General features: G+C 67.8%; 103 protein-coding genes and 1 pseudogene (1 of these 104 running past the window's edge). 46 read left to right on the top strand and 58 right to left on the bottom strand.

All coding sequences use genetic code 11. From position 1 onward, the window contains the following. Window positions 1-13,891 carry the 5' portion of a non-ribosomal peptide synthase/polyketide synthase gene (locus IU452_RS21415; protein ID WP_195110905.1) on the bottom strand. 3,449 nt of this gene lie to the left of the window's left edge, so 13,891 of the gene's 17,340 nt are visible here — the first part of the coding sequence; the start codon lies at window positions 13,889-13,891; its stop codon lies beyond the left edge, outside the window. 436 nt (window positions 13,892-14,327) lie between these two features. On the opposite strand from IU452_RS21415, the gene IU452_RS21410 reads away from it, so the two are divergent. Further along, window positions 14,328-14,561 (top strand): MbtH family protein, encoded by a 234-nt coding sequence (locus IU452_RS21410; RefSeq protein ID WP_195110904.1) that lies wholly within the window; start codon window positions 14,328-14,330, stop codon window positions 14,559-14,561. 67 nt (window positions 14,562-14,628) lie between these two features. Here the strand turns inward: IU452_RS21410 and IU452_RS38280 are convergent, their stop codons facing one another. Further along, the gene (locus tag IU452_RS38280) at window positions 14,629-15,009 is read right to left on the bottom strand and encodes a hypothetical protein (protein WP_228818500.1); all 381 of its coding nucleotides are present in this window, start codon (window positions 15,007-15,009) and stop codon (window positions 14,629-14,631) included. Between IU452_RS38280 and IU452_RS39565 the strand changes: the two genes are divergently transcribed. Continuing rightward, the gene (locus IU452_RS39565) at window positions 14,902-15,192 is read left to right on the top strand and encodes a transposase (protein ID WP_416382354.1); all 291 of its coding nucleotides are present in this window, start codon (window positions 14,902-14,904) and stop codon (window positions 15,190-15,192) included. The two genes, IU452_RS38280 and IU452_RS39565, sit on opposite strands and share 108 nt — an antisense overlap. Window positions 15,193-16,497: 1,305 nt before the next feature. Here IU452_RS39565 and IU452_RS21400 read toward each other — a convergent pair. Next, window positions 16,498-16,998: a hypothetical protein gene (locus IU452_RS21400; protein ID WP_195110902.1), complete on the bottom strand. Its 501-nt coding sequence runs from the start codon at window positions 16,996-16,998 to the stop codon at window positions 16,498-16,500. 1,133 nt (window positions 16,999-18,131) lie between these two features. On the opposite strand from IU452_RS21400, the gene IU452_RS21395 reads away from it, so the two are divergent. Continuing rightward, window positions 18,132-18,500, top strand: a complete 369-nt coding sequence (locus IU452_RS21395) for a hypothetical protein (protein WP_195110901.1) — start codon at window positions 18,132-18,134, stop codon at window positions 18,498-18,500. A 1,198-nt stretch (window positions 18,501-19,698) separates the two neighbouring features. Beyond that, entirely contained in the window at window positions 19,699-20,298 is a 600-nt protein-coding gene (locus IU452_RS21390) for a PepSY domain-containing protein (protein ID WP_195110900.1), read from the top strand. Here the strand turns inward: IU452_RS21390 and IU452_RS21385 are convergent. Both IU452_RS21385 and IU452_RS21380 read right to left on the bottom strand, forming a co-directional pair. Beyond that, on the bottom strand, window positions 20,295-20,519 hold the full coding sequence (locus tag IU452_RS21385; protein ID WP_195110899.1) for a hypothetical protein: 225 nt from the start codon (window positions 20,517-20,519) through the stop codon (window positions 20,295-20,297). The genes IU452_RS21390 and IU452_RS21385 overlap by 4 nt on opposite strands. A gap of 306 nt (window positions 20,520-20,825) precedes the next feature. Beyond that, window positions 20,826-21,506: a TetR/AcrR family transcriptional regulator gene (locus tag IU452_RS21380; RefSeq protein ID WP_195110898.1), complete on the bottom strand. Its 681-nt coding sequence runs from the start codon at window positions 21,504-21,506 to the stop codon at window positions 20,826-20,828. A 66-nt stretch (window positions 21,507-21,572) separates the two neighbouring features. On the opposite strand from IU452_RS21380, the gene IU452_RS21375 reads away from it, so the two are divergent. Next, window positions 21,573-22,682: an FAD-dependent oxidoreductase gene (locus tag IU452_RS21375; RefSeq protein ID WP_195110897.1), complete on the top strand. Its 1,110-nt coding sequence runs from the start codon at window positions 21,573-21,575 to the stop codon at window positions 22,680-22,682. An 865-nt stretch (window positions 22,683-23,547) separates the two neighbouring features. Here the strand turns inward: IU452_RS21375 and IU452_RS21370 are convergent. Beyond that, a complete protein-coding gene (locus IU452_RS21370; protein ID WP_195110896.1) occupies window positions 23,548-24,312 on the bottom strand; it encodes a TetR/AcrR family transcriptional regulator in 765 nt (254 codons plus the stop codon). 332 nt (window positions 24,313-24,644) lie between these two features. Here IU452_RS21370 and IU452_RS21365 point away from each other — a divergent pair, with 332 nt between their 5' ends. Continuing rightward, window positions 24,645-25,709, top strand: a complete 1,065-nt coding sequence (locus tag IU452_RS21365; RefSeq protein ID WP_195110895.1) for an aldo/keto reductase — start codon at window positions 24,645-24,647, stop codon at window positions 25,707-25,709. Window positions 25,710-26,036: 327 nt separating this feature from the next. Here the strand turns inward: IU452_RS21365 and IU452_RS21360 are convergent, their stop codons facing one another. From IU452_RS21360 to IU452_RS21345, 4 genes are all read right to left on the bottom strand, one after another. Beyond that, window positions 26,037-26,468 (bottom strand): hypothetical protein, encoded by a 432-nt coding sequence (locus tag IU452_RS21360; RefSeq protein WP_195110894.1) that lies wholly within the window; start codon window positions 26,466-26,468, stop codon window positions 26,037-26,039. A gap of 370 nt (window positions 26,469-26,838) precedes the next feature. After that, window positions 26,839-27,018, bottom strand: coding sequence for a hypothetical protein (locus IU452_RS21355; RefSeq protein ID WP_195110893.1), 180 nt, complete (start codon window positions 27,016-27,018; stop codon window positions 26,839-26,841). A gap of 105 nt (window positions 27,019-27,123) precedes the next feature. Continuing rightward, entirely contained in the window at window positions 27,124-27,411 is a 288-nt protein-coding gene (locus IU452_RS21350; RefSeq protein ID WP_195111274.1) for a hypothetical protein, read from the bottom strand. 580 nt (window positions 27,412-27,991) lie between these two features. Further along, window positions 27,992-28,162 (bottom strand): hypothetical protein, encoded by a 171-nt coding sequence (locus tag IU452_RS21345; RefSeq protein ID WP_195110892.1) that lies wholly within the window; start codon window positions 28,160-28,162, stop codon window positions 27,992-27,994. A gap of 79 nt (window positions 28,163-28,241) precedes the next feature. On the opposite strand from IU452_RS21345, the gene IU452_RS38950 reads away from it, so the two are divergent. The 4 genes from IU452_RS38950 to IU452_RS21330 all read left to right on the top strand — a co-directional run bounded on the left by IU452_RS38950 (window position 28,242) and on the right by IU452_RS21330 (window position 31,471). Then, window positions 28,242-28,376, top strand: a complete 135-nt coding sequence (locus IU452_RS38950) for a hypothetical protein (RefSeq protein WP_267467610.1) — start codon at window positions 28,242-28,244, stop codon at window positions 28,374-28,376. A gap of 647 nt (window positions 28,377-29,023) precedes the next feature. Then, entirely contained in the window at window positions 29,024-29,941 is a 918-nt protein-coding gene (locus IU452_RS21340; RefSeq protein ID WP_195110891.1) for a Ku protein, read from the top strand. A gap of 45 nt (window positions 29,942-29,986) precedes the next feature. Beyond that, window positions 29,987-30,523 carry a GNAT family N-acetyltransferase gene (locus IU452_RS21335; protein WP_195110890.1) on the top strand — a complete coding sequence of 179 codons (537 nt, stop codon included), beginning with the start codon at window positions 29,987-29,989 and terminating at the stop codon, window positions 30,521-30,523. Window positions 30,524-30,658: 135 nt separating this feature from the next. After that, entirely contained in the window at window positions 30,659-31,471 is an 813-nt protein-coding gene (locus tag IU452_RS21330) for an RDD family protein (RefSeq protein ID WP_195110889.1), read from the top strand. Between the two features lie 6 nt (window positions 31,472-31,477). On the opposite strand, the gene IU452_RS21325 is transcribed toward IU452_RS21330, so the two are convergent. Beyond that, window positions 31,478-32,344 carry a MetQ/NlpA family ABC transporter substrate-binding protein gene (locus IU452_RS21325; protein ID WP_195110888.1) on the bottom strand — a complete coding sequence of 289 codons (867 nt, stop codon included), beginning with the start codon at window positions 32,342-32,344 and terminating at the stop codon, window positions 31,478-31,480. Between the two features lie 130 nt (window positions 32,345-32,474). Here IU452_RS21325 and IU452_RS21320 point away from each other — a divergent pair, with 130 nt between their 5' ends. The 3 genes from IU452_RS21320 to IU452_RS21310 are packed head-to-tail and all read left to right on the top strand — an operon-like array spanning window position 32,475 to window position 35,030. Beyond that, window positions 32,475-33,344 (top strand): MetQ/NlpA family ABC transporter substrate-binding protein, encoded by an 870-nt coding sequence (locus tag IU452_RS21320; protein ID WP_416382346.1) that lies wholly within the window; start codon window positions 32,475-32,477, stop codon window positions 33,342-33,344. Further along, window positions 33,341-34,357, top strand: coding sequence for a methionine ABC transporter ATP-binding protein (locus tag IU452_RS21315; protein WP_195110886.1), 1,017 nt, complete (start codon window positions 33,341-33,343; stop codon window positions 34,355-34,357). The genes IU452_RS21320 and IU452_RS21315 overlap by 4 nt, the downstream gene beginning before the upstream one ends. Window positions 34,358-34,367: 10 nt before the next feature. Then, the gene (locus IU452_RS21310; protein ID WP_195110885.1) at window positions 34,368-35,030 is read left to right on the top strand and encodes a methionine ABC transporter permease; all 663 of its coding nucleotides are present in this window, start codon (window positions 34,368-34,370) and stop codon (window positions 35,028-35,030) included. Between the two features lie 18 nt (window positions 35,031-35,048). On the opposite strand, the gene IU452_RS21305 is transcribed toward IU452_RS21310, so the two are convergent. The 12 genes from IU452_RS21305 to IU452_RS21250 all read right to left on the bottom strand — a co-directional run bounded on the left by IU452_RS21305 (window position 35,049) and on the right by IU452_RS21250 (window position 45,262). Continuing rightward, complete coding sequence (locus tag IU452_RS21305) at window positions 35,049-36,311, bottom strand: acyl-CoA dehydrogenase family protein (protein ID WP_195110884.1); 1,263 nt, start codon at window positions 36,309-36,311, stop codon at window positions 35,049-35,051. 8 nt (window positions 36,312-36,319) lie between these two features. Then, window positions 36,320-37,318, bottom strand: coding sequence for a phosphotransferase family protein (locus tag IU452_RS21300; RefSeq protein ID WP_195110883.1), 999 nt, complete (start codon window positions 37,316-37,318; stop codon window positions 36,320-36,322). Beyond that, window positions 37,315-37,611, bottom strand: coding sequence for a DUF6285 domain-containing protein (locus tag IU452_RS21295; RefSeq protein ID WP_195110882.1), 297 nt, complete (start codon window positions 37,609-37,611; stop codon window positions 37,315-37,317). The genes IU452_RS21300 and IU452_RS21295 overlap by 4 nt, the downstream gene beginning before the upstream one ends. Before the next feature lie 75 nt (window positions 37,612-37,686). Next, the gene (locus IU452_RS21290) at window positions 37,687-38,259 is read right to left on the bottom strand and encodes a class I SAM-dependent methyltransferase (protein WP_195110881.1); all 573 of its coding nucleotides are present in this window, start codon (window positions 38,257-38,259) and stop codon (window positions 37,687-37,689) included. 133 nt (window positions 38,260-38,392) lie between these two features. Continuing rightward, on the bottom strand, window positions 38,393-38,818 hold the full coding sequence (locus tag IU452_RS21285; protein ID WP_195110880.1) for a DUF4189 domain-containing protein: 426 nt from the start codon (window positions 38,816-38,818) through the stop codon (window positions 38,393-38,395). Window positions 38,819-38,912: 94 nt separating this feature from the next. Then, window positions 38,913-39,269, bottom strand: coding sequence for a metal-sulfur cluster assembly factor (locus IU452_RS21280; RefSeq protein ID WP_195110879.1), 357 nt, complete (start codon window positions 39,267-39,269; stop codon window positions 38,913-38,915). Further along, window positions 39,262-39,765 (bottom strand): Fe-S cluster assembly sulfur transfer protein SufU, encoded by a 504-nt coding sequence (gene sufU / locus IU452_RS21275; protein ID WP_195110878.1) that lies wholly within the window; start codon window positions 39,763-39,765, stop codon window positions 39,262-39,264. Before sufU ends, IU452_RS21280 begins: the two co-directional genes overlap by 8 nt. 3 nt (window positions 39,766-39,768) lie before the next feature. Beyond that, entirely contained in the window at window positions 39,769-41,022 is a 1,254-nt protein-coding gene (locus tag IU452_RS21270; RefSeq protein ID WP_195110877.1) for a cysteine desulfurase, read from the bottom strand. Window position 41,023: 1 nt separating this feature from the next. Beyond that, the gene (sufC, locus tag IU452_RS21265) at window positions 41,024-41,797 is read right to left on the bottom strand and encodes a Fe-S cluster assembly ATPase SufC (RefSeq protein ID WP_195110876.1); all 774 of its coding nucleotides are present in this window, start codon (window positions 41,795-41,797) and stop codon (window positions 41,024-41,026) included. A 38-nt stretch (window positions 41,798-41,835) separates the two neighbouring features. After that, entirely contained in the window at window positions 41,836-43,014 is a 1,179-nt protein-coding gene (gene sufD / locus IU452_RS21260; RefSeq protein ID WP_195110875.1) for a Fe-S cluster assembly protein SufD, read from the bottom strand. Next, entirely contained in the window at window positions 43,014-44,450 is a 1,437-nt protein-coding gene (sufB, locus tag IU452_RS21255; protein WP_195110874.1) for a Fe-S cluster assembly protein SufB, read from the bottom strand. The genes sufD and sufB overlap by 1 nt, the downstream gene beginning before the upstream one ends. Then, the gene (locus tag IU452_RS21250; protein WP_324192738.1) at window positions 44,447-45,262 is read right to left on the bottom strand and encodes a metalloregulator ArsR/SmtB family transcription factor; all 816 of its coding nucleotides are present in this window, start codon (window positions 45,260-45,262) and stop codon (window positions 44,447-44,449) included. Before IU452_RS21250 ends, sufB begins: the two co-directional genes overlap by 4 nt. Before the next feature lie 416 nt (window positions 45,263-45,678). On the opposite strand from IU452_RS21250, the gene mptB reads away from it, so the two are divergent. From mptB to IU452_RS21235, 3 genes are read left to right on the top strand one after another with little or no spacing between them, the layout of a single operon-like run. Beyond that, window positions 45,679-47,328 carry a polyprenol phosphomannose-dependent alpha 1,6 mannosyltransferase MptB gene (mptB, locus tag IU452_RS21245; protein WP_228818557.1) on the top strand — a complete coding sequence of 550 codons (1,650 nt, stop codon included), beginning with the start codon at window positions 45,679-45,681 and terminating at the stop codon, window positions 47,326-47,328. Beyond that, window positions 47,325-48,260, top strand: a complete 936-nt coding sequence (locus IU452_RS21240; protein WP_324192737.1) for an ABC transporter ATP-binding protein — start codon at window positions 47,325-47,327, stop codon at window positions 48,258-48,260. The genes mptB and IU452_RS21240 overlap by 4 nt, the downstream gene beginning before the upstream one ends. Further along, window positions 48,257-49,039, top strand: coding sequence for an ABC transporter permease (locus IU452_RS21235; protein WP_195110872.1), 783 nt, complete (start codon window positions 48,257-48,259; stop codon window positions 49,037-49,039). Before IU452_RS21240 ends, IU452_RS21235 begins: the two co-directional genes overlap by 4 nt. Window positions 49,040-49,044: 5 nt before the next feature. Here IU452_RS21235 and IU452_RS21230 read toward each other — a convergent pair whose 3' ends face one another. Together IU452_RS21230 and mug are read right to left on the bottom strand one after the other, a co-directional pair. Further along, window positions 49,045-50,307 (bottom strand): MFS transporter, encoded by a 1,263-nt coding sequence (locus tag IU452_RS21230; protein ID WP_195110871.1) that lies wholly within the window; start codon window positions 50,305-50,307, stop codon window positions 49,045-49,047. 25 nt (window positions 50,308-50,332) lie between these two features. Next, window positions 50,333-50,917 (bottom strand): G/U mismatch-specific DNA glycosylase, encoded by a 585-nt coding sequence (gene mug, locus IU452_RS21225; protein WP_195110870.1) that lies wholly within the window; start codon window positions 50,915-50,917, stop codon window positions 50,333-50,335. An 85-nt stretch (window positions 50,918-51,002) separates the two neighbouring features. Between mug and IU452_RS21220 the strand changes: the two genes are divergently transcribed. Together IU452_RS21220 and IU452_RS21215 are read left to right on the top strand one after the other, a co-directional pair. Next, window positions 51,003-51,977: a COX15/CtaA family protein gene (locus IU452_RS21220; RefSeq protein WP_416382345.1), complete on the top strand. Its 975-nt coding sequence runs from the start codon at window positions 51,003-51,005 to the stop codon at window positions 51,975-51,977. 63 nt (window positions 51,978-52,040) lie between these two features. Further along, on the top strand, window positions 52,041-52,247 hold the full coding sequence (locus IU452_RS21215; RefSeq protein WP_195110869.1) for an FmdB family zinc ribbon protein: 207 nt from the start codon (window positions 52,041-52,043) through the stop codon (window positions 52,245-52,247). Here the strand turns inward: IU452_RS21215 and IU452_RS21210 are convergent. Further along, window positions 52,244-52,681, bottom strand: a complete 438-nt coding sequence (locus tag IU452_RS21210) for an SgcJ/EcaC family oxidoreductase (protein WP_195110868.1) — start codon at window positions 52,679-52,681, stop codon at window positions 52,244-52,246. The two genes, IU452_RS21215 and IU452_RS21210, sit on opposite strands and share 4 nt — an antisense overlap. 67 nt (window positions 52,682-52,748) lie before the next feature. Here IU452_RS21210 and IU452_RS21205 point away from each other — a divergent pair, with 67 nt between their 5' ends. Beyond that, a complete protein-coding gene (locus IU452_RS21205) occupies window positions 52,749-53,360 on the top strand; it encodes a TetR/AcrR family transcriptional regulator (protein WP_195110867.1) in 612 nt (203 codons plus the stop codon). Window positions 53,361-53,365: 5 nt separating this feature from the next. Here the strand turns inward: IU452_RS21205 and IU452_RS21200 are convergent, their stop codons facing one another. Both IU452_RS21200 and IU452_RS21195 read right to left on the bottom strand, forming a co-directional pair. Then, complete coding sequence (locus IU452_RS21200) at window positions 53,366-54,142, bottom strand: transporter substrate-binding domain-containing protein (protein ID WP_195110866.1); 777 nt, start codon at window positions 54,140-54,142, stop codon at window positions 53,366-53,368. A 13-nt stretch (window positions 54,143-54,155) separates the two neighbouring features. Further along, window positions 54,156-54,506, bottom strand: a complete 351-nt coding sequence (locus tag IU452_RS21195; protein ID WP_195110865.1) for a hypothetical protein — start codon at window positions 54,504-54,506, stop codon at window positions 54,156-54,158. Window positions 54,507-54,539: 33 nt separating this feature from the next. On the opposite strand from IU452_RS21195, the gene IU452_RS21190 reads away from it, so the two are divergent. Continuing rightward, window positions 54,540-55,505, top strand: coding sequence for a quinone oxidoreductase family protein (locus tag IU452_RS21190; RefSeq protein ID WP_195110864.1), 966 nt, complete (start codon window positions 54,540-54,542; stop codon window positions 55,503-55,505). Between the two features lie 16 nt (window positions 55,506-55,521). Here the strand turns inward: IU452_RS21190 and IU452_RS21185 are convergent, their stop codons facing one another. Beyond that, the gene (locus IU452_RS21185; protein ID WP_195110863.1) at window positions 55,522-56,121 is read right to left on the bottom strand and encodes a TetR/AcrR family transcriptional regulator; all 600 of its coding nucleotides are present in this window, start codon (window positions 56,119-56,121) and stop codon (window positions 55,522-55,524) included. 83 nt (window positions 56,122-56,204) lie between these two features. On the opposite strand from IU452_RS21185, the gene IU452_RS21180 reads away from it, so the two are divergent. Together IU452_RS21180 and IU452_RS21175 are read left to right on the top strand one after the other, a co-directional pair. Then, a complete protein-coding gene (locus tag IU452_RS21180) occupies window positions 56,205-57,632 on the top strand; it encodes an FAD-dependent monooxygenase (RefSeq protein WP_195110862.1) in 1,428 nt (475 codons plus the stop codon). Between the two features lie 146 nt (window positions 57,633-57,778). After that, complete coding sequence (locus IU452_RS21175) at window positions 57,779-58,963, top strand: hypothetical protein (RefSeq protein WP_195110861.1); 1,185 nt, start codon at window positions 57,779-57,781, stop codon at window positions 58,961-58,963. 101 nt (window positions 58,964-59,064) lie between these two features. Here the strand turns inward: IU452_RS21175 and IU452_RS21170 are convergent, their stop codons facing one another. Continuing rightward, on the bottom strand, window positions 59,065-60,051 hold the full coding sequence (locus IU452_RS21170) for a heme o synthase (protein WP_195110860.1): 987 nt from the start codon (window positions 60,049-60,051) through the stop codon (window positions 59,065-59,067). Window positions 60,052-60,325: 274 nt separating this feature from the next. Here IU452_RS21170 and tkt point away from each other — a divergent pair, with 274 nt between their 5' ends. The 7 genes from tkt to IU452_RS21135 all read left to right on the top strand — a co-directional run bounded on the left by tkt (window position 60,326) and on the right by IU452_RS21135 (window position 67,852). Beyond that, window positions 60,326-62,470: a transketolase gene (gene tkt, locus IU452_RS21165; RefSeq protein ID WP_195110859.1), complete on the top strand. Its 2,145-nt coding sequence runs from the start codon at window positions 60,326-60,328 to the stop codon at window positions 62,468-62,470. Window positions 62,471-62,478: 8 nt separating this feature from the next. Further along, window positions 62,479-63,609 (top strand): transaldolase, encoded by a 1,131-nt coding sequence (gene tal / locus IU452_RS21160; protein ID WP_195110858.1) that lies wholly within the window; start codon window positions 62,479-62,481, stop codon window positions 63,607-63,609. A 5-nt stretch (window positions 63,610-63,614) separates the two neighbouring features. Next, window positions 63,615-65,177, top strand: a complete 1,563-nt coding sequence (gene zwf / locus IU452_RS21155) for a glucose-6-phosphate dehydrogenase (RefSeq protein ID WP_195110857.1) — start codon at window positions 63,615-63,617, stop codon at window positions 65,175-65,177. Further along, entirely contained in the window at window positions 65,174-66,082 is a 909-nt protein-coding gene (gene opcA / locus IU452_RS21150) for a glucose-6-phosphate dehydrogenase assembly protein OpcA (RefSeq protein WP_195110856.1), read from the top strand. Before zwf ends, opcA begins: the two co-directional genes overlap by 4 nt. Then, window positions 66,075-66,809, top strand: a complete 735-nt coding sequence (gene pgl / locus IU452_RS21145) for a 6-phosphogluconolactonase (protein WP_195110855.1) — start codon at window positions 66,075-66,077, stop codon at window positions 66,807-66,809. Before opcA ends, pgl begins: the two co-directional genes overlap by 8 nt. Before the next feature lie 93 nt (window positions 66,810-66,902). Then, window positions 66,903-67,253 carry a hypothetical protein gene (locus IU452_RS21140; RefSeq protein ID WP_195110854.1) on the top strand — a complete coding sequence of 117 codons (351 nt, stop codon included), beginning with the start codon at window positions 66,903-66,905 and terminating at the stop codon, window positions 67,251-67,253. Between the two features lie 89 nt (window positions 67,254-67,342). Then, the gene (locus IU452_RS21135) at window positions 67,343-67,852 is read left to right on the top strand and encodes a nitroreductase family protein (protein ID WP_324192735.1); all 510 of its coding nucleotides are present in this window, start codon (window positions 67,343-67,345) and stop codon (window positions 67,850-67,852) included. On the opposite strand, the gene IU452_RS21130 is transcribed toward IU452_RS21135, so the two are convergent. After that, complete coding sequence (locus IU452_RS21130; RefSeq protein WP_195111270.1) at window positions 67,836-68,777, bottom strand: alpha/beta fold hydrolase; 942 nt, start codon at window positions 68,775-68,777, stop codon at window positions 67,836-67,838. The genes IU452_RS21135 and IU452_RS21130 overlap by 17 nt on opposite strands. 96 nt (window positions 68,778-68,873) lie before the next feature. Between IU452_RS21130 and IU452_RS21125 the strand changes: the two genes are divergently transcribed. Both IU452_RS21125 and IU452_RS21120 read left to right on the top strand, forming a co-directional pair. Continuing rightward, on the top strand, window positions 68,874-69,725 hold the full coding sequence (locus IU452_RS21125; RefSeq protein WP_195110852.1) for an SDR family NAD(P)-dependent oxidoreductase: 852 nt from the start codon (window positions 68,874-68,876) through the stop codon (window positions 69,723-69,725). A gap of 167 nt (window positions 69,726-69,892) precedes the next feature. Continuing rightward, the gene (locus IU452_RS21120) at window positions 69,893-70,141 is read left to right on the top strand and encodes a S1 RNA-binding domain-containing protein (RefSeq protein ID WP_195110851.1); all 249 of its coding nucleotides are present in this window, start codon (window positions 69,893-69,895) and stop codon (window positions 70,139-70,141) included. Window positions 70,142-70,197: 56 nt separating this feature from the next. Here IU452_RS21120 and IU452_RS21115 read toward each other — a convergent pair whose 3' ends face one another. Then, the gene (locus IU452_RS21115; RefSeq protein ID WP_195110850.1) at window positions 70,198-70,575 is read right to left on the bottom strand and encodes a hypothetical protein; all 378 of its coding nucleotides are present in this window, start codon (window positions 70,573-70,575) and stop codon (window positions 70,198-70,200) included. 75 nt (window positions 70,576-70,650) lie between these two features. Here IU452_RS21115 and IU452_RS21110 point away from each other — a divergent pair, with 75 nt between their 5' ends. Further along, window positions 70,651-71,217 carry an ArsR/SmtB family transcription factor gene (locus IU452_RS21110; protein WP_195110849.1) on the top strand — a complete coding sequence of 189 codons (567 nt, stop codon included), beginning with the start codon at window positions 70,651-70,653 and terminating at the stop codon, window positions 71,215-71,217. 49 nt (window positions 71,218-71,266) lie between these two features. On the opposite strand, the gene IU452_RS21105 is transcribed toward IU452_RS21110, so the two are convergent. Beyond that, window positions 71,267-72,100, bottom strand: a complete 834-nt coding sequence (locus tag IU452_RS21105; RefSeq protein ID WP_195110848.1) for a LysR family transcriptional regulator — start codon at window positions 72,098-72,100, stop codon at window positions 71,267-71,269. A gap of 69 nt (window positions 72,101-72,169) precedes the next feature. Here IU452_RS21105 and IU452_RS21100 point away from each other — a divergent pair, with 69 nt between their 5' ends. Beyond that, window positions 72,170-73,285, top strand: a complete 1,116-nt coding sequence (locus tag IU452_RS21100; RefSeq protein ID WP_324192734.1) for a YbfB/YjiJ family MFS transporter — start codon at window positions 72,170-72,172, stop codon at window positions 73,283-73,285. Here IU452_RS21100 and secG read toward each other — a convergent pair. After that, window positions 73,272-73,505, bottom strand: coding sequence for a preprotein translocase subunit SecG (gene secG / locus IU452_RS21095; RefSeq protein WP_195111269.1), 234 nt, complete (start codon window positions 73,503-73,505; stop codon window positions 73,272-73,274). The two genes, IU452_RS21100 and secG, sit on opposite strands and share 14 nt — an antisense overlap. A gap of 31 nt (window positions 73,506-73,536) precedes the next feature. On the opposite strand from secG, the gene IU452_RS21090 reads away from it, so the two are divergent. From IU452_RS21090 to IU452_RS21080, 3 genes are all read left to right on the top strand, one after another. Then, a complete protein-coding gene (locus IU452_RS21090) occupies window positions 73,537-74,022 on the top strand; it encodes a cupin domain-containing protein (protein WP_195110846.1) in 486 nt (161 codons plus the stop codon). 9 nt (window positions 74,023-74,031) lie between these two features. Then, window positions 74,032-74,814 carry an META domain-containing protein gene (locus IU452_RS21085; protein ID WP_195110845.1) on the top strand — a complete coding sequence of 261 codons (783 nt, stop codon included), beginning with the start codon at window positions 74,032-74,034 and terminating at the stop codon, window positions 74,812-74,814. 108 nt (window positions 74,815-74,922) lie between these two features. Continuing rightward, on the top strand, window positions 74,923-77,334 hold the full coding sequence (locus IU452_RS21080; RefSeq protein WP_416382344.1) for a thiamine pyrophosphate-dependent enzyme: 2,412 nt from the start codon (window positions 74,923-74,925) through the stop codon (window positions 77,332-77,334). Here the strand turns inward: IU452_RS21080 and IU452_RS21075 are convergent. Then, the gene (locus IU452_RS21075; RefSeq protein ID WP_195110844.1) at window positions 77,321-78,499 is read right to left on the bottom strand and encodes a cytochrome P450; all 1,179 of its coding nucleotides are present in this window, start codon (window positions 78,497-78,499) and stop codon (window positions 77,321-77,323) included. The two genes, IU452_RS21080 and IU452_RS21075, sit on opposite strands and share 14 nt — an antisense overlap. Window positions 78,500-78,592: 93 nt before the next feature. Between IU452_RS21075 and IU452_RS21070 the strand changes: the two genes are divergently transcribed. Continuing rightward, entirely contained in the window at window positions 78,593-79,405 is an 813-nt protein-coding gene (locus tag IU452_RS21070; RefSeq protein WP_195110843.1) for an SAM-dependent methyltransferase, read from the top strand. Between the two features lie 119 nt (window positions 79,406-79,524). On the opposite strand, the gene IU452_RS21065 is transcribed toward IU452_RS21070, so the two are convergent. Next, window positions 79,525-80,682 carry a helix-turn-helix domain-containing protein gene (locus IU452_RS21065; protein WP_228818496.1) on the bottom strand — a complete coding sequence of 386 codons (1,158 nt, stop codon included), beginning with the start codon at window positions 80,680-80,682 and terminating at the stop codon, window positions 79,525-79,527. Between the two features lie 168 nt (window positions 80,683-80,850). Here IU452_RS21065 and IU452_RS21060 point away from each other — a divergent pair, with 168 nt between their 5' ends. Together IU452_RS21060 and IU452_RS21055 are read left to right on the top strand one after the other, a co-directional pair. Beyond that, window positions 80,851-81,078, top strand: a complete 228-nt coding sequence (locus IU452_RS21060) for a hypothetical protein (RefSeq protein ID WP_195110842.1) — start codon at window positions 80,851-80,853, stop codon at window positions 81,076-81,078. Further along, window positions 81,075-81,233 carry a hypothetical protein gene (locus IU452_RS21055; RefSeq protein ID WP_195110841.1) on the top strand — a complete coding sequence of 53 codons (159 nt, stop codon included), beginning with the start codon at window positions 81,075-81,077 and terminating at the stop codon, window positions 81,231-81,233. Before IU452_RS21060 ends, IU452_RS21055 begins: the two co-directional genes overlap by 4 nt. 130 nt (window positions 81,234-81,363) lie before the next feature. On the opposite strand, the gene tpiA is transcribed toward IU452_RS21055, so the two are convergent. The 9 genes from tpiA to IU452_RS21010 form a co-directional block, all read right to left on the bottom strand. After that, complete coding sequence (gene tpiA, locus IU452_RS21050; protein ID WP_195110840.1) at window positions 81,364-82,149, bottom strand: triose-phosphate isomerase; 786 nt, start codon at window positions 82,147-82,149, stop codon at window positions 81,364-81,366. Between the two features lie 3 nt (window positions 82,150-82,152). Beyond that, the gene (locus tag IU452_RS21045) at window positions 82,153-83,364 is read right to left on the bottom strand and encodes a phosphoglycerate kinase (RefSeq protein ID WP_195110839.1); all 1,212 of its coding nucleotides are present in this window, start codon (window positions 83,362-83,364) and stop codon (window positions 82,153-82,155) included. 5 nt (window positions 83,365-83,369) lie between these two features. Continuing rightward, window positions 83,370-84,389 carry a type I glyceraldehyde-3-phosphate dehydrogenase gene (gene gap / locus IU452_RS21040; RefSeq protein WP_195110838.1) on the bottom strand — a complete coding sequence of 340 codons (1,020 nt, stop codon included), beginning with the start codon at window positions 84,387-84,389 and terminating at the stop codon, window positions 83,370-83,372. Window positions 84,390-84,589: 200 nt separating this feature from the next. Next, window positions 84,590-85,078: a hypothetical protein gene (locus IU452_RS39560; protein ID WP_195110837.1), complete on the bottom strand. Its 489-nt coding sequence runs from the start codon at window positions 85,076-85,078 to the stop codon at window positions 84,590-84,592. A gap of 189 nt (window positions 85,079-85,267) precedes the next feature. Further along, window positions 85,268-86,245 (bottom strand): DNA-binding protein WhiA, encoded by a 978-nt coding sequence (gene whiA / locus IU452_RS21030; protein WP_195111266.1) that lies wholly within the window; start codon window positions 86,243-86,245, stop codon window positions 85,268-85,270. Continuing rightward, window positions 86,242-87,288, bottom strand: coding sequence for a gluconeogenesis factor YvcK family protein (locus IU452_RS21025; RefSeq protein WP_195110836.1), 1,047 nt, complete (start codon window positions 87,286-87,288; stop codon window positions 86,242-86,244). The genes whiA and IU452_RS21025 overlap by 4 nt, the downstream gene beginning before the upstream one ends. Next, the gene (rapZ, locus tag IU452_RS21020; protein ID WP_195110835.1) at window positions 87,285-88,259 is read right to left on the bottom strand and encodes an RNase adapter RapZ; all 975 of its coding nucleotides are present in this window, start codon (window positions 88,257-88,259) and stop codon (window positions 87,285-87,287) included. The genes IU452_RS21025 and rapZ overlap by 4 nt, the downstream gene beginning before the upstream one ends. Window positions 88,260-88,365: 106 nt before the next feature. Then, window positions 88,366-90,342, bottom strand: a complete 1,977-nt coding sequence (uvrC, locus tag IU452_RS21015) for an excinuclease ABC subunit UvrC (protein WP_195110834.1) — start codon at window positions 90,340-90,342, stop codon at window positions 88,366-88,368. A 10-nt stretch (window positions 90,343-90,352) separates the two neighbouring features. Continuing rightward, the gene (locus IU452_RS21010) at window positions 90,353-91,252 is read right to left on the bottom strand and encodes a LysR substrate-binding domain-containing protein (protein ID WP_195111265.1); all 900 of its coding nucleotides are present in this window, start codon (window positions 91,250-91,252) and stop codon (window positions 90,353-90,355) included. A gap of 71 nt (window positions 91,253-91,323) precedes the next feature. On the opposite strand from IU452_RS21010, the gene IU452_RS21005 reads away from it, so the two are divergent. Next, window positions 91,324-92,331, top strand: coding sequence for a bile acid:sodium symporter family protein (locus IU452_RS21005; RefSeq protein ID WP_195110833.1), 1,008 nt, complete (start codon window positions 91,324-91,326; stop codon window positions 92,329-92,331). A gap of 435 nt (window positions 92,332-92,766) precedes the next feature. Further along, on the top strand, window positions 92,767-94,317 hold the full coding sequence (locus IU452_RS21000; protein WP_324192733.1) for an APC family permease: 1,551 nt from the start codon (window positions 92,767-92,769) through the stop codon (window positions 94,315-94,317). 5 nt (window positions 94,318-94,322) lie between these two features. On the opposite strand, the gene IU452_RS20995 is transcribed toward IU452_RS21000, so the two are convergent. The 6 genes from IU452_RS20995 to IU452_RS20970 form a co-directional block, all read right to left on the bottom strand. Then, a complete protein-coding gene (locus tag IU452_RS20995) occupies window positions 94,323-96,245 on the bottom strand; it encodes a CocE/NonD family hydrolase (protein ID WP_195111264.1) in 1,923 nt (640 codons plus the stop codon). Between the two features lie 354 nt (window positions 96,246-96,599). Further along, complete coding sequence (locus tag IU452_RS39210; RefSeq protein WP_195110831.1) at window positions 96,600-98,171, bottom strand: helix-turn-helix domain-containing protein; 1,572 nt, start codon at window positions 98,169-98,171, stop codon at window positions 96,600-96,602. After that, window positions 98,168-99,256 (bottom strand): DUF917 domain-containing protein, encoded by a 1,089-nt coding sequence (locus IU452_RS20985; protein ID WP_195110830.1) that lies wholly within the window; start codon window positions 99,254-99,256, stop codon window positions 98,168-98,170. The genes IU452_RS39210 and IU452_RS20985 overlap by 4 nt, the downstream gene beginning before the upstream one ends. Further along, window positions 99,253-100,335, bottom strand: a complete 1,083-nt coding sequence (locus IU452_RS20980; RefSeq protein WP_228818494.1) for a DUF917 domain-containing protein — start codon at window positions 100,333-100,335, stop codon at window positions 99,253-99,255. Before IU452_RS20980 ends, IU452_RS20985 begins: the two co-directional genes overlap by 4 nt. 1 nt (window position 100,336) lies before the next feature. Beyond that, complete coding sequence (locus IU452_RS20975; RefSeq protein ID WP_195110829.1) at window positions 100,337-101,902, bottom strand: hydantoinase/oxoprolinase N-terminal domain-containing protein; 1,566 nt, start codon at window positions 101,900-101,902, stop codon at window positions 100,337-100,339. 50 nt (window positions 101,903-101,952) lie between these two features. Beyond that, the gene (locus IU452_RS20970; protein WP_195110828.1) at window positions 101,953-103,281 is read right to left on the bottom strand and encodes a purine-cytosine permease family protein; all 1,329 of its coding nucleotides are present in this window, start codon (window positions 103,279-103,281) and stop codon (window positions 101,953-101,955) included. A 297-nt stretch (window positions 103,282-103,578) separates the two neighbouring features. Between IU452_RS20970 and IU452_RS20965 the strand changes: the two genes are divergently transcribed. Then, entirely contained in the window at window positions 103,579-104,259 is a 681-nt protein-coding gene (locus IU452_RS20965; protein ID WP_195110827.1) for a GGDEF domain-containing protein, read from the top strand. A gap of 44 nt (window positions 104,260-104,303) precedes the next feature. On the opposite strand, the gene IU452_RS20960 is transcribed toward IU452_RS20965, so the two are convergent. Next, window positions 104,304-105,581 (bottom strand): winged helix-turn-helix domain-containing protein, encoded by a 1,278-nt coding sequence (locus IU452_RS20960; protein WP_195110826.1) that lies wholly within the window; start codon window positions 105,579-105,581, stop codon window positions 104,304-104,306. Between the two features lie 114 nt (window positions 105,582-105,695). Here IU452_RS20960 and IU452_RS20955 point away from each other — a divergent pair, with 114 nt between their 5' ends. Further along, the gene (locus IU452_RS20955; protein ID WP_324192732.1) at window positions 105,696-107,366 is read left to right on the top strand and encodes an FAD-binding dehydrogenase; all 1,671 of its coding nucleotides are present in this window, start codon (window positions 105,696-105,698) and stop codon (window positions 107,364-107,366) included. Window positions 107,367-107,420: 54 nt separating this feature from the next. Further along, window positions 107,421-108,119 (top strand): haloacid dehalogenase type II, encoded by a 699-nt coding sequence (locus IU452_RS20950; protein ID WP_195110824.1) that lies wholly within the window; start codon window positions 107,421-107,423, stop codon window positions 108,117-108,119. On the opposite strand, the gene IU452_RS20945 is transcribed toward IU452_RS20950, so the two are convergent. After that, entirely contained in the window at window positions 108,116-108,820 is a 705-nt protein-coding gene (locus IU452_RS20945) for an HAD family hydrolase (protein ID WP_416382343.1), read from the bottom strand. The genes IU452_RS20950 and IU452_RS20945 overlap by 4 nt on opposite strands. Before the next feature lie 50 nt (window positions 108,821-108,870). Here IU452_RS20945 and IU452_RS20940 point away from each other — a divergent pair, with 50 nt between their 5' ends. Further along, entirely contained in the window at window positions 108,871-109,698 is an 828-nt protein-coding gene (locus IU452_RS20940; protein WP_195110822.1) for an ABC transporter ATP-binding protein, read from the top strand. Window positions 109,699-109,700: 2 nt separating this feature from the next. On the opposite strand, the gene IU452_RS20935 is transcribed toward IU452_RS20940, so the two are convergent. Next, window positions 109,701-111,167, bottom strand: a complete 1,467-nt coding sequence (locus IU452_RS20935; RefSeq protein ID WP_195110821.1) for an amino acid permease — start codon at window positions 111,165-111,167, stop codon at window positions 109,701-109,703. 225 nt (window positions 111,168-111,392) lie between these two features. Between IU452_RS20935 and ggt the strand changes: the two genes are divergently transcribed. Further along, complete coding sequence (gene ggt, locus IU452_RS20930; protein ID WP_195110820.1) at window positions 111,393-113,333, top strand: gamma-glutamyltransferase; 1,941 nt, start codon at window positions 111,393-111,395, stop codon at window positions 113,331-113,333. 42 nt (window positions 113,334-113,375) lie between these two features. Here the strand turns inward: ggt and IU452_RS20925 are convergent, their stop codons facing one another. The 4 genes and pseudogenes from IU452_RS20925 to IU452_RS20910 form a co-directional block, all read right to left on the bottom strand. Then, window positions 113,376-113,897, bottom strand: a complete 522-nt coding sequence (locus IU452_RS20925) for a DUF4333 domain-containing protein (protein WP_195110819.1) — start codon at window positions 113,895-113,897, stop codon at window positions 113,376-113,378. A 138-nt stretch (window positions 113,898-114,035) separates the two neighbouring features. Then, window positions 114,036-114,533 carry a PH domain-containing protein gene (locus IU452_RS20920; RefSeq protein WP_195110818.1) on the bottom strand — a complete coding sequence of 166 codons (498 nt, stop codon included), beginning with the start codon at window positions 114,531-114,533 and terminating at the stop codon, window positions 114,036-114,038. Window positions 114,534-114,537: 4 nt separating this feature from the next. Then, the gene (gene ribH / locus IU452_RS20915; protein ID WP_195110817.1) at window positions 114,538-115,017 is read right to left on the bottom strand and encodes a 6,7-dimethyl-8-ribityllumazine synthase; all 480 of its coding nucleotides are present in this window, start codon (window positions 115,015-115,017) and stop codon (window positions 114,538-114,540) included. Window positions 115,018-115,053: 36 nt separating this feature from the next. Further along, window positions 115,054-115,343 (bottom strand): annotated as a pseudogene (locus IU452_RS20910) (bifunctional 3,4-dihydroxy-2-butanone-4-phosphate synthase/GTP cyclohydrolase II); the annotation flags it as partial.

Here is a 115,343-nt window from a genome sequence, read left to right as displayed (position 1 = left end):
ACGACAGGTCGAACCGGGACGCGGGCACGGCCACGTCGTATCGCGTGGCCGACAGGCCCGGCAGCCGTAGCGCACGCTCCCGCGAGTTCTGGAACACCACGGCGACCTGGAACAATGGGTGGCGCGACCGCGACCGGGGCGGGTCCAGCACCTCCACCAGCCGCTCGAACGGCAGCTCCTGATGCGCGAATGCCGTCAGGTCGGTGTGGCGGATCCGTTGCAGCGCTTCGGCTATGGTCGGATTGCCGGACAGGTCGGTGCGCAGCACCAGGGTGTTGACGAAGAAGCCGATCAGTTGCTCCAGCTCCGGCTCGGCACGGCCCGCCACGACCGATCCGATCGGGATGTCGGTGCCGGCGCCGGACCGATGCAGCAGGATCGCCACGGCGGCATGCACGACCATGAAGACGCTGACGTCGTAGGTTCGGGCGAATTCCGCGAGACGCCGGTGCAGCACGGGGTCGAGATCGAGCGAGACCGCCGCCCCGTGGTAGGAGGTCCGCGCCGGACGCGGCCGGTCGGTCGGCAGCGGCAGTTCGACGGGCAGATCGGTCAGTGTGGTGCGCCAGTATTCGAGCTGGGCCGCGGCCAGGCTCTGCTCGTCGGCCTCGTCGCCCAGCAGCCGCTGCTGCCACAAGCTGTAGTCGGCGTACTGCACGGGCAGCGGCTCCCAGTCGGGTGCGCGACCCCGCGATCGGGCCTCGTAGGCGGTCGCGAGGTCGGCGGCCAGCGGCAGCTCCGATTCGCCGTCGACCGCCGCGTGGTGGAGGGTGAGCACAAGGGCGTGGTCGTCGGGACCGATCCGGAAGATCTTGGCGCGCAGGGGGATCTCAGTGCGCAGGTCGAACCCCCGGGCGGCTTCGGACGCGGCGAGCACCGCCAGGTCGGCGGGGTCGATCGCCATGGTATCGACATCCAGCCGGGCCTGGTCGAGCACGAGTTGGTAAGGGCGGCCGTCGAATTCAGGCAGGACGGTGCGCAGCACCTCGTGCCGTCGGACGAGGTCGTCGAGGGCCTGCACGAGCGCGTCGACGTCGAGCCGCCCACGAAGCCGCACCGCCAGCGGGATGTTGTAAGTGGGCAATTCGGGATCGATCCGATTGAGCATCCACAACCGCCGCTGAGCCGGCGAGGCGGGTATCCGCTCCGGTCGAGTCCCAGCCACCAAGCGCGCCACACCATCGCCATCCCGGCGTGCCACACCACCGCCATCCCGGCGTGCCACACCACCGTCATCCCGGCGCGCTCTTGGCCGGGCCCCTCCGTCGATCACCGCGGCAAGGTCGGCCACTGTGGGATGGTCGAAGATGTCCCGGACCGCGGACCTGCCGCCGAGCCGGGCCCGTATCCTGGACACCAGCCGGGACGCGGTCAGTGAGTGACCGCCCAGTTCGAAGAAGTCGTCGTGGATTCCGACCCCGTCGACTTCCAGCACCTCCGAGAACAGGTCCCGCAACGTACGTTCGGTGGGTGTGCGTGGCTGCTCGCCGCCGGTTCGCGCGACCGGTTGCGGAAGGGCCGACCGATCGAGCTTGCCGTTGGCAGTGGTCGGAACCCCGTCGATCTCGACAATGGCGGCGGGAATCATGTAGTCCGGCAGCCGGTTTCGCAGCCATTCGCGCAATTCACCGGCGTCGACCGAGGCGGTGGCGACCACATAGGCGACCAGTTGCTCCCCACCGGAGACCACGACGACCGCATCGGAGATCGCCTGGTGCTCGGCCAGCACCGCCGCGATCTCCCCCGGCTCGATCCGCAGACCCCGCAACTTCACCTGATCGTCGCCGCGACCGACATATTCCAACTCGCCGTCACGGGTCCACCGCACCAGATCGCCGGTGCGGTAGAGCCGATCACCGGGTGCGCCGAAGGGATCGGCCACGAATCGCGCCGCGGTCAGACCCGGCCGCCCATGATAGCCACGGGCCACGCCGTCACCGCCGACGTACAGTTCACCCGCGACCCCGCGCGGGACCGGATGCAGCCGGTCGTCGAGCACGTGGATCCGCGCCGCCGACACCGGCGAGCCGATCGGGATCTTCCCCGAAGAGTCCAGCGCGTCGCTCATGGTGGCGCACACCGTCGTCTCGGTCGGACCGTAAGCATTGATCATGCGCCGACCGCCGGACCACCGTCGCACCAACGCCGGGCCTACCGCCTCACCGGCGACCACGAGCAGATCGAGCGACGGCATCGTGCCTTCGGGAACCGAGGCCAACACGCTCGGCGACACGGTGGCCGCGGTACAACCGGTGGCGGCGACGAATTCGGCCAATTCCGGCCCGGTCAACGGCTCTTCGGGAGCCACCACCAAGGTGGCGCCGGTCAGTAGGCTCATCGACAATTCCCAGTAGGAGGCGTCGAAACTCGGCGAGGCCAGCGCCAGCACTCGATCGCCCGGACCGATGTCGCATCGCCGGGCATGGGTGTGCGCCAAACCCGCCACACCGGAATGCGACACCAGAACGCCCTTGGGCCACCCGGTGGATCCGGAGGTGTAGATCAGATAGGCGGCGGAGTCGGCCGGAATGGACGGCAGCCGTCGATCGTCATCGGGAACCGGATCGTCGACGAGCGTTCCCACGGCGGCACCGGAGCTACGCACCGCCGCCCGGCGGGATTCGGAAATACGTTGTGGCAGGCTTTGATTCGCTCCCTCGGCCACCAGGATCAGTGCGGGATCGCAGTCGCCGAGCACGAATTCGATGCGCTCGGCCGGATACCCCGGATCCACCGGCACATACACCGCCCCCGCCTTCAGAACACCCAGCACCGCAACCACATTCGCCACCGACCGCGGCAGCACCAGCGCTACCCGATCCTCGGTGCCCACCCCACGCGCCATCAGCTGCCGGGCCATAGCATCCGAGGCGACATCCAGCTCCCGATACGACATCTCCCGCACACCATCGGTCACCGCCGGTGCCGCCTCCCGCTCCAGCACCCGCGCCACGAAGAGCTCCGGCATCGAACGGCGCGGCCCGGTGAAACCGCCGACCGCGCCCCGGCCGACGATCCCGTCCCGTTCACCGGCATTGAGCACACTCACGTCGCTTACGCGTCGGTTCGGATCGTCCAGCACCGCGTCGAGGAACGATCCGAACCGCTCGACCAGGTCTCGCGCGGTGTCCCGGTCGAACAGCTCGGTGGAATACTCCAGCACCCCGTCGATCCCGGCGTCCACGCGCTCGGTGAAATGCCAGGACAGGTCGAATTTGGCGGTGGCGACCTCGGGTTCGCCGACCTCGACCGCGAGTCCCGGCAGCGCCAATCTCGGCTCGGGAGTGTTGTTGAGCGACATGGCGACCTGGAACAGCGGGTGGCGCGACCGCGACCGCGGCGGGTCCAGCACCTCCACCAGCCGATCGAACGGCAACTCGCGGTGCGCGAACGCCGCCAGGACCGTCTCCCGCGTGCGCGCCAAATGGTCGGCGAAGCTCGGCTCGGCCGACAGGTCCGCGCGGAGCACGAGAGTGTTGGTGAACAGCCCGATGAGCTCGTCCAGCTGCGGTTCCTCACGCCCGGCGACCACCGTGCCCACCGGGACGTCGGTGCCCGCGCCGATCCGGTGCAGCAGCCCCGTCAGCGCGGCGCACAGCACCATGAACACACTCGCCCCGTGCCGTTCGGCACAGCGCATCACCCGCTGCTGCGTGCGCGCACCGAGACGGAACCGCTCACGCCCGCCCGCGCCCGACAGCGTCGCGGGGCGCGGCCGATCGACCGGCAGAGCCAGTTCCGCGGGAAGTCCGCTCAGGGCCGTGCGCCAGTAGCGAATCTGTTCGCCCGCAACGCTGTCCGGATCGTCCTCCGCACCGAGCAGGGCGCGCTGCCAGGCGGCATAGTCGGAATACTGAACGCTCGGCGGCGTCCGGTCCGGTGCCTGCCCAGCGAGCCGGGCCCGGTAGGCCGCCGACAGATCCGCGGCCAGCGGCGCCAGCGAAGCGCCGTCGGCCGCGCTGTGATGCACCACGATCAGCAGCGTGTGCTCGGTCGCACCGGTGGTGAAAAGTGTTGCCCTGATGGGTAATTCGCAATCCATCCCGAACGGCCGGGCCGATTCCTCGGCCAGGCGTCCGGCCAGTTCCCGCGGCGATGTCGCACACCGAATCATTCGCAGGCCGGTGTCGGGTGCGGCGATCACGGCCACCGGCTCGCCGTCGTCCTCCACCATGTAGGTGCGCAACGCTTCATGCCGAGCGACCACGTCCGCCAGAGCCTCCTGCAGCAGATCCGGGCGAACGTCTCCCCGTAACCGGATCTCCAGCGGAATGTTGTAGCCTGCCCGATCCGGTTCGATACGGTCCAGCAACCACATCCGCCGCTGGGCGTACGACAGCACGGGCTCGGTCCCGGCACGTGCCGTCAGCGCGGGACGGCGCGGGCGGCTCTCGGCTGGGCCGTCCAGATGGTCGGCGAGCTCGGCGACCGTCGGGTGATCGAACAGCGCACGGACCGGGATGTCGACCCCGAGGGCCGCGCGCAGCCGCGCGATCAGTTTGGTCGCCAGCAGCGAATGCCCGCCCAGGGCGAAGAAACTGTCGTCCAGGCCGACCCGTTCGGCACCGAGCACCTCGGCGTACAGCTCGGCCAGCCGACGCTGCCGGTCGTTCTGCGGCGCACGATAATTCGTGGTGTCGAAGGCCGGTGCGGGCAGCGCTCGGCGGTCCAGTTTGCCGTTCTCGGTGATCGGCAGCGTATCCAGGTGGACAAACGCGGCGGGCACCAAGGGCGTCGGCAATCGCTTCGCCAGCTCCGCGCGCAACCGCCGGGTGTCGAGCCGCTCGGCACGCGACGTGACGTAGGCGACCAGGGCGGCGCCGATGGGCAGATCGGTGCGCAACACCACCGCCACCGCGTCGATAGCCGGATCGGCCCGCAGCATCGAGGCGATCTCGGTGGGATCGACTCGATGGCCGCGGATCTTCACCTGATCGTCGGCGCGCGACAGGTAATCCAGCACCATGCCGTCGCCGACCGGTCGCCACCGGACGATATCGCCGGTGCGGTACATCCGCTCGCCCCCGGGTTCGATCGTGTTCGCCACGAAGCGAGAGGCGGTCAGCCCGGGACGATTCCGATAACCACGGCTGACACCCGCTCCGGCGAGATACAACTCGCCCGCGACACCCGGCGCACAGGGCCGTAGACAGGAATCGAGCACGTAGCAGCGCATGGCATCCAGCGGCCCGCCCAGGGGCATCGCCGCGGACCTCGTCACCGCCTGCCGCACCGGATACCTGGTCGCGAAGGTGGTGGTTTCGGTCGGTCCGTAGACGCACACCACGTGCACCCTCGGGCACGCGGTGAGGACCCGGTCGACCGCATCGGGGGCGATGGCCTCGCCGCCGACATTGATCTCGCGCAAACCGTCGAAACAACCCGGATCCACCTCGGCGAGTAGGGCGAACAGCGCCGTCGTCAGGAACATGGCGGTCACCGCGTGGCGGGCGATCAGCTCGCGCACCACCCGGCCGTCGACAGGGCCCTCCGGCGCGATCACGACAGTGTGTCCGGTCAGCAGCGGCACCCAGATCTCGTAGGTCGAGGCGTCGAAGGCCAGCGGCGAGTGCAGCAGCACCCGTTGGTGGGCGCCGCCGGTGAATCCGGAATCCAACGCCAGAGCGGCGATATCGGCATGGGTGACGACCACGCCGTTAGGCCGGCCCGTCGAACCAGAGGTGTACATGACATAGGCCGCCTGCCGCGGGTGCACCGCGACATTCGATGCTGTGGGCAGCCGGTCGATGTCCCGCACGATCGGCGGGTCGTCGAGCAGTACGAGTTCGGCCGTGGCGGGCAGCGACCGCGACCGCTCGGTGTCGGTCAGGACCAGCCGCGGCGCGGCGTCCTCGAGCAGGAAGACCTTGCGCTCCAACGGATATCCCGGATCGATCGGCAGGTACACCGCGCCGATCTGCACGCAGGCCAGGACCGCGATCACATAGTCGACCGATCGGGGCAGGGCGATGCCGATCGTCGACTCGGGTTCGACACCGCGAGTCAGCAGGAAGTTCGCCAGCCGCCCGGCCCGCGCCGCCAGCTCGGTGTAGCCGATCGACTCGTGATCGGTCACCAGCGCCGTGGCGTTCGGATGGGCCTGGACCCGAGCCGCGAAGATTGCGCCGATCGGCGCCCAGGGTGTCGTCTCGAGTGTCGGAGACGGAATCGACAGTCGGCGTTCGGTTTCCGATAGCAGATCGATGTCGTGCAGGCGCAGATCGGTATCGGTGGCCATGGCATCGATCAGCATCAGCAGTCGATCGACGAGTGCCTGCGCGGTGGCCGCGTCGAACAGGTCGATGGCATAGTCCAACTGCCCGGTGAGCGAGCTCTGCTCGGGACGGTCGGTCAGGTCGAAGGACAGGTCGAATTTCCCGGCGTCGAGTTCCCCGGGGGCCGCCGTGATCTCGAGGCCCGGCAGGGTGAGGGTGGCCTCGGCATTGTTCTGGAAGGCGAGCGCGACCTGGAACAGTGGATGCCTGCCGAAGGACCGTTGCGGATTCAGCGCCTCCACCAGTCGTTCGAAGGGCACATCCCGGTGTGCGAATGCGGCTAGATCGGTGGTCTTGGCCCGTGAAATCAGTTCGGACAGCGTCGGATTGCCGGAGGTGTCGGTGCGCAGCACGAGGGTGTTGACGAAGAAGCCGACCAGATCGTCCACCGCGGTCTCGGACCGGCCAGCGACCGGCGCGCCGATCACGATGTCGGTCCCCGCGCCGAGGCGAGTCAGCAGGCCGGCCAGCGCCGCGTGCACGAGCATGAACACCGTGGCGTGGTGTTCGGCGGCGGTCGTGACCAGCCGCGCGTACCGGTCGGACTCGATGCGCACGGGTACCGATCCGGTACGGCCGCTGGCTCGAACCGGTCGCGGCCGATCGAACGGCAGCTCCAATTCCTCCGGCGCACCGGCCAATACCGTCCGCCAGTGCGCGGTCTGCGTCGACAGCAGCGATGCCGGATCGTCCTCGTTGCCGAGGACACGCCGTTGCCACAGCGCGTAGTCGGTGTAAGCGACCGGAAGCTCCGTCCACCGCGGCGCGGCCCCAGCTGTGCGCGCTCGATACGCCTCGGACAGATCGCGGGCCAGCGGCGCCAGCGACCAGCCGTCCGCGGCGATGTGGTGCACCGTGAGCACCAGGACATGCGATTCCTGTGCCAGCCGGAAGAGCCTGCACCGCACGGGGATATCGGTCTCGAGGGCGAACCGTCGCGTGCCCTCCGCGCGGATCGCGGCGTCGAGGACCGCCTCCTTGATCTGGTCGATGTCCAACGGCAGCTCCACCGATTCCGCCGGAAGCACTCGCTGGTACGGCTCACCGTCGTGCTCGGGAAATACGGTGCGTAGGGTTTCGTGCCGCTCGACGACATCGTTTATCGCATCCCGCAGTGCCCCTGTATCCAGCGCGCCGGTCAGGCGCACGACCATCGGCATGTTGTAGGCGGCCCCGGTGTCGGCCAGCCGTTCGAGGAACCACAGGCGTTGCTGCGCGAACGACAGCGGGATACGCGCCGGGCGCGGCTGCGGAGTGAGCGGCGCCCGCGTGCTCGCCTGCGTGCCCGCGAGCTTCTCGGCGAGCTCTGCGGGTGTGGGATATGCGAAGACGTCCTGAATTCCGAGCTCGACCGTTGTCGCGGCGTGCAGGCGTGAGATCAACCGGGTTGCCAGCAGCGAATGCCCGCCGCGGTGGAAGAAGTTGTCGTCCGCCCCGATCGCCGCAGCACCCAGCACCTCGGCGAAGACGGCACAGACCAGTTCCTCCATAGGTGTGCGTGGCGCGCGGCCCACCGGGTCACTCTCGGGTGATGGCGCGGGCAGCGCCCGCTTGTCGAGTTTTCCGTTGGGTGTCAACGGAATTCGGTCCAGACTCACCAGCGCCGACGGAACCATGTAGTCGGGCAGCTCCCGCGACAGCAGGCGTCGCACCTCACCCGAGTCGAGGCGCGCGCCCTCGCGCGGCACCGCATAGGCGACGAGCCGCCGATCGCCGGGGTTGTCCTCGCGCACCACCACCGCGGCGCGGGCGATGTCCGGATACGCGGTCAGCGCGGATTCGATCTCGCCGGGCTCGACCCGCACGCCCCGCACTTTCACCTGCTCGTCGGCGCGGCCGTGATACTCGATCGTCCCGTCGGTGCGCCATCGCACCAGATCACCGGTGCGGTACATGCGGCGACCCGCCCCGGCGATCGGATCGGCCACGAACCGGCTCGCGGTCCGCCCGGGTTGCCCCGCGTAGCCGCGGCCCACACCCGCGCCCGAGACGTACAGCTCCCCGATCGCGCCGCGCGGAAGCAGCGTCAGGTCAGCGCCGAGCACGTACAGGTCGATGCCGGGAATGGCCGTGCCGATCGGAATCGGTTGGCGGCGATAGTGTTCCAGGTTGGCATCCAGGCGATGGCAGGCCACGACATCGGCCGCCTCGGTCGGGCCGTAGCTGTTGACGAACACCGGTGCAGGCGCACCGACACGGGCCAGATCGTCGGTGGCTATCGGTTCGCCGCCGAGGAACACGATGCCCAGGCCACCGAGGCAGCCCTCGGTATCCGCCTCGACGAGCGCCGTGAAGGCGCTGGGCGCCATATTCGCCGCCGCGACGTCCACCTCGCCGAGCATCCGGATGATGTCGGCGGGATCGAATCGGCTGCCCGCCAGGCAGAGCGGGCGTCCGGTGCGCAACGCGGTCCAGACATTCTTCTGGGTCAGATCGAAACTGGGCGAGGACGCGATTAGCATCGCGCCGTCACCGATGTCGGCCAGCTCGCGTTCGTACCAGTCGAGGGTGTTCTCGAAACCCTCCACGTGCACCGCGGTGGGCTTGGGCCGACCGGTGGAGCCGGAGGTGAAGATCAGGTAGGCCAGCCGCTGCTTCGGCAGCGCGACCGGATCCGGCAGCATGACCGATGCGCGCACCGTGCCGGTCTCGCCCGGCACGACCAGCGGAATGCCGACGTCGTGCTGGTCGGCCCACTCGCGGGTTGTCACCGCGCAGACGGCCGCGCTGTCGTCCAGCATGGCCTGAATCCGATTGTCCGGGTAGGTCGGATCGATCGGGGCATAGGCGGCCCCCGTGCGCCGGATCGCCAACAGAGACACGATCCAGTCCACCGATCGAGGGAGGATGACCGCGACGACGTCGTCGGGGCCCACACCAGCAGCGACCAAGGCGCGGGCCAGGGCCTCGGATCGCCGATCCAGCTGTTGCCGGGTGAGTCGGCCGTCCGGTGCGGTGACGGCGACGGCGTCCGGTGCCATCGCGGTCTGGCGTGCGATCCGGTCGATGGTTTCGGTGTCCGAACGTGCCGGTATCGGGCCGCGGCCCAAGGCCAGCAGGTCCTCGCGCTCGGCGCCGACCAGCACCGACGCCGTACTGATCGGGGCGTCCGGCAGTATCAGCACATCGCTCAGGAACCGGGTGAACCGCGCCGTGAGCGCCTGCGCGGTCGCGGAATCGAACAGATCCGCCGCGTATTTCAGCGAGCAGTGCAGTCCGGCCGGTGCGCCGGTGTTCGAATGGCCTTCGCGGACGACGAGTTCCAGATCGAAGCGAGCATCCCCGATATCGATCGGGGCGAGCCGGGCTCGAGCACCGGGGAGATCGAACCGGGCCTGCTCGGTGTTCTGCACGGCCAGCATCACCTGGAACAGTGGGTGCCGCGCCGCGGACCGATCCGGATTCAGCGATTCGACGAGCAGTTCGAACGGAATGTCCTGGTGGTCGAAGGCTTCCAGCACCTTGGGCCGGTTGCGGTGGACCAGTTCGCGGAAGGTTGGGTTGCCCGAGGTGTCGATCCGGAAGACGAGGGTGTTGACGAAGAAGCCCACCAGCGACTCCAGCGCCGTATCGGGTCGTCCGGCGATCGGGGATCCGAGAGGGATGTCGGTGCCCGCGCCCAGCCGGGTGAGTAGCCCCGCCAGCGCCGCCTGCAGCACCATGAACGGGCTGGTGCCGGTCTCGACGGCGAATGCGCCCACCCTGCGGTGGGTTTCGACAGGCAGATCGAATGTGATGCGGCCGCCGGTATGCGAAGGGCGCTGCGGCCGCGGACGATCGGTGGGCAGGGCCAGCTCGGCCGGTGCGTCGCGCAGCTGGTCGCGCCAGAACGCCAGCTGAGTAGACATCCTGCTGTGCGGATCGTCGGCGGAGCCCAGCAGCCGCTGCTGCCAGAGGGTGTAGTCGATGTACTGAACCGGCAGCGGCACCCAATCAGGTTGTGCGGCGGCCACTCTGGCTCGGTAGGCCACGGAGATGTCGTGTGCCAACGGTTTAGCCGACCAGCCGTCGGCGGCGATGTGATGAACCACGACCGCGAGCACATGCTCGTCGGCGTCGAGGGTGAAAAGCCGTGCCCGGATCGGAATCTCGGTAGCGAGATCGAATCCGGTGCGGGCGAAGTCCCGCAGTTGCTCGTCGAGCAGCTCCTTCGACACCGTGGCCGCGTCCATGACCGGCGGCAACTCTCGTGGGGCCAGCACCTGCTGCCGCGGACGGCCGTCGTGCTCGGGGAACACCGTGCGCAGCGATTCGTGCCGAGCGATCACATCGGCCAGTGCGGCGGCGAGGGCGGCGGCGTCGATCTTCCCGTGCAGACGCAGGGCATACGGCTCGTTGTAGGCGGTGTGGTTGCCCTCCAGCCGCTGCAGGAACCACAGCCGCCGTTGCGCGTACGACAGCGGCGCCGGCCCGGTGCGTGGTTGCGGCGTCAGCGCGGGCCGGGTCGCCAGGGCGCTGTCGGCCAGTCGTTCGGCGATCGTCGCCACCGTGCGAGCGTCGAACAGATCGCGAATGCTCAGCTGCACGCTGAAGGCGGCCTTGATCTTGGCGATGAGTTTGATGGCCGACAGCGAATGCCCGCCGAGATCGAAGAAGTCGTCGTCCGGACCGATCTCGGCCACCCCGAGCACTCCGGCGTAGAGCTCGCACAGGGTCTGCTCCACCGGAGTATGCGGCGCCCGGCCTTGGCGGGGCGCCGAAACCTCCGGTTCGGGCAGCGCTCGGCGGTCCAGCTTCCCGTTGTTGGTCAACGGCAGTGCGGGCAGGAAACCGAAGGCCGAGGGAACCATATAGTCCGGCAACAGTTCTCGCAGGAACTCCCGCAGTTCGGTGGGCGTCGGCGGCGCGTCGGCATGCGCGGGCACGACATAGGCGATCAACCGCTGATCCTCCCCCTGTGCGCCGCGGACCACCGCGGCCGCATCGCGCACCTGTGAATGCCGCAGCAGCCCGGCGGCGATCTCGCCGAGCTCCACGCGGAACCCGCGGATCTGCACCTGGTCGTCGCCGCGGCCCAGGTACTCGAGCTCACCGTCGAAGGTCCAACGCGCGATATCACCGGTGCGGTACATGATTTCGCCCGCCCCGGCGAACGGGTTGGCGACGAACTTCGACGCGGTCAGCGCGGCCCGCCGGTGATAGCCGCGGGCCTGGCCGCTACCCCCCAGATACAGATCACCCGCGACTCCCGGTGGCACCGGGCGTAATCGGGAGTCGAGCACGTAGGTGCGCTGGTCCGGAATCGCCCGCCCGACGAGGTTGGCGGTGACGTCGCGTTCGTTCGGACCCAGCGGGCGATAGGTGGCGTGCACCGTGGTCTCGGTGGTGCCGTACATATTGATCATCCGAGGCCACTCGCCGCGCTGTTCGAACCAGCCCCGCAGCTGTGCGGGATTCAGCGCCTCACCACCGAAGGTCACCACCCGCAGGGCCAGCCGGTCGGCCAGCTCGGGTGCGCTGCGGGCGGCGTCGGCGAGCGGCAGGAATGCCGAGGGCGTCTGGTTGAGCGCGGTGACCTGCTGCGCGACAAGCAGTTCCAGGAATTCGTGCGGCGACCGCGACAGTTCGTAGCTCACCACGATCAACCGCCCGCCGTTGAGCAACGCATTCCACATCTCCCACACCGACATGTCGAAGGCGTAGGAGTGGAACAGCGGCCACACGTCGCGGTCGCCGAAATCGAACCACGCGGCGGTCCGATCGAGCATGCGGATCACGTTGTGATGGGCAATCACAACACCTTTCGGCCGACCGGTGGATCCGGAGGTGTAGATCACGTAGGCCGCGTTCGCCGGACGCAGCACCGCGCTGCGCTCGCCGTCCTCGATCGGGTGGGCCGGGTGGTGCGCGATGCTCGCGACGACCTCCGGATCGTCCAAGAACACGGTGGTCGCTCCGTCCGGGACTGCGGCGGCGAACTCGGCGGTGGTCACCACCACCGCAGGCGCGGAGTCGGCGAGGATGTAGCTCGTCCGCTGCGGCGGCGCGGCGGGATCGACCGGGACGTAGGCCGCACCCGCCTTCAGCACCGCCAGGACCGTCACCACCAGCTCCAGCGAGCGCGGCAGCAGCAGGCCGACCCGATCGTCCACGCGCACACCACGTTCCAGCAGTGCGCGGGCCAGCCTGTTGGCTCGTTCGTCGAGTTCGCGATACGTCAGGGCGTGATCGGCGAATCGAACGGCCTCGGCGTCGGGGCTGCGCCGCACATGCCGGTCGAACCGGCGGCAGATGTGGTCGCCCGGCCGCGCGGACTGCGACGGATTCCACCGCCGCACGACATTGTCGCGCTCGCCCTCGGTCAGCACCTCAATCGATCCGATCGGCGCCAGCGGATCACGGGTGATCGCGCGGCAGTACGCCGTGAAGCGATCGCGATGCGCGGCCACCGCGTCCGCGTCGTATGCCTGCGGATTGCCGTCGACATCGACCTGCAGTCCGGCGCCGTCGGACCGGTCGTAGATGGTGAAGGCGAGATCGTCGACCGGGCCGTTGCTCAGGTTGTGCACCGTCGTAGGGATGCCCGCGAAGTCGACCGGCAGATAGAACGACAGGATGTTCACGAACGCGACCGGCAGGACCGCGTGGCCGCGCAGCGATTCGAGTTCGTGGCGCAGGTCCTCGAGGCGGTACTTCCGGTGCGACAGCGCCGCTTTCAGCTCCGCGCTGGCCTGCGTCACCACCTCGGCGAATTCGGTCTCCGGGCGAATCCGGAACCGGACGAGGACCATGTTCGCCGCCATGCCGGGGGTCATATTGGCCTCCGGCGTGGACCGACCGGTCACCGGCATCACCAGGACGACGTCCTCCCGGTCGGTGATCCTATGGACGTAGCAGGCCACTGCCGCCAGGATCACGCGAGTCCACTTCGCCCCCAGCCGCTCCCCCAGCGCCGCCAGCCGATCGGCGAACTCCTGAGGCAGATAGGCGGTCTCTCGATAGAACGTGGGTGAGACGCCGGTCGCCTTGCGACCCATCCCCACCAGTTCGACCTCGTCGGCGAACTTCTCCAGCCAGTACCGGCGGTCCACGGCGAACTGGTCCGAATCTCGGTACCGCTGCTCGTCGTCGATGAACAGGCTGCTGTGGCCGAAGGGATTCGGGCCGGGGTCGTGCCCGCGTACCAGCGCCGCATAGTGCTGGGTGATCCGCTGGATGAACAGCGAACCCGAGTACGCGTCCAGGATCGCGTGGTGCGCACTCTCGAAGAACAGGCACAGCTCGGGTGACAGTTTGAACGCGGCGGCGGTGAATAAGCCGCCGCGTTCCAGGTCGGGTGCGCTCGACAGGTGCGACTGCATCCACGCCATCGCGAACTGCCTGCCCTCGGGGTCACCGGTCAGATCGAAAGTCTCGACGACGCATCGGCATTCGTCGCGGTGTTCCTGAAAGATCTCGCCGTCCATCTCCACGAAGCGGATCCGGCAGGGATCGACCTCCCGGGTGGTCGCGCGCACCGCCTCGCCAATCGCGGCCAGGTCGACGTCACCGTGGATCTCCACGTACTCCGCGATCCAGAACGCCGAGCTCGACGGGTCGAGCGCCTGCCCCATCACCACACCCAGCTGCGCACGCGACAACGGCAGCAGACTGGACGATTTCGTCGATCCCACCACGGTAACTCCTTACCTGCACACCGCATTGCCACGGCGCATGCATTGCTGGATCCCGCGCGAAACGACAGACGGCCTTGTGCCGTACGTTCTTTCGCCGGACGAACCCGAGAGCGTCACTGTCGATGCCCCCGGCCACGGGCTTCGGGTCTCCGTTCCGGACCCCCGTCGGACGGAACCTGGGAGAGCGACCCGCTGGTTTCAAACGAAAGTAATAGCATTAGAGCTATCTGTCAGCAACTACTTCGGTGAACAGCTTGTCACGGAACCGTAAAGACGCACTGGTAGCGGACTGTTCGTCAGCATCCGGCTCCCGGGGCCTAGCCAGAGCCAGGTCCTCGTGTTAGCCTCAGCATCCGGAGAGCAACCTGATACACCGCGTATCACTAAACTTGAATCAACCAACTATTTGAAGGCACGCATTAGTTCTGGAGACGACATGACAACGAGTACCAATCCGTTCGACGACGAAGACGGCACTTTCTTCGTTCTGATCAATGACGAAGAGCAGTTTTCGCTCTGGCCCGCCTTCGCCGAGATACCCAGCGGCTGGCGCGCTGTCCTGGGCCCGGATACCCGGTCCACCTGCCTCGAGTACATCGAACAGAACTGGACCGATATGCGGCCGAAAAGCCTGCGCGAGGCGATGGCGGCCGACGCGGCCGCACGCTGACGCGTCCGTCCCGAAACAGCCTGCGCCAGCGAAGAATCGACCGGATGGGACATCGGCACCGGATGCATCAACGGGTCGTCCAAGCCGTGGTCGTCACCGTCGGCGGATTCTTCGCGTAGGATTCCACCAGCGACACCCAGCCTTGTACCACTTTGTCGCATTCATCGCCACACCGCTGTGCTCGCGACTCTGCCAAATACCCGTAGGTGCCCAGGGCGGCGAACTCGCTGCGCTGGACAAGAAGATCAAAGCTGCCGATTGGGAACTGACCGCGTTGCTCGCCGCGACCGACACAACTCTGACCAGCCTGCACGGCATCGGCCCGTCCGGTACGGCGCGGCTGCTCGGCGATATCGGAGATATCCTCCGATTTCCCAGCGCCGCTCGATTCGCCTCCTGCAACGGCACCGCACCCATCGGCGCCTCCAGCGGCGACTACCAGCGACATCGCCTGTCCCGCAAGGAAATCGGCGCATCAACCGGGCACTGCACTTCATGGCCATCGTACAGTTGCGCCATGACACCGCCGGCCACGCCTACTACCGACGCAAACTCGCCGAGGGAAAAACCCCGATGGAAGCGCTGCGCAGGCAGAAACGACGCCTGTCCGGCGTGGTCTACAAACACCTGATCCGTGATACCCAACGAGATTCGGAGGCGAGCCCGAAAGGGCACTCGGGGGCGACTCCGACATTCAGCGCGGCCGACCCAACCCCGATGGTCGACACTTCGGACAAGCCACTTCCCGGCCCCCCACCAGCGACAATACGCCGCCCACCGCCGCTCTCTTGACATAGAGGGGGAGTCATTTCAGTGCGTTGGACGCCTTGCCAACCAACCAATCTGGACGACTAACCAACGCGCGGCCAGCGGCATTTGCGCTGATCGCATGAGCGTACGTTGGAAGCCGTGTCAGCCAATGATCTCGTACTCGGCTAAGGGCCTGCGGTTGCCGAGTTCGAGCAGGGCAAGAGTGCGGGATCCGGTACCGCGAGAGAGCAGGAAAACCTCGCAGTACCGGATCTTCGAGTACTCCTCCCGTCGGATGGAGGAGTCGTGTTAGCGGACTGCGCGGGTCCGCGCTCGGTGTATCGACACGCCTCGACACACCGGCAATTAGAGATTCGTAGTCCAAATGCGCCCAGATGGAGCCGATTTGGGCCAATTTCCTCGAAGTTCGGCTACCTCGACCGGGATGCGGGACTCCCCAGCAAGCGGGCCCAGGATCGTCGCCGATGTCGTTCGAGCACACCCAAGCTCGTCTCCAGATAACGGGTCGGTGCCGCCACAGCGGCGATACTGGGCCAGCGCTGGCCCTCGTGCGGCCAGTCGTCCACGTGCTGGACCAGGTCGTACCACAGCTTGCCCGGCCCGGAAGGGCATCCCTCGCCACCGCATCCTCCCCGACGTTGTGCCACTGCGATGTCTCAGCAACGCCGCGTGACTCGGTGCGTCGGCCGGATAGTGCGCAGCGGCGCATGCTCGCTCGGCACTCCACCCCACCGCTTTCCGTTCTCGGGCGACGGCCAGGCCCGGAGGTTTCCCTCCTGGGGCCTGGGCCCAAGATGACATAGGAATGAGGGTGACCGGTCCATGACTTGGGTCCCCGGCACCGATGGGCAGGTGCGGCTCGTTGCATCCGCCTGCCGGTGCCGGTCGTACCCGAGACAGTGTGCCCGGCGAGCCATTCGGCGACCGTGCACCGTCTGGTATTCGGAGCGGTCGTCGAGCTGGCTGGGTATCCGTCAACGGTCGCAGTGGGATCGGGATGGTCAGGCTGGAGGGTTTGAGGCTATCCGCCGCTGGCCTGGTTGTGTGCATCGCTGTAAGTCCGTATAGGACCTTCCTAATCTGATTGTCAGGTTCGATGTCGCCGGGTCTCGAGCGCTGAGATCAGCAGGAGTCCCACGAGCAAGAACAGCTAAACACCGGTCATTCATTTCTCGGTAATCTTCCGAGTCTCAGTATCGACCTCGCTGAAGAAGCGACTAACCGCCTCTCGATTGGCTGATTGTTCCTTCTTCAGTTTACCGATGCGATTGACTATGTTCTTTAACGCAAACCTCTTCAGGTTGACCTGAGCCTCATCGGTACACAAATTGTCATGCTTCAGCATCTCGGGTTCGAGCTTGGCAAGAGCGCTCAGAAATGTCGGCATCCTGTCGGTTGGCAATTTCTCGGACGCTGGGCGAATGGCCTCATCTATTATTTCCTTGACCAATCCCTTGTCGAGCTCATGCATTGTGCAGAACTCGGCCAAATAGATGCCGAGAGCTTGAGTTTTCCGCTTCGTTTCAGCGGTCGCCGCCAGATACTCGATGCCCAGATTGATAGACGAGGGCTGCACAGCGTGTGCCGATCCTCCAGCGACAACGGTGCCCGACAAGATCAGCACGGCCGCTGCTGTTGCAGTCGAGTACCTCGAGTTCAATGCCACTCCTTGCCTCCCTGGACGATGACAACCAGCTGAAAAATGTTCGTTGCCACCAGCGCTGCGGATGGGCGTGCCTGCGGTGAGACAGTCATGCCGACCCGCCAGTCGACGCAGGATGCCACTTACATCCGGCGGGACCGTCTGACATCCAGCGTATTGAACGCGAGTTCGATTACATCGATAACACTCCGGTCAGTTCACGAACTGCGCCGCGACTTCACCGATTCGTTGTTCAGTAGGGGAAGTGTGATACCAGGACCGGTGCCGCGGGTGGGCCCGTTACCCCTCACCGCTCCTGTGCGGCCCATCCATAGGCATACGGGCTGATTCTTCACGAGACACGAGGCAGGGGGCCGAGGAGTTCGGTGAACGGGTTTGGGGGGTGGCTTTGCGCAGAAACCGCTTCCTGCTGGGTCCGTCCTGCAAGCAAGGTGGGGATGGCATGAGCTATCACCGTGCTGGATTCGAATGGAGGAGTTGGAAGCTTCCACGCCTCTCCACCGTGATTCGACCAACCCATCCCAACCGCCGCCAGTAGCGATCACCGACCTAGTCGAACAGCGACAACCACATTCGGCGGGCCCGCCTCTTGTGCGGGGCCCCCACCGAGGGGTTCATGAAGTATCCCCTTGCTACTAAAGAGTGCGCGCTGCGGGGCGCGCGGACCATCTACAACCTCACCAGCGGATCAGGGCGCGTCGGTAGGGATGTAGAGCACTCGGCGATCGTTACAGTCGTCGGACCTACCCGGCCAGAAAGGCCAGCGTGCCCAGTTTCCGAAACCGTCAACGAAGTCGGCGAAGCCGCGATTAATGCCGCACTGCGATGTTTGACCCGGTCGATTCCTGGGTCTAGAGCATACTACGCATCAACGACGGCAGGCTGCTCGTCACTCCAGAAGGGTGCAACCGGCTTCATCGCAATGGTAGAGCCGGATTGTGGGACTTGATCGGATGGGTGAAGTATTACCTCACCCATACGATCCGGATGTGGCGCCGAATGTCTGATCGACGTGCAAGGCGTGGTGCGACCTCGGCGGAGTGTCGGTTACGACTCCGATCTCGATCAACTTATCGTCGAGCCGTACCGCTGTGGACCGAATGGGAGGATTGTCGATGTTCCGTACGATCTGTGCTGTGCCAGTGGCTGCCCTGCTGGTATCGGCGGGCGCTGTCGCTGCGTCAGTGCTTACGGCCGCCCCAGCCGCCGCGACAGCCGCCGATTGCAAGGCAGCCCAGCGTACTCCGGTGACTGCCAAGGAGAAAGAGCTGTTCCTGCACAAGGGCAAGAAGAACAAGGACGGCAAGCTGAATCAGCGCGCCAAGAACATGATCAAAGATTTCGAAGACAACTGCGCCGACGTATACCAGAAGAAGATCAGTGACGACGACCGCAGGAACAGGCTGAGGAAGGCATTCAACGAGTACTTCCACGAGAAGTTCCCCAGCGACTATGCAACTCGGGTGTGCGACGCCGCCGTCAAGCCTGCGGATTCGAACTCCTAGCGCGGCTTCCACTAAATAGATGGCCGGAGCCGGGAGTCCGGGCCGCCGGGGCTAGGGCACGGTTTACCGTCCCGTCGAAGCCTGGCTCGCAGCCGCCGGACCGACACCGGTGCAGTAGCCCTCGATCGCGCCAGGGGAGTGTTACCTACCAGCACTTCGGCGGTGTCGGTGATGGTCTGGAAGGTGCGACACATCCGCGCGGGCCGTAGACGAACGCAGCCGGATCGGCCTGCTGCCCGGTCATCGTGGTGGCTTTCACGCGCGTATGGGACGGTCCGGTATGCCGCCTCCGGCGGGACAGCGATGGTGACAAGGAGCCTGCAAACCCAGTGACAGATGGCCTGCTTCGTTCGACAAAAACATCAGCCCAGATGCGCAGCCGACGACAGGCGTGATGCTTCGTCACAATTGCAACGACAGGTTGTAGTTGTTCTCCAGAATCCCCATGTCTCACAAGACAAGCGTGGGGCAGGGTCGAACCAGCCCTCCTCCACGAACCCCATTGGATGACAGGCGTACACGAGACGTCAGGGCGACACACACGCAGACGTTCGCCCGGTGGTTTCGTCCGCTGTCTGTGACGGCATGTCCGCACACAATTGATACGTAGATTGGGATCGTGGCGACTTACCCGGAGTTCCCAGCGAGTCTTTCCACCGAGTGACTCCGGCTGCGGCGCTGGCTTCCATCGGAGGCGGAGGGCCATCGCGCGCTGTGGGCTGAGCGAGATGCGCGCGCCGTCCGCCGGATCGACGCGACCGGCGCCCGACGATCGAGGAGATGCGCGGCTGGTTGGTGGACAATCCAAGTAGCCGAATCCCGTGCGTGCAGGATCCACCGCCTCGAGTGGTTATCGGTGCCAGACTCAGGCCGAACTACGGCCTGTCCCACCGCTCGTGTAGCCGCCTACCGGGCGGCGACCCGGCGAGACGCGCTGAGGCTCGAGGCGTACCGCCGAACACTCCAGGCAATCCCAGACACTTTAAGGGCCAACACCACTGAACTCTCATCGCCGCTCCCCCTCGAGCGTCTGCTGCTCGCCACGTACAACCCTGACCTGTCATAGGCGGCAACACGGCTTGCCCCGCTGTGGCCGGGCCGACGCACGCGCACCGTCACGTCCCATTCCGGCGGGCTACCCGCCGGTATGCTGCTGGCTGATTCGGCGCTGCTTTGTTTCGACTGAAAGGAAGAAGCGATGAGAATAGGACTGCTGGCGTCCTGTGTGATCGTGGCCGCGGTTACCGCGTGCGGAAGCGATTCGGAGCAGGAATCCGGCCACACGACAAGCATGAGCGCGCCCGGTCCCACGACCCCGGGCACCGCCGCGCCGATCGATCTGGCGCACAACACCTTCCCGGTGAGTTCCGCCGACGCACTGGGTACCGCGCGGCAGAAATTCGATGGCACAGTGACGAAGATCGAGCTCGAGCAAGAGGGCGTGAATGGCCGGAATGTGTACGTGTACAAGGTCGAACTGATGTCGGATACGCAGAAGTATGCCGCACAGTTATCGGCCGACGACGGCGCGATCGTCACGGAAAAGACCGACGATCTGGAGCCCGACAAGGTCGGTCGCGCACGGACCGAGGAAGCAGTCGACCTGGACACCGCGGTGCCCCTGACCGCGGCGATGGACACTGCCACGAAGGCCCGTCCCGGCACCGTCGAGAAATGGAAGATCGAGGGCAAGAACGGCTCGGCGCAATACGAGTTCGATATCCGCACCCCGGGCGACACAGACGAAGACTACGAGGTGCAGGTGGACGCGTACTCCGGTCAGCTGAAGACGGGCTAGGGAAGGGAAATGGTGCCGCTGTCGCGCCGCCGATTGCTGACCGGAATGGCGATGCCGAGCGCGCTGCGGAGGTAGACCATGGCTCCGGCTTCGGCCATCACCCACAAGTCCCGGGGTTGTCGGGTGCTCAGATCGGTGAGCTTCAGCTCGTCGAGGACGGTGATCAGGCGGGCTTCGGTGTCGGTCAGGCGCCGCTTGCCCTCAGCCCAGTCCTCGAACAACAGGTGCACCCGTTCCAGGGCCCGCGCCGATGCGCGAGCACCCCAACCGAATCATCAAGCGCAGCAAGCAGTTTCCGATGATCCGCAATGACGATTTCTGCCCGCCACCACGAGATACTTCCCGACGCACCATCTGTTCGAACCAAACCGAGCCCAGGCGGCGGGTTCGCGCCAAGTCCCGCCGGCACGGCCGCAGATCACCCGCAACGCCGCCACCCACGTCCGAGACTTGAACGGCTGCTGAGCAGCCTCCAGCGCGGCCGGCATCGGGTGCCTGGCTCGGAAGTCGACGAACTTCCGCGCGCGTCAGCCTGAGATGTGGGCTTGGATGCCGTCGAGGAGGAAGTCGAGGCCGGTGCGGAAGGTTTGGTCGGCGTCCAGGTGGGCGCCGACGCGTATGACCGTGGCCAGCGCGGGGAATCGGCCGGTTGCGAAGGTCCGTTCCAGATAGGGCCCGAAGGCGACCTGCCACTGCTGCTTGTCCATCCCGGTGACCCGCTCGGCGCGCCGCTCGGCGATCTCCCGGCGCACCGCGCCGATCACGTACGCATTGACCGCGTCTACCACGGGCATGACGGCGTCTACGTCGACGCCGCCCATCGCGGCCACCACAGCCTCCCCCCTGGCCAGCGCGTGCGGCCCGAGCTGGGGCCGCCCACCGATCAGGTCGGCGAGCCATTCGTGCCGGTGAGCGGCTTGCCGGGTGGTTTCGGCAAGGGAGCGCAGCACTTCTCGCCAACCGTCTCCGGCCGGTCGGATCTCGGCATAGACCGCATCGACCATCAGGTCGAGCAACTCGTCCTTGGTGGCGATGTAGCCGTACAGCCGCATCGGCCCGACATCCAGCGCGGCGGCGACCTTGCGCAGCGACACCGCCGCCAGCCCGTCCGCGTCGGCCAGCCGGATCGCCGCTCGCACGATCGCCTCCCGGCTCAACGGGGCAGGCACCGGTCGATCCGGCGGCTCCGGCCTCTCCCACACCAACATGCCGCCGACGATACAACGCGTCATCCGATACAGTGCATTGGTAAATACAGCGTATCGGAGGGGATTATGGGCATCGCGATCGTCGGAGCCGGACTGGCCGGCCTGGCCCTCGCCAGGGTGTTGCACGTGCAAGGCATCGACGCCGTCGTGTACGAACGGGAACTCTCGCGCGATGCGCGTGGTCAAGGCGGCATGCTCGACATACATTCTGGGCAGCGGGCGCTGCGCGAGGCCGGTCTGATCGACCGGTTCTCCGCGATTGCCCGTGGTGAAGGCCAGGACATGCGTCTTCTCGAGCCGGACGGCACCCTGCTGCTCCAGGAGGACACGCCCGACGACGCCCCGCTCGAGCGACCCGAGGTCGACCGTGCCGATCTGCGCAACCTGCTGCTGGATTCCCTCCCCGAAGACGTGGTGCGCTGGGGGCACGCGTTCGAATCCGCCGACAACGGCGTGCTGCACTTCGCCGACGGCAGCAGTGCGCCGTATGACCTGCTGGTCGGTGCCGACGGCGCGAACTCCCGAGTCCGCGCACTGCTTACCGGCGCTCGACCAGCGCATATCGGCCAGAACGTCGTCGAACTCGGCATTCCCGACATCGACCGCACGCGCCCCGACCTCGCGGCGATGGTCGGGCGCGGCAACTACTGGGTGCTCGGCAACGGACTATCCCTGGCGGCGCAGCGCAACGGCGACGGCCGCGTTCGCATCGGCCTCAGCTTCTACAACACCGCGGAGGACTGGTTCGCGACCAGCGGGATCCCGTTCGACGACCCGGCCGCCGCCCGGGCGCGGCTGATCGACCTGCTCCCCGGCTGGGACTCACGGTTCACCGCGCTGATCGCGGCCTGCGACGACACGGTCGTGCCGCGGTCGATCACCGCTCTCCCGGTCGGCCTGACCTGGCCGTCGAAGCCGGACGTCACGCTGCTCGGCGATGCCGCGCACCTGATGCCGCCGGTGGGAGAGGGCGCCAACATGGCGCTGCTCGACGGCGCCCTGCTCGGTCTCGCACTGGCCGCGCACCCGGACGACGTCCCCGCCGCCGTCGAAGAATACGAACGCGAGATGTTCGAACGCACCAGCGCTGCCGCCCGGATGTCCGCACGCATACAGGAAATCCTGACATCGCCCGACGCCGGCCGGAGAATGCTCGAGTTCTTCCAGCCGAGCTGAACGGCGCCGATCGCGGTCCACAAACGGCCGTCCAGCCAGCGCGATCAGCCGCGGTTCACACGATGCCTACCATTCCAGGGTGATGAAGCGTAGAAGGGCACCGCCCGGCTACGCACATAGCGGAACGCGACTGAGTCTTTCCGGACATCGGAGATCCCCGGCGGTGCCAGCGCAACGCTCGCAAAATGCCGCATATCGAGCGGCCTATGACCGCGACGTGCTGCAGAAGATGCTGTCGACCCCCCTCCCGCGAGAACCGATGCGGAACTAGCCCGCAGGTCAGCACATACAACAGCCCGACACAGGTCCGAGACCACCAGAGAACGCAGGTGCGTCCGGCCGGGGTGACCGCACTCGGGCTGGCTGGGCAGCGACGACACACCGTGCCGGTTCCCCGCCCGGCAGCGCAGACTGCCACCACCGCCTACGGCTCTGCACCTCGAGTTTGTCGCGGGGGTGTCGGGGTATTCCTGCGGCGGGTTTCGCTCCCCACCTGGCAGGGGCCGAACCTTCTGTGGCCGGTGCCGCCGGTTTTGTTCGGCACGTGCTCCCCGACGGCATCGGATCAGCCCGAGAACGGTGTGTTCGCCCATGCATCCGTGTCTTCGCTCGGCCAGAAGGCACTCGGCGACGATGGGCTGGTTTGAGGTCGACTCCTGTCCGACAGGGTATCCGGTGCCCTCCAGATACACATCGGCGCCGTAGCCGTCCTCAGGCAAGGACATCCATACGCCGACTAGCTCGACTCATGAAGCGGGACTTGCGGTTCGACGCCGCACGCCACCGCTCCCCGATAATTGATTACGCATTCGAATGTGCACGGCTACTGTTCATCTCGACGACCAAACGAAATTCGTGAACGACACTACGGCGTTGTCTCGCACGCGCGGTTGTTCCCCAACGATTGTGACCGAGCCGCGATGCCGGGCGTTGCCTGCTGGGTAAACGGCCGGTTCGCGGTGGCCGAACGTGCCAGCGTGCCCGTGATCAGCGTGGCGAGGGTGGTTTCGAGGATGGCAGGCGTGTCGAATCGCAATGCATTGAGGGTGGGGGCGACGCGGTAGGCGTCGAGGACCCTCGCAGACGGCCGGGAGTACGGGTAAAACGCCGCAGCGATCGTCGGGGCCACCATGCACAACGTGCGGGCACCGTCGTTGCCGAGTTCGGGCAGCACGCCGCGGACAAGGTCGACCAGGGTCGCGTGAAGATCGGCCCCGGATCGCTTGTAGCGCACCACGACGTCGGTGGACACGTTGTGCTCCAAGACGCCTGGCTGCGCGTTGAGCAGATCACACAGCACCGGGTGGTCGCGCAGGGAGCGACTGAGGACAGCGGCGAGCTGGTCGCCCCGCTCGGTCGCCGACACGTGCGGGTCGATCGCGGCAGTCAGTTCGTCGGCCACCTCGGCCACCCATCGACGCAGTTCCCTGCTCATCAGCTCGAGCAGTATCTCCTCACGAGACTCGAAGTAGCGCAACACATTCGACTTGGCCAGTCCGACCCGGCGACTGAGTTCGTTGAGACTCAGCTCGGCCACCGGCATCTCGTCGAGCATCGCCGCCGCGGTATCCAAGATCACGCGACGCCGAACCTGCCGCTGCTCTTCGCTACGCGCCCGCTGGAATGTCATGTGGGCCATATTACAGACCCCCGGTCTCTTGACAATAGACCACTGGTCCCTTACGGTCGCATACGCAAGAGACCGGTGGTCTGAAATGCTGATCCACAAGGAGGAGCCGTGCAGGGGAATGGTCCCGACGGCCACGGTGAGGACAAGCGGTATCCGCGCCCGGACGCTTCACAGTGACCTAGGACTGACCGTCCAGTAGCGCCGTAGGGCCGTCGAGGGGCTAATCGAAGTGATCACGGGACAAGGCCGCGTCATAAGCAACGAAAACGATGTAATTTCCGGTGATCCTTTACCGCGTCATCCGCTGATCGAACTGCTCGGAGGAGGGCATGATGGCTTCGACTCTGGACACCTATCGTTTGCTGGGCCGTTCGGGATTGCGAGTTTCTCCATTGGCATTGGGGACGATGACCTTCGGTGCCGACTGGGGGTGGGGAGCGCACGAGAGTGAGGCCCGGAAGCTGTTCGATACCTACGTCGAACGAGGCGGTAACTTCATCGATACGGCCAGCAATTACACCGGTGGCACCTCGGAGAAGCTGATGGGCGAGTTCACCCGCGACAACCGCGATAGCCTGGTGCTGGCGACCAAGTACTCGCTGCTGCGGCACCCGACCGATCCGAATTCCGGTGGCAACCACCGCAAGAACATGGTCGCGTCGGTGGAAGCGAGCCTGCGGCGCCTGAATACCGATTACATCGACCTGCTGTATCTGCACGTGTGGGACTTCCGGACTCCGGTAGAGGAGATCCTGCGTGCCATGGACGATATGGTGCGACAGGGCAAGGTCCTGTATGTCGGCATCTCCGACACCCCGGCATGGCAGGTCTCGCGCATGCAAGCCATCGCCGACCTGCGGGGCTGGTCTCCGTTGGTGGCGCTGCAAATCCAGTACAACCTTGTCGAGCGCACCCCGGAGCGTGATCTGCTCCCGATGGCTCGCGAGCTCGGGCTGGGCGTGCAGCTGTGGTCACCGCTGGCCTACGGCGTGCTGTCGGGCAAATACAGCCGCGCGGATCTGGATCGACAGGCCGCCGACGGGGCGGACGGCACCCGCAAAGCGAGCGTGGTCGCAGGTGGGCTTTTGACCGAACGGAGCATCGCGATCGCGGATGTTGTCAAACAGGTTGCGGCAGAAATGAATCGCAGTCCGGCCCAAGTAGCACTGGCGTGGACATTGCAGAACCCCGCGGTCACCGCGCCGGTCGTGGGCGCGCGCACATCGGATCAGTTGGAGGACAATCTGGGTGCGTTGGAGGTCGAGTTCGATGCCGATCAGCTGGATCGGCTGAACAAGGTCAGTGCGATCGACGTGGGCTTCCCACACGACTTCCTGGCCAGCCCGGACACACGCCGAATCCTCGACGGCGACCTCACAATCGAACCTCGCCGCTGACCCGGCCTCGACGGCGAATCGAGGCCGCACACCCAACTCTTGACGCACTGGAAAGCTGCCTTCCGCCATGCAGCCGCCAGCAAGGGCGAGTTCTTCCTAGTAAACGCCGGTACCACCCCGCCGTATGATCACATGATGACGAGCGTACGACGGCCGCGCGACACTCGGAAACGATCGTCGATCGGATGAGTAAGCCATGCAGGCCATGATCGACGGTCTCCCCGAACTCGATGTGGATGTTCTGTTGATGTTCGGGCACACCATCGCCCCGGACACGATCGGTCCGATCCGCCGCGTATGAGCGTCGAACGTTTGTGCTCCAGGACCTCATGAGGTGCTGTTCCATACCGTCGCTGTCGCGGCATAGGCACCGGCGGTCTCGTCGAGTGAAAGGTCGCTGAGGAACGCTATCCTGCCGGCCGCGGTCCTGACACAGTACTTGCTGTCTTTGGTCAGACGCAGGCTCTCGGTCCCGCGGGCGGTGACGAGATCCGTACACTGCTGTCGGGTGGGCCGGTTCACCTCCGTCCACACCGCAACGCTCGGCGACGTGGTGAAGAACCCAGCGTCAAGCCCGTACAACGTCGCCTTGGAGATGTCGTCGGACGGGTCTTCGTAGTTGACCCAGAAACTGGTCCCCTCCCTGGACGGAAGCACTCGAGGCGGCACCGAGTCCAGGTCCACACGAGTGAGGGTTATCGCGCCCATCCAGCGCATCTCGTCTGACACCGACACAGCAGGAGGACTGGTCGCGGTCACGCTGTCGCTCGTAGTTCCCGGGCCAGCGCTGGAGGCGGGTGGCCCGGTCCGCGTCGCCGGTGGCGAAGCCCCGTTCCCCTGCAGCACGTCGAATATCTTGTCCGGTACCAGCACGACCAAGCCGGCGATCAACGCCGGAAGCGTCGCGGCAAGAACAGGATGCCGCCGGACCCAAGTACGGCGACCCGCCCCCTTTTGTGGCGATTGCCCCACGGGCCCTCCCCATCGCCGTGTCCGTCATTGTCGATGATGAAGCGATTCTTCGCTCGTGGTCTCACCGAATCCTAGCCCAGCCCAACCCCCTTACAGGAACTGGCCTGCGGCGACGGCGCCGACCGCTAGCGCGCGATCCGTGTGCGGCCGCGCTACCTCACAGCCGTCCGCGCCTGTCGGCTTCGGCTCGCCAGGCAACGGCCATCGTGCGGGATTGCGCGGCCCGATGACGATCATCGGCGAATTCGAACTGGAGGGTCATGGCTTCCCAGAACTGGGTGAGTTCAACGATCCAGTCGTCGGAGTGATGGGGCTGTGGATAATCCGTCGCCATCATGGCGGTCAGGCGTGTCCGGCGGAGGGCCCGCCGCCGGACACGCGGGCAGGCGGGAGCGGCTGCCTCCGATCAGCGGAGGGAGGGGGCGCGACCCGCGTCACCGGTTCAGCCCCCGATCACTGCGTTCATGATGGTGCCGGCACTGGTGGCGGTGGCGCCGCCGATCAAGGCTCCGGCCACCATCTTCGGTGAATCCACTCTGCCGCCGCTCCACTTCTCCCAGCCGAGCTTGGCGCCGCCGTAGGTGATGGCGGTGACGCCGGACAACAGGACGAACCAGGTGAAGTACCGGAAGATCTTGAGGATCTTGTCGGCAGCCGGCGGCGTCTCCGGAGTCGGGTTGCCGACCTGGGCCAGCACCGCGGTGCACATCTCGCAAGCGGCCAGAGCCATGCTCACAGTCGTTGTCCTCCCGGGCGTTGAAGGAATACCTCCATGACCACTCCGCGGCGGAACACCTCAACTGTTCCAGCCCCGGATGCTCGCCGCCTAGGGCGGGTCTGGAGATCCTGGGCGGCGGTCCGAACAACGCGTGTCCTGTCCTCCGTGCTGTCGGCGACCGATCCCTGGGAGAAGGGGGGCGAGACGACCCCTCAATTATATGCCAACCAGTCCGTTTTGTTTCTACTCGCGCATGTGCTGCAGCCGAATTGTGATGACTTGTGTGATGGCACGCGGTGCTGCGACCAGCCGCTCCCGATGGGCCTGCCTTGGCGGTTCCTGCAAACACACCATCCGGCCAACCGACGGTGCTGACCGATCCGATCCGGTGCGGGCGCCGAACTAGCTACGGCACATGTGCCCAACACATGCACCAGTTCGGATACGCGGATCAGCGACCGGTGGCAGTGCCACAGTCCTCCGGGTATGGGGCACCGCCACCGGTCACCCGTACATATCCGCGCGTCGATGATCAACAGCGCAGCGCCGAATGCATTCATCCCAATCAGGCGCAGGCGACGGCGGCCCGAGATCAACAACCGTCCGGACGTGCCAGCTCGCACCGTTCGGCATCGGTGTCCTGCGACCGCCACCACCCCGTCAATGGCTGATGGCCACCGAGCCGGTACCTGCACATCAGCACACCGGCGGTCTGCTCGATCACCGTCCGCGCCTGCACCATCGCCGCCGTCTCGGTCGTCACCGTCCGGCTGCACCGTGGCAGCCGGCTGCTCGACTCACACACCATCCGGAACGAACCCGACCAGTTCGTTACTGCGCGGATGAGCGATATAAATATCGCCGCGGCATCGTCGCCTGCGGCATCGACCATCTCGTCGAAGGGACCGCACACCCTCACCCTCTACCCGGATCTGGCCACCGCCACCACTGCCGCGCCGACAGAACCGGCGTCGTGACCCGTACGCCCCAGTAGCGGAACGGCCCGTCGCCGCGGCGCCGCCGTCACCGCAGCCGCGGATCCTGATCCGCTGCGGCGCGAGCTTCCCGTTCGAGATCTTCGTCGTCGGCGCGAAATTCGTTTGCCGTTGAACCCCGAGGACCCGGCACTCCATGAATAACCAATCGACGTACTGGTGCACTTGGTTTTGCGACGGGTGTCAGAGCTGGAACCCGGCTTCAATTATCAGTTGACCATACGATAACCGCAGTTCATCGCCGTTCCCATGTTCGATGTGCCCCGCCCAGGAATCGAACCTGCGACCGATTCGGCCGCATGCTGCCCGCCACGACCGGAGGGTCACAGATGCGATCGGAACCCCGTATTGGTTGGGGCAGGGGCAAGCCCGACACCATGTGCCGAGCGACGGCGCAGGGGCCAGATGTCCGGCGATCCGATGGCCAGAGCCGCTCTGCAGGCGTAGCCACCACCACCCATCGAGTGCCTCGGAGCGACACCGACGTGTGCAAACGGGATCGGTATCAGGCCGTCACAGGTCCACGAACAACAACGAACAACAACTGACGACACGCTCCAACAACAACGAATCCGCAGGTCGTAGCGGTTCGCCGGACAAATCGTGCACGTCGAAAGTACGATCGAGCCATGCGATCGATCTGGAAAGGTTCCATCGCGTTCGGGCTTGTCAATGTGCCGGTCAAGGTCTATACCGCCACAGAGGACCATGACATACGGTTTCACCAGGTCCACGCCAAGGATGGTGGGCGGATCAAGTACGACCGGGTGTGCACCGTGTGCGGGCAGTCGGTGCAGTACGCCGATATCGATAAGGCCTACGAGTCGCCGGAGGGCGATCGGGTCATTCTCACCGACGAGGATTTCGCGAAGCTGCCGGTGGCGGAGAAGCACGAGATTCCGGTGCTGCAGTTCGTTCCGTCGGAGCAGATCGATCCGATCCTGTTCGACAAGAGCTACTACCTCGAGCCCGACTCGAATACGCCGAAAGCCTATGTGCTGCTGGCCAAGACGCTCGATCAGACCGATCGCGTCGCGCTGGTGAACTTCACCCTGCGGCAGAAGACGCGGCTGGGGGCGCTGCGGGTGCGCGACGGCGTGCTGGTGCTGCAGACTCTGCTGTGGCCCGACGAGGTGCGGGCGGTGGACTTCGAATCGCTCGACGGCGTCGCCGAACCCCGCAAACAGGAGCTGTCGATGGCCGAGACGCTGGTCGACAGCATGTCCGACGAGTTCGATCCCGGCCTGTTCACCGACGATTACCAGATCGAACTGAAGAAGATGATCGACGAGGCCATCGAGTCCGGATCCAGTAAGGTCACCCGGCCCGCCGAACCGGCGCCCGCGGAGATGGATGCCGAGGTCGTGGACCTGGTGGCCGCCCTGCAGCGCAGCCTGGAGGCGACCGGCCGCCGCGGCTCCGGCAAGGCCGAGCCCAAGGCCAAGACCACGTCCAAGACCACCGCCAAGAAGCAACCGGCCAAGAAGACAGCGAAGAAAGCCACCAAGAAGGCCGCCGGCAAGCAGTCGGCCCGCAAAGGCGCCTGACCCCGTTTTCCGAGGCCGGGCCGGGTGGCTGGCAAACTGTCGGCCATGGAATCCGACATAGCCATCGTTCCCATGGGCCTCGGACACCTGCGCGAGGTGCTCGACCTCGGCGACGAGGTGTTCGACACCGACGCCAAACCCTATACCTCCTGGTCACTGACCTCGATCGTCGAACATCTGGACAATCCCGATGGGTCGTGCTGGGTCGCGCTGGATTCGGACCGTGTGGTCGGTTTTGTGCTCGGCTCGATGGAGTTCGAGTTGCGCGAGGACTGGGCCTACCTGGAGTGGATCGCGGTGGCCCCGTACATGCAGGGCCGCGGTATCGCGGGCAGGCTGGTCGATATCTGCTGCTCGACCCTGTTCTCCCGCGGCGCCCGCCGCATTGTCACCGACGTCGAAGCCGGTAACACGGCATCGGCGACGCTGATGACGCGGCACGGGTTCACCGACGGCACCACGGTCACGCTGTTCGTCCGCCCCAACCCGGATCAGCCCGACCTCACCGCCGCCGAGGCCACCCCCGGCCTGTCCCCCGCCACCAAGCGCACCTTCGCCCGCACGGGCCGGTTGCGGCGCTGACAGATTCGCGCAGGCGAGGGCGAAACGAGCCCCCGTGCAGGCGATGTCGTCCCGAGCGTAGGTATAGGCAGCGGGGTCGGCGGGGTTCGGCGATACTGCTCACGCGTTACATCTCGTCGAAACCGAAGGAACCGCATGACCGACCCGCACGCCCAGCAACCGTTCCCGCAGCAGCCGGGCCAGCCCGGCCACGGGTATCCCCCGCCCGGGCACGGCATGCCAGGCGATGCCGCGGGCCCACCCGGATACGGCACACCGCCGGGATACGGTGCAGGCCAACCCGTTTACGGCACCGCGCCCAATTACGGTGCGGGCCAACCCGGATACGGCACTCCGCCGGGATATGGGCCGGGCCAACCCGGTTTCGGTGCCCCGCCGCCGGGATACGGTGCGCCGCAGCCCGGTTACGGCGCTCCGCCGCCCGGTGCGGGGTACGGCTATCCGGCCGGGCCCGGTTATCAGCCGTACGGATACGGCCCGCCGTATGCGAGCTGGCCCGCCCGGGTCGGTGGCGCGGTGGTGGACGCCTTGATCGTGGGCGTTCCCGCGGCCATCTTCTACTCCATCGGGATCGCGGTCGGCTCCACCTCGGTGACCTGCACCGCGGACGAGGGCCCCTACAGCTACAGCCAGACCTGTTCCGGTGGCCTGTCGGGAGTGGGTGTCGCCCTGATCGCCGTCGGCGGACTGATCGCCCTCGTGGGCGGGCTGTATCTGCTGTTCCTGGAGGGTCGCACCGGCCAGACCCCGGGCAAGAAGGTGGTGGGCATCCGCCTGGTCCGCGAGGCGGACGGTCAGCCCCTCGGCTTCGGCATGGCCCTGGTGCGGCGGATCTGCCACATCCTCGACACCGTCCCGTGCTACCTCGGCTGGCTGTGGCCGCTGTGGGACGACAAGCGCCAGACCTTCGCCGACAAGATCCTCAACACGATCGTCGTCAAGGTCTGACACCCGCTACTCGCGGAATTTCGCCTCGAGTTCGGCCAGGGTGGCCTGCAGGTCGGCGGCATCGTTGTGTTCGAAGATGCCGTCGAACCCGGCCTCGGCCCGAATGGCCGCCTCGACCTCCGGGTCGTGATAGATCGTCACCAGCCGCCGCAGCGTCGGATCGTCCTTGTCGGCGGCACGGGCGGCGAAAATATTGATGTACTGCTTCAGTTCCGGGCGCTGCGGGTCGTCGGTGAAGATCACCTGCTCCCGCGTGAGCCCGGCCTGGCGGGCGAAGGTGTCGTCGACGAAGGCGGCATCGACGCTGTCCAGCGACTGCGCGGTCAGCGTGGGATCGATGGTCGTCAACTTCACCTTCGAGGCCGCGGTGTCGACATCCTCGAGCTCGGAATCCCAGCCCGGACCGCCCTTCAGGCTGATCAGCCCGGCCGCCGCCAGCCCCAGCAGCGGCCGCACCTGATTCGCGGGATTGTTGCTCAGGGTGATCCGGCCGCCCGCCGGGATGTCGGCCACCGACCTGTGCTTCTTCGAATACAGCGTCAGCGGGTAGATCTCGGTCGCACCGATCGGCACCAGCGTGTCGTTGTTGCGAACGTTGTAGTTGGCCAGGTACCGGATGTGCTGGAACTTGTTCAGATCGATACGCCGTTGCGCCAGTGCGGGATTGGGCTGATTGTAGTCGGTGAAGTTGACGAACTCCACCGAGATGCCCTGCGCGGCGGCCTTGTCCTCGAATACCTGCCAGTGCGGTTGGGCGAGATCGTTCACACCGATGCGCACCACGTCGCCATGGTGGCGTCCACCACAGGCGCCGACGGCCGCGACCAGAGCGAACAGGACGGGGACCACCGCAAACCGGCGCAGCCTTCGCATTTCGTGCAAAGTAGACGCCGGAACCACTGGTTGCCAGGGTTTCGCTCAGGGCAATCCGAACCCTTGTCCGCGGCCCGGTGCGCCCGCTTGGATAGCCGGGTTCTGTTCACACGAAGTATTTGGAGCACGAGTGAAATTCCATCGGGCACTGGCGATCCCGGTCCTGGTAGCAACCGCGGTCATCACCCTCACGGCCTGCGGCAATGACGGCTCCGCATCGGGTCGGGTGGTGCGGATCGGCACCACGGACCGGGATCCGGTGTGGGACGTGTTCGAGCAGAAGGCCAAGGAGCAGGGCATCACGCTGAAGGTCACCAACTTCTCCGATTACAAGGCACCCAACCTCGCGCTGGCACAGAAGCAGATCGATGTGAATCTGTTCCAGCATCTGCAGTTTCTCGGTCAGTACAACGTCGGCAACAACGACACGCTCACCCCGATCGGGGCGACCTACATCGTCCCGCTGGGCCTGTACTCGAAGAAGCACAAGTCGGTCGCCGACATCCCGCAGGGCGGCAAGATCGCGATCCCGAACGATCCCACCAATCAGGCGCGTGCGCTGAATGTCCTGCAGGGCGCGGGGCTGGTGAAGCTGGTCGGCACGCCGCGTCAGCCCTCCCCCGCCGATGTCGACAAGGCCGCCTCCAAGGTCGAGGTGACCACGGTCGACGCGGCGCAGACGCCGCTGTCGCTGAACTCGGTCGACGGTGCGGTCATCAACAACACCTTCCTGGAGCGTTCCGGTATCGATCCGAAATCCGCTCTGTACAAGGATGATCCGAACGATCCGGCCGCCGAGCCGTACATCAACGCGCTGGTGACGCGGGCCGAGGACAAGAACAATCCGCTGTATCTGCAAGTGGTCGACATCTGGCACGATCCGGCGGTGCAGGCCAAGGAAACCGAGGTGTACAAGGGCACCGCGGTCGAGGTGAAGCGCAGCGGACCCGAGCTGGAGCAGATTCTGCAGCGGGTGCAGCAGAACCTGCGCGGCCAGTGAGCGAGGCGGCCGCCGCGGTGCCCGCGGTCGAATTCCGTTCCGTCACCAAAACCTTCGCGTCGGGTAAGTCCTCGACCGTCGCGCTGGACGCCATCGATCTGCGCATCGAGCGCGGTGAGATCTTCGGCATCATCGGCTATTCCGGCGCGGGGAAGAGCACGCTGGTGCGGTTGATCAACGGTCTGGAGAAGCCCAGCTCGGGCAGCGTCCTGATCGGCGGTGAACCCATCACGGGCGTGCCCGAGACGCGAGTGCGCCGGTTGCGCCGCGATATCGGCATGGTGTTCCAGCAGTTCAATCTGTTCCGTTCGCGCACCGTGGCCGGGAACGTCGAGTACCCGCTGAAGGTGGCGCGCTGGCCGCGCCCGAAACGCAAGGCCAGGGTTGCCGAATTGCTGGAATTCGTGGGCCTGTCGGATAAGGCGCGCCGGTATCCGGATCAGCTGTCGGGCGGGCAGAAGCAGCGGGTGGGCATCGCCCGGGCACTGGCGACCTCGCCGTCGCTGCTGCTGGCCGACGAGGCGACCTCGGCGCTGGACCCGGAGACCACGCAGGAGGTGCTGCGGCTGCTGAAGAAGGTCAATGCCGAACTCGGGGTGACGATCGTGGTGATCACGCACGAGATGGATGTCATTCGCGCGGTCGCCGATCGGGTCGCGGTGCTCGCCCAGGGGCGGATCGTCGAATTGGCCAGTACCTTCGAGGTTTTCGCGACGCCGCAGGCCACGCCGACCCGATCCTTCGTCGATACCGTGCTGCACAACCGGCCCAGCGACGAGGAGCGGGACCGCCTCGCGCGGCTGCACGCGGGCCGGCTGGTCACCGTCGACGTCGGCGAGGGCCGCGGGATCGGTGCGGCGCTGACCACCGCCGCCCATGCCGGGGTGCGGTTCGAGGTCGTCTACGGCGGAGTGAGTGCCTTGCAGGACAAGACGTTCGGCAGCCTCACCCTCGCCCTGGACGGACCCGAGGACGCGGTGGACAAGGTGATCGACGAACTGACGCACGGGTGAAGGGGCCGGGATGCATACGAATTGGGACCAACTGCGGCCGATCCTGAGCGAATCGATCGGCACGACTTTGTATCTCGTGCTCATCACCTTCGCGGTGGGCGGGCTGTTCGGACTGATCCTGGGCACCGCGCTCTACACCACCCGCAAGGGCGGGCTGCTGGCGAACGCGCCGGTGCACCTGCTGCTCAATGTGCTGGTCAATGTGGTGCGGCCGATTCCGTTCATCATCCTGCTGGCGGCGCTGGGCCCGGTGACGCTACAGGTGGTTGGCACCACGATCGGCACCGACGCGGCGGCGTTCGTCATGATCGTGGCGGCCTCGTTCGGCATCGCGCGCATCGTGGAGCAGAATCTCGTCACCGTCGACCCGGGCGTCATCGAGGCGGCCCGGTCGATGGGCGCGGGGCCGCTGCGGATCATCCTCACCCTGCTCATCCCGGAGGCGCTGGGCCCGCTGATCCTGGGCTACACGTTCGTGGTGATCGCCATCGTGGACATGTCCGCCATGGCGGGCACGGTCGGTGGCGGCGGCCTGGGCGATTTCGCCCTGGTCTACGGCTATCAGCGCTTCGACTGGCAGGTCACGCTGGTGGCTACGTTGATCATCATCGCGGGCGTGCAGGGCGTGCAGTTCGCGGGCAACTGGCTGGCCCGCAGAGTATTGCGCCGCTGAGTTCGTTCGGACGCCGAGTCACACGCCCTTCGGGGTGCGAGATTTCATGAAGCCGAACAGGTATCCGGCGACGCGGCGCATCTGGATCTCCTCCGAGCCCTCGGTGATGCGGTAGCGGCGGTGGTGGCGGTAGATGTGCTCGAAGGGTTTGTGGCGGGAGTAGCCGAGGCCGCCGTGGACCTGCATGGCGCGGTCGGCGGCCTCGCAGCACAACCGGTTGGCCCAGTAGTTGCACATCGACACCTGTTCGGAGGCGGTGAAGGTGCCGTAGCGGTCCATGGTCCAGGCGGTCTTGTAGATCAGGGCACGCAGCATCTCGCACTGGGTGTGCAGTTCCACCAGCGGGAACTGGATGGCCTGATTCTCGGCCAAGGGTGTGCCGAACGGCTTGCGCTGCTTGGCATATGCCACCGACTGATCGATACAGTATTGCGCCGCACCGAGGCTGGAGGAGGCCTGGCGGATACGGTTCTCGTTGAAGAAATGCTGGACCACCGCCAGGCCGCGTCCCTCCGGCCCGAACATCGCCTCGCCGGGCACGCGCACCTCGCGCAGCGCGACGCGGCCGTGGTCGGTGGGCATGTTGAACGTCCACAGGTATTCCTCGACGGTGAAACCCGGTGTGCCGGTGGGCACCAGGAAGGCCGTGATGCCGGTGGCGTCGCCGGGTTCACCGGAGGTGCGTGCGAAGATCAGGTCCGCGTCGGCGATGTTGATGCCGCTGTTCCAGGTCTTCTCGCCGGTGATCACCCAGTCCTCGCCGTCGCGGACGGCGGTGGTCTGCATATGGGTGGCATCCGAGCCGTGCTCGGGTTCGGTGATGCCGAAGGCGAAAAACCGGGTGCCCGAGGCCAGCCCCTCGACCCACTCGGATTTCTGCCACTCCGAACCGTATTCGAGCATCAGCAGCAGGCCGACGTTGTTGGCGACGACCGCGTGCTCGGTCTGCAGATCGCAGTGCAGGCCCAGGCCACGCCGGGCGAGATGTTCGCGGATGACGGCCATACCGAGGTTGGTGCCGTCGCGGCCCCCGTAGGCGGCCGGAAAGGCGTAGCGGTAGTGGCCGGCGGCGTCGGCGCGGCGGCGGGCCTCGGCCAGCAGTGCCTCCCACTCCTTGGTCGGCAGGCCGCCGCGTTCCCAGTCGGTGCGGGCGTCCTCGCGGCGATGGTCGAAGAAGCGGATGTTGTCGTCGGCCCGTTCCAGCGGGACGATCTCGCGTTCGATGAAGTCGTCGAGTTCGGCGAGATAGGCCATAAGCTCGGCGGGAAGCTCGAAATCCACTGCTGCTCCTAGCGTCCGGTCCGGGTCTGCATGAGCAGGTCCCATTCGATCTCCGAGACCCGGCGGCCGCTGGCGGCCATGACGATATCGCGTACGCTGCCGTCCAGATGTGCCGCGGCCTGACCGGCCAGCCCGACACCCCAGCCGAGCGTGCACAACACCTTCCACCAGCGGAACCGGTCCGGGTCGAAGCTGCCGCCGACCTGCTCGTAGCCGTGCACGAACGGATCCCGGCCGCCGAAACCACCGAACTCCGCGGCATCGGAGCGGAAGCGCCACATCCGCAGCGCCGCCCAGGCGGCGTCGCGCATCGGGTCGCCGAAGCGCCGCGCCCCTTCCCAGTCCAGGACCGCCCGCAGGCCGTCGCCGTCGACGATGAGGTTGCCGTTGCGCATATCCGTGTGCAGCACCGCTTTTCGCGGCGGCGGGTCCGGGATGTGGCGCTGCAGCCAGCGCAGTGCCAGCGCGAAAACGGGCCGGTCGCCGAGGAGTTCCCGCACGCCCGCTTCGGCCTCGGCCAATTCGGTTCGGGCTGGGTCGTCCTCGCGCGAGCCGGGCAGCCGCGGCGGTGCGGCGGCGGGGTCGATGCCGTGCAGCCGGCCCATCGCCTCACCCAGCTGGACGGCCAGGCGATCACCGATGCCTGCGGCGTTGACCAGACGTAATACCTTGCGCGGCACGGTTTCTCCGTCGACGCGTTCGGAGACGAGGAACGGCGCGCCGACATGGCCCGAATCGGTGCACGTGGCCACCACCGCGGGCACCGGAACACCGGATTTGCGGGCCATTTCGCGCACTTCGGCCTCGGTGTCGACCGGGAGCCGCTGAATCGCGGGAGGCACGATGGTCGCGACCAGCCGACGGGTGTGACCGTCGCGCTGTGCGTCGAAGGCGACGCTGCGCCGCCGCGCACCTGCCGAGAGCTGCCGCACATTCGACACCGATACGTCGCCGCCGAGTTCGGACTGCAGGAAGCGGGCCAGTCCGGTGGCCAGATTGGCGGTCACTCCCCCTCCCACGCGTCGTATCCGGGCTTGGCGATCGCCAGATCGGCCCGCACCACCACGACCAGCGCCTGCCACAGGGCCTCGTCCGAGCCGGCCGGGACCGCGGCCAGCAGCTCGCGTTCGCGCTGGGCCGCGGCCGGGCCGAGTTCCAGTTCGCGCCGGACGATGCGGGCGAGGTTGGCGCCCACCCGAGCCCGATGTTGCAGTTCGTCGGGTAGGGCGGGCAGCAGCACGTGGTCCAGCAATTCCGCGAGCGAGTCGAGTACCTCGGTCGCCGTCGGTCGATACTGCATATCCGGTCCTCCCTCGCTCCCGGATTCAGCATCGCACGAATGCCGCTCCCACCCAGGGGGTTTCGGGAGGTGCGATCATCCGGCCCGGGCCTGCCCCGCGGCCGCGCGCCGCGCAGCGATCAGCCAGGCCGGACGACGCGTACCCGCGCCCAGACGCTTACCCCAGCTCGAGCCCGCCGCGGCGACATCCGCCGCGGCCAGCGGCCGGATCTCGGTAATGGCCAGCCCCTGCGCGGCATAGGGGCCGACGAGGGCCGACAGCGCCGCGCCGTCCTCGATGGCCGCCACTCCGGCGCCGCGATCCTGATCGGTCACCGACAGCAGTATCGACAGTGCCGCACCGGGTTTCATGATTCTCGCGAGGCCGCCCAGCACCGCGTCGTCGGCGCCGAGCAGTCCGCGCAGCAGTGAACCCCAGGGGAAATTGACCGTGACCTCGTCGGCGAGCCCGTTCAGTTCGGGCGGCAGGCGTTCGGCGGCCGCGACGACGAACAGGGCATTCGAGCCGTCGCGCGATCGCATCGCCCGCCGGGAGGCATCCACCATTCCGGCGGCGCTCGCATCCACACCGATGACCAGCAGCCGCGAATTCGCGGCCGCGGCGGCCAGCACCGCACGCCCGTCACCGGTTCCCAGGTCGACGCGCACCGCCGAGTGGCGGGCGATCAGCTCCCGGGCTTAACCGATATCCACATCCCGGATCTTCTTACCGCACACGATTCGCATACCGGGGACGTTATCCACTCCCCGATGGCGGCGCACGCGAATTTCTCTGCGGCCCTTACTGGGCGTTGTCGGTGCAGGCCGACAGGACCACCTGGGCCGCACGGGGTGAGGCGCTGCCGAGGTCCGGGAACGGCGGGGCGCTCAGGCCCAGGGACTCGACAGCGGCTCTTTCTGCCTCGACCTTGGTCGGGGCCCAGGCGCCGCCGAAGCGGCGATCCGCGCCCTGGGCCACGGCACCGCAGGCGTTGGCAAAGTGCACGACCACCTCGCAGTCGTACACACCGCATTTGACGTTGGCGCCCGCGTCGGCGGTCGCCCAGCTGTTGTGGTTGACGGCGTAGGCGACCGTCCCGGTGCTCGGCGAGACCGACAGGGCACCGTAGAGGTCGTCGGCAGCGCTCGCCGGACCTGCGGATACGACGGTCAGCCCTGCCGCCGCCGGTACCGATAGACACCAGGCGGCCTTGCGCAGCAATGACATTGGTGATTCCTCCCCGTAAGAGAAACGAACGGGGTGAATCTTCGCCTACCGGACGCCGGTCTGTCCAAGGAATGGGCGACCGAGTCGCTGTGGCCTAGACGGTGAAGCCCAGGGCGCGCAGCTGCTCGCGGCCGTCCTCGGTGATCTTGTCCGGCCCCCACGGCGGCATCCAGACCCAGTTGATCTTGAGGTCCTCGACGAGGCCGCTGCGCACCAGGGCGTTGCGGGACTGGTCCTCGATGACGTCGGTCAGTGGGCAGGCCGCGGACGTCAGGGTCATGTCGATGACCGCGATGTCCTCCTCGACGCGCAGACCGTAGACCAGGCCGAGGTCGACGACGTTGATGCCCAGTTCCGGGTCGACGACATCGCGCATCGCCTCTTCGATGTCCTCGAGCAGGCGCATCTCCTCGTCGGACAGCTGTTGCTCGGTGGCGGGTGTCTCACTCATGACGCTCCCCATTACCCATCGCGGACTTGGTCTCCTGTGCAGTGTCTCCCACTGCTCGTTCGTGGGTTATCCGGACCACCGCGTCCTTGAACGCCATCCAGCCCAGCAACGCGCATTTCACCCGCGCCGGATACTTCGAGACACCGGCCAGCGCGATGCCGTCGCCGAGCACGTCCTCATCGCCCTCGAGCGTGCCGCGGCTGGAGATCATCTCGTTGTAGGAGTCCACGACCTTCAGCGCCTGCTGCACCGGCAGGCCGATCACCTGGTCGGTGAGGATCGAGGTGGCGGCCTGGCTGATCGAACAGCCCTGGCCGTCGTAGGAGACGTCGGCGACGTCGCCCTTGTCGTCGATCGCGACGCGCAGGGTCACCTCGTCACCGCAGGTGGGGTTGACGTGGTGCACCTCGGCACCGTACGGCTCCCGCAGTCCGCGGTGATGCGGATGCTTGTAGTGGTCCAGGATGACTTCCTGGTACATCTGCTCCATGCGCATGTTCTATGCAACTCCGAAGAAGGTCTGCGCCTTCCGCACCGCGGCGACCAGCGCGTCGACCTCGTCGAGGGTGTTGTAGACGGCGAAGGAGGCGCGGGCGGTGGCCGGGATGCCCAGGCGGCGCATGAGCGGCCACGCGCAGTGGTGGCCGACGCGGATCGCGACGCCCTCGTCGTCGAGGATCTGGCCCACGTCGTGGGCGTGGATGCCGTCGACCACGAACGACACCGCGCCACCGCGGTCCACGTTCTCGGTCGGGCCGACGATCCGCACCCCGTCGATCGCGCCCAGGCCCTCGAGCGCCGCGCCGGTCAGCGCGTGCTCATGTGCCTCGACGGCGTCCATGCCGAGTTCGTCCAGATACCGCACGGCCGCGCCCAACCCGATGACCTGCGAGGACATCGGCACCCCGGCCTCGAATCGCTGCGGCGGCGCGGCGAAGGTGGTGCGCTGCATGGTGACGGTCTCGATCATCGAGCCGCCCGTGATGAACGGCGGGGTCTCCTCCAGCAGCGCGTAGCGGCCGTAGAGCACGCCCACACCCGACGGGCCGAGCATCTTGTGCCCGGAGAACGCCGCGAAATCGACGCCCAGCTCGCGGAAGTTCACCGGCATATGCGGCACCGACTGGCAGGCGTCGAGCACCGTCAGCGCGCCGACCTCCTTGGCGCGGCGCACCATGTCGGGCACATCGGTGATGGCCCCGGTGACGTTGGAGACGTGCGTGAAGGCGACCACCTTGGTGGCCGGGGACAGCTCCAGCGAATCGAGATCGATGCGCCCGTCGTCGGTGATGCCGTACCACTTCAGCGTCGCCCCGGTGCGCTGGGCGAGCTCCTGCCAGGGCACCAGGTTCGCGTGATGCTCCAGCTCGGTGATCACGATCTCGTCGCCCGGGCCCACGTGGTACGGGAACCGCTTGTCGGCGAACGAGTAGGTCACCAGATTCAGCGATTCGGTCGCGTTCTTGGTGAACACGATCTCGTTCGCGTCCACGCCCACGAACCGTGCGACCTCGGCGCGCGCGTCCTCGTAGGCGTCGGTCGCCTCCTCCGACAGCTGGTGCGCGCCACGGTGTACCGCCGCGTTGTGGGTGGTCAGGAAGTCCCGCTCGGCGTCGAGCACCGCGAGCGGGCGCTGCGACGTGGCCCCGGAGTCCAGGTACACCAGGGGTTTTCCGTCGCGCACGGTGCGGCTCAGAATCGGGAAGTCGGCCCGAATCCTCGCGACATCGAGTGTGCGCACGGTTGCGGTCATATCAGGCTCCTACAGCAGCGGAGGTGAATCGCACGTAGCCGTTGGCGTCCAGTTCCTCGGCGAGCTCCGGCCCGCCCTCGGCGACGATGCGCCCGCCCACGAACACGTGCACGAACTGCGGCTGGATGTAGCGCAGGATGCGGGTGTAGTGGGTGATGAGCAGGATGCCGCCGTTCTCGCGCTCGGAGTAGCGGTTGACGCCCTCGGAGACGATGCGCAGCGCGTCCACGTCCAGGCCCGAGTCGGTCTCGTCGAGGATGGCGATCTTCGGCTTGAGCAGGCCCAGCTGCAGGATCTCGTGGCGCTTCTTCTCGCCGCCGGAGAAGCCCTCGTTGACGCTGCGCTCGGCGAAGGCCGGGTCGATGTCCAGCTCCGACATCGACTCCTTGACCTCCTTGACCCAGTGCCGCAGCTTCGGGGCCTCGCCGCGCACGGCGGTGGCGGCGGTGCGCAGGAAGTTCGACGTGGAGACGCCGGGCACCTCGACCGGGTACTGCATGGCCAGGAACAGGCCCGCGCGGGCGCGCTCGTCCACGGACATGGCCAGCACGTCCTCGCCGTCCAGGGTGATCGAGCCCTGGGTCACGGTGTACTTCGGGTGACCGGCGATGGCGTAGGACAGGGTCGACTTGCCCGAGCCGTTGGGGCCCATGATGGCATGCGTCTCACCGGATTTCACGGTGAGGTTCACGCCCTTGAGGATCTTGATGGGCTCACCGGACTCGTCGGGGTTGGCAACCTCGACGTGCAGGTCCTTGATTTCCAGGGTGGTCATCGAATTCGAGTTCCTTTGCGGGGTAATAGGTTCGTGGGTCAGACACCGATCGCGGCGAGTTCGGCCTCGATGGCCGTCTCGAGCCGCTCCCGGATCTCGGGGACCGCGATCTTCTGGATGATCTCGTGGAAGAAACCGCGCACCACCAAGCGGCGGGCGACGTCCTCCGGGATACCGCGAGCGCGCAGGTAGAACAGCTGCTCGTCGTCGAAACGACCGGTCGCCGAGGCGTGTCCGGCACCGACGATCTCGCCCGTCTCGATTTCGAGGTTCGGCACCGAGTCGGCGCGCGCGCCATCGGTGAGCACCAGGTTGCGGTTCGCCTCGTAGGTGTCGGTGCCCTCGGCCTCCGCGCGGATCAGCACGTCGCCCACCCACACGGTGTGCGCGTCGGGCTTGTGTGAGTGCGGATCGCCCTGCAGCGCACCCTTGTACAGCACGTTCGACTTGCAGTTCGGCACCGCGTGATCCACCAGCAAGCGCTGCTCGAAGTGCTGTCCGTCGTCGGCGAAGTACAGGCCCAGCAGCTCGGCGTCGCCGCCGGGGCCGTCGTAGCGGACGGTCGCGGTCAGGCGCACCAGATCGCCACCGAGGGTGACGTTGGTGTGTCGCAACGTGGCGTCGCGGCCGAGCTCGGCGTGATGCGCGGTGGCGTGCACGGCGTCGTCGGCCCAGTCCTGCACCGCGACGACGGTCAGCTTGGCGCTGTCGCCGAGTACGAATTCCACGTTCTCGGCGTAGGTTCCGCTGCCGCGCTGGTCGAGAACCACGGTGGCCTTGGCGAAGTTGGCGAGCCGGATCTGCAGGTGACCATAGGCCGTTTTGCCCTCGCCGGGGCCGGTGATGGTGACCGTGACCGACTCGGCCACTTCGGTTTCCGCACCGACGGTGACGATCGTCGCCTGCTCGAAGCCCGAGTACGCCTGCGCGGCAACCCGATCCGCCGGTACGCCGGCCTCGCCGAGGCGCGCGTCGTCACGGCCCACCGTCTCCACGGTCACACCATCGGCGGCCGCCACCTCCACGACCGCCTTGCCGTCGCGCACCGCGGTGCCGTCGTGCAATCCGCGCAGGCGGCGCAACGGGGTGAACCGCCATGCCTCGTCCTTACCCGAGGGCACCTCGAAGGCATCCACGTCGAACGAGGTGAACAGCTCACCCTTGTTGGCGGCAGGGACCTTGGCCTCACCGGCAACGGCAACGTTCTCGACCGGCATCAGCCGACGGCTCCTTCCATCTGCAGCTCGATCAGGCGGTTCAGCTCGAGCGCGTACTCCATGGGCAGTTCCTTGGCGATCGGCTCGACGAAGCCGCGCACCACCATCGCCATCGCCTCGTCCTCGGTGAGGCCGCGGCTCATCAGGTAGAACAGCTGATCCTCGGACACCTTGGAGACGGTGGCCTCGTGGCCCATCGTCACGTCGTCCTCGCGGATGTCGACGTAGGGGTAGGTGTCGGAGCGGCTGATCGTATCCACCAGCAGCGCATCGCATTTCACTGTCGAGCGCGAACCGTACGCGCCCTTGTTGACCTGGACCAGGCCGCGGTAGGAGGCCCGCCCGCCGCCGCGCGCCACCGACTTCGACACGATGGTCGAGGAGGTGTGCGGCGCCAGGTGCAGCATCTTCGCGCCGGTGTCCTGGTGCTGGCCCTCGCCGGCGAACGCCACCGACAGCACCTCGCCCTTGGCGTGCTCGCCGGTCATCCAGACCGCCGGGTACTTCATGGTGACCTTGGAGCCGATATTGCCGTCGATCCACTCCATGGTCGCGCCCGCGCCCGCCTTGGCCCGCTTGGTGACCAGGTTGTAGACGTTGTTGGACCAGTTCTGGATGGTCGTGTAGCGGCAGCGGCCGCCGTCCTTGACGATGATCTCCACCACCGCCGAGTGCAGCGAGTCCGACTTGTAGATCGGCGCGGTGCAGCCCTCGACGTAGTGCACGTAGGCACCCTCGTCGACGATGATCAGCGTCCGCTCGAACTGGCCCATGTTCTCGGTGTTGATCCGGAAGTAGGCCTGCAGCGGGATATCGACGTGCACCCCCGGCGGCACGTAGATGAACGAGCCACCCGACCACACGGCGGTGTTCAGCGCGGAGAACTTGTTGTCACCGGCCGGGATGACCGAGCCGAAGTACTGCTGGAAGATCTCCGGATGCTCGCGCAGGCCGGTGTCGGTGTCGAGGAAGATGACACCCTGCTTCTCCAGGTCCTCGCGGATCTGGTGGTAGACCACCTCGGACTCGTACTGGGCGGCCACACCGGCGATCAGGCGCTGCTTCTCCGCCTCCGGGATGCCCAGCTTGTCGTAGGTGTTCTTGATGTCCTCGGGCAGCTCGTCCCAGGTGGTGGCCTGCTTCTCCGTCGAGCGCACGAAGTACTTGATGTTGTCGAAGTCGATGCCCTCGAGGTTGGAACCCCAGGTCGGCATCGGCTTGCGGTCGAAGATGCGCAGCGCCTTCAGCCGGATGTCGAGCATCCACTCGGGCTCGTTCTTCTTCGCCGAGATGTCGCGCACGACCTCCTCGGACAAGCCGCGCTTGGCACTGGCACCGGCGACATCCTTGTCTGCCCAGCCGTAGCCGTACTTACCCAGCGAGGCAATGGTCTCCTCCTGGGTCAGCGGCTGCACCTGGTCGGTGGTCGTCGTCATTCGGCACTCCTTCCGGAGTCGTTCGGGGTCACCGTTGCGGGCTGGGCAACGGCCTCATCTGAGTTCGGGTTGGTATTCGTACTGTTCGGGAGGACGAACAGCGGGACGTGCGTGGTGCAGGCGCAGTCGCCGTTGGCGATGGTCGCCAGCCGCTGCACGTGGGTGCCCAGCAGTTCGCGGAAGGCCTCCAGTTCGGCGGCGCACAGTTCCGGGAATTCCTCGGCCACATGCGACACCGGGCAGTGATGTTGGCAGATCTGCACTCCGGCACCCACCTTGCGGGTCGAGGCCGCGAATCCGGCGTCGGTGAACGCCTCCGCGATCTCGGTGGCCTTGGTGGCCGTGGCCTCGGGGGTGTGCCGGGCGAGCTTATCGATACCGGCGACGATCGTGGCCACACGCTGGCGAGCGAAGTCGACGATCGCCTTCTCGCCACCGAGCTCACGCAGCTGGCGCATGGCCGCGCCCGCCAGATCGTCATAGGCGTGACCCAGGCGGCCCCGGCCCGCGGCAGTGAGCTGATACTGCTTGGCGGGACGGCCGCGCCCCTTCTGCTGCCACGGCGCCGACCTGGTCGCGCGCGCCTCACCGGATTCGATCAGCGCATCCAGGTGCCGACGCACACCGGCCGGGCTCAGGCCCAGACGCTGGCCGATGGCGGTCGCGGTGATCGGGCCCTCTTCCAGCAGAAGCCGGACGACCGCCTCCCGGGTGTGCCCCTCACCCGCCGGTGTCGCGGCCACGACAGCGGCCCGGGCGCCGCCTCGACGCCCGGTTTCCGTCTTCGCGTTCCGCAAACCCACGGTTTTCACAACATCAGTGTGACGGAATTCCTTCCCGCATTCTAGTAAGGGTGACCTGAGTACGGCCGGTCCGGACGCGGCCACCCACCCGTTGCCGATTTGCGACACGGTGGCCCGCATCACCGCACCGACGGTGCCGTGCGCTCGAATCGCGCTCGAGCACAGGGCAATTCGGACATGATCCGCCCGGACCCGCGGTGGCCGGGATTTCGCCGGAACGCACGCCCCCGGATCGGCTGCGCACTCGGTGTGACCTATTCCCCAGTTCGCCTCGAATAACGAAATGGTCGCGATTGCCGGATTACGCCATGAGGGCCCCGGCCCGCCCCTGTCCCCGGAATGCTTTCGGCCGGGGTCCCTGGCCGGGAGGACGGCGAACTAGGCTCTGCAGCGTGGTGGCACTGGAGGGCGCGCGGCGCAGACTCATGGAACTCGGGCGCCGGGCATTGGGCCTGGATGTCCCGCCCGCCGATCACACCATCGCCGTCCTGCACAGCGTCGAGGCCGATGCCCCGGGCCTCGACGCGCGCGAAACCGCGCAGCTGGGCCGGATCAGGCTGCTGGGGGCGACCGGCACGGTCCTGATCGGCATCAGCGCGCTCGGGGTCGCGGCACAGCCGGTCCTGCAGAATCCGGTGTCCGGGGTGCGGGTGATCGGTGTTTTCGCGCGGTGGCAGACCTCGTCGCTGGCGCTGTCCATGATCGGCACGGTGCTGGTCGTCATGGCGTGGCTGCTGCTGGGGCGCTTCGCGGTCGGCGGCCTGGGCGGCGCACCGGTGCACCGGCTGACCCGCTCCCAGCTCGATCGCACGCTGCTGCTGTGGATCCTGCCGCTGTCGGTGGCGCCGCCGCTGTACTCCACCGATGTGTATTCGTATCTGGCGCAGAGCGAGATCGCCAAGCGGGGCATGGATCCCTATGTGGTCGGCCCGCAGCAGGGGCTCGGGGTGGGCGATGTGCTCACCATGAACGTGCCGAACATCTGGCGTGACACTCCCGCACCCTATGGACCACTGATCCTGTGGATCGGCCGTGGCATCTCGCATCTGACCAACGACAACATCATCATCGGCGTGTGGGCGCATCGGCTGATCGCGCTCGGCGGCGTGGCGTTGATCGTGTGGGCGCTGCCGCGGCTGTCGCGCCGCTGCGGGGTGGCGCCGGTCAGCGCGCTGTGGCTGGGGGCGGCCAACCCGCTGGTGCTGTTCCACCTGGTCGCCGGCGTGCACAACGATGCGCTGATGCTCGGCCTGATGCTGGCCGGAATCGAATTCTGCCTGCGCGCGATCGAGGACGCCCCGGTCTTCGACCGCCGGGCCTGGTCGCTGCTGATACTCGGGGCGGTGGTGATCTCGCTGTCGTCGACGGTCAAGATCACCTCGCTCATCGCGCTCGGCTTCGTCGGCATGGCCCTGGCCCGGCGCTGGGGGCCCACGCTCAAACAGGTGGTGGCGTCGGCCGCGTTGCTGACTGCGATCGCCCTCGCCACAACGCTTTTCGTGAGTGTGACCAGCGGGCTGGGCTTCGGCTGGCTGTTCACCCTCAACACGGCGAACGTGGTGCGCAGCTGGATGTCGCTGCCGACGGCGATCGGCATCATCACCGGCTTCGGCGGCGTCCTGCTCGGCCTGGGCGATCACACCACGGCGCTGCTGAGTATCACCCGCCCGATCGCCCTCACCATCGCGGCGTTCCTCACGCTGCGCATGCTGATCGCCACCTGGACCGGCCGCCTGCCCGCGGTCGGTGCGCTCGGCGTGTCACTCGGCGCGATCGTGCTGCTGTATCCGGTGGTGCAGCCGTGGTATCTGCTGTGGGCGATCGTGCCGCTGGCCGCGTGGGCGACCACGAAGGCGTTCCGCGTTCCCGCGGTGGTGCTTTCGGCCGTAGTGAGCGTGATGCTGATGCCGCGCGGCGCGGACTACGGGGTCTTCCAGATCATCGAGGCCGCCATCGCCGTGGTCGTGGTGTCGGTGACCTTCGTCGTGGTGACGCGGAATCTGTTGCCGTGGCGCAAACGTGCGGGGGTGTCTGCTCCGTCACAGCAGCCCGCCGCATACGGTGTCTCATCGTGAGCGCAGCCTCCTCGCAACCCGCCGTCCGCATCGACGGCGTCGTGAAACGGTACGGCGAGACCACCGCGGTCGACGGCATCGGTTTCGAGGTGGGGCACGCCGAGGTGCTGGCGCTGCTGGGGCCCAACGGAGCCGGGAAGACGACGACCGTCGAGATGTGCGAGGGCTTCCTCGCGCCCGATGCCGGAGCGGTGCGGGTGCTGGGGTTGGATCCGATCGCCGATTCCGATGCGCTGCGGCCGCGCATCGGGGTGATGCTGCAGGGCGGCGGCGCCTATCCGGGCTCGCGGGCCGGTGAGATGCTCGATCTGGTGGCCTCCTACGCGGCGAATCCGCTCGACCCGGACTGGCTGCTGGCCACTCTCGGGCTGAGCGAAGCGCGCCGCACCCCCTACCGCCGGCTGTCGGGCGGCCAGCAGCAGCGGCTCGCGCTGGCCTGCGCCCTGGTCGGCCGCCCGGAGCTGGTGTTCCTCGACGAGCCGACGGCGGGAATGGACGCCCAGGCGCGACATCTGGTGTGGGATCTCATCGATGCGCTGCGCCGCGACGGTGTCGCCGTGCTGCTCACCACCCACATGATGGACGAGGCCGAACAACTGGCCGACCGGCTGATCATCATCGATCACGGGCAGGTCGTGGCCGCCGGAACCCCCGCCGAGGTCACCTCCGTCGGCGCCGAGGGCCAGCTGCGTTTCACCGCCCCACCGAAATTGAATCTTGAACTGCTGAAAAGCGCCCTGCCCGAAGGTTTCGCACCGACCGAGACCTCCCCCGGCTCCTATCTGCTGCGCGGTGACATCACGCCGCAGGTGCTGGCCACCGTGACCGCCTGGTGTGCGCGGATCGACGTGCTGCCCACCGATATTCGCATCGACCAGCGCCGGCTCGAGGACGTCTTCCTCGAGCTGACCGGAAGGGAGCTGCGCGGATGACCGAGACCGCCGAGCGTTTCGCCCCGGGCACCTTCAGCCCCGACCCGCGACCGGCGCCGCGTGCAGGCATGCTGGCGGCGCAGACGCGGATGGAGCTGATCCTGTTGCTGCGCAACGGCGAACAGCTGCTGCTGACCATGTTCATCCCGATCGCGCTGCTGGTGGGTCTGACCCTGCTGCCGATCAGCGACCTGGGCGAGCATCGGGTGGATCGGACCGTGCCCGCGGTAATGATGGTGGCCATCATGTCCACCGCCTTCACCGGTCAGGCCATCGCGGTCGGCTTCGACCGGCGCTACGGGGCCCTGAAACGCCTGGGCGCCACCGCCTTACCGCGCTGGGGCATCGTCGGCGGCAAATGCGCGGCGGTGCTGATCGTGGTGGTGCTGCAGTCGGTGCTGCTGGGGCTGATCGGATTCGCGCTGGGGTGGCGGCCCTCGATCGGCGGGCTGGTCGGGGGTGCGGGCGTGATCGCGCTGGGCACGGCGACCTTCGCCGCCCTGGGCCTGCTGCTGGGCGGCACCCTGAAGGCCGAAATCGTGCTGGCGCTGGCCAATATCCTGTGGTTCGTCATGCTCGGCACGTCGAGCCTGGTGTTCGCCGCCGACAAGGTGCCGCACTGGCTGAGCCTGCTCGCTCGACTGATTCCCTCCGGCGCGCTGGCCGAGGCGCTGGAGCAGGCTCAGCGGCTCACCGTCGACTGGTACGGCCTCGCGGTGCTGATCGCCTGGGGCGCGATCGGAGGCGTTCTCGCGGTGCGCTGGTTCCGCTTCGAGTAGGCGGCCTACGCCGTCGGGTCCAGGGTGCGGCCGAGTGGTCGCGCGAGCAGCGCGGTCAGGGCCGTAACCAGAAGCAGCGCAACGATATAGCACGCGAACAGCGTCGGATGCGCCGCGAACTGCTGTTTGAGAGCGGGCGTGGTGCCGCCGAATACGGCGGTGGTGATGCTGTACGGCAGCGCCATGATGGTGACCCGATGCCGGGCAGGGGCGATCATCGCCGTGGCGCCCGGCAGGATGGCGGCGAGAGTGACCACGCAAACCGCCGACGCCACCATGAGCACCCAGTATGTCGACACCGTCGCCGAGTTCAGCAATTGCTGCATGGGCACGGTCGCGACGGCCAGAGCCACGGCGGCCCCGGCCATCCAGCGCAGCGCGCCGACCCGCTCGGCGAGCAGGCCGAACAGCGGGGCGGCCAGCATATAGGCCAGCTGCGCGACCACTCCGGCCCAGAGCACCTGGCGGTCGGGCATTTTCAGCACGCTGATCGCATAGCTCGTCGGCGCGGTGATCCAGAGATAGTAGGACGACAGCGTGCCCGCGGTCAGGCCCGCGACGACCAGACCCGGCACGAGCAGGGCCCGCCACTCGTGCCGCCACCGCACCGGTTCGGTGGCCAGCGAGGTGTCGAGGCTCTCCGGAATTCGGCGCCGGGCCAGCACGAACACCAATGACAGCAACGCCGCCACCAGGAACGGCACCCGCCAGTAGCCGTCCCGGAGCGCGTCGGGACCGAGCCCTGCCGCCAGTCCTGCCACGACCAGGTTCGCCGCGATCGCGCCGAATCCGTAGAAGATCGAATACACGCTGGTGCCGAGGATGCGCCGGCGCGGCGGGGCCGACTCGTACAGATAGGCCTGGGCGATGGCCTGCTCGCCGCCGAAGGAGAAGCCCAGCAGCAGCCGCCAGCCGAGCAGCAGGATCGGTGCCGCCGCACCGATGGTCTCGTGCCCCGGCATGAGCGCCATCCCGAGGGTCGCGAGCCCGGCCAGCGCCAGGGACAGCACGAGCGCGGGCCGCCTCCCCCGTCGATCGGCGAACCGGCCCAATGCCAGCGCCCCGATCGGCCGGATCAGGAAGCCGACGGCGAACACCCCGAGCCCGTACAGCACCGACCGCTGTAGATCACCACCGAAGAATTGGGGCGAAAAGTAGGCCACCAGCAACGCATACAGCGACCATTCATAGGCTTCGAGCGCCGCACCGGCGGCGGTCGCGGTGACGCGGCGAATCGAGCGCGCCCGCGGGACGATCAGGGTATTCATAGGCGCGCTCACCCTACACAGCCGGTCACCGGGGGTCGTCGGCCTCCAGAGCTTCGACGGCCTCGCGCAGGATGCGGAATTCGGCGGCCAGGGCATCGAGGGTGTAGTGGGCATTGAGGCCGCTGGGGTTCGGAAGGACCCAGACCTCGGTGTCGCCCAACGATTCCGGTTGGCGGCCGACCACGGTGCGGGGGCGGTCGAAGGCGGTGCGGTAGGCGCCCAGACCGAGGACGGCCAGCACCCGCGGGCGGTATCGGAGCACGCGCTCGGCCAGCGCCCGGCCTCCGTCGCGCAGTTCCTCGGCGGTCAGCTCGTCCGCCTTGGCGGTCGTGCGCACCGCGACATTGGTGATGCCCAGGCCCAGCGCCAGCATCTCCTGCTGCTCGTCCGGGCGGAGCACGCGCGGGGTGAAGCCGGAGCGGTACAGCGCGGGCCAGAAGCGGTTGCCGGGCCGGGCGAAGTGGTAGCCGGTCGCACCGGACCAGAGTCCCGGGTTGATGCCGCAGAACAGCACCCGCAGCCCGGGTGCCACCAGATCCGGGATACTCACCCCGTGCGCGGCGGCGAGGTCGGCGGGGCTGGGTCGGTGGGCGGCGGTGGAGCGTGGCATTCGACCAGTGTGCCGAATGCCGTGCCACGACACGCTGTAGTAGCCCGGCTACGGGCCGTGGACGGCGGCCGACTACCATCACATCGTGCTGTCTCGCGCATTTCTGCGACTCGTCGATCTGCTTCCGCTGCCCTCGCTTCGGGTGCAGCGGATCATCGCGCTCGCGGTGATCCTCTCCCAGGCAGGCATTTCGGTGACCGGCGCGATCGTGCGGGTCACCTCGTCCGGGCTGGGGTGCCCGACCTGGCCGGAGTGCTTCCCCGGCAGTTTCACCCCGGTCGCGCACGCCGAGGTGCCGGTGCTGCATCAGGTCGTCGAATTCTCCAACCGCCTGCTGACCTTCGCGGTCACGCTGTGTGCGGCACTGGTGGTGCTGGCCGTGGTCCGGGCCCGGCGGCGGCGCGAGGTGCTGGTGTACGCGTGGCTGATGCCCGGCGGCACCGTGCTGCAGGCGGTGATCGGCGGCATCACAGTGCGCACCGGGCTGCTGTGGTGGACCGTGGCGGTGCACCTGCTCGCCTCGATGCTGATGGTGTGGCTGGCGGTGCTGTTGTTCGCCAAGATCGGTGAGCCCGACGACGGTGTGCAGGTGCCGCAGGTGCCCGCCCCGCTGCGGTGGCTGACCGTGCTGAGCGCACTCGCCTTGGGCGCCACGCTGATTGCCGGAACCCTGGTCACCGGCGCCGGGCCGCACGCGGGCGACAAGAGCGTCGACAAGCCGGTCGCGCGCCTGCAGGTGGAGATCGTGACGCTGGTGCACGCCCACGCCGAACTGCTGGTCGCCTACCTGTCGCTGTTGATCGGGCTGGGCTTCGGCCTCGCCGCGGTCGGCATGACCCGCGCCCTCAAGCTCCGCTTCGCCGTCCTGCTGGCGCTGGTGTGCGCCCAGGGCCTGGTCGGTGTCGTGCAGTACCTCACGCATGTGCCCGCCGCACTGGTCGCCGTCCACGTCGGTGGCGCCGCCGCGTGCACCGCCGCGACCGCCGCGCTCTGGGCATCGATGCGCACCCGCGAGCAGGTCACCGCATCGGCCGCGTCCTCCGTTACCCAGGCCGCATAACGACATCGGCTGCGCTACAGGGACGTATTTCTCCCTCGACGGCGCGGCGGCGATAATGCACCCATGCCGACCTACGCCTACCGATGCCGGGAGTGCAGCGCGACATTCGAACTCGTGCGGCCCATGAGCGAATCCGGGGCGGCCGCGGCGTGCCCGGACGGGCACGCCGACACCGTCAAACTACTCACCACGATCGCACTGACCGGGGCGGCCACCGGCGCCCCCGCGCCCGCGGCCGGGGGCTGCTGCGGTGGGGGCTGCTGCGGCTAATCCGCGGGGCGGTCCCAGTTCAACGGGGCCTTACTCGCCAGCTCCGGGTCGCCGTTCGAGTACTCGGACATGCTTTTCACGATGGTGTTCTGAAAGGCCAGAATCTGGTCTCCGCGAACCACTTTCGTTTGAATCGACGCCAACTTCCCCGCGAGCGGGCCCTGTGGAACCTGCAGCGTCGTCGCCGTATGCACCAGGCGCAGGTCTTCGCCGAGCGGGCGGCTGGCCACTTCGCGCATCTCGAGAACGCTCCCCCGGTAGATGGTGTCGAGGATGTTCTGGCATTCCCTGGCGATCTCCGCCCGGCCCCGCTGCAACCGCCCCAGCACATCCACGAAGTCGGCGTCCTCGGCGAAATGGGCCGCCCACGCCGCGCCGTCGCCGGTGTTCCACGCGCGCACCAGGCCCTCGATCATCGTCTGCTCGTCACTCATCGGATCCTCCTTGCTAGTCTTAGAACATCGATCCAAAAATTGGAACGTTGTTCTAGTAGGAAGATACATGGCCGACGACCTGCCCGGAATAGTTCGTTTGCGGGACCGCCGCGAGGCGCTGACCCTGCGCACCATCCTCACCACGGCGCGGCAGCTGTTCGGCGAACGCGGCTACGCGCGCACGCCGATCCGGTTGATCGCCCAGGAGGCGGGGGTGGCGCCGCAGACGATCTACGCACACTTCGGTTCGAAGGCGGGTGTGCTCACCGGCCTGGTCGACCTGCTCGACGACGAGGCCGGGATGCCCGATCTGATGGCCGAGGCCTATCGCACCGACGATCCCGTCGCCCTGCTCGGGCTGCTGGCCCGCGCCGCCCGGCAGGTGCGGGAGCGCTGCGGAGATATCGTCGCGATGCTCGCCTCGGGCGCCGCCGTCGACCCGGATATCGCGGCCACGCAGGCGGAAGGCATGCGCCGCAACAGGCTCGGCGTCACAGCGATCGTCGACCGGATTCGCGACGGCGGCCATGCCCTCGATCCGCGCGCCGTCGATATCGTCGTCGCGCTGATGAGCCTGGGCGTGCACGACAGCCTCGTCGTCGAATCCGGTTGGTCCTACGACGATTACGAGAGCTGGCTGGCGGAGGCCCTGGTGACCGCCGTGCTACCGGGAAGTTGAGCCGATCAGGCGGTGGCGTTCGGGCCGATCCAGTCGGCGAACAAGCGATCGACGGTGCCGGTGGCCAGTTGGGCCCCCAGCCACCCGTTCACCTCGGCGGCCAAGACCGGGTCGTTGCGGCGCAGGAGGAAGATCTTGCCGAACGAGTCGAACGGCCGTTCCGGGTGCAGCACCACCAAGCCCGGATGCTGCCGCGCCCGGTAGCGCCCCTCGACCGAATCGGTGACGAAGACATCGGCACGGCCCTGGTCGATTTCGGAGAAGATCGTGACGTTGTCCGGCCACACGGTCAGCTGCGCATCCGGGAAGTTGCGGCGCGCGAAGTCCTCATTGGTGCCACCGCGATTCACGATCACCCGCACCTCGGGGCGGTTGATCTGCTCGATGGTCGCGTAGTTGTCGGCGTCGGCCGCGCGGGTGATGGGCGCCTTACCGTCGGTGCCGTAGGTCAGCGAGAAGTCGGCGAATGCGCGGCGGGCCGGGGAATCGGAGATGCCGCCGACGGCGAGATCGCAGTCCTGAGCGGCGAAATCGGTCTTCATCGACGCCCAGGTGACCGGCACGACGTGGAGGGGGCGGCCGATCAGGTCGGCGAGGCCGCGCACCAACTCGATGTCGATGCCCCGGTAACCGCCGTTGCCGTCGCTCACCGAGTACGGCGGATAGTCACCGGTCGTGCAGACGCGCAGGGCGGGCGGCTGCTGCGCACTCGCCGGAACCGCCACGGCGACAAGGGAAAATACGGCGGCCGCCAACGCGGCCGCGACATGCCGGAGGCGCATGGGCCCAGAGCGCTCAGCGCTCGTTGCGCGCCTTCGGGTACCGCGACTGCCGCGCCACCCAACCGGCCATCTTGGCCCAGTGCCCCTTCGCGGGAGTCACCACGGAGGTCAGCTCGCGGTCCCAGTGCTCGGTCTCGCTCACCCCGTCGACCGCCTCGACGAGGGCCTTCGCGGTGGGCAGGTCGTCGACGACCCGGTCGCCGAGCACACCGTCGGCACCGACCAGCGTGATCCGCACGCCCATGCGGCCGATGGGCTGCAGCACGGCGGTGGCGGAACCACCGTGACCGGCGACGAATTCCTTCACCGAGTCGACGACGGAGGGCGACAGCTTCGCGGGGGCCGCGGTGGCGGTTTCGGTCATGCCGATCAGTTTACCGATGGGTAGGGTAAGCGCATGCGCGCGATTCAGGTTTCCGAGCACGGCGGTCCCGAGGTCCTGAAATACGTGGAGGCGCCCGCGCCGCAGGCCGGTCCCGGTCAACTGCTGGTGGATACCGACGCGATCGGCATCAACTTCATCGATACCTATATCCGCACCGGCGCCTATCCGCAGGACGTGCCCTACATCCCCGGTTCGGAGGGCACCGGCATCGTGGCGGCGGTCGGTCCGGACGTGAGCGAGTTCCGGGTCGGTGCTCGGGTGGCGTGGTCGGCGGCGCCGGGCAGCTACGCCGAGCAGGTGCTGGTCCCGGCCGCGGTGGCGATTCCGGTGCCCGAGGGGGTCGAGGCGCCGGTGGCGGCCTCGGCGCTGCTGCAGGGGATGACCGCGCACTACCTCGTCGAATCGGTCTACAAGCCCGAACCCGGCGAGGCCGTACTGGTCCACGCCGGGGCCGGTGGCGTGGGTCTGCTGCTGACCCAGATGGCGGCCGCCAAGGGAGTGCGGGTGATCACCACCGTCTCCACCGACGAGAAGGAAACCCTGTCCCGGGAAGCGGGCGCCGCCGAGGTGCTGCGCTACGACGAGGATGTCGCCCAGCGGGTTCGCGCGCTGACCGACGGCGAGGGCGTGGCGGCGGTCTACGACGGCGTCGGCAAGGCCACCTTCGAGGCGAGCCTGGCGTCATTGCGCGTGCGCGGCATGCTCGCACTGTTCGGCGCGGCCAGCGGCCCGGTGCCGCCGTTCGATCTGCAGCGCCTCAACCGCGCCGGTTCGCTGTTCGTGACCCGGCCCACCCTGGCCCACTACACCCGCACTCGCGACGAATTGCTGTGGCGCGCAGGCGATGTCTTCAACGGCATCGCGACCGGCACCCTGCGCGTCCGCGTCGGCGCCACCTACCCCCTCGCCGATGCCGAACAGGCACACCGGGACCTGGAGGCCCGCAAAACCACCGGCTCGATCGTCCTGTTGCCCTGAGCCTTTCGCCGGGGCCTCAATAGTCACGGCCGGTGAGCCCGCGGTAGATGAACCGCGTCAGCCCCTCCACGGCCTGCTCGTCGGTGAGCTCGACCGCGCCCTCCGCCGCGGCCTCGAGGAGGCCGTGGATCATGGCGAACATCATCGCGAGGCTGCCGTCGCGGGTGCTGGGTAACTGGATGCCCGCCACCCCGAAGCCGTCCAGGTGGTCGGCGATGTCGCGGCGCTGCTCGGCGGCGAAATGCGCACTCAGCCGCGCGAAGTCCTCGTTGACCAGCGCCGCCTGATTCACCGCACGCAGCACCGGCCAGTGGCGGCGGGCGAAGCCCCAATAGGCCCGAACGTGGTAGCGGATGGCGTCGGGATCGGTGAAGTCGGGATTGTGCTCCTGCGCGTCGGCGGCCGTATCCCCTTCGGCGGCAAAGTCTTTCAGCAGCTGCTGCAGCAGCTCCTCCTTGCTCGCGAAATGGTTGTAGAACGACCCGGCCGCGCGACCGGCGGCCGCGGTGATGTCGGTGATCTTGGTGTTCAGATAGCCCCGCTCGGCGAACAGCCGGCGCGCGGCATCCTTCAGGGCCTGTTCGGTTTCGGCCGACTGCTCCTTGCGGCGGGCCATCCTCACCTCCTTGACAGCGGACCCTACCAATCACAATACTGAATCAGTATTCACTGAATTTAGATTCACCATTGGGAGGACTCATGTCTCCGCAGGTACTCATCGCCGGAGCCGGGCCCACCGGCCTCACCCTCGCCATCGATCTGGCCCGTCGGGGCGTGCAGGTGCGCATCGTCGACAAGGCCGCGCAGTTCTTCGTCGGCTCCCGCGGGGACGGCATCCAGCCGCGCACCCTGGAGGTGTTCGACGACCTCGGGGTGCTCGACCGAGTGCTGACCGAGGGTGCGGCCCCGGCACCGATAAGGGTGTATCTGGGCGGGCGCTTCGTCACCGAGCGCCACCGGACAGAAGCACTGGAGCCGACCCCCGCGGTCCCCCATCCCAACCCGTGGGTGCTGGGACAGTCCGACATCGAACGCATCCTGCGTGACCGGCTCGCCGAATTCGGGGTAAAGGTCGAGTCGGGCACTGCCCTGGTCGATTTCGCTGCCGACGACCACGGCGTGACCGTCACCCTCGACGGCCCCGGCGGCATGCAGACGGTGCGGGCGGACTATCTGGTCGGCGCCGACGGCGGTGCCAGCCGGGTGCGCAAGGTCCTCGGCATCCCCTTCGAGGGCACCACCGACGAGTCGATGCGCATACTGATCGCAGACGTGACCGCCGACGCGCTCGACCACGACTACGGCTACTGGTTCGCCGAGTCGGGAGCACCGTTGGAGGGCGTCGCCATGACCCCGCTGCCGGGTGGTCGGCTGTTCCAGCTCGTCACGGGACTGTTCGACGACGAGCCGACCCGTGCGGTGATGCAGGCGCGCGTCGATCGCTACTCCGGGCGCAGCGACATCGTCCTGGGCGAACCGGTGTGGGCGTCGGCCTGGCGGCCGAATACCCGACTCGCGCAAAGCTTCCGGTCCGGGCGGGTATTCCTGGCGGGCGATGCGGCGCACGTGCATCCGCCGACAGGCGGGCAAGGCATGAACACCGGCGTCCAGGACGCCTACAACCTCGGGTGGAAGCTCGCCGCCGCCCTGCGTGGCGATCCGAAACCGCTCGATACCTACGACCTCGAACGCCGCGCCGTGGCCGCCCGCGTGCTGGGTATCAGCACCGACCTCCTCGAGAAGCATGTCGCAGGCGACGAGGACGCCATGGATCGCGGCGAACAGACCCGCCAGCTCGACATCAGCTACCGCGCGGCGGGCGAGACCGGCACGCTGGTCGCCGGGGATCGGGCACCCGACGCCCCGCTGCGCCGCGCCGACGGCACCGTGGTGCGGCTGTTCGACCTGTTCCGTGGCCCGCACGCCACCCTGCTGTCCTTCGACGCACCCGCCGAACCCGCTGCCGACGGGGTGCGGACCTATTCGATCGTCGGCCCGGATCGCCTGGCGACCGACGGTCGACTCGTGGCTGTCGACGGCCATGCCTTCACCGACTATGCCGCGACCGCCGGGACCAGAATTCTGGTGCGGCCCGACGGATATCTGGCCTGGCGTAAGGACGGGTGACCCGCCGGGAGCGCGGCCGGACCGATGCTGCATGATCTGTGCTGGCGCGCAAGCCGATTCGCCCGGGTTCGCTGTACCGTCGTACGGTGGCCGGGTGACCGCTGAGGCGGCCGGCAGATGAGGGCATCGGTCAGGGGTTGATCTAGATGTTGGTGAAGGTCCGCAACGACGACCCGTCGCGCCTGTCCAGCACCGAGCGGACAGTGGTGAACTGGTTGAAGTCGTGGACCGGGGCGCATGCGCTGTCCGGGATCTCGGTGGTGAAGGCCGGTGGCGCCGACGTGATCGTGTGGACGCCCAAGATCTGCGTCGTGGTCGCGGTGAAGGGTTTCACCGAGCGGGTGAACGGCACGCTGACCGTCGCCGCCGACGCGCCCTGGACCGTCGATGGCCGCATTGCTCCGCTGGAGGGTGTCCAGTCGGGCACCGAGCCGATGGAGGAGATCCGCGCCCGCACCGACGAGGTCCAGCGGTTGCTGCGGGCTGCCCCCGGCCGCGAGCACGTGCGGGTGATGGGCATGGTGCTGGTCATCCCCCAGCTCGGCACGCGGGTGAACCTCGAGAAGGGCATGCTGCCGGACGGGATCGATGTGGTGGTCGGCGACCGGCCCGCGTCGCTGCGGTCCTATTTCACCGACATCGCCGCGGATGCCCCCGACTCCTGGGATGCCGCGCAAGTGGGCCAGGCGCTGGGCGCCCTCGGATTTGCCGCCGCCGCAACGTATTCCGACCTGACCGCCGAGGGGTTCCCGGCACCACGCGCGGACCGGACGCCGCCCCGCCCGGCGGCGGATCGGCCCGCGGCACAGCCGATGGATGCGCCGGTCGCCACTGCGCCGATCCCCCAGCCCGGTGGACAGCAGGCTGCGCCGTCGAATCCGGCGGCCGGTGGTCCCGTACCGGTTCCACCGCCCAGCGGTGCGCCGATTCCACCGCTCGGTGGCCCGGCTGCGCCCGGCCCCGCCGGTCCGCAACCCACTGCCGGGCAATACGCCGCGCCCCCACCGGGCCCGGGCATGCCGCCGCCCCCGCAACCCCCGTATCAGCCCACCCCCCAGCCGTATTCGGTCCCGTTCGATCCGCGCCCGCCCAAGCCGCCGCGCCGTCGCGGGCGCGGGATCGCCCCGCTGGTGATTCTGGCCTTCCTGGTCCTCGTCCTGGCCTTCGCCGCCCTGTGCAGCGGCGGAAGTTCGAACAAGACGACTCCCGGCCCGGCTCCCGCCCCCGGACAGACCACGACCACCCCCTTCACCAAGGCCCCCGACCGAACCATCCCCACACAAACCCCCGGCCCGGCCTGCTACCCCCTCCAGCCCTGCCCCCAGGGATAGAAGGCCCCTGCAACGGTTTCCTTCCTGCCCTGGTTCCTCGTGTGCCCTGGTTCCCTCGTGCCTGGCCAGAGTTCCCTCGTGCCCTGCCCGCAGGGCAGGGCTCAGCCGAAGAGGCTGTCGCCGAGGGTGTGCCAGCCGAGGACCGAATCGACGGCCAAACCGCAGAACACGACGGCGAGATAGTTGTTGGACTGCAGGAACAACCGGAGCGGTTTGACCGATTCGCCGCGGCGGACACCGGAATACAGCTGGTGGGCCATCAGCAGGAACCAGGCGCCGGCCGCGATCGCGACCGCGGCGTACACCACGCCGGTCGCCGGAATCAGCGCCAGGGTCGCGGCCACGGTGAGCCAGGTGTAGACGACGATCTGCTTGGTCACCGCCTGCTCGGTGGCCACCACCGGCAGCATCGGCACGCCCGCGGCGCGGTAGTCCTCCTTGTAGCGCATGGCAAGCGCCCAGGTGTGCGGCGGTGTCCAGAAGAAGATCACCAGGAACAGCACGATCGCGGGCCAGCCGATCGAACCGGTCACCGCGGACCAGCCGACCAGCGCGGGCATACATCCGGCCGCACCACCCCACACCACGTTCTGCGAGGTGCGGCGCTTGAGACCGAGCGTGTAGACGAAGACGTAGAACAGGATGGTCGCGACCACCAGCAGACCCGACAGCAGATTGGCCTGCCACCACAGCCAGGCGAACGACCCCGCCCCGAGCACGACACCGAAGACGAACGCGTTGCGGGTCGGCACGGCCTCGCGCGCCAGCGGACGCTTGGAGGTCCGCTTCATCACCTTGTCGATATCGGCGTCGGCGACGCAGTTGAGGGTGTTGGCGCTGGCCGCACCCATCCAGCCGCCGAACAGCGTGGCCAGGATGAGACGGATATCGATGTGGCCGCGGTCGGCCAGCAGCATCGTCGGGATTGTCGCGACCAGCAGCAGTTCGATCACGCGCGGCTTGGTCAGCGCGATGTAGGCCAGCACCCGCCGGGTCAGGGCCGACAGCGGGCCGGTGCCGGTGACACGGTCGGCCAGTGCCGTCGCGGAGGAGCCATGCGCACCACCCGGCTGTTGCCCAATCCGCACTGTCTCTCCTCGCAGGTGGTGCACTCGATCCGGTCAGAACTACTACAGACGATGGTAGACCCCGCTATGGTGTGGCCCCGCACCCACCCGCCGCGAATCCGCCGGTGCCGCAGGCGTGGTGCGCGTTCAGCGCGGTAATCATCCACCGTAACGAAGCAGCTACGCGGGCACCTGAGCGGGCGGGTTCCCGCATCGCGAGATTGCGGTGACCTCTAGGGTGGTGGGGTAGCCCACGCCGCCAACCGTTGACGAGAAGGTCAGGAGAATCCCGGTCGTGTCAGTCACAGACGACATCCGCGCCCTCACCCAGCCGAACCACCCGGACGACTGGACCGATTTGGACTCGCGAGCCGTCGACACGGTGCGCGTCCTCGCCGCCGACGCGGTGCAGAACGCGGGCAACGGGCACCCCGGCACCGCGATGAGCCTGGCGCCGCTGGCGTACACGCTCTACCAGCGGGTGCTGCGCTACGACCCGAGCGATCCGGACTGGACCGGGCGTGACCGGTTCATCCTGTCCGCGGGCCACTCCAGCCTCACCCAGTACATTCAGCTGTACCTGTCGGGCTCGGGTCTCGAACTCGACGATCTGAAGCAGCTGCGCAAGTGGGGTTCGCTCACTCCGGGCCATCCGGAGTACCGGCACACCAGGGGTGTGGAGATCACCACCGGACCGCTGGGACAGGGCCTGGCGTCCTCGGTCGGCATGGCCATGGCGGCCCGACGCGAGCGCGGCCTGTTCGATCCGAACGCCCCGCAGGGCCACAGCCCCTTCGACCATTTCATCTACGTCATCGCCTCCGACGGCGATATCGAAGAGGGTGTCACCTCCGAGGCGTCGTCGCTGGCGGGCACCCAGCAACTGGGCAATCTGATCGTCTTCTACGACGACAACAAGATCTCCATCGAGGACGACACCACCATCGCCCTGAGCGAGGACACCGCCGCGCGCTACCGGGCCTACGGCTGGCACGTGCAGGTGGTCGAGGGCGGCGAGGACGTGGTCGCCATCGAGGAGGCGATCGCGCAGGCGCAGGCGGTGACCGACAAGCCGTCGTTCATCCTGCTGCGCACGATCATCGGCTATCCGGCCCCGAACAAGATGAACACCGGCTCCTCGCACGGCGCCGCGCTGGGCGCCGACGAGGTGGCCGCCACCAAGAAGATCCTGGGCTTCGATCCGGAGCAGAGCTTCGAGGTCGACGACGCGGTCATCGCCCACACCCGCCGCAATGCCGCCGACCGCGCCAAGGCCGCCCGAGCCGCCTGGCAGGAGCAGTTCGACACCTGGGCCCAGGCCAACCCGGAGAACAAGAAGCTCTTCGATCGCCTGGCGGCGCGCACGCTGCCGGACGGCTGGCACGCGGGCCTGCCGTCCTGGGAGCCGGACCCGAAGGGTATGGCCACCCGCAAGGCGTCGGGCAAGGTACTGGCCGCGCTGGCGCCGGTGCTGCCGGAGCTGTGGGGTGGTTCGGCCGACCTCGCCGAATCCAACAACACCACCATGCCCGATCAGCCGAGCTTCGGCCCGGAGTCGATCTCCACCGGTATGTGGAAGGCCAACCCGTACGGCCGCACCCTGCACTTCGGTGTGCGCGAGCACGCCATGGGCGCGATCCTCAACGGCATCGCCCTGCACGGCAACACCCGCCCCTACGGCGGCACCTTCCTGGTGTTCTCCGACTACATGCGCCCCGCGGTGCGTCTGGCCGCGCTCATGCGGGTGCCCGCGATCTACGTGTGGACCCACGACTCGATCGGCCTCGGCGAGGACGGCCCGACCCATCAGCCGATCGAACATCTGGCGGCGCTGCGGGCGATCCCGGGCCTGAACGTGGTGCGCCCGGGTGACGCCAACGAGACCGTGCACGCCTGGCGCGCGGTGCTGGAACTCGAGAGCACCGAACGGGATTCGCATTTCACCCCGGCGCAGGGCCCGTTCATCGACGGCCCGTCTGCGCTGGCACTGACCCGCCAGGACCTGCCGATCCTCGAGGGCACCAGCTACGAGGGCGTCCGCAAGGGCGGCTACATCCTGGCCGAATCGTCCACCGGGACACCGCAGGTGATCCTGATCGCCACCGGCTCGGAGCTACAGCTCGCGGTCGAGGCCAGGACTAGGCTGGAGGCGCAGGGCGTTGGAACCCGTGTGGTCTCGATGCCGTGCGTGGAGTGGTTCGACGCGCAGGAGCAGAGTTACCGCGACGAGGTGCTGCCGCCCACGGTCCGTGCGCGCGTCACCGTCGAAGCCGGTATCTCGATGCCGTGGTACCGATTCGCCGGCGAGGCCGGTGAGATCGTCTCGATCGAGCACTTCGGTGCGTCGGCCGATTACAAGACCCTGTTCCGCGAGTTCGGCTTCACCGCCGACGCCGTGGTCGAGGCCGCCCAGCGTTCACTCGACAAGGTGAAGGGATAACTAGCGTCATGGCACAGAACGAGAATCTCGCCGCATTGTCCGCCGCGGGAGTGTCGGTGTGGCTCGACGATCTGTCGCGGGACCGCATCCGGTCCGGCAACCTCGCCGAACTCATCGCCACCCGCAGCGTGGTCGGCGTGACCACCAATCCGACGATTTTCCAGGGCGCGCTCAGCAAGGGGCACGCCTACGATCAGCAGATCAAGGAACTGGCCGCCCAGGGCGCCGACGCCGACGCCGCGATCCGCACCATCACCACCGACGACGTGCGCGCCGCCTGTGACGTGCTGGCCGAGGTCTACGAGGCCACCGGCGGCGTGGACGGCCGGGTGTCGATCGAGGTCGACCCGCGCTTCGCCTTCGACACCGACAAGACCGTCGCGCAGGCGATCGACCTGTGGAAGACCGTCGACCGGCCCAATCTGTTCATCAAGATCCCCGCCACCGAGGAGGGCCTGCCCGCCATCGCGAAGGTGATCGCGGAGGGCATCAGCGTGAACGTGACGCTGATCTTCTCTGTGCAGCGCTACATCAGCGTGATGGGTGCCTACCTGGACGGGTTGCGCGCCGCCCATGTCGCCGGGCACGATCTGGCCCGCATCCACTCGGTCGCCTCGTTCTTCGTCTCCCGGGTGGACACCGAGATCGATAAGCGGCTGGAGAAGATCGGCACGCCCGAGGCCCTCGAACTGCGCGGCAAGGCGGGTATCGCCAACGCGCGCTTGGCCTATGCGGCCTATCAGGACGTCTTCGACGGCGGTGCGCACACCTCGACCTATCAGCAGGTCGCCTCCTCCGGCGGCAACCGGCAGCGGCCGCTGTGGGCGTCCACCGGTGTGAAGAACCCGGACTACTCCGACACCATGTACATCACCGAGCTGGTGGCTCCGAACACGGTCAACACCCTGCCGGAGAAGACGCTCGAGGCATTCGCCGACCACGGCGAACTGCGCGGCGACACCGTCAGCGGCACCGCCGAGCAGGCCCAGGCCGTGTTCGACAAGCTCTCCGCCGTCGGCGTCGATCTGGACGACGTCTTCGTCGTGCTCGAGCGCGAGGGCGTGGAGAAGTTCGAAAAGTCGTGGGAGGAACTGCTTTCCGCGACCAAGGCCGAGCTCGAGACCACCGGGAGCAACTGACCGCGATGGCCGGCGTAGAGACGACGGCCGCACCGGCGAATCCGCTGCGCGAAGAGCGGGACAAGCGGCTTCCCCGGATCGCGGGCCCGTGCAGCATGGTGATCTTCGGTGTCACCGGTGACCTGTCACGCAGAAAACTGATGCCGGCCATCTACGACCTGGCGAACCGCGGGCTGCTCCCGCCCGCGTTCGCCCTGGTCGGGTTCGCGCGCCGGGACTGGGCGGACGAGGACTTCTCCCAGGTCGTGCTCAATGCGGTGAAGGAGCATGCGCGCACGCCGTTCCGGCAGGAGGTCTGGGATCAGCTGTCGGAGGGCCTGCGGTTCGTGCAGGGCACCTTCGAGGACGATGCCGCCTTCTCGCAGTTGGCGGCCACCCTCAAACAGCTCGACCACGAGCGCGGCACCGGCGGCAATCACGCCTTCTACCTGTCGATTCCGCCCGACGCGTTTCCGGTTGTGCTGCAGCAGCTCTCGCGCACCGGGCTGGCCCAGCAGCAGGATCACGAGCCGGGTAAGCCCAAGCCGTGGCGGCGGGTGGTGATCGAGAAGCCGTTCGGGCACGACCTGAAGAGTGCCAAGGAGCTCAATGCCCTGGTGAATCGGGTGTTCCCGGAGGAGACGGTCTTCCGCATCGACCACTACCTCGGCAAGGAGACGGTGCAGAACCTGTTGGCGCTGCGGTTCGCCAACGAGCTGTTCGAGCCGACCTGGAACTCCAACTATGTCGACCACGTGCAGATCACGATGGCCGAGGACATCGGATTGGGCGGGCGCGCAGGCTATTACGACGGTATCGGTGCCGCCCGCGACGTGATCCAGAATCATCTGCTGCAGCTGCTGGCGCTGACGGCGATGGAGGATCCGGTCAACTTCGAACCGCGGCAGCTGCAGATCGAGAAGATCAAGGTGCTCTCGGCGACGAAACTGGTGGAGCCGCTGGACGAGACCACCGCCCGCGGTCAGTACACCGAGGGCTGGCAGGGCAGCGAGCACGTGGTGGGGCTGCTCGACGAGGAGGGTTTCGACCCGAATTCGCGCACCGAGACCTATGCGGCCATCACGCTAAATGTCGACACCCGGCGATGGGCGGGCGTGCCGTTCTATCTGCGCACCGGAAAACGCCTGGGGCGCAGGGTGACCGAGATCGCGGTCATGTTCAAACGGGCGCCGCATCTGCCCTTCGATCAGACCATGACCGAGGAACTCGGGCAGAACGCGCTGGTCATCCGGGTGCAGCCGGACGAGGGCATCACCCTGCGGTTCGGCTCCAAGGTGCCCGGCGCCAGCATGGAAGTGCGCGACGTCAACATGGATTTCAGCTACGGGGAGTCGTTCACCGAATCCTCGCCGGAGGCCTACGAGCGGCTCATCCTCGACATGCTGCTCGGGGAGCCGTCGCTGTTTCCGGTCAACGAGGAGGTCGAGTTGTCCTGGCGCATCCTCGATCCCGTGCTGGAGCACTGGGCCGCCGCCGGCAAGCCCGAGCCGTACGAGGCGGGAACCTGGGGTCCGGCCGCGGCCGACGAGATGCTTGCCCGCACCGGGCGCGAATGGCGGCGGCCATGATCGTGGACATGCCCGATACCGATACCCGGGATGTGGCCAAGCGGCTGGTGAAGCTACGCGAGAGCAACGGCGTGATCACCGTGGGCCGGGTCCTCACCCTGGTGGTGTGCACACTGGACTCCTCTGAGGCCGAAGATGCCATCGATGCCGCCAACGATGCCAGCCGGGAGCACCCGTGCCGGGTCATAGTGCTTGCGCGGGGCGACCGGTTCGCAGAGACCAAGCTCGACGCTCAGATAAGAGTCGGTGGTGACGCGGGCGCGGCCGAGGTGATAGTGCTTCGGCTGCAAGGGGATCTGGTCAATCACGAAAGCAGTGTGGTGATCCCGTTCCTGCTGCCCGATACGCCGGTGGTGGCGTGGTGGCCGCGCGGGGCGCCGGAGTATCCGTCGAAGGATTCGGTGGGGCGCTTGGCGATTCGCCGCATCACCGACGCGACCTTCGCCCCGGATCCGCAGGCGGCGATCAAGAAGCGGGTGAAGTCGTATGCGCCGGGCAATACCGATCTGGCGTGGAGCCGGATCACGTATTGGCGGGCGCTGCTGGCGGCCTCCCTCGACGAACCGCCCTACGAGCCGGTGGAATCGGTGACGGTGTCGGGCCTCTACGAGGAGCCCGCGCTGGACGTGCTGGCCGGATGGCTGGCCGCCCGGCTGGACTGCCCGGTGCGACGGCGCACCGGTGAGCTGAAGGTGGAGTTGCATCGGCCGACGGTATCGATCGCGATCTCCCGGCCGCAGACCGGGCGCACCGCCACCCTGTCCCGGACCGGCGAGCCGGATCAGCGTTTCGCGCTGGCTCGGCGGGAGACGAAGGACTGTCTGGCCGAGGAGTTGCGGCGCCTGGACGCGGACGAGGTGTACGCGGAGGCGCTGGCGGGGATCGAAAGGGTGATCTATGAGTGAGCCGCGGGTCGAAATCCACGCCGACACCGAGACTTTGGTGACGGCGGCGGCCGCCCGTTTCATCGAGACCGTGACCGCCGCTCAGCGCGAGCGGGGTTCGGCGTCGGTGGTGCTGACCGGTGGTGGCACCGGGATCGCGACCCTGGAGCAGATTCGTAAGGTGCCCAACGATATCGACTGGTCGCGCGTCGAGGTGTTCTGGGGCGATGAGCGTTTCGTGCCGTCGGGCGATCCGGAACGCAACGAGCTGCAGGCCCGCGAGGCGCTGCTCGACCATGTCCCGGTCGACCCGGCTCGGGTGCATCCGGTCGCCGCCTCCGACGGCGAATACCCGGATCCGGTCGAGGCGGCGGCGGAGTATTCGGCCGCGGTGCACGCCCACCTCACCGAACACGGCGCCTTCGATCTGCATCTGCTCGGCATGGGCGGTGAGGGACACGTGAATTCGCTGTTCCCGCACACCGATGCGGTGCGTGAGGAGCACGAACTCGTGGTGGCGGTGACCGATTCGCCGAAGCCCCCGCCGGTGCGGGTGACCCTCACCCTGCCCGCCGTCCACCGCGCCCGCCACGTCGTCCTGATAGTCGCCGGCGAATCCAAGGCCGCCGCCGTCACCGCGGCCCTCTCCGGCGCCTCCCCCCTCGACGTCCCCTCCGCAGGGGCCAAGGGCAGCGAATCCACCACCTGGCTGCTCGACCAGGGCGCCGCCGCCGACCTGCAGCGCTGACCTGCCCGTGCCCCTTTCGGCCAGCGCAGCCTCCTTCATTCCCTTGCCTCGGCGCGCCAGCGCCGAGGCAAGGGCCATCGATAGACTTGCCGTATGCCGCTGATCGATGTCACCTATTCGCCCGAGGTTCCGGAGGACATGCTGCGGGAGCTGGCGAAGCAACTTCCGCATCTGGTGTCGGTGGCGGTGGAATGCCCGGAGGAACCCTATGACAGGAATCTGAAGCCGGGGGATGCCGAGATTCGGTTTCGGCAGGCGAGTCCGTTCGACAGCCAGGGGCTGGATGTGGTCATCGAGATCAAGTCCAAATGGTTCGCCAGCCGGGCCGATAATCGGCAGGAGAGAGTCGAGCAGCTGCACGAGGACATCGAGAAGGCCTTGGGGCTGGATAATTTCGGCGTGTACCTGTCGATGCCGGTGGCCGCGTGGGAACAGAGCGAGTGAGGGCTCGGGTCACCCGGTAGGCAACGAACAGGTTTCAGGTAGCAGGGCTCACCATGAGTCGCGCGGTCCCAGGCGGTAGCGTCGGCGCGGTGGACGAGGCAATCACGACATTGCGGTCGGTACGGCATTTCCTGCCGAATCCGGTGCCCCGGGTGACCATCGAACAAATCATCGACATCGCGCGATGGACGGGCTCGGCGCGCAACCGCCAACCATGGCGCTTCGTCGCGGTCACCGACCCGGGCCTGCGCGCCGGCCTCTCGCGCCTCGGCGACTACGCCATGCTCCTGGGCCGCGCCCCACTGGTCCTCGTATTGCTCTCCGAGGACAACGGTTTCGCCGACACCGAATTCGACCTCGGCCGCATAGCCCAATCCATCTGCCTGGCCGCCCACAACCGCGGCCTCGGCAGCTGCGTCACCACCTTCCACCCCGACGACAACGTCCACCACGCCGCCGCCCTCCTGTCCACCGCCCCCGGCTGGCTCCCCCGCCACGCCATAGCCCTCGGCTACACCGACAACGACAACCACCACCCACCCACGGCCATCCCCCGCGGCCGCCTCCCCGTCCCCGACCTCCTCACCTGGCTGCCTTGATTCCCGCCCCGGCCAACTCGGACAGATGGCGGGTGAGGAAGGCATTCACTGCGTCGGTGCGTTCCAATTGGACGAGGTGGCCTGCGGCGGGGACCTTTTCGACGGCGCGGAGGTCGGGGACGTGGGCGCGCATGGTGGTCAGGGGGTCTCGGCCGCTGAAGCCCTCCATGTCCGGGTCGTTTTCGCCGTAGAGGAAGTAGGTGGGGACCGGGATCGTGGTGGGGAGGTCGGCGGTCAGTTCCCAGTTGCGGTCCAGGGCGCGGTACCAGGTGAGGCCGCCGGTGAAACCGGTGCGCTCGAATTCGGCTGTCAGCGTGTCCAGCTCGGCCTCGCTGAGCCACGTCCACGGCAGGGGAGGCGCTGTCGGCAGCACGTCGAGATAGCCCAGCCCCGGCGGGTTCTTCCAGGTGTCGAGGTAGTGGTAGTCGCCACTGAGCGAATAGAAGACACGGGCCAGGAATTCCCGTGGCCGGGCGGCCAGCTCGGCATCGGCCACTCCCGGTGTCTGAAAGTAGGCCAGGTGCAGGAAGTGCCGCCCTGCCGCCTTCACCCAGAACGCCGACGGCGGCTTGGGCGGACGCGGGGCGAACGGATTGTTCAGGACGAATACCGCCTCCACCCGTTCCGGCGCACGCAGCGCCAGCTCCCACACCAGCTGCGCACCGAAATCCAGGCCCACGAAGACCGCCTTGTCGGCACCCATCTCGTCGAGCAGGCCGAGCAGATCGCCGATCACCGCGGCATTCGTATGCGCCTCGACGCCCTCGGGCGCCTCGGTCCGGCCGTAACCACGCAGGTCGGGGGCGATGGCGTGGTAACCGGCCTCGGCCAGCGCGGACAACTGCCGATGCCAGACGTACCAGCCGTGCGGGAACCCGTGGCAGAAGATCACCGGATACCCCCGGCCCTGTTCGGCGACATGCATCCGAATGCCGTTGGTCGCCACGAACCGATGTGTCGGCTCCACTTCGCCTCCCGAGTACTAGAACGTGTTCTTATTTCACGGTAATGTCCCGGAGTCGTGAACGGAATACTCACCGGCCGAGTCGCCGTGGTGACCGGGGCCAGCCGCGGCATCGGCAAGGGCATCGCGCTGGAACTCGGTGCGGCAGGCGCGACGGTGTACGTGACCGGACGCACCGCCTCGCCGGGGCGCTTGCCCGGCACGGTCGCCGAGACGGCCGCGCGGATCGGGGAACTCGGGGGCGTCGGGATCCCCTACGTCTGCGACCACCGTGACGACGCTGCGGTCGAGGGGCTGTTCGCCAAGATCCGCGCCGAACACGGCCGCCTCGACGTCCTGGTCAACAACGTCTACAACTCCCCCGCCTCGGCGCGCTGGCTGGGCAAACCGTTCTGGGAGGTGCCGCCGAAGGCCTGGGACGAGGGCTTCGACATCGGCGTCCGATCCCATTATGTGGCAAGCCATTTCGCCGCCACCCTGCTCATCGAGGCGGGCGGGCTGATCGTGAACATCTCCTCCCCCGGCGCCGAGCACTACACCCACAACACCGTCTACGGCGTATCCAAGACGGCCGTGGACCGCCTGACCGCCGACCTGGCTCACGAGCTCACCGACACCGCCGTCACCGTCGTATCCCTGTGGCCCGGCATCGTGAATACCGAACTGCTGCAATTGGTCCCGCCCGACGCCGAGGGGCGCCGCCTGATCACCCTGCCGGGCGAGGGCACCTTCGACCTGAACGAGGCGGAAACCCCGCACTTTCCCGGCCGCGCGGTCGTCGCCCTGGCCGGCGACCGAAATCGCCGCACGCGCACCGGAAAGGCCTGGCGAGTGGCCGATCTGGCCGAGAGCTACGGTTTCACCGATGTCGACGGTCGCATCCCCCGCACCGGCCGACCAGCGGGATGACACGCGAGCCGCCCGCGTGCTAGCCTCGGCGCCGTGACTGCCGGGTCGGCGATACGCCGCACACAGACAGGTTTCCCGGCCGCGATTTGATCGCGGCGCGGGCCCGAGGCCCGCCCTCCGGACGCATCCCCAGCTCCATCCAGGGACCGCGAAAGGAGGTGAATCACATGTCCCACCAATCGGTTTCGCCCGAACAGTGGCGGTCTTTCCGCGCCGCTCACGACCGCGGTAGCGAATTCGAGGCGCCCGTCGTCTCGCTCGCCCCGTTCGGCGCATTCCTCGAGGTGTCGCCGGGCATCCACGGCCTGCTACCCAAGTCGCCCACGGCCGACGACCCTGCCGTCGGCACGACGTTGCGCGTCCGAATCCTGGACCTCGACGACACCAACCACCGCCTGAGCCTGGCTCGGGCATGACAGCAGCGGTGTGGGGCCAGGATCCAGCTGGCCCCACACCGCCTTCAGCCTACGGGTCAGGTCCTGGCTCGCAGGGCCAAGTAGCAGCACACGACGGCCAGAGCAGATTCCCCCACCGCACATACCGCCGCCTGCGTGAGAGTCGGCCCGGACGCCGCCGTCGTCAGGTCGAACCAGCCGTCGAGCACGGCCACGGCCGCGGTCGCCGCGGCGGTCACCCGGCTGCGCTCGTCTCGTCGGCGCAGCAGCAGGGCCGTGGCGACGCACCCGGCCGTGAGCAGCACATCCAGCCCGATCCACGCAACGGACCAGTTCCGCACCGTCGTCTCCGCCGGGAGCGTGCGCCCCAGGAGCACCATCCACGGGATCAGCGCGATCGCCACCGCACCGAGAGCCCACGAAACCCACTGCGTTCCGGTCCTTTTCGCTCGCATGCCGCCCACAGTACGATTGCAAACAGATCTTTGCAAAGAAATTTTTGCAGACATCTGTTTGCTACCGTGGGTGCCATGTCCAAACGTGCCGTCCAGGAGATGACCAGCGCCGAGCGCACGGCGCTGTATCGGACCCTCGCGCATCCACTGCGCGGCCAGATCCTGCGCTATCTCGGCACGCACGGGGACGCCAACTCCACGACGCTGGCCGAATTCCTCGGCGAGAGCACCGGGACCACCAGCTATCACCTGCGCAAGCTCGCCGAGTCCCGACTCATCGAGGAGATCCCGGAGAAATCCCAGGGCCGCGAACGGTGGTGGCGCGCACTGCCCTTCAGCCACACCACGCCCGACCCCGCGTCCATGACGCCCTCGGAGTACGCCGCCGCCGAACACCTGGCCAAGCTGAAGATCGGCGCCGACATCGACCGCTACCTGCGCGCCAATCAGGAATGGACCGGCCCGACCGGCTGGTCACAGGTCCAGCGCCACGCCTGCTACATGACACACGACCAACTCCAGGCCTTCATGGACGACTACATGGACCTGGTCGAACGCCACAGCCACCAACGCACCGACGCCCCACCCGACGCCCGCGCCATGGCCCTGCGCTTCTTCGCCGTTCCGGAAAGTTCCGATTGATCCCGGCCTAAAGCATGCCGGGATGGCGGATGGGCGAGTTGCGTTGCGCTCAGGCGATGTCGAGGAAACGTTGGATGGAGCGGGCGGGTGGTGGTTTGGTGCGCCAGGCCAGGTGGACTTGGGAGGGTGGGGCGTCGGGGATGTCGAGATAGGTGACGCCGGGGTGGGGAGCGCGGGTGCGGGCCAGTTCGGGGACCGCGCCGATGCCGCGGTCGGCGGCGATCAGTTCGATCCATTCGTCGAAATTGGTGCAGGTGATGATGTCGCGGGTGGGATCGGGTGTGGGCCAGGAGGTTTCGTCGGTGGTGCCGGAGATGGTGTTCACGACCAGCGGATAGCGGGCCAGGTCCTGCCAGCGCAGGCGGGGGGTGCGGGCCAGGGGAGAATCGGCGCTGACGGCCACGACGCGTCGCTCGACGGCGATGGTGCGCGCGGCCAGATTGCGCGGTAGGCGAATATTCTTGCGGTACAGGGCGATATCGAGGGTTCCGGCGGAGAGTGCGGCGATCGGGTCGTCGACGCGGTGGATCTGGACGTGGCCGCCGAGTGCCTCGAAACGGGTGCGGGCGGCGGTGAACCACGTGTCGGGCAGCAGCCAGGAGAACCCCACCGACACCACGCCCCGCAGCTGCAGGTCGGCGACGACGGTGTCCAGATCGGCGACGATGCGCCGGGTCTGCGCCAGGAATTCCGCGCCCTCGTCGGTCAGGTCGAAATGGCGGGAGCTGCGTTCGATCAGGCGGCAGTCCAGCAGCCGTTCCAGCTGCTGGATCGTGCGGGTCAGCGACGGTTGGGTCACGTGCAGCCGGTGCGCGGCGCGGGTGTAGTTCCGCTCCTCGCACAGCGCCAGATAGGCACGCAGATGCCGCAACTCCAGATCCATACGTCCAGCGTATATATGGTGCATGAATGTCATTTCACGGGGATGGCGACGGCACCTAGCGTCGGTCGTGTGACTATCGCTCTACCTCGACACCACACGCTGGCGCCGGCCGCGCGCGCCTCGGCCGGACTGGCGGCGGCCATGGGAATCGGCCGATTCGCCTACACCCCACTGATGCCGGTCATGATCGACGCCGGAGGCCTCGACGCGCACACCGCCGCGGTGGTCGCGGCCGCCAATTACGCGGGTTATCTGATCGGTGCGGTCGCGCTCGCCCGCCGCCCGGACTGGAACGGCCGCACCGCGTTTCGCTGGTCGGCGGTGGCACTGGTTATCAGCGAGGTCCTCATGGCCGTCCCGGCCCCGGTCGCAATTCCGGTGCTGCTGCGGCTGATTGCCGGGGCGGCCAGTGCGGTGCTGTTCATCGGATGCGCGAGCATTGCCGCCCGGCACGAAAATCGCAGGCGCGCAGCCGGTATCGCCTTCACGGGCGTCGGGTGCGGTATCGCGCTGACCGGACTGCTGGCGCTGGCCGCACGGCCGGTGGTGTCGTGGCAGGGGATGTGGCTGGGTGCTGCCGTGGTGACGGCGGTGCTGCTGGTGCCGGCGGCGGGAATCGAGATCGTGCCCGGCACGCGCGCATCCGCGAGCGGCACCCGGCCCGCGCGGCCGTGGCGCGCGCTGCTGGTCGCCTACTTCCTGGAGGGTTTGGGCTACATCGTCATCGGCACGTTCCTGGTTGCCGCGGTGACCACCCCGGACCGCCCGGCGCTGGGTACGTCGATGTGGGTGATCGTCGGCGTGGCCGCCGCCCCGGCGACCGTGCTGTGGGGCGCGGTCGCCCGCCGCCGGACGCCGGTGACCGCGCTGGTTGTCGCACTCCTGCTGCAGTGCGCGTCCGCACTCCTGCCCGCGCTGTCGACCGGTGTGGGCCCGGCAATCGTCTCGGCCGCGCTGTTCGGCGCCACATTCATGGGCATCACCATGCTCGCGATCGAGGTGGGTGACGACCTCGCCGGGGCAGGCGCCGCGGCGACTCTCACCGCCGTGTACGGCTTGGGGCAGGTGCTGGGGCCGCTGGTGGTGGCGCCGGTGCTCGGTGCGAGTTACGCCGCGGCCTTCGCCATCGTCGCGGTGGTGCTGGCGGCGGCGACCGCGGCGGCGCTGTCGATCAGGCGAACTTGATCTCGAAGCCGATGCCGAGGATCGCGATCACCCAGACGAGGCCGACGAAGATGGTGATGCGGTCGAGGTTCTTCTCCGCGACCGTGGAGCCCGACAGGCTGGCCTGCACACCGCCACCGAACAGACTGGACAGACCTCCACCCTTCGCCCGGTGCAGCAGCACGAGCAGAACCAGCAGCAGACTGGTAATGATCAGGAGGATATCCAGGAACATGCGCATGCCGCACAGTTTAAGCGAGTTAGATGCTGCCATGACTCTCACCCCGGCCGCCGAGTCCATCATCGAGCAGCTCCGCCTCGAACCGCTCTCGGTCTGCAACGGCTTCTTCCGGGAGACGTGGCGCGACGAGCATTCGACGGTCATCCACTGGCTGCTGCCGGACACGCACACCGCCCCGCTGCATACCGCCGACCACACCGAGGTGTTCGCCTATCACGCCGGTGCGCCCCTGCGGTTCACGCTGTTCCACCCGGTCGGGCGGGTGGAAGAGGTGCTGCTCGGCCCCGATCCGGCCACCCAGTTTCCCCATCTGGTGGTCCCGGCCGGGGTGTGGCAGGCGGCGCGCACGACCGGCGAGTACACCTTGGCCAGCGTCGTGGTCGCGCCGCCGTTCCGGCCGGAGATCGTGCACGAGGCCGACCCCTATCTACTGTCGCGGCAGTTTCCCGACCACCGGGAGTTGATCCGCGAACTCTGCGGGAATGGGGAAGGCCCCGACACCGCCGACCACGGCTAGGATCGCAACATGTCAGCTACCGTGCTGCGCTGGATGCCGATACTCGCGGCCGTCGGAGTGGCGGCGGCCTGCTCGAGTCAGGGTTCCTCGGACGGCCCGACCCCGATGGGGCATACATTCGTCTCCACCAAGGTCGACGGCACTGCGATCCCCGGCGGCGGTCCCCTCGTACTCACCTTTGCCGACGGGCGGGTGTCGGCCCAGGCCGGATGCAACACCAGCAGCGGGCCGGTCGACTTCGACGGCGACGTCCTGCGCGTGTCGGGGCTGGCGACCACCATGATGGCCTGCCCCGGCGACCGTTCCGGCGCCGACGGATGGCAGAACGGGCTGCTCGAATCCGCGCCGACCTGGAAGCTGGACGACAATACGCTCACGCTGTCGGGCAACAACAGCACAGTCACCTTGCTGGACAAGAAGGTGGCCCAACCCGATCGGCCGCTGACCGGCACCGCATGGGTGGTCACCACCCTGGTGCGTCCCAATGGCCAGGTGACCTCGCAGGCATTGGAGCAGGCGCGGCCCACCCTGACCATCGGCCCCGACGGGCATGTCACCGGCAGCGCCGGATGCAACCGCATGACCGGTTCCGCCGACGTCGCCGCGAACGGCCAGGAGATCACCTTCCGCATCGCCACCACCAAGATGGCCTGCGAGCCCGATGCAATGGATGTCGAACGGCAGGTCCTGGAGGCCCTGGACGGCAAGACCCGAACCACCGTCGACTCCGACACCCTCACCATCCACAACGACGGCAACAACACAGGCCTCGTCCTGCGGGCAGAGAAGTGACCCCGGCAGCGCACGCCGGAACATGGAGAAGGCCACGTTGAGGGGAATTTGGAAGATGCTGGAGAAATTTCGGCCCATCGGGGGCTGTGACGCAACATTATTGGAGATGTGATCAACGAACGAGAAGTAGAACTGGATCGGCGGTTTCGTGAGGCGGTTGCAGGGGCGACGCCGGGAGCCCGCCGCAGCCCGACCGAACCCGTGCAGGCGGGTAGCGCTCATACCGGTGCGACGTGTCTGGAGTTGTTCGACGCTCAGGTGACCAGTCGCCAGCTGGACTTCGCGGCGCGCCGGCTCACCGCCGCGGGGCGGGGCTACTACAGCATCGGTTCCTCCGGGCACGAGGGCAATGCGGTGCTGGCGGCCGCGCTGCGCACCACCGATCCGGCTCTGCTGCACTATCGTTCGGGCGCGTTCTTCGTGCAGCGCTGCCGCCGGGTGGGCGGGCTGGATCCGATCCGCGACGTGCTGCTCGGCGTGGTCGCGGCGGCGTCGGACCCGATATCCGGTGGGCGGCACAAGGTTTTCGGCTCACAAGCGGCCGCGGTGATTCCGCAGACCTCCACCATCGCCTCACATCTGCCGCGCGCGGTGGGGCTGGCGTTCGCGCTGGATCGGGCCAAGCGGCTGGGTCGCACCGCCGAGTGGCCCTCGGATGCGGTGGTGCTGTGCACCTTCGGCGACGCGTCGGCCAACCATTCGACCGCGGTGGGCGCGATCAATGCGGCGATCCATACCGCACACCAGAAGGTCGCGATGCCGGTGCTGTTCGTGTGCGAGGACAACGGGATCGGGATCAGCGTGCCCACTCCCCCGAATTGGATCGAGTTCGCCTACGGATCCCGTCCCGGACTGCGGTATTTCAGTGCCGACGGATCCGATCTGCTGCAGGCCCTTGCGGTATCGGCCGAGGCGGCCCAGTGGGTGCGGGAGAACCGCCGTCCCGCATTTCTGCGATTGCGGACCGTGCGGTTGCTGGGGCATGCGGGCTCCGATGTCGAATCCGCCTACCGCCGCGCCGCCGACATCGCCGACGATCTGCGGCGAGACCCGGTGGCGGCGACGGGGCGGCTGCTGGTCACCACCGGCGTCGCCGAGCCGGACGAGGTGATCGCGCGCTACGACGCCATAGCCGCGCAGGTCGCCGAGGCCGCCGCCAAGGTGGTGGACGAACCGAAACTGACCACACCCGAGGCGGTTACGGCATCACTGGCCGCCCATCATCCGGCCCGGATTCGGGCGGACGCGCTGCGCACCGAGGCGCTCACGACCGGTCCCTCGGCCCCTGCGGACGATCCGGCAAGGCCGGACGGCACCGAGCCCGGGATGGTCGCGGCCGTGCGCGCAGGCAGTTCGGTTGCGGCGGCGGGTGATTCGGTCGACGCCTCTCGCGACGCCGTGCCTCGGGTGGCGGAAGTTCCTGCCGAACAGCACGATTCGCGACAACCGCAGACCGCGTCCACTGGACACCGCCGCGTTCCGGTGACTCTCGCCCAGGCGGTCAATCAGACGCTGGCCGAGTTGTTGGCCCGCGACGACGACATTCTGGTGTTCGGCGAGGACGTCGGGCGCAAGGGCGGTGTGTACGGGGTGACCAAGGGCCTGCAGAAGACCTTCGGCACCCGGCGGGTCTTCGACACGCTGCTCGACGAGCAGAGCCTGCTCGGCACGGCGCTGGGCGCGGGGCTGACGGGCTTCGTGCCGATCCCGGAGATCCAGTACCTGGCCTACGTGCACAATGCGCTGGACCAGATTCGCGGCGAGGCCGCGACCCTGCAGTTCTTCTCGTCCGGGCAGTACCGCAATCCGATGGTGGTGCGCATCGCGGGCTACGCATACCAGAAGGGCTTCGGCGGCCACTTCCACAACGACGACTCCGTCGCCGCCCTGCGGGACATCCCCGGCGTGGTGGTTGCCTCCCCCGCCCGCGCCGACGATGCCGCCGCCATGCTGCGCACCTGCGTCTCGGCGGCCCGCGTGGACGGGCGGGTGTGCGTGTACCTGGAACCGATCGCGCTCTACCACACCCGGGACCTGCACGACGACGGCGACGACGGCTGGCTGGCCGCGGTCTCCGGCGATCCGGTCGACATCGGCCGCGCCCGTGCCTATGGCGAGGGCGGCGACCTCACCATCGTCACCTTCGCCAACGGCGTACGCATGAGCCTGCGCGCGGCGCGCCGCCTCGCCGAGCGCGGGATCCACGCCCGCGTCCTGGACCTGCGCTGGCTGTCCCCGCTCCCCGTCGACGACCTGCTGCACCACGCCCACGCCAGCGGCCGCGTCCTGATCGCCGACGAAACCCGCCGCAGCGGCGGCGTCTCCGAATCGGTGTGTGCCACGCTGCTCGACGGCGGCTTCACCGGCCCCATCGCGCGCGTCACCAGCGCCGACAGCTTCGTCCCCCTCGGACCCGCCACCGCCGCGGTCCTGCTGGACGAGACGGCCATCGAGGCGGCCGCCGAGAAGCTCGTCGGCTCGGCCGAGGCCGAACCGACGGTCGGACTCAGCGGGCGGTGACGGTGGTAGGGAGGGTGGCGAAGCCGCGGTTGTTGGAGGCGTGGATGCGGCGGATACCGGCCGGGTCGATGGCGTAGTCGGCGATGCGGGAGGTGATCTCCTGCAGCGCGACTCGCAGCTCCAGCAGGCCCAGATGCGAGCCGAGGCAGTGGTGGCGGCCGCTGCCGAAGACCAGGGAGGCGCTGGTGTCGCGGTCGAGGTCGAAGGTGTCCGGGTTCTCGAACACCTCCGGGTCGCGGTTGGCCGAACCGGTGATCAGCAGCATCCGGGATCCGGCCGGGATGCGCACGCCGTGCAGTTCGATCTCCTCGGTGGTGGTGCGCAGATTGGACTGGGTCGCCGGGTCGTAGCGCATACCCTCGGCGATGAAGTCGTCGAGGCGGCCGTCGAAGGCCTGCCGCCGCTGATCCGGATGTTCCCATCCGGCGTGCCAGAGGTTGCCCAGCGTCAGCATGGCGGTCTCGATACCGGCGCCCACCAGCAGGATCAGCACGCCGACGATCTCCTCGGGGGTGAGCCGGTCGTCGCCGTCGGCGGCGTCCAGCAGACCCGAGAGCAGATCGTCGCGGCGCTGCTTACTGCGTTCGATGGTCAGCTCGGTGTAGTAGCCGACCAGAGCCCCGATGGCCTGCATGGCCTCCGGACGAAGATCGGTAGACTGCTCGTCGGTGTACATGATCTCCATGCCGAGCTTCAGGACCATGTCCCGGTCGGCTTCGGGCACCCCCACCAGCTCGGAGATCACATGGGTCGGGAACGGTCCGGCGAACTCGCTCATCAGATCGAACGAGCCGCGCTCGACCAGCGGCTCCAGCAACCCGCGCGCGATCTCCCGCACCCGCGGCTCCAGCGACTGCACCCGGCGATTGGTGAACGCCCGCGTGACCAGCCCGCGCATGCGGGTGTGCTTGGGCGGATCCATGGCCACGAAGGAGAAGAACCGCTCGGCTTGCGGCCCCCAGAACGCCGGCTCCATCCGCAGGCCGTTCACGCTGGAGAAACGGTCCGAATCGCGCAACGCCGCCAGCACGTCGGCGTGGCGCGACAGGGCCCAGAAATCGTCGGTCTCGTTGCGGAAGACCGGGGCCTGTTCGCGCAGCCGGGCGTAGTAGGGGTACGGATCGTTGTGAACGTCGAAATCGTATGGGCTGTAGTGCAATTGCATTGACCGAGCCTTCCATGCGCGGTGGCGGTGTCGCTACCCGGTTCGCAAAATCGACCTGACAAGATCACAGTAGTCGAGAGGAAAGAGGGCGCAGTGGAATCCGAATGGGCACCACCCGGGATCGACGTGAGCAAACCGCACCCGGCCCGCCGGTACGACTACTGGCTGGGCGGGAAGGATAATTTCGAGGCCGATCGGGAATCGGCGGAGATGGTCGCCGAGGCGTTCCCCAGCGTGCAGTTCTCGGCGCTGGAGAACCGGGCCTTCCTGCGGCGGGTGGTGAGCTTCCTGACCGCCGAGGCCGGTATCCGGCAGTACCTCGACATCGGCGCGGGGTTGCCGACCGCGGGCAATGTGCACGAGATCGCGCAGGACATCGCCCCCGAGTCGCGCATCGTCTACGTGGACAACGACCCGATCGTGGCGGTGCACGCCCGCGCCCTGCTGAACAGCGCGCCGGAGGGTAGGACCGCCTTCCTCGAGGCCGACGTGCGCGATCCACAGGCCATCCTCACCCACCCGGATCTGCTCGCCACCCTCGACCTCACCCGCCCGGTGGCGTTGATGCTGGTCGCGGTCATGCATTTCATCACCGATGAGGACCGCCCCTACGATCTGGTCCGAGAGCTGTGCCGAGCGCTGCCGTCGGGCAGCTACCTGGTGATGAGCCACGCCACCAGCGACCACCTCACCCCCGAGGACATCGCCGAGAGCGAGGCGGCCAACAAGCGCAGCGGCATCCCGTTCCAGCTGCGGTCCACCGCGGAGTTCACCCAATTCTTCGAGGGCCTGGACCTGGTACAGCCGGGGATCGGCTCGATCATGACGTGGCGGCCGGAAGGGTGGCGTGCGCATCCACGGCCCGAGGCGGTGTCGATGCTCGGCGCGGTGGCACGGATCCCCTGAACCACAAGTCTCCCCTGTCATTCCGGCCAAAAGCACACGGAATGACGGTGTAGGTGACGCAGAGCGGTCTGCGTTCCAACCATGAAACGCCGGCCGTTCGGTGTTCCGGCGTCGCCGGATCAGGCCGATTCGAGGACTCGCTCGACAACGCTGACGCGGCGGTCGAGCCGCGAGGAGTTCACATTGTCGGCGGCGCGGTGTGCTCGCTGGATGGTTGAGCGGGCGGCGTCGATGTTGCCGCCTCGTGCGTATGCCTCCGCGAGCCATGTCTGGTACAGGGCTACCTCCCGGGCGTGGTCGGCTGGGTAGTGATCAATCGGGCGGGACAGCAGTGGTTCGGCTCGCAGGCCGTCGCCGAGTTCTACGAAACAGCGTCCGGCCATTACGTCGATTTCGTCGCGGTTCAGCCAGTACGTCCAATGCGGCTCTGCGACATCGGGTAGTCGATCTTCGTATGCGTCGTCCACAGCGTCGAGGGCGCGTCGGGTGGCTTCATGGTCGCGGGCGCGCGCGTTGGACCAGGCAACCCGTTCGAGCAGCAGGGCACGGGCGACCGGCGTAGCGTCGGTTGCTCCAGCCACCGCCGAGCGGGCCAGTAGTGCGGCGTCGGTGGGATTGCCTATATTGGCCATCTGGTAGGCCAGCGATGAGAACAGCTGCCCGGCCAGCGTCGGGCTTCCGGCGTCATCGGCGGCCGATACGCCGTCGAGGTATATGCGCTGAGCTTCGGCGTAGCGTCCAGCGTCGGAGGCGACCCATCCGGCGAGCTGGGCAAGTTCGCCGACCAAAGTCAGCAGTCTCCGGCCCACAGGCGCGGCATAGCTAGCTTCCTGGACGACCGCGCGTGTGTCGGTCAGCTCCCGATGTACCAGCGGGAACAGATCACGTCCGCCAATCGAGTCATCGAGGTGCCGCAGCTCGATGATGCGCTGCTCGAGTTCGTCTGCCAAGCTGTGGCCGACTCGACGTCCGGCGGTACGGTGCGCCGCTGCAGGGGAATCCGCTACGAGCCATTCGTGAGCGATCCGAATCGGGTCGGTTGGAGGCGCGGTCAGCGTGTAGACACTCACACCGAGCGCCTTGGAGTAGGCGCTGATGTGCTCGGGGTGTATCAGCCGCTGTCCGGTCTCCAGTTGGCCAAGAAGACTCTTGCTGAAATGGGTCCGGGCGGCAAGCGCGGACAGGCTGACGCCTACTGCCTCCCGGGCAGCGCGGAGGCGCGCGCCAAGTTCCGCCGATTGGCTTGTGCCGGGCCCCGCCTGGTCCATACCGGTCATCGTAGGACGGTTGTGGACGACTGCGGACGCGAATGTGTATTGCCTGGAACCCGGCTCGGGCAACGCTGTTGGTGGGCCTCGACGCCGGGACGAATGGACCGAATGAGACCCGATTCCGGTCATACCCTCGGCGTCGAGCGTCCTTCCAGCGACCGGGAAGGCTGCGCGATGGATAAGGCGAATGGTCAGCTTCCGCAGCTGTTGGTGCACGTCGATGCCGGGGCGCAACACCCGACGATCGTCTACACCGCACCGCCGGATGTATTTGTGCGATTCCTGAGAGCATTACGGCTGTGGAACCCGCACTACGAGGTGGAAATCGAAACCCTCGACGATGACGAGCACTCTCCGCCGTGGCCGATCTGGTGTCTGCGGGCATGGGAGAACAATCGATGAGTGACGTGGTGACGTTCGTCGTGTGGTTGCTCGCGACCCTCGCGGTGTGCGCGATCGTCTACGCGACAATCTTGTGCTGGCCGACCCGCATCCCAAAAGGCAAGTCCGTAAAGGCTATTCGGCAGCGCGTCGAGGACGAAGGGCCAAGGCAATGAATTCGGGCAAGCCGTACGGCCTCATCCGCCCCGCGCACGCCACTGGTGGAGTGGCGGAAGGGGCGGCAGAGAACGGCCCGATACCGCGAAGGCGATATCGGGCCGTTCTTATTTCCAGCAACGTGGCGGGTCAGGGCAGCGGGCCGCCTGCGGCGATGGCCGAGAGGGTGGCGAATTCGTCGCCCTTGAGCGATGCGCCGCCGACCAAGGCGCCGTCGATGTCGGTCTGGGCGATCAGTTCGCCGACGTTCTTGGCGTTGACCGAACCGCCGTAGAGCACCCGTACGCTCGCCGCCACCTCCGGGTTGGCCAGTTCGGCGAGTTCGGCGCGGATGGCGCCGCACACCTCCTGCGCGTCCGAGGGAGTCGCGACCCGGCCGGTGCCGATGGCCCACACCGGCTCGTAGGCGATGACCACCTTCGAAATCTCTTCCGCCGTCAGGCCTTTCAGCGAACCGCGCAGCTGCTCGAGGTTGTAGGCCACATGGGTCTGCGCCTCGCGGATGTTCAGATTCTCGCCGATGCAGACGATCGGGGTCATCCCGTTCTTCAGCACCTGCTTGGTCTTGGCCAGCACGATGGCGTCGTCCTCGGTGTGGTACTGCCGCCGCTCCGAGTGACCCACCACGACGAAGCTGCACCCCAGCTTGGCCAGCATCGTGGCGCTGATCTCGCCGGTGTAGGCGCCCGCATCGTGCACCGACACATCCTGCGCGCCATAGGTGATCAGCAGCCGATCACCCTCGATCAGCGTCTGCACGCTGCGAATGTCGGTGAACGGCGGAATGACCGCGACGTCGACCTTGTCGAAGTACTTGTCCGGCAGGGCGAACGCGATCTTCTGCACCAGAGCGATGGCCTCGAGGTGATTGAGGTTCATCTTCCAGTTGCCCGCGATCAGGGGCTTACGTGCCATCGATCAGTCCTCCAGTACCGCGATGCCGGGAAGTTCCTTGCCCTCCAGATATTCCAGCGACGCACCGCCGCCGGTGGAGATATGCGAGAAACCGTTCTCGGGCAGACCCAGCGTACGCACGGCCGCGGCCGAATCGCCGCCGCCGACCACGCTGAACGCGCCCTTCTCGGTGGCCTTGACGATCGCCTCGGCGACGCCGCGGGTACCCGCGGCGAACTTCTCGAACTCGAACACGCCCATCGGGCCGTTCCAGAAGACCGTCTTCGCCTCGGTGAGCAGCGCGCCGAACCGGTCCACCGACTCCGGACCGACGTCCAGGCCCATCCAGCCCTCGGGAATCTCGTTGGCGGGCACCACCTTCGACTCGGCGTCGGCGGCGAACTTGTCGGCCACCACGATGTCGCGCGGCAGGTGGATGACATCGGCGTAGGTGTCGAGCAGCTTGCGGCAGGTGTCGATCATCTCCTCCTGCAGCAGCGAGGAGCCCACCGAAAGGCCCTGTGCCGCAAGGAAGGTGAAGCACATGCCGCCGCCGATCACCAGGGTGTCGACCTTGGGGGCCAGCGCCTCGATGACCGCGAGCTTGTCGGAGACCTTCGAGCCGCCCAGCACGACCGCGTACGGCCGCTCCGGCTCGCTCGTCAGCTTGCGCAGCACGTCGACCTCGGCGGCGACCAGTCCGCCCGCATAGTGCGGCAGCAGCTTGGCCACGTCGTAGACCGAGGCCTGCTTGCGGTGCACCACGCCGAAGCCGTCGGAGACGAAAGCGCCGTCGTCGCCGACCAATTCGACCAGGGCGCGGGCCAGCTTGCCGCGCTCGGCGTCGTCCTTGCTGGTCTCGCGGGGATCGAAGCGGATGTTCTCGAGCAGCAGCACGTCACCGTCGGTGAGGCCCTCCGAGCGCGCCAGCGCATCCTGGCCGACCACGTCACCGGCCAGCTGCACATTGCGGCCCAGTTCCTCCGACAGCTTCGCCGCGACCGGGGCCAGCGACAGCTTCGGGTCGGGCTCGCCCTTCGGGCGGCCCAGGTGGGCGGTGACGATCACCTTGGCACCGGCCTCGGCCAGCGCCTTGATGGTCGGGACCGAGGCGATGATGCGGCCCGGATCGGTGATGACACCGTTGTCGAGAGGCACGTTCAGGTCGGAGCGCACCAGCACGCCCCGACCCTCGACACCCTCGTTCAGCAGATCCTGGAGTGTCTTGACCGACATGGCGCTTACAGCGACTTGCCGACGAGGCCGACCAGGTCGGCGAGGCGGTTGGAGTAGCCCCACTCGTTGTCGTACCAGCCGAAGACCTTCACCTGATCGTCGATGACCTTGGTGATCGGCGCATCGAAGATGCAGGAGTGCGGGTCGGTGACGATATCGCTGGACACGATCGGGTCGGTGTTGTACTTCAGGATGCCCTTCAGCGCGCCCTCGGCGGCGGCCTTGAATGCGGCGTTGACCTCCTCGATCGAGGCCTTCTTGTTCAGCTGCGCGGTCAGGTCGGTGATCGAACCGGTCGGGACCGGGACACGCAGCGAGTAGCCGTCGAGCTTGCCGTTCAGCTCGGGCAGCACCAGGCCGATCGCCTTGGCAGCGCCGGTGCTGGTCGGCACGATGTTCAGGGCGGCGGCGCGGGCGCGGCGCAGATCCTTGTGCGGACCGTCCTGCAGGTTCTGGTCCTGAGTGTAGGCGTGGGTGGTGGTCATCAGGCCCTTGACGATGCCGAACTCATCGTTGAGCACCTTGGCCAGCGGGCCGAGGCAGTTCGTGGTGCACGAGGCGTTGGAGATGATGTTCTGGCTGCCGTCGTACTTGTCGTCGTTGACGCCCATGACGATGGTGATGTCCTCGTCCTTGGCGGGCGCGGAGATGATCACCTTCTTGGCGCCGGCGGCCAGGTGGCCCTTGGCCTTGGCGGCGTCGGTGAAGATGCCGGTCGACTCGACGACCACGTCGACGCCCAGGTCGCCCCACGGCAGCGCCGACGGGCCCTCCTTGATGGCCAGCGCCTTGATCCGCTGGTCGCCCACCACGATGGTGTCGTCGCCGTCGAGCGAGACGTCCTGCGGCAGCCGGCCGAGGATGGAGTCGTACTTGAGCAGCGTGGCCAGCGTGGCGTTGTCGGTGAGGTCGTTGACCGCGACAATTTCGATATCCGTGGTGCCGAGCGCCTTCTGCGCCTCGACCGCCCTGAAGAAGTTACGCCCGATGCGGCCGAAGCCGTTGATGCCTACCCGGACAGTCACGTTATCGCTCCTCAGCTTTCAAGCGGATTCGTTCCGTTGCACGTCCACCCTAATGCCCGCCTGTGATGGCACAGACATGCCCCTGCTCACAAGCGATCGTGCCGCTGACCGCCATTCCGGCCCGCTGCTGGGCGGAATGACCGACTCGGCCCGCAGGGCAGGCGGGCCGAGGGGTGGTCACCTACCCCGGACGGCCGAACTCACTGGCCGGCCTTGCGATCGAGCGCTCTCACCACGATGTCCTTCAGCTCCGCGATGCTCTCCTCTGTCGAGCGGAAGAACTCCCGGACCTCGCCCCGTAGTGCTTCGAACTTCCCTTCCAGGCGAGTCTGGCCGGCTTCCAGACGGGCGTGGGTGGCGTCGGACTGCTGAATGTGCTCGGCCAACTGTAGGCCCAGCGCATTGGTCAGCTCTCGTTGGATGTCGGCTTTGCGCTCCAGCGCGTCGAAGCGTCCGTCATGCGCGTCGACCTTCGCCTCGAGCGCGTCGAACCGTTGGTCGTGCGCGTCGAACCGTTGGTCGTGCGCGTCGAAGCGTTCGCCGTGCGCCTCGAACCGCTGCCGGTTCTCTTCATGATGGGCATCGACCTTCGCGCCGAGCGCATGCACGGCGGCGAGTGTCGCCAGGCCTTCGGCCTGATTTGCTTCCAGCGCGGCCACCCTTGCCTCCAGCTGAGCCAATGTCGTCATCGTCTCTCCCCCTTGTGCGTCCGTACCTTGTGATCAGGCTTGCGACCCTACCGGATCGAGGGTTACGCCGAGGCCGCACGAAGGGGTGCCTGTGGATCAATTCGAAGCTTGTGAACAACGAGTACTTCTACTCGAAAACCGCCGCCGCACAAGGGAGTAGACGCGACGACGGTCACCGGGCGATTACTGTCAGGCGTCCTCGAGAAGTTCGGCCGTCACCGCGGATTCGGTATCGGGAATGCCGAGTTCCTTGGCGCGGCGGTCGGCCATCGACAGCAGGCGGCGGATGCGGCCCGCCACCGCGTCCTTGGTCATCGGCGGATCGGCCAGCTGGCCCAGTTCCTCGAGGGAGGCCTGGCGATGCTGCACGCGCAGCTTGCCCGCGGCGGCCAAGTGGTCGGGCACGTCGTCGCCGAGGATCTCCAGCGCGCGCTCCACGCGCGCGGCCGCGGCGACCGCGGCCCGTGCCGAGCGGCGCAGGTTGGCGTCGTCGAAGTTGGCCAGCCGGTTGGCGGTGGCGCGGACCTCGCGGCGCATGCGCCGCTCCTCCCACGTCAACCGCGTGTCCTGGGCGCCCATCCGGGTGAGCAGCGCGCCGATGGCCTCGCCGTCGCGCACCACCACGCGGTCGGTGCCGCGTACCTCGCGGGCCTTGGCCGAGATGCCCATGCGCCGGGCCGCACCGACCAGGGCGAGCGCGGCCTCCGGTCCCGGGCAGCTCACCTCGAGCGCCGAGGAACGACCGGGCTCGGTGAGCGACCCGTGTGCGAGAAATGCTCCACGCCAAGCGGCTTCGGCGTCGGCGATGCTGCCGCCGACCACCTGGGCGGGCAGGCCGCGCACCGGGCGGCCGCGCACATCCAGCAGGCCGGTCTGGCGCGCCAGCGCCTCGCCTTCCTTCGACACCCGCACGACATACCGGGAGGTCTTGCGCAATCCACCGGCGCCGAGCACGTGCACGTCCGAGCCGTAGCCGTACAGCTCGAAGATCTCCCGGCGCAGCCGCCGCGCGATCGAGCCCATATCGACCTCGGCCTCGACGATCACGCGCCCGCCGACGATGTGCAGGCCGCCGGCGAACCGGAGTAGCGCCGACAGCTCCGCCTTGCGTGAACTCACCTGCGAGACGGACAGACGGCTCAGCTCGTCCTTCACCTCGGCTGTCATCGCCACGAGACCCGCTCCTTTCCACCCAACGCGGACCGCACCTGCTGGCCACGGTGCCGTCCTTCGACTCGAAGCCCTGCCAATTCCGGCCGAGGTTGCCGGATCACCTGATCCAGTGCGGCGGCTAGCTTTCCAGGGTGGTGCCGGTCCGTCCCCGCCTCGGCGACATCAGCGAAGGTTACTCGCGCACGCAGCTGTTCGGCAGCTCTTGCCACATGTTCGCGTTCCCTACCCTCCGGTACGGACCCGGAATCCACCACCACGTCGTCGACCGCGAAATCCGGTGCGTGCTGGGACAATACATGCAGGTGCCGCTCGGCGGAGAATCCGGCCGTCTCACCGGGCTCGGCGGCCAGGTTGAGTACCAGCACTTTTCGGGCACGCGTGTGGACCAGGGCCTCGTGCAGACCGGGCACCAGCACGTGGGGAATCACGCTGGTGAACCAGGAACCCGGCCCCAGAACCACCAGGTCGGCGTGTTCGATGGCCGCGGTCGCCTCCGGGCTGGCCGGGGGATCCTGCGGGATCAGCCGCACCCGGCGCACCTTACCGGGCGTGGTCGCGACGGCCACCTGACCGCGGATGCAGCGGCTGACCCGCGGGTCCGCCTCCAGGCCCGACACATCGGCCTCGATGGTCAGCGCGGTCGGGGACATCGGGAGCACCCGGCCGGTGATGCCGAGAATCTTGCCGGCCTCGTCGAGGGCGGCGACCGGATCGCCGAGCACTTCTGTCAAGCCCGCCAGAATCAGGTTGCCGACCGAATGCCCCGCCAGCGCACCGGTGCCGCCGAAGCGGTGCTGGACCGTGCGCGCCCACAACCCGTCGGTGTCGTCGGCCAGCGCCGCCAGCGCCATGCGCAGATCACCCGGCGGGAGCATGCCCAGTTCCGCGCGCAACCGTCCCGAGGAACCGCCGTCGTCGGCGACGGTCACCACCGCGGTGATGGCACGGGTGAGCAACCGCGCCGCGGACAGGGTCGCATACAGCCCGTGACCCCCGCCCAGCGCAACGATCGCGGGCGTTGTTTCGGCTTCTGTCATTCCCGCCCCAGGTCTCGGTGCACCACGCGCACGACATCGTCGTGCTCGGACTCGCCGAGCAACTCGCCCAGCGCCTCCGCTATCGCCACACTGCGGTGCTTACCGCCCGTGCAGCCCACTGCCACGGTCATGTATCGCTTCCCCTCTTGGCGGTACCCGTTGGTCGTCAGATCGATCAGGTGGCGGCAGGTCCGCAGGTAGTCCTCGGCGCCGGGCCGGGACAATACATACTCGCCGACCACCGCATCCTGCCCGGTGTGCTCGCGTAGCTCCGGAACCCAATGGGGATTGGGTAGGAAACGCAAATCAAACACCATGTCGGCGTCCAGCGGTACTCCGTACTTGAAACCGAACGATTGGATGGTGACCTGCAGTGCGGTGGGCACACCGGCGCCGTAGGCCTCTTCGAGCTTGCGGTGCAACTGGTGTACCGACAGCGCGGTGGTGTCGATGACCAGATCGGCGGCGGTCTTCACAGTCGCCAGCCGATGTCGCTCCGCAGTGATACCGGCCGACAGCGTACCGTCGGCGCTCTCGCTCTGTAACGGGTGGCGTCGGCGAGCGAATCCGAAGCGGCGAATCAGCACGTCGTCGGAGGCCTCGAGGAACAGCACCCGGGTGCGCACCCCGCCCGCGCGCAGCTGCTCGGTGACGCCGGACAGGTCGCCGGTGAAGAAGCGGCTGCGCACATCCATCACCAGGGCGAATTTGCGGATGGGCGGGTTGGCCGCCGCTCCCAGCTCCACCAGCCGGCCGATCAGTTCCGGCGGTAGATTGTCGGCAACGTACCAGCCGAGGTCCTCGAGCACGCGGGCCGCGGTGCCGCGACCGGCTCCGGACAGTCCGGTCACGATGACCACCTCGATCGGCCGGCCCTCGCCGTTACCGCTGCCGTTGCCACTGCCTGGTTCCGGCAGCGAGGTCGGCGACTGCGGGTCCACCGCGCTGCTGTTCGATTCGACGCTGGTCATGTCCGTCCGGATCCGTCTCTGCCTGTCATTCGATCATCCTGCCCTGTGCGGTGGCCCGATGACGGGCACACGCTACCGGCGAAACCGAGACGTGATGGTTCGCCGTTCATTCACCGTTGAGGGCCGCGAGCACCGCCTTTGCGGTCGCCACCCCGATGCCCGGCACCTCCGTGATCTCCTCTACCGTAGCCTCCTTCAGCCGCGCCACCGACCCGAAGTGGGTAACCAGCGCGGTGCGGCGCGACTCGCCGAGGCCACGCACCGAGTCCAGCGCGGAGGCGGTCATCCGGCGAGAGCGCTTGCTGCGGTGGAAGGTGATGGCGAACCTGTGCGCCTCGTCGCGGACCCGCTGCAGCAGATACAGCGATTCGCTGTTGCGCGGCATGATGACCGGATCGGGTTCGCCCGGCACCCACACCTCCTCCAGCCGCTTGGCCAGGCCGATCACCGCGACATCGGTGATGCCCAGTTCGTCGAGCACCTCGGCGGCGGCATTCACCTGCGGCGCGCCGCCGTCGACGACGAACAGGTTGGGCGGGTAGGAGAATTTGCGCGGCTTGCCGGTCTTGGGGTCGATACCCGGCGTCGGATTGTCGCCGTCCTCCTCCGCGAAGGCCTCCAGATCCTTTCGCAGCCGGTAGAACCGCCGCCGCGTCACCTCGGCGATGCTGGCGACGTCGTCGGAGCGGCCCTCGCCCGCGGCCTCCTTGATGGTGTAGTGCCGGTATTCGGATTTGCGCGCCAGCCCGTCCTCGAACACCACCAGCGAGGCCACCACATCGGTGCCCTGCACATGGCTGATGTCGACGCATTCGATGCGCAGCGGGGCACTGTCCAGATCCAGGGCGTCCTGAATGCCTTGCAGCGCCGCCGATCTCGCGGTCAGATCCCCGGCCCGCTTGAGCTTGTGCTGGGCCAGGGCCTCGCCGGCATTGCGCTGCACGGTCTCCATCAGCGCCTTCTTGTCGCCGCGCTGGGGCACCCGCAGCTGCACCGACGAGCCGCGCAGTTCCGACAGCCAGCGCTGGATCTGCTCCGGATCGCCGGGCAGCGAGGGCACCAGCACCTCGCGCGGGACCACCGTCGCCGGAGTCTCGGCGTCGGCGTCTTCGGCGAAGGCGGCCTGCTCGCCGTAGAACTGGGTGAGGAACTGCTCGACCAGAGCGGGCATCTCGCCCCCGGCTTCCACGTCGTCGACGGCGTCGCCGGACTTGTCGACCACCCAGCCGCGCTGACCGCGCACCCGGCCGTCGCGGACGTGGAAGATCTGCACGGCCGCCTCGAGTTCGTCGGTGGCGAAGGCGATCACATCGGCGTCGGTGCCGGTGCCCAGCACCACCGCCTGCTTCTCCAGCGCGCGCTTGAGCGCCTGCACGTCGTCGCGCAGCCGGGCGGCGGTCTCGAAATCCAATTCCGCTGCGGCGGCCTGCATTCGGCGTTCCAGCTCGCGCACCATCCGGTCGGTCTTACCGGAGAGAAAATCGCAGAAGTCCTCGGCGATGCGGCGGTGCTCCTCGGCACTCACCCGGCCGATACAGGGCGCCGAACACTTATCGATGTAGCCGAGCAGACACGGCCGCCCGATCTGCTGATGCCGCTTGAAGACCCCGTTCGAACAGGTGCGCACCGGAAACACCCGCAGCAGCAGATCCACCGTCTCGCGGATGGCCCAGGCGTGCGCGTAGGGGCCGAAGTAGCGCACCCCCTTCTTGCGCGCGCCCCGGTAGACGAATACCCGCGGATACTCCTCGTTCATGCTCACCGCGAGCATCGGATAGGTCTTGTCGTCGCGGTAGCGGACATTGAACCGCGGATCGAATTCCTTGATCCAGTTGTATTCCAGCTGAAGGGCTTCCACCTCGGTGGTCACCACGGTCCATTCGACACTGGCGGCCGAGGTGACCATCTGGCGGGTGCGCGGGTGCAGCGAGGCGACGTCGGCGAAGTAGGAGTTCAGCCGGCTGCGCAGGCTCTTCGCCTTGCCGACGTAGATGACCCGCCCGTGCGCGTCCCGGAACTTGTAGACGCCGGGTTCGACGGGGATGGTGCCCGGGGCGGGCCGGTAGGTCGCGGGATCTGCCACGGCAACCAGGTTAACGACCTGCACCGACAGGTGTGGCCGACCGGCCGACGGGAGCGGCGGCGCGCAATCGGCCGGCGCCGGCGGTGATCGCCTCGCACAGCGCCCGCTCCGGTTCCGAGAGCGTGCTGCGGCGGCGCAGCAGCACGAACTCCAGCTCCCCCAGCTCCGGCAGCCGCGCGTCCTCGACCGGGAAAAGCCCTGGCGGAAGCAGACTTTCGGCATGCACGATCACGCCGAGACCGGCCAGCACCGCGGCCCGCAGGCCCAGCTGACTGTCGCTGACGCAGGCGATCCGCCAGGTCCGCCCCTCGCGTTCGAGCGCCCGCAGCGCGACGTGGCGGGTGAGGCTCGGCGGCGGGAAGGTCACCAGCGGCACCGGATCGTCGAAACCCGTTGCGCCCGAACGCCCCGCCCACACCAGCCGGTCCCGCCACAGCAGTTCACCGTGTTGCTCGCCGGGCAGCCGCTTGCCGACCATCAGGTCCAGCTCCCCGGCCTCCATCCGGGTCTTGAGGGTCTCGCTGAGCCCGACGGTCAGCTCCAGATCCACGCCGGGATGGGTGCGCTGGAACTCCAGCAGCACATCCGGCAATTCCCGGGCCATCACGTCGTCGGAGGCGCCCAGCCGGATCAGGCCCGTCAGCCGCGAGTCGGAGAAGTAGCGCTCGGCCCGGGCCTGCGCGTCGAGGATGGCGCGGGCGAAGCCGACCATGGCCGCCCCGTCGGCGGTGAGGGCGAGATTGCGGGTGTCGCGGCGGAACAGCGCCCGCCCGGCCGCTTGTTCCAACCGCGCGATATGCCCGCTCACCGTGGATTGCCGCAGGCCCAGGATGCGGCCCGCGGCGGTGAAACCACCGGCCCGCTCGACGGCGAGAAAGGTGCGCAGCAAGTCCGGGTCGAACACGGCTATCACGATACGCGTTCAGAGATATCTCTTCCAACGTCTTTTGCGATCAGTAGTCGCGGGCCTACCGTTTGCTCGTGAAGTTCCTAGCCAAGCTCCGCATCGACGCCTTCATGCTCGGCATCCTCGCGAGCGTGCTGCTGGCGGCGCTGCTGCCCGCGCGCGGTAGCGCCGCCGATGTGCTGGACCACGCCACCACGATCGCGATCGGGGTGCTGTTCTTTCTCTACGGCGCCCGGCTGGAACCGCGCGAGGCGGTGGCCGGGCTGCGGCACTGGCGGCTGCACTCCACGGTGCTCGCGGTGACCTACGTCGTGTTCCCGCTGCTCGGGCTGGCGTTGCGGCTGCTGGTGCCGTCGGTGCTGACCGAGGACCTGTACACCGGCGTGCTGTATCTGTGCCTGCTACCGTCCACGGTGCAGTCGTCGATCGCATTCACCTCGATCGCGCGCGGGAATGTCGCGGGTGCGGTGGTCAGCGCGTCACTGTCGAATCTGATCGGCGTGTTCGCCACACCCCTGCTGGTGATGGTGCTGATGCACACCACCGGTGGCGCGACGGTCTCGCCCGGCGCGGTGCTGGCCATCGTGGTGCAGCTGCTGCTGCCGTTCGTGGCCGGACAGCTGCTGCGCTCGCGGCTGCGGTGGCTGCTGCGGCATACGGCGGTGACCCGGACAGTCGATCGGGGTTCGGTGTATCTGGTGGTCTACGCGGCATTCAGCGCGGGCATGGTCGAGCACATCTGGCGGGGTATCTCGCCGCTGTCGCTGGTCGCCGTGGTCGCCGTGTGCGCGGGATTGCTGGCGGTAGTGCTGGGCGTGACCGCGCTGGGCAGCCGGTTGTTCGGTTTCGAATGGGCCGACCGGATCGTGGTGATCTTCTGCGGTTCGAAGAAGAGCCTGGCCAGCGGGCTACCGATGGCAACGGTCCTATTCGCCGGGCATGCGGTGGGCCTGATCGTGCTGCCGCTGATGATCTTCCACCAGATCCAGCTGTTCACCTGTGCGGCCCTGGCGGGTCGTTGGGGGCGTGCGGCGGCCACTCGCGAGGAGCCGGCCGCTCAGGCAGTAACCGCCGGGACGTGACCCTGCACCGCCCGCTGCGCGGACGGCGCAGGGAATGAGAGGGGGGCACCGTGCAGGGAATGAGAGGGGGCACCCTGCAGGGAAGGAGAGGGGGCACCCTGCAGGGAAGGAGAGGGGGCACCCTGCAGGGAAGGAGAGGGGCACCGTGCAGGGAATGAGAGGGGGCACGGTGCAGGGACTGAAGAGGGCGGCCGTGCCGGGAGGCGAGAGGCTCGGCAGTCCAGGAAACCCAAGAGGCAAGCAGTCCAGAAGACCAAGAGGCAGGGTTTCCAACCTCCGTGGGCCTGCGCACTCATTCCCTGCGCGTTGACTATCTCATTCCCTGCACGGCGGCCCCCAGGGCCGCCGTGCAGGGTCCTGGGGGGAACGATGCGGGGAAGGTGAGGGTCTGCTGCCGATTCCGTGTTGCCGGTGGGTAGCCCGTACCCTAGCCCGGTGACATCCCCCAGCACCTTGCGTTCCGGTGCGCTGTCCCTGGCATCGAGTGTGGTGATCGGGGTGGCGTCCGCGGGACCGGCCTACAGCATCACTGCCACCCTCGGCCTGGTGGTCGCCGCGGTCGGGTTGCAGGCGCCGATCATCGTGTTGCTGGCCTTCGTGCCGATGCTGCTGGTGGCCATCGGGTATCGCGAGCTGAATCAGGTGGAGCCGGATCCGGGGACCACCTTCGTCTGGGCCACCCGCGCGTTCGGACCGTTCACCGGATGGATGTCGGGCTGGGCGATCGTGGTGTCGGATTTGCTGGTCATGGCGAGCCTGGCGCAGATCAGCGCGCAGTACACCTTCCTGCTGCTCGGCGCGCACGGGATCGGCTCGGATCCGACCAGCGGCTGGGTGCTGCTGCTGGGCGTCTGCTATCTGATCGTGATGACGCTGGTGGCGGTGTGCGGGATCGACGTGTCGGCGCGGCTGCAGTCGGCGCTGCTCACCGTCGAATTCGGGATGCTGGTGCTGTTCTCGGTGGTGGCGCTGATCCGGGTGGCCACCGGGCACGCGCCGCAGGGGTCGAGCGTGCCGCACCTGTCGTGGTTCGATCCGTTCGCCATCGGCACGTTCTCCGATTTCGTGACCGCCGTGCTGCTGATGGTGTTCATCTATTGGGGCTGGGATTCGGCGGTGTCGGTGAATCAGGAGACGGTCGATCCCCGGCGCACCCCCGGCCGGTCCGCGGTGCTGTCGACGGTCACGCTGGTGGCGCTGTATCTGCTGGTGACCGTCGCGGGCCAGGCCTTCGCCGGAGCCGGGAAGGACGGCCTGGGGCTGGCGAATCCGGCCCACGTCGACGACGTGCTGGGCGCGCTGGGAAGCGCGGTGTTCGGCGACGGGCCGATCGGGTCGGCGCTGGTGCACCTGCTGTTCCTGATGGTGCTCACCTCCGCGGCTGCCTCGACCCAGACGACGATCCTGCCGACCGCCCGCACCACATACTCGATGGCGCTGCACCACGCCTTGCCGAAATCGTTCGGCCGCATCGATCCGCGGTGGCTGACTCCGGCGTTCTCGACCATCGTGTTCGGTGCCCTGTCGATCGCGCTGTATGTGGCGCTGAACTTCGTCTCCGGCGGCCGCCTGATCGCCGAGGCGGTGACGGCCATCGGCATCTCGATCGGGCTCTACTACGGCCTGACCGGGCTCAGCTGCGCCTGGCTGTATCGCCACGAATTCACCTCCGGCGCACGGACTTTCCTGGTGAAGGGGCTGCTGCCCGCCTGCGGCGGGGTGGCACTGCTGTTCGCGGCGGGCTGGACGGCGGTGACGTCGTGGACGCCGGGCGAGGGTGACGCGTCGTGGCAGCTGCCGGTGCCGCCGCACTGGCGGATCGGCGCGATCTTCCTGCTCGGGGTGGGCACGCTGCTGCTCGGTGTGCCGCTGTATCTGTTGCTGGCGTGGGCCATGCCCAGGTTCTTCCGCGGGCAGGTGCTGGCGCGACGACTGCCGCGTCCGTCGGACGGCATGGCCGTCGAGGATGCGCTGTCGCGCACCTGAATCCGCTACCGGGTGATCGGGAAGCGGGTACTGCCGTCGTCTCCGGCGGGGATGATCGGCAGCACGACCGAGGACGGGTGGTCGGGGTCGTGGAAGATGGTCTGCGTCGCGCCCTGGGTGTTCGCGCTCTGCCCGAACGGTTCACCGGTGTTGGGGTTGGGCGCATACTGCGGATAGTCGCTCGAGGAGATCTCGAGGCGGATCCGCGACCCCGCCTTCACCAGATAGCTGGTGGGCCATATCCGAATCGTGTACTGGTAGGGCTGTCCGGGCACGATCGGTGTCGGATGCTCCAGCGAATCACGGAATGCCGCCCGGATGATGCCGTTGTTGAGGTTGACCGTGGACCCGTCGGGAGCGACCGCGACCAGCTTGGCCGTGAAGTCGGTGTCGGGCGCGGTGGAGGCGGCCCACAGCTTCACCTCGGTCGGGCCGGTGATCTCGGTGTCGGTCGGCATCGGATCGGTGGTATAGGTCAACACATCCGAACGCTGTTCCACCACATACTGATCGAACGGGCCCTGCGGTCCCGTGGACGCGCCACAGCAGGAGTGTCCGCCCGCGCTGGGCACCGGGTCGAGGGGGTTGTAGTAGTACCGGTCCGGTTCCTGGGGATCCTTCGGCGCGTCCGGGGTCAGCGCTCCCTTGCGGCCGGGCAGTGACATGTTGCCGTCGCCGGAGAAGTAGTAGGTGGTCCACTTCGTGTTCGGCAGCGGCCAGGCATCGGCCTGCTTCCACCGATTCGCACCCATCACGAAGTAGTCGACACGCGGCCGTCCGGACACCGCGGTGTCCTTGCCTTTGAGGAAGTGGTCGAACCAGGCCAGCATCAACTCGTTGACGGGACTGTCACCCGCGGGTCCGGCGGCGGCGAGCATGGGCGCGGACACATTCGTGCCCGGCCTGCCCCATCCGACATGATCCCAGGGCCCGATCACGAGGCGCTGGTTGCGGCGGGCCTCGTCGCTGCCGCCGCTTTTCACCATGCCCGCGAAGTTGTCGGCGCCACCGGCGAGGAAGGCGTCGTACCAGCCTGCGATATTCAGCACGGGCACTTTCACATTCGCGTAGCGGTCGCGGATGCTCCACTGCTTCCAGTAGTCGTCACGGGTCGAGTGACGGATCCAGTCGAAGTACCACGGCGCCACCGCCGGATCGCCGGGATGCATCGGCGGGAACTGCTGATACGGCCGATACGCCAGCCACCGGGTGTGCTCCTCGGCGTCGGCCTCGAGCTGTTTGGCGGTCGCGGTGTCGCCCCGATTGAGCGCGGCCGTGCGGGCGATGGTGTCCATGGCCCACGGTTCGACGAAGCCGAGCCGGAACGCGCCGCCCTCGTAGGTCCAGCCGTCGTAGTAGTCGGCGGAGGTGTTGGCCGGAACGATCGTGGTCAGATGCGGCGGCGCGCCCACCGCGGCCAGCCACTGGGTGGCGCCGACATACGACGACCCGTACATCCCCACCTTGCCGTTCGAACCCGGCAGGGCCGCAGCCCATTCCACCGAGTCGTAGCCGTCGTTCAGGTCGTTGCCGAATTCGGTGAACGTGCCGCCCGATTTCCCCTGCCCCCGAATGTCCTGTACGACAACCAGATAGCAGTGCGAGGCGAACCAGTCCGGCGACTGATACCGGTAGGGCTGGATCTGGGCGGAGGATTTGCCGTACTGGGTGCGCATCAACACGACCGGCACCGGGTCGGCGGTCTGCGGGCGATAGACGTCGGCCTTCAGCACGACGCCGTCACGCATGGTGGCGGGCACATCCTCCTGTTTGCCGACCGCGCACGATCCGCGGCCCTCCGCGGGCGGCCAAGCCCCTGGCTTCGATACCCCTGTGCCGGAGTCGGTTCCGGAGCCACCGCATCCACTGGCGACCAGCACCGCGATCACCGCCACTGCGCCGGAGCGAAGGATTCGGTTGGAGCGCATCCGATTCCACAGCACCGACCGACGGTAACACCGAACGGAATTATCCGCGAGGCGGCTCGAAGTGCCTCCGGCGCTGGGGAGGGAGCGGCGTGTACTGGGCCAAGGCTCTCGCGACGCGTTCGATCAGCTCGACCGGTGGCAGTTCGAACGCTTTGACCGGCACACACCATGTCGCGCCCGGAACACGTTCTGGAAGATCATTACTCACGTCATCACTCCCGAAATCCCGCTGTAGCCATGCGATGAGCGCCCGCGGCCGGGCCACATCAACCCTTTCGCACCTTCGTCCGGCGAACCAGAGACCGGAGATGTACTCGCGGGATACTTTCGGCAAACGCCTTGCCGGGCGGCGGGTTACACGATCGAGGGCTGCTGGGGACGGCGGACCTTGGGCCGCAGGGTGCGGCAGGCCAGTTCGACCGCCAGCCGGTCGTCGGGGTCGCGCAGGTTGACGCCGAGAATCCGCTGGATGCGGGCGATCCGGTCGGCAACGGTGTTGCGGTGCAGCCCGAGCGCGGCCGCGGTGGCCACGACCGAGGATTCGTGTTCGAGATACACATCCAAGGTGGTCAACAGCAGTTCCTGATCGACCAGCGGGGCGAGCAGGGTGCTGGCGAGGGCGCGCGCCGGGCGTGACCGCGTCCAGGCGCGCACCATCCGGCCCACGCCCAGAGTATCGATGTGCGCGACCCGAGCCCCGATGTCCTGGATGACGTCCGCGGCGGTGAGGTCGATGGACAAGGCCGCCTCGCGGGCCTCGTCGACCGTGCGGGCCAGGCCGCCGATCCCGGGGTGACCGCGCCCGACACCGGCGGCGATCTCCATCCGGGATCCGGGTCGCGCCAACGCCTTCCGCACCGATCCGAGCAGCCCGTCGACCTCGTGCGGCGACGGCTCGTCCTTGGAGGTGTGCCAGGCGACCCAGCCGTCGGACTGTTCGACCAGCGGCCCGCCGATGCCGCAACCGCCCAGCACGCGCAGCATCTCGTCGCGGTCGGCGAGGTTGTCGTACGGCGACTCGTTGAGCCGGCGCAGATAGATCCCGGTGTGCCAGCCGTCCAACCGCCAACCCAGGATCGCGGCGCGGTGCCGGGGCACCGGACCCGCGTCCTCGCGCAACCGCAGCAGATCCGACAGCAGCGTCGTGCGGGCCCGGGCGTCGCGCTCGGCGTCCAGTCGCTGGGTCGCCAGCCACGCCAGCACCCAGGGTTCGGCCGTGGCCAGGACCGCCTGGGCGATCTCGATCTGCACCGGCGCCGGTGTCGGCAGCGCGGCGGCCATCCACAGCGGCGCGGATCCTGTGCTGACCGGGTGAATCACGAAGGTGGTCTCCCCTTCCGCAACCACCTGCGGCAGCGCGAGATCGCGCCGGAACTCCGTCGGCGCGTGGTCGCCGTGCACGAGCTCACCGTCCGGGCTCAGCGCACTGACCGGGACCTGCAACACCTCGGCGGCGACCTTGGTCACCGACCGCAGGCTGTCGGCCCGGCCGCGGATGCGGCTCAAGAAGCGCAGCACGTGTTCGGACTGCACCACCTCGGGCGTGGCGACCAATTGCGCCAGGCGCAGCGCCACCTCGTGCGGGCCGAGCGAATCGGGCAGCAGCACCAGCGGCAGGCCCAGGCGCTCGGCGAGCAGCACGCTGGTGGCCAGCGGGCCGTGCCGACCGCCCGGCAGCACCAGACCGGCGACACCGGCCAGCGCGCAACGGCGGATACCGGCCTCGACCTGCCACCCGGTCGAGTCGTCGAGCCCGGCCACCACGATCAGGTCGCCGTGCCCGAGCCGGGACGGGTCGACACCGGAACGCACCGTCACCCGGCGCACCGCGGTATCGGCCGACCGGCCACCGACCAGGCGCGCCCCGGCCAGGACCGGGTGGGCCACCAGTTGACGCAGCGATACGGGACCGGATGTCGCCTTCACCGCATGAGCCTCCTCGCATGATCCGAGAATCTGCGGACCGGATCGGCGTCGATTCCGTGCGCACGCGGTGCGACCCGCGGCAGCATGTCGGGTTGCCAGAGCCGATCCGGCACCGGCAGGGCCAGGATCGCCACCTCGTGCCCGCGCCGCACCTGGCCCGTCTGGATCGGCCGCAGGGTGTGCGCGTCGAGCAGACAGATCACGTCCGGAGTCGTCGCCACCACCTCGCCGTCGCGCAGCACCATCGCGTACTCGTTCTGCATTTCCACCCGCAGCAGGTGCCGACCGTCCACGGTCCGCATCGCGACGCTGCCGCTGGCGAAACCCCTGCCCCCGTAGCGGAACACCTCCAGCACCGTGCCCTGGCCCAGGAAGTCACCGCCGAGCCGGTCGGCCAGCGCATCACCGTCGTCGCCGGCGGCCATACCGTCCCGATGCCGCCGACCGAGCCGGATGGCTCCGGTCACCGTGCCGGGCAAGGCAACTCGCCGATACATCCCCGCCAAGATCGGCGGATAGGCCAGCACCGCCCATCCGCCCAGACCGGTCAGGGCGCCCCGCATCACGCGCTCGGCGGTCAGTGCGTCCACGCCGTCGATGACCACGGCCGCCCCGTGCGCCTCGGCGATCGACCACGGTCCGACGAGTTCGTCGACGGCGATGACGGTCTGGTCCAGCCGGGAGAACGCCCGGCCCATCAGATCGGCGTCCACCACGGGCTTACCGGTCTGGGCGGCGGCGATGAAGGGGATCAACGCGTTGCTGCCGCCGATCTCCACCACACCGATGGCGTCGACGGCGACACCGAGGCGGCGCTCGGCGGTGCTGACGCAGCGGCGCAACTCGTCACCGGCGGGCAACTTCTCCACGGCCACGGTGGCACTCGACCCGACCTCGCCCATCACCAGCACCCAACCCTGGTCGAGCGCATCGAGGCCGACGAGGGGCACCTCGTTGCGCGCGGTCAGCTCCGTGCTCAGCCACAACGCGCTCAGCTGGGAGTCGCCTCCGCCGCCCGAGCCGAGCAGACTCGCCCCGCGCTGCAGCAGATCCACATCCTCGGTGCCGAGCTTGTCGACTATCACGTCAGTTCCTCGACCGGATGGAAGTCGATGTCGAATCCGAATGCGCGCGGCCCGAATACGGCCAGGGCCGCGGGCGTGCGCATGATCGGGGGCGCGGAGATCGCATAGACCGTCACCCGCTGACCGAAACGCAGCGCCTCGGTGGTGATCGGCTCGGCGGTCTCGGCACTCAGCACCGTGATGAGATCGGGGACGACGACCCGCACCCGGCCATCGATGCGCGCGAGCAGATGTTCGTTCTGAAACGACAGCTCCAGGATCGATTCGTCGGCGAACGACTTGATCAACGCTCTCCCGCGGGCGAACCCACCGGTGGTGCGGCGTTCGACGTCGACGATCCGCCCGGCGAAAACCGGTGCCGCATAACCGTAACTGGTCTCTTTGAACAACGCGGTCAGCGCCTGCAGCGGATCACGATGCCGTTCGCGGCTCTCGCGCAGGCACCGCCCGATCCGCAGGGACAGCGTGAGCGTGTTGCGAATGCCCGTGCGGCGCACCTGAGCCCCGCTCATCGAGTACTGGGCAATATCCATCGTCCCGCCCAGCTGCACCGTGACACTGCGCGCGATCCGCTCCAGCCTGAGATTGTCGGGGCCGGTGTCGATGACGCCGTGCTCGTCGCGCGCACCGCTGAACGCCATGGGAGAGCCGGGAATCCCGTAGACCCCGAAGGTCAGCATCTGCAGTTCCGGGAAGGCCCGGCCCATGCCGTCGGCATCCACGACCGGCAGGCCGAGCTGGGCGCCGACCAGCAGCGGCACCATCGAATTGGAGCCGCCGCATTCGATCGGCATGGTGGCGTCGGCGCGGCGGCCCAGATGCCGCTCCAGGGTGCGCAAGGCCAGCGCGGCCTCGGTGCCGCGCGGAAGTTTCTCGATCCCGACCGTCGGCGCACCCATTCCGGCGGTGGGGATCACCAGCGCGTCGTCGCCGATCTCGTCCGGGTCCAGCAGTTCGACCGTGCGCCCGCGCCGGAACTCCTGCTCCACCAGCAGCCGCCCCAGGTGGGGATCACCGCCACCGCCGGTGCCCAATAGTGCTGCGCCCCGGGCGATATCGGGTAGATCCGCTACCGTCAACTCACGCACCATGACGCCCCGCCAGGAGGAGATCACCGACCGCCTTGACCCTGATGCGGGTGGCGTTACCGGGCAGATAGGCGATCGGCACCTCGTCCACATCGACGATGTCCACGCGATTCGGGTCGGCACCGCCCGCGACCGCGCGGTCGATGGCCTCCTGTTTGGCCGCATCGAGGACCGCATCGCGGCGCCCCGGCTCCACCGGGTAGATGCGGTCCACCTCCCCGCCGATCTGCGCGATGGCCGCCCCGATCGCATTGGCGACCGCGAAGTGCTCGGTCCGGTGCACACCGGCGACACCGTCGAGCGTGTCCGGCACCAGGAATTCACCGCCGCCGACCACCACGACCGACGGCAGTTCGCGCGAGGTCCGCATCCGATCGATTACCTGGCCGATCTTCGTCTCGATGGCGCCCAGCGCGTGTTTGACGAAATCGCCGGACAGATGCCGGATCCGGCCGGCCTCGCCGATGTCGAGCAGGCCCGCGGCCACACCGATATCGGTGGCCGTGAGGACGTCACCGCCGAATACCAGGGCCTGGTCGGTGAGCCGGAAGCCGACGCTGTCGGGCCCGACATCGATTCCCTGCCGACCGGATTCGCGCACCAGCGAGCCTCCGCCGAGGCCGATGGAGATCACGTCCGGCATCCGGAAGTTGGTGCGCACCCCGGCGACGATCACCTCGGTCGCCGCCTCCCGCGGAAATCCGCGCCGCAGCACACCGACATCGGTTGTCGTCCCGCCGACATCGACGACGACGCAATCGGCCAGCCCGGACAGGAATGCGGCACCGCGCATGGAGTTGGTGGGGCCGGAGGCGAAGGTCGCGACGGGATACTGCCGGGCGTAGTGGACCTCCATCAGAGTGCCGTCGTTCTGACTCAGGAACAGCGGCGCATCGATACCCGCGCCGCGCACCGCCGCCGCCAGCCCGTCCACGATCTGCGCGGCCATCTCACCGAGCGCGGCGTTGATGATCGTCGCGTTCTCCCGCTGCAGCAGGCCCAGCCTGCCGATCTCGTGCGACAGGCTGATCACCATCTCGGGCGCCTCGGCGGCGATGATCTGGGCCGCGCGGCATTCGTGCTCCGCGCTGACCGGGGAGAACACCGAGGAGATCGCCACGCTGCGCACGCCTCGATCGAGCATGTCGTGGGCGGCCGAACGGATTTCGTTCTCGTCCAGGTCCGAAATCGTCTGGCCGTCGTACTCGAATCCGCCGTGGCACAGATACGGCCGCCCGGCCACGGCCTGCACCAGCGACGGCGGCCAGTCCACCATCGGCGGCAGCGCCGCGGTGGCCGGCAATCCCAGGCGCAGGGCCGCCGTCGGCGCGAGCCGGTTCGCCTCGACGAGCGCATTGATGAAATGTGTCGTCCCGATCATCACCGCCCGCACGGTCGCCGGGGCCACACCGGAGTTCTTCTCGAGTTCCCCGAGCGCGGTGACGATCCCGGACGTGACGTCCTCGGTGGTCGGCGTCTTGACGGCGGACACCACACGCTCGCCGTCCATCAGGACCGCGTCGGTGTTGGTGCCACCAACGTCGATGCCAATACGCATGCGTGCCACCCTACGGTAGCGGGTACCTCGCGTTCAGCGTTATGGACATGTCAAATCCTTTGCTGCTCAGATGCATTGGTCACCGCGGGTTCGGTGCGGTAGGTGCCGAAGGCGCGCAACACACCGATCCGGTCCGCGAGGAGATAGAGCACGAACGCGACGACCAGCGCGTTGATACTGGGCAGGCCGAACGTCACATACTTGCCGACGAGCGAGGCCAGCAGCCAGATCACCAGGGTGGCGGGCACCCAGACGGGCGAGTCGGTCGGCAGAGCCGTTCCGGGCGAGGCGAGTTGGGCACGCCAGCGGCGCGCCACGAAGTACTCGGCGACCATGATCGCCGGAATCGGCGGGAAGGCCACCGCGAGCCAGGTGAGGAAGTCGGTGAAGTGCGACAGGATTCCGGCCGCGCCCAGCACGCTACCGGCCACGCCGACCACGATGGTCACCCAGGCGCGATGCACCCGGCGGCCGAATGCCGTCTTCACGAAATTGGTTATGCCCAGCGACGATACGTACAGATTCCAGTCGTTGATCTTCAGCGTGGCGGTCACGATCACCAGCACGCCCACCCAGCCGGTGGAGGACATGACGATCGTGATGATGTCGCTGCTGCGCACGGCGTGGGCGAGCAGGACTCCGGCCGCACCGATCACCCACTCGCCCAGGGTGATTCCGACGATCGTCTGCTTGACCACATCGGCCGGCGACCTATTGAAGCGGGTCATATCCGGAGTGATCACCGCACCGACCATGAACTGCCCGGCCACCAGGGTGACCGCCTGCACCATACTCAGGTGCGGCCCGGGCGCGGTATCGGTCAGCAATCCGCCCACGTCGTGGCGGCTCAGCTCGACCACCACCGACACGCCCGCCAGAATGAGGAAGGCGGGCACCGTGATGTAGGCGGTCCAGGCCATCCACCGGAACCCGTAGGTCACGATCGCGGTAACCACCAGACCGAACAGCAGCGACCAGCCCCACACCGGCAGCACCCCAAGGATTTTCGCCAGACCTTCCCCCGAGATCTGCGACTGCACACCGAACCAGCCCGTCGCGCTGAGCCCGATGACCAGTCCCACCACCGCGCCGCCGCCCTGCCCGAATCCGGTCCAGCGGGCCAGCACCGAGGTCGACAGCCCCTCCCGCTGTCCGATGATCCCGACCCCGATGGCCACCAGCTCGAGCACCACGGCGCCCAGCGTGAGCGCGAGAAATGCCTGCCAGAACGGTAAGGCGAAACCCAGTGTGGCGCCGAGCAGGAACTGGCTCAGCGCCGAGATCTGGCCGAAGCGCTGCGCGGCCACCGACAGCCACGGATAGCGTGCGCGGTCCGGGACGCGGGACAGGGCATAGTCGTCGTGCCCGACTGCGGCCATCGTTGTTCCCCCTGAATTCTTGGTCTTGCCGACTTCTGTTGGAGCGAAACGAGATTCGCATGCTACCCACCGCCGTGTGGACACCCTATGTGCGAAAGGCACAGTCGGCCCGCCCGGACTGTGCAGGGTGCCCGGCGAGAACTTGCGCGCGGTTCGTCCGCTTCCGTCCGTTTGTGCCAGTCGCTCGATCGGCGCCGACGGCCTGTGCAGTCCGCACGTGGACGGTCGGCGTCGCGATATCTAACGTCCTGACATCCGGCGGGGCACGCAAAAAACTATCGGGAAGGGGGAACAGTCGTGTTCAAACAGCTGCTACGCGGCCTCCGTGCCCGGCACGCAGCGGCCGCTCGCGGCGAGCTGTGTGCCTACTCCGGGTTCCAGCTCTGTCCCAGCTGCGGGTCACCGCTGGGCCATCAGGGATTGGACTGGCTGACCGGGCTGCTCGACCGTCGCACCTGGCATCACCACGCGGACGTGGCGCTGACCGAGGCCGCGGCCCGCCGAGAGCCGATCAGCCTGCTCATCGCCGATCTCGACCGGTTCAAGGTGATCAACGACGAACACGGTCACCTCGCCGGGGACAATGCCCTGCGCCAGGTCGCCGGCATTCTGCGCTCGGTGTCCCGGCACCAGGATCTGGTGGCGCGCTTCGGCGGTGACGAGTTCCTGGTACTGATGCCGGGCTCCGAAGCCGCCGATGCCTTCGCGGCGGCCCGCCGCCTCAACGTGGAGCTGAACTCGGCTCGTCTACGGATCGTCAGCACCCGCGACGGCGAGACGACCCTGACCGGCTTGTCCGTGTCGGTGGGCCTGGCCACCCGCTGCGTCGGCATGGGCCTGGAGGATCTGCTGCTCGCCGCCGATGCGGCACTGCTGGCCGCCAAGCGCAACGGCCGCGCCCAGAGCTGCTGCGGCGGTGACGGACACGGTTGGACCTTCGATCAGGTAGCTCCCCCGTACGCCCTGTATGCCCGCTGACTCACGCCGGGTCAGCGGTGGGCGGCACTCCCCCTACCGCTGGATCAGCCACACTCCGCTTCCCGCAGCAGCCCCTCGTCGCGACGAGTGAAGGCGCCACCGCCCCGCCCGATCTTCGCGAGCGGGGCGGCCAGATCGCCGCGGGCGCCGATCTCGATGGTGTCGAGTTCCAGCCAGTCGGCCATCTCGCGCAGCGAACGAGCCAGGGCCGTGGCGACATAGGAACAGTTCCAGCCGGGTTCGGCGAAGGCGCCGGGGACCAGCAGGCGGCCGGTGGCGCGGTCGGCGCGCAGGTCCACTCGGGCGACGAGGTCGCCGTCGAGCAGGAACGGGAAGACGTAATAGCCGTGCACCCGTTTGTGTTCGGGAGTGTAGATCTCGATGCGGTAGTGGAAGTCGAAGATTCGCTCGGTGCGGGGGCGGAAGAAGATCAGCGGATCGAACGGGCACAACAGGGCGGCGCCCTCGACGCGACGCGGGGTGCGGGCACCGGCACGCAGGTAGGCCGGTTTGTCCCAGCCCTCGACCTGCACCGGTTCCAGCTCACCCGCATCCACCAGATCGGCGATGGCGGGCTCGGTTCGGCGGCGGTGCAGGCGGTAGTAATCGCGCAGATCGGGCTCGGTGGCGATGCCGAGCGCCTCGGCCGAGCGCCGCACCAAGTCCCGCACCGCATCCGCCTCGTCGACCTCGCGGGCGAACACCTCGGGCGGCAGCACCCGCTCGGTCAGGTCGTAGTGCCGTTGGAACCCGACCCGTTTGTCCACCGATAGTTCCCCGGTCGCGAACAGCACCTCGCAGACGACCTTGGTGTCGCTGTAGTTCCAGCCCCAGTGGTCCTTGGTGCGCGGCCGGTCCAGTTCCAGATGTCGCTCGACCTCACCGGCGGTGCACGCGCCGAATTCGCGGATCACGTCCAGCACATCCTTGGGCAGCGTGGGATTGCGCTTCAGGACGTCTCTGGCCCCGCCCCAGCGACCGTCGCGATACTGCGCCATCCGCCAGCGCAGCAGCGGCCAATCCTCGACCGGGATCAGCGCCGCCTCGTGCGCCCAATACTCGACCAGTCGACGCGGCCGACGCCCGTTGTGATCCCACGCCGCCTCGTCGAGCACGGTGCGCTCGTAGGCGCCGATGCGGCTGAACACCGGCGCATAGTGCGCCCGCACCACCGCCGACACCGAATCCAGCTGCAGTAATTGCGTGCGTTCCAGCACCCGCAGAATGGAACGGCGGTTCGGTGGGGACGCCGGGCGGGCCGCGGCGAACCCCTGGGCGGCGAGCGCGGTCCGGCGGGCCGCGGCGGCGGTCATGGTACGCACATCCGAACCATGCCAGAGGGCACCGACAAGTTCGTTTCAGCGGGTTGCCCGCCCCGATCGCCCACAGCGGATACACTGACGTATCCAAAGTCAGCCGAGCCAGGAGGAGTTCCCGTGGCGCCGTCACAGCAGCCGGATGTCATCGTCGTCGGAGCCGGCCTGGCCGGGCTCGTGGCCACCTATGAGCTCACCAAGGCCGGGCGGCGGGTGCTGGTCCTGGATCAGGAGAACCGCAACAATCTCGGCGGGCAGGCGTTCTGGTCGCTGGGCGGGCTGTTCTTCGTCGACAGCCCCGAACAGCGTCGCCTGGGCATCAAGGACTCCTTCGAGCTGGCGTGGCAGGACTGGCAGGGCTCGGCCGGTTTCGACCGCGACGACGAGGATCACTGGGCGCGGCAGTGGGCCCGCGCCTACGTCGAGTTCGCCACCACGGAGAAGCGGCAATACCTGCACGACCTCGGGCTGCGCGTGACACCGGTGGTGGGCTGGGCCGAACGCGGCGGCAGCACCGCCGACGGGCACGGCAACTCGGTGCCTCGTTTCCATCTCACCTGGGGCACCGGGCCGGAGGTGGTGCGGGTGTTCCTGGAACCCGTGCTCGCGGCCGAGCAACGCCGGCTGGTGGAGTTCGCGTTCCGGCACCGGGTGGACGAGCTGATCGTCGAGGACGATGCGGTGGTCGGTGTGCGCGGGGGCGTGCTCGAACCCACCGATCTGCCGCGCGGTAAGGCCTCGCCGCGAACCACGGTGGGGGAGTTCGAATTCCGCGCCCCCGCGGTGATCGTGTCGTCGGGCGGCATCGGCCACAATCACGAGCTGATCCGCCGGAACTGGCCCACCGACCGCCTGGGCCCGTGCCCGCAGACCATGATCTCGGGCGTCCCGGCCTATGTGGACGGGCGGATGCTGGGAATCACCGAGAAGGCCGGTGGCCGCATCGTGAACCGCGATCGCATGTGGCACTACACCGAGGGCATCCACAACTGGGATCCGGTCTGGCCCGATCACGCCATCCGCATCATTCCGGGTCCGTCGTCGCTGTGGTTCGACGCGAACGGAAAGCGGCTTCCCGCACCGTGTTTCCCGGGTTTCGACACCAACGCCACCATGAAGGCGATCCTGGCCACCGGCTACGACTACTCGTGGTTCGTGCTGACCCAGCCGATCATCGAGAAGGAATTCGCGCTCTCGGGTTCGGAGCAGAATCCGGACATCACCGGTAAGGATCTGAAGCTGGCCGCGAAGAGCCGGTTCGCCAAGGGCGCACCGGGCCCGGTGGAGGCGTTCAAGAAGCACGGCGTGGACTTCGTGGTCGCGGACACCTTGCGCGACTTGGTGCAGGGCATGAACAAGATCGCCCGCGGCCCGCAGCTCGACGCCGAGGACCTCGAACGCCAAATCGTCGCCCGCGACCGCGAACTGACCAACAAATACAGCAAAGACGCGCAGCTCATGGCCATCGCGAACGCCCGCCGCACGCTCGGCGACAAACTGGTCCGCGTCGCCGCCCCGCACCGCATCCTCGATCCGGCGCGCGGGCCGCTCATCGCCGTCCGGCTCAATGTCCTGACCCGCAAGACCCTGGGCGGCCTGCAGACGAATCTGGATTCGCAGGTGATCCGCGCCGACGGCACCCCGTTCCGCGGTCTGTACGCCGCGGGCGAGGTGGCCGGTTTCGGCGGCGGCGGGGTGCACGGCTACAACGCCCTGGAGGGCACCTTCCTGGGCGGCTGCATCTTCTCCGGCCGGGCCGCCGGGCGGGCCCTGGTGCGCACGTTGCCCTGAATCACATCCCGTCGTCCTCGACCGGACCGGTGGCCGGGCCTAGCATCGGCGATCATGAGTGACCGGCCACAGGCATTGCTGTTCGACGTGCAGGGCACCGCGACCGATTTCCACAGCACGGTCGCGGGCGCGGCGCGGCGGATCCTCGGTGCCCGATACGACCTGGACTGGTCGCGGTTCGTCAACGACTGGCGCGCAGCCTATTTCCGCGGCACCAAGGCCGCGGCGGCGGATCGGTGGGTCAGCGTGGCGTCGATCTATCGATCCGCGCTCGACGACCTGCTCGGCGAGCAGGGTCTCGAGCTGCCCGAGCCGCAGCGTCGCGAACTCACCGACAGCTGGAAGCGGCTGGACCCGTGGCCGGATGCGGTGGCCGGGCTCACTCGCCTGCGCGGCGCCTACACCCTGGCCACGCTGTCCAACGCCGATGTGAATGCGGTCGTGAGCATTTCGCGGCACTGCGACTTCCCCTGGCATGCGGTGTTCGCCGCCGAGATGGCGGGTGCGTTCAAGCCCGACCCGCGCGCCTACCGGATGGCGGCGGGCTACCTGGGGCTGGAGCCCTCGGACATCATGATGGTGGCCAGCCACAAATACGACATCCGCGCCGCCGCCGAGCTCGGCTTCCGCACGGCATTCGTCGCCCGGCCAAGGGAATTCGGCGATCCCGCCCTGGCCGACGTCGTGTTCTCCGACGAATTCGACATCAACGCCGCCGATTTCCTGGACCTGGCCGGCCAGCTCGGCTGTTAGAGCACGCCGTGGGCGCGCAGGACCGTGCGCAACCCGTCGGGGCGCTGTGCGGTCGGCAGCGGATCCACCCAGCCGAAGCGGCAGCCGAGAGCCGTTGCGGCACCGTCTGCCTCGCGGCTGTCGCCGACCATCAGCGCCGCCTCGGGGGCGACACCGAGCCGGTCGAGAGCCCAGCGGAAGATCGTCGGATCCGGTTTCACCGCGCCGACCTCGAACGACAGCGCATAGGCGTCGACATAGCGGTCGAGGCCGTATTTGCCGAACGACGGGCGCACGTCGTGTGCGATATTGCTCACGACGGCGATCGGAATGCCCTGGGTGTTCAACGCTTTCAGGATGTCGGCGGTATCCGGGTAAGGAGTCCACGCCAGTGGGTCGACCAACCGGGCATAGACCTGCTCCGGACGCCCGACGCCGGTTTGGCGCAACACCTCCAGGTATGCCTGCCGGTGCAGTTTCGGGTCGAGATCCCGGTTCTCCCAGGCGAATTGGTCACGTTCGTCGAATCGCACCACCTGCTCCACCGGCGTCGTCAGCCGCCGCAGCACCTCCGCGGACTCGGCCGCGTCCAGCGGCCGCCCGTCGGTCGTGATGAGATCCGCAGCCCAGCTCTCGTGGTCCTCGAGCCGGAACAGGGTTCCGGAGAAATCGAAAAGCACTGCCTCGACAGTCACCCGGTCAGCGTACCGAAGTCGTCCCATGACATTGTTCACACATCAGCTTGTCTGAGGAGTTTGCTACGGTGAATCGCATGGCCGACTCCCCCATTCTCCAGGTCGGGGCCGTGGACTTCGTCCGCAATCGCACCCCGATCCTCAGCGAGGTGTCGCTGACCGTGCGCCCCGGCGAGCACTGGGCGCTGCTGGGCCCCAACGGCGCCGGCAAGACCACACTGCTGAAATTGCTGGGCGCCTCGGAACATCCCACCCGCGGCAGCGTCGAGGTCCTCGGCCACCGGCTGGGCCGGGTCGATATGCGCGAATTGCGCACGGCCATCGGCCATGTCGATCCCCGCCACGCCCCGCCCTATCCGCTCACCGCGCACGAGGTGGTGCTGACCGGGCTGACCAACACCGCCGATCTGAAACAGCGGTGGAGTCCGACCGCCGCCGAGATCGCCGAGGCCGACCGCCTGATCGAGTTGCTCGGGCTGACCCATCGCCGAGAGGCCCGCTGGCCCACCCTGTCCCAGGGCGAGCGGGGCCGGGCCCTGATCGCCCGCGCCCTCATGCCCAACCCTCGCTTGCTGCTGCTCGACGAGCCCGCCACCGGCCTGGACGTGGCCGGGCGCGAACAGCTCATCGACCGCCTCGACGGGCTGCAGACCGCCCATCCGGAGCTGGCCTCGGTGCTGGTCACACACCATCTCGAGGAGCTGCCGCCGGGCATCACCCACGCCGTGCTGTTGCGCGCGGGCCGCAGCATCGCGCAGGGGCCCGTCGACGAGGTGCTGACGAGCGAGAACATCAGCACCTGCTTCGACCATCCGATCCGACTGACCCGGACCGAGGGCCGCTGGCAGGTGCGCACGGATCGTGCGGCGGGAGCGACGCAGCCGGAGGCGGCAGCGCGCGCCTGAGGTCAGTCGCCGTCGAGGGGGATGTTGGCGACCACCGGGAACTCCCCGGTGTAGCCCTCCCGCTCGCGGGCGATGCCGAGCACGCGTTTGCGCGCCGCGAACCACCCGAGGATCAGCGCCGGAATGAGAACCACCAGGCTGGCCACCGTCCAGGTGCCGACCGGATAGTCGAAGGCCGTCAGCACCAGCACGGCCACCAGGAAGGCCAGGGTCGCGAACCCGGTATAGGGCGCGCCGAACATGCGGAACGACGGTCGATCCGCGTCCCCGCGCCGCCACCGCCGCCACAGCTGCAACTGGCACAGCACGATCGTCGCCCAGGACGACAGAATGCCCAGCGCGGCGACGTTGAGCACGATCTCGAAGGCCCGCGAGGGCACGAGGTAGTTGAGCCCGACGCCGAACAGCGCTACCAGGCTGGTCAGCAGGATGCCGCCGTAGGGCACGCCGCGCTTGTTCATCATGCCGGTGAACTTGGGCGCGCTGCCGTTCATCGCCATCGACCGCAGAATCCGCCCGGTGGAGTACAGACCCGCGTTCAGGCTCGAGAATGCGGCGGTCAGCACGACGAAGTTCATCACCGACCCGGCGTTGCCGACACCGAGCTTGGAGAAGAACGTCACGAACGGACTCTCCCCCGCCGAGTACGCGGTGTAGGGCAGCAACAGCGCCAGCAGCACCAGCGACCCGACGTAGAACACCGCGATCCGGAAGATCACCGAGTTGATCGCCCGCGGCATGATCTTCTGCGGATTCTCCGTCTCGCCCGCCGCGGTGCCCACCATCTCCACGGCGGCGTAGGCGAACACGACGCCGGAGGTCACCGTGACCAGCGGCAGAACTCCCGTCGGGAACCAGCCGCCGGAATGGGATATCACCGAGAACCCGGTGGTCTGGCCCTCGATCTCGAAACGACCGGCCAGGAACACCGAACCGATGATCAGGAACGACACCAGGGCGACGACCTTCACCAGCGCCGCCCAGAACTCCAGCTCGCCGAACCATTTCACCGAGATCAGGTTGACGCTGAGCACGATCAACAGCGCGGTCAGCGCCAGGATCCACTGCGCGATCGGCTGGAACGGCCCCCAGTAGTGCAGGTAGGTGGCGATCGCGGTGGTGTCGACGATGCCGGTCATCGACCAGTTCAGAAAGTACATCCACCCGGCGACGAAGGCGGCCTTCTCGCCGTAGAACTCCCGGGCGTAGGAGACGAACGACCCCGACGAGGGCCGGTGCAACACCAGCTCACCCAGTGCGCGCAGGATGAAGAACACGAACACGCCGCACACGCCGTACACCAGGAACAGACCCGGCCCCGCATTGGCCAGGCGCCCACCGGCACCGAGGAAGAGTCCGGTTCCGATCGCGCCGCCGATGGCGATCATCTGCAGCTGACGTGGCTTCAGGCTTTTGTGATAGCCACTGTCCTCCGCGTCGAGGTACGTGTTGCCTCGCACTTGGGTCATCTGTCGGTTGTTCCTTCGTCGACTCCGTGAGGCCCAAACGTTACCTGGTCAATAGCCGGACCCCGCACACTGGCCTCGGTTGTCGACCCCATAACACAATAGGGTTCGCTCCGGGGATTTCGGTCCCTCCGAGCAGAAGTAGCTGGGGAAATGCTCTGGCGTCTGGACCGAGCGTCCGACGGCAAAACCACTGCCGCTGTCGGACCCGGGCGTTACAGTCCGACCATGAGGCGCATGCGACATATCGGGACCGGGGCGGCCGCCGCGCTGCTGCTCACCACAGGCCTCCTGACCGGCTGCACGTCGGACCCCGGATCGACGGATCGCACCTGCGCCGACACCCCGAACGGCACCCCGGTGGCCCCGCCCGGACCGGCCGCGACCGGCACGAATATAGCCACCAATCCCGAGATCGCCACCGGCTACCGCAGCAATATGACGGCGGTGCGCACCCGCAGCTTCGCCGTCTCCTCCGCCAATCCCCTTGCCACACAGGCGGCCTGCCGCGTGCTGGCCGACGGCGGCACCGCGGCCGACGCGATCATCACCGCGCAGGCGGTGCTGGGCCTGGTGGAGCCGCAGGCATCGGGTATCGGCGGCGGCGCCTTCCTGATGTATTACGACGCCAGCACCAAATCCGTCGACGCCTACGACGGGCGCGAGGTGGCCCCGGCCTCGGCCACGGAGAACTATCTGCGCTGGATCAGCGACACCGATCAGACGCCGCCACAACCGAATGCCCGCGCCAGCGGCCGGTCCATCGGCGTACCCGGCGTGCTGCGGATGCTCGACCTGGCCCATCGCGAGCACGGCAAACAACCCTGGCGGGACCTGTTCGCCCCGGCCGTCACCCTCGCCGATCAGGGATTTGCCATCAGCCCGCGGCTGGCGGCCCAGATCGCCAGCTCCGCAGCCGATCTCGCGCGCGACGACAACGCCAAGGCGTACTTCCTGCAGCCCGACGGCTCGCCCAAACCGGCCGGATACCAGCTCACCAATCCGGCGTATTCGAAGACATTGGGCGCCATCGCCTCCGACGGCGTCGATGCCTTCTACACCGGTGCCATCGCCCGCGATATCGTCGACGCCACCGCCACCACCTCCGGCGGGCGCACGCCAGGCCAGATCACCCTCGAGGATCTGGCGCGCTATCAGCCCAAGAAGCGCACGGCACTGTGCACCGACTACCGCGCCCACGAAATCTGCGGGATGCCCAATCCGTCCTCCGGCGGCATCACCGTGGCGGCCACGCTGGGCATTCTGGAGAATTTCGACCTGTCGGCACTGAAGCCGGACAACGTGGACCGCAACGGCGGCAAGCCCAAGGCCGAAGCGGTACACCTGATCTCGGAGGCGGAGCGACTGGCCTACGCCGACCGCGACAAGTACGTCGCCGACTCCGATTTCGTTCCGCTGCCCGGCAACTCCCCCGACACCCTGCTGAACAAGGACTATCTGAAACAGCGTGCCGGGCTGATCAATCCGGACCGCAGCATGGGTAAGGCCCAGCCCGGCGATTTCGGCCCGGTCCCGCTGGGCACCGGCCCGCAGCCGCCCGAGCACGGCACCAGCCACATCTCCGTGGTCGACGAATACGGCAATGCGGCGGCACTGACCACGACCGTGGAATCGGCGTTCGGCTCCTTCCACGTCGTCGACGGGTTCGTGCTCAACAATCAGCTCACCGATTTCAGCGCCGATCCGACCGGCACGGACGGGGCGCCGGTGGCCAACCGCGTGGAGGCCGGGAAGCGGCCGCGCAGCTCCATGAGCCCGACACTGGTGTTCGACCGGGCCCCCGACGGCTCCCGCGGGCAGCTGGTCTACACCGCCGGATCCCCCGGCGGCTCGCTGATCATCCAATTCGTCGTGAAAACCCTTGTCGGCATGCTGGATTGGGGGCTGGACCCGCAGCAGGCCGTGTCCGAGGTGAGCTTCGGCGCGGCCAACGGTCCCGTCACCGGGATCGGCGGCGAGCATCCCGCGATCGACGCCACCGACCGCGGCGATCACGACCGTCTCGTCCAGCGGCTGCGCGAACTCGGGCATCAGGTGTCGGTCGATCAGCAAGCCAGCGGGCTCAGTGCGCTCAAGCGCGAGAGCGACGGCTGGATCGGCGGGACGGATCCGCGGCGCGAGGGGGCCGTGATGGGCGATACGAGGTAGCCGAGTCCGTCGTCCCGGGCGTGCCGGGACGACGGCCACCCATCAGCGGCTGAGGCCGACCTCGTAGGAGTACTGGTTGCCCTTCACGCCGGACACCACGAAGGTCACACCCACGCTCTTACCGCCCGTTTCGGTGACGGTGCACGTGCGGGAGCTGTTGTCCTCGAGCTTCTGCACGCCCTTGCAGTCGACACCCGCGACCTCGCCGTCGGCGATCTTCCGATACATCTGGGCGATCTTGGCCTTGGCATCCTCCACGCCGATCACGTGATCGTCGAAGGCGGCCTCGACATCGACCTTGTCCCCCTCGACCTTGGCGACCTTCGCGGTGACCGGCCAGGTCTTACCCGCGCTGTCGTTCGCCGTGCACTTCACGGTCGCATCGGCTTTCGCCTCCAGCGAACCGTCGCAGGACGAGCTCGCGGGGGCCTCGGCGGCGTTCTTCTGGAACAGGTCGGCGATGGCCGCCCGAGTGTCCTTGTCGTCGACCTGATGGGAATGACCGGATCCGGAGGAACAGCCGACGGCGACCAGGATCGGCACCAGGAGCAGCAAACGACGCATACGCGCATACCCTTCGCATTCTTCATCGGTAACCCCTCATCGATTACCGAGCTAAGAATTGCTACCACGCCGTGGCAGGGTCGGCCACCCGAGGACGAGAACAGGCTCCCCATCCTTCCGGCATGCTTGTTGCCGGGATCAATCCCCTTGGGTCGCGGTGTATTTCGCGCCGAGCTCGCGGAAACGCTCCATCGCGTGCGCGGCGTGGTCGCCGTCGTTGACGCGGATGGCCAGCATGGGCGCGTACTCGTCGCCGGCCAGTTCCAGGCGGGCCCAGGCCTTCTTGTCGGGGATGGACACGCCGCGGATGTCTCGCCACGCGAAGTCGTTGTCGCCCAGGATGTTGCGCACCGACACGCCCCGCGGCCCGACTCGCACGCGGGGGCGGGTGAGCAGCAGCACCGCGGCGGCCAGCAGCCACCCGAAGCAGACGAGGGCGATCTGATCCGCGACGCGGATGTTCACTCCGGTCGCGCTGTGCGGGGTCGCGATCCCGGCAATGGTGAACAGGATCGCGATCACCGCCGCCACGATGCGGGCGGTACGCACCGACCGACGGGGCCGAATCTCCAGGTCCCACTCGGGCTGGGTGGTCGGCTGCGGTCCGCGCTTCCAGATTCGGACGACCGGTGGCATGGGTTCACACAGCCTGATGCAGGGCCCGCAGCGTCAGCGCCGCGTCCAGCGCGGCCGCGGCGGCCTGCTCACCCTTGTCCTCCGCGGAATCCGGCAGTCCGGCCCGATCCAGTGCCTGATGTTCGGTATTGACGGTGAGCACGCCATTGGTCACCGGCGTGCTCTCGTCCAGCGACACCCGCGTCAGCCCGGCGGTCACGGCATCACAGACGTATTCGAAATGCGGTGTCTCCCCGCGGATCACGACGCCGAGCGCGACGACCGCGTCGTGGGTGCGGGCCAGCGCCTGCGCCACCACCGGCAGTTCCATCGCCCCCGCGCAGCGCACCACGGTGATCTCCTCGACCCCGGCCGCGCGCGCCACCCGCTCGGCATTGGCGACGAGGGTGTCACAGATCTTGGTGTGCCAGCGCGATGCGACGATGCCGAGCTTGAGATCCTTGGCCTGCTCCAGCTCGAATTCCGGTACGCCCGTACCGCTCATTGAATACGTCCGCCTTCCTGTGTGGTCACTGCGCCGTCACCGCGCTGTTTCGCCGAGGTCGAGATCGTCCAGGCCGACCAGATCGTGGCCCATCCGGTCGCGTTTGGTGCGTAGGTAGTGCAGGTTCTCGGCGTTGGCGCGCACCGGCATCGGCACCCGTTCGGTGATCGACAACCCGTAGCCGTCCAGGCCCACCCGCTTGGCCGGGTTGTTGGTCAGCAGCCGCATCGACGTGATGCCCAGATCGACCAGGATCTGCGCGCCGGTGCCGTAGTCGCGGGCATCGGCGGGCAGGCCCAGCTCGATATTGGCATCGACGGTGTCGT

It is taken from the genome of Nocardia transvalensis (assembly GCF_015477765.1).
Taxonomy (GTDB): domain Bacteria; phylum Actinomycetota; class Actinomycetes; order Mycobacteriales; family Mycobacteriaceae; genus Nocardia; species Nocardia transvalensis_A.
The sequence above is the reverse complement of the archived record's forward strand: the minus strand, read 5'-3'. Positions and strand labels throughout refer to the sequence as shown.

Excerpts from the sequence above, each read along its gene's own strand:
- IU452_RS21410 (WP_195110904.1), top strand. The coding sequence starts at position 14,328 with ATGACAACGAGTACCAATCCGTTCGACGACGAAGACGGCACTTTCTTC.
- IU452_RS38280 (WP_228818500.1), bottom strand. The coding sequence starts at position 15,009 with ATGTCGCTGGTAGTCGCCGCTGGAGGCGCCGATGGGTGCGGTGCCGTT.
- IU452_RS21390 (WP_195110900.1), top strand. The coding sequence starts at position 19,699 with ATGAGAATAGGACTGCTGGCGTCCTGTGTGATCGTGGCCGCGGTTACC.
- IU452_RS21380 (WP_195110898.1), bottom strand. The coding sequence starts at position 21,506 with ATGTTGGTGTGGGAGAGGCCGGAGCCGCCGGATCGACCGGTGCCTGCC.
- IU452_RS21375 (WP_195110897.1), top strand. The coding sequence starts at position 21,573 with ATGGGCATCGCGATCGTCGGAGCCGGACTGGCCGGCCTGGCCCTCGCC.
- IU452_RS21370 (WP_195110896.1), bottom strand. The coding sequence starts at position 24,312 with ATGACATTCCAGCGGGCGCGTAGCGAAGAGCAGCGGCAGGTTCGGCGT.
- IU452_RS21365 (WP_195110895.1), top strand. The coding sequence starts at position 24,645 with ATGGCTTCGACTCTGGACACCTATCGTTTGCTGGGCCGTTCGGGATTG.
- IU452_RS21355 (WP_195110893.1), bottom strand. The coding sequence starts at position 27,018 with ATGATGGCGACGGATTATCCACAGCCCCATCACTCCGACGACTGGATC.
- IU452_RS21350 (WP_195111274.1), bottom strand. The coding sequence starts at position 27,411 with ATGGCTCTGGCCGCTTGCGAGATGTGCACCGCGGTGCTGGCCCAGGTC.
- IU452_RS38950 (WP_267467610.1), top strand. The coding sequence starts at position 28,242 with ATGAGCGATATAAATATCGCCGCGGCATCGTCGCCTGCGGCATCGACC.
- IU452_RS21340 (WP_195110891.1), top strand. The coding sequence starts at position 29,024 with ATGCGATCGATCTGGAAAGGTTCCATCGCGTTCGGGCTTGTCAATGTG.
- IU452_RS21335 (WP_195110890.1), top strand. The coding sequence starts at position 29,987 with ATGGAATCCGACATAGCCATCGTTCCCATGGGCCTCGGACACCTGCGC.
- IU452_RS21330 (WP_195110889.1), top strand. The coding sequence starts at position 30,659 with ATGACCGACCCGCACGCCCAGCAACCGTTCCCGCAGCAGCCGGGCCAG.
- IU452_RS21325 (WP_195110888.1), bottom strand. The coding sequence starts at position 32,344 with ATGCGAAGGCTGCGCCGGTTTGCGGTGGTCCCCGTCCTGTTCGCTCTG.
- IU452_RS21310 (WP_195110885.1), top strand. The coding sequence starts at position 34,368 with ATGCATACGAATTGGGACCAACTGCGGCCGATCCTGAGCGAATCGATC.
- IU452_RS21295 (WP_195110882.1), bottom strand. The coding sequence starts at position 37,611 with ATGCAGTATCGACCGACGGCGACCGAGGTACTCGACTCGCTCGCGGAA.
- IU452_RS21285 (WP_195110880.1), bottom strand. The coding sequence starts at position 38,818 with ATGTCATTGCTGCGCAAGGCCGCCTGGTGTCTATCGGTACCGGCGGCG.
- IU452_RS21280 (WP_195110879.1), bottom strand. The coding sequence starts at position 39,269 with ATGAGTGAGACACCCGCCACCGAGCAACAGCTGTCCGACGAGGAGATG.
- sufU (WP_195110878.1), bottom strand. The coding sequence starts at position 39,765 with ATGCGCATGGAGCAGATGTACCAGGAAGTCATCCTGGACCACTACAAG.
- IU452_RS21270 (WP_195110877.1), bottom strand. The coding sequence starts at position 41,022 with ATGACCGCAACCGTGCGCACACTCGATGTCGCGAGGATTCGGGCCGAC.
- sufC (WP_195110876.1), bottom strand. The coding sequence starts at position 41,797 with ATGACCACCCTGGAAATCAAGGACCTGCACGTCGAGGTTGCCAACCCC.
- sufD (WP_195110875.1), bottom strand. The coding sequence starts at position 43,014 with ATGCCGGTCGAGAACGTTGCCGTTGCCGGTGAGGCCAAGGTCCCTGCC.
- sufB (WP_195110874.1), bottom strand. The coding sequence starts at position 44,450 with ATGACGACGACCACCGACCAGGTGCAGCCGCTGACCCAGGAGGAGACC.
- mptB (WP_228818557.1), top strand. The coding sequence starts at position 45,679 with ATGGAACTCGGGCGCCGGGCATTGGGCCTGGATGTCCCGCCCGCCGAT.
- IU452_RS21235 (WP_195110872.1), top strand. The coding sequence starts at position 48,257 with ATGACCGAGACCGCCGAGCGTTTCGCCCCGGGCACCTTCAGCCCCGAC.
- IU452_RS21230 (WP_195110871.1), bottom strand. The coding sequence starts at position 50,307 with ATGAATACCCTGATCGTCCCGCGGGCGCGCTCGATTCGCCGCGTCACC.
- mug (WP_195110870.1), bottom strand. The coding sequence starts at position 50,917 with ATGCCACGCTCCACCGCCGCCCACCGACCCAGCCCCGCCGACCTCGCC.
- IU452_RS21215 (WP_195110869.1), top strand. The coding sequence starts at position 52,041 with ATGCCGACCTACGCCTACCGATGCCGGGAGTGCAGCGCGACATTCGAA.
- IU452_RS21210 (WP_195110868.1), bottom strand. The coding sequence starts at position 52,681 with ATGAGTGACGAGCAGACGATGATCGAGGGCCTGGTGCGCGCGTGGAAC.
- IU452_RS21205 (WP_195110867.1), top strand. The coding sequence starts at position 52,749 with ATGGCCGACGACCTGCCCGGAATAGTTCGTTTGCGGGACCGCCGCGAG.
- IU452_RS21200 (WP_195110866.1), bottom strand. The coding sequence starts at position 54,142 with ATGCGCCTCCGGCATGTCGCGGCCGCGTTGGCGGCCGCCGTATTTTCC.
- IU452_RS21195 (WP_195110865.1), bottom strand. The coding sequence starts at position 54,506 with ATGACCGAAACCGCCACCGCGGCCCCCGCGAAGCTGTCGCCCTCCGTC.
- IU452_RS21190 (WP_195110864.1), top strand. The coding sequence starts at position 54,540 with ATGCGCGCGATTCAGGTTTCCGAGCACGGCGGTCCCGAGGTCCTGAAA.
- IU452_RS21185 (WP_195110863.1), bottom strand. The coding sequence starts at position 56,121 with ATGGCCCGCCGCAAGGAGCAGTCGGCCGAAACCGAACAGGCCCTGAAG.
- IU452_RS21180 (WP_195110862.1), top strand. The coding sequence starts at position 56,205 with ATGTCTCCGCAGGTACTCATCGCCGGAGCCGGGCCCACCGGCCTCACC.
- IU452_RS21175 (WP_195110861.1), top strand. The coding sequence starts at position 57,779 with ATGTTGGTGAAGGTCCGCAACGACGACCCGTCGCGCCTGTCCAGCACC.
- tal (WP_195110858.1), top strand. The coding sequence starts at position 62,479 with ATGGCACAGAACGAGAATCTCGCCGCATTGTCCGCCGCGGGAGTGTCG.
- zwf (WP_195110857.1), top strand. The coding sequence starts at position 63,615 with ATGGCCGGCGTAGAGACGACGGCCGCACCGGCGAATCCGCTGCGCGAA.
- opcA (WP_195110856.1), top strand. The coding sequence starts at position 65,174 with ATGATCGTGGACATGCCCGATACCGATACCCGGGATGTGGCCAAGCGG.
- pgl (WP_195110855.1), top strand. The coding sequence starts at position 66,075 with ATGAGTGAGCCGCGGGTCGAAATCCACGCCGACACCGAGACTTTGGTG.
- IU452_RS21140 (WP_195110854.1), top strand. The coding sequence starts at position 66,903 with ATGCCGCTGATCGATGTCACCTATTCGCCCGAGGTTCCGGAGGACATG.
- IU452_RS21130 (WP_195111270.1), bottom strand. The coding sequence starts at position 68,777 with ATGCATGTCGCCGAACAGGGCCGGGGGTATCCGGTGATCTTCTGCCAC.
- IU452_RS21120 (WP_195110851.1), top strand. The coding sequence starts at position 69,893 with ATGTCCCACCAATCGGTTTCGCCCGAACAGTGGCGGTCTTTCCGCGCC.
- IU452_RS21115 (WP_195110850.1), bottom strand. The coding sequence starts at position 70,575 with ATGCGAGCGAAAAGGACCGGAACGCAGTGGGTTTCGTGGGCTCTCGGT.
- IU452_RS21110 (WP_195110849.1), top strand. The coding sequence starts at position 70,651 with ATGTCCAAACGTGCCGTCCAGGAGATGACCAGCGCCGAGCGCACGGCG.
- IU452_RS21105 (WP_195110848.1), bottom strand. The coding sequence starts at position 72,100 with ATGGATCTGGAGTTGCGGCATCTGCGTGCCTATCTGGCGCTGTGCGAG.
- secG (WP_195111269.1), bottom strand. The coding sequence starts at position 73,505 with ATGCGCATGTTCCTGGATATCCTCCTGATCATTACCAGTCTGCTGCTG.
- IU452_RS21090 (WP_195110846.1), top strand. The coding sequence starts at position 73,537 with ATGACTCTCACCCCGGCCGCCGAGTCCATCATCGAGCAGCTCCGCCTC.
- IU452_RS21085 (WP_195110845.1), top strand. The coding sequence starts at position 74,032 with ATGTCAGCTACCGTGCTGCGCTGGATGCCGATACTCGCGGCCGTCGGA.
- IU452_RS21075 (WP_195110844.1), bottom strand. The coding sequence starts at position 78,499 with ATGCAATTGCACTACAGCCCATACGATTTCGACGTTCACAACGATCCG.
- IU452_RS21065 (WP_228818496.1), bottom strand. The coding sequence starts at position 80,682 with ATGACCGGTATGGACCAGGCGGGGCCCGGCACAAGCCAATCGGCGGAA.
- IU452_RS21060 (WP_195110842.1), top strand. The coding sequence starts at position 80,851 with ATGGATAAGGCGAATGGTCAGCTTCCGCAGCTGTTGGTGCACGTCGAT.
- IU452_RS21055 (WP_195110841.1), top strand. The coding sequence starts at position 81,075 with ATGAGTGACGTGGTGACGTTCGTCGTGTGGTTGCTCGCGACCCTCGCG.
- tpiA (WP_195110840.1), bottom strand. The coding sequence starts at position 82,149 with ATGGCACGTAAGCCCCTGATCGCGGGCAACTGGAAGATGAACCTCAAT.
- IU452_RS21045 (WP_195110839.1), bottom strand. The coding sequence starts at position 83,364 with ATGTCGGTCAAGACACTCCAGGATCTGCTGAACGAGGGTGTCGAGGGT.
- IU452_RS39560 (WP_195110837.1), bottom strand. The coding sequence starts at position 85,078 with ATGACGACATTGGCTCAGCTGGAGGCAAGGGTGGCCGCGCTGGAAGCA.
- whiA (WP_195111266.1), bottom strand. The coding sequence starts at position 86,245 with ATGACAGCCGAGGTGAAGGACGAGCTGAGCCGTCTGTCCGTCTCGCAG.
- IU452_RS21025 (WP_195110836.1), bottom strand. The coding sequence starts at position 87,288 with ATGACAGAAGCCGAAACAACGCCCGCGATCGTTGCGCTGGGCGGGGGT.
- rapZ (WP_195110835.1), bottom strand. The coding sequence starts at position 88,259 with ATGACCAGCGTCGAATCGAACAGCAGCGCGGTGGACCCGCAGTCGCCG.
- IU452_RS20995 (WP_195111264.1), bottom strand. The coding sequence starts at position 96,245 with ATGCGCTCCAACCGAATCCTTCGCTCCGGCGCAGTGGCGGTGATCGCG.
- IU452_RS20975 (WP_195110829.1), bottom strand. The coding sequence starts at position 101,902 with ATGCGTATTGGCATCGACGTTGGTGGCACCAACACCGACGCGGTCCTG.
- IU452_RS20970 (WP_195110828.1), bottom strand. The coding sequence starts at position 103,281 with ATGGCCGCAGTCGGGCACGACGACTATGCCCTGTCCCGCGTCCCGGAC.
- IU452_RS20950 (WP_195110824.1), top strand. The coding sequence starts at position 107,421 with ATGAGTGACCGGCCACAGGCATTGCTGTTCGACGTGCAGGGCACCGCG.
- IU452_RS20945 (WP_416382343.1), bottom strand. The coding sequence starts at position 108,820 with ATGGGACGACTTCGGTACGCTGACCGGGTGACTGTCGAGGCAGTGCTT.
- IU452_RS20940 (WP_195110822.1), top strand. The coding sequence starts at position 108,871 with ATGGCCGACTCCCCCATTCTCCAGGTCGGGGCCGTGGACTTCGTCCGC.
- IU452_RS20935 (WP_195110821.1), bottom strand. The coding sequence starts at position 111,167 with ATGACCCAAGTGCGAGGCAACACGTACCTCGACGCGGAGGACAGTGGC.
- ggt (WP_195110820.1), top strand. The coding sequence starts at position 111,393 with ATGAGGCGCATGCGACATATCGGGACCGGGGCGGCCGCCGCGCTGCTG.
- IU452_RS20925 (WP_195110819.1), bottom strand. The coding sequence starts at position 113,897 with ATGCGTCGTTTGCTGCTCCTGGTGCCGATCCTGGTCGCCGTCGGCTGT.
- IU452_RS20920 (WP_195110818.1), bottom strand. The coding sequence starts at position 114,533 with ATGCCACCGGTCGTCCGAATCTGGAAGCGCGGACCGCAGCCGACCACC.
- ribH (WP_195110817.1), bottom strand. The coding sequence starts at position 115,017 with ATGAGCGGTACGGGCGTACCGGAATTCGAGCTGGAGCAGGCCAAGGAT.